This window comes from Pseudomonas sp. C6002, from assembly GCF_013385805.1.
Taxonomy (GTDB): domain Bacteria; phylum Pseudomonadota; class Gammaproteobacteria; order Pseudomonadales; family Pseudomonadaceae; genus Aquipseudomonas.
This window is the reverse complement of record NZ_JACAPH010000013.1, coordinates 112,806-226,387: the sequence shown is the minus strand read 5'-3', so window position 1 is coordinate 226,387 and position 113,582 is coordinate 112,806. Positions and strand designations below refer to the sequence as shown.

The window sequence follows — 113,582 nt, the reverse complement described above, 5'->3', positions numbered from 1 at the left end:
GCCGGTGGCGATGGTGATGGCCGCCACGCTGCTGGGCGAGCAGGTTTCGCTGCGCGTGGTGCTGGGTGGCCTGATCGTGCTGGCCAGTGTCGGCGCCATCAGCCTCGAAGGGCGCTGGCGCCGCAAGCCGTTACGGGTTCACGGTGAACACCCGCAGGCGGTGACCGTCGGGGTCCTGGGCGACAAAGGTGTAGCCGAAATCCGCCTCGACCGGTGACTGGATGATGCTCATCCCGAGTTGCACCCAGCGTGTGTGCAAATCGTCGACCGTTGCGATATCAGCGACGCAGAAACCCGCCTCGCTACCGCCAACCGAGGCTTGGGCCGCAGGCTCCACGGTATGGCGCGACCACAGGCCGAGTTTCACCCCGTTGTCGAGGATGAACAGCGCAAAGGTCGGCCCCAGCTCCACCGGCGGCTTGTCCAGCAGTCGGCTGTAGAGGTTGGCGCTGGTGGCCGGGCTGTCGACGTACAACAAAAAGTAATGGGCAATGCTATTCATGATGACTCCGTGGAATGACGCAGCAATGGCGCGGCTCAGTCCCTAGTCTAAGGGGCTGTCCTGTCAGTTCATGTCAGGAGTCATCAAGCAAAGAGCAGACAGTCAATCTGGCTGTCTGCTCTTTTTATTGCGTGCACGTGTGTTGCGAGCTCTAAGGCTTGGACAAGGCCTGGTCTACCGCTGCGATCAGCTTTCCCAGATCCTTCGGGGTGGCTTTGTGAATGACACCGAACAGATAAGCGCGCTGTTCCTCCTCGTCGACCAGGTCTGCGAAAAAGACTTTCAGCTTCACTCCCAGCGCCTCTGCGAACAAGAACAGTGCCTCGACGCTGGGTGTATAGGTGCCGGTTTCGAAGCGGCTGATGGTTTTAGGGTCAAAACCGGTTTTTTCACCTAGTTCAGCCTGAGTAAGCCCTGCGACCTTGCGGTAACGTCTGATGGCTGGACCCAAACTTGAAATGTGCATCGCTCAATTCCCATTTAGAATCAAGAACTTAACGATAAATCTTAAAATTAGACAACCGCATGTACCATCACCTTTTCTTGCAAAATGTGATGTAATTCGTAGAATCGGCATCTAGGACAAGTATTTGGTGGTCTCGTTTCAGAAGGCAGGTTTATGAAACAGGAAATCATTGCTCTCTCCTTACTCTCATAAATGTGCCCATAAAACGGACGCCTGGCAGGGACTGAAATGTCGCTCGTCAGTGCCACGCTTCATTGCGCCTCACGTGCCGGATACCCGAATTCAAGCCTAGTTGATCATCACTGAATGGATGATGAATTGCTGTGCAAAATCGTGGGTTTGCGTACCTTTGCGGCCAACCAGCCGATCGACGGCGCAGCCCGACTGGAAATACGAATCCGCCTGTCCTGCCTACCCGGTGGTCGAGAGGGCGATCGAATGCTGTCCATGGAGCTTTAACGTGCGTCTCAATTTGCCGGTCACTGCTGTTGAACAGACTTTTGGGGAGCAGCAACGGCTAATTTCCGCAACTGACGTCAACAGCCATATTACCTACTGCAACGCCGAGTTTGCCGCCATGAGCGGTTTTACCCAGGCCGAGCTGATCGGCAGCACCCACAACCTGGTGCGCCACCCGGACATGCCGCCCGCCGTGTTCCAGCTGATGTGGAGCTACCTCAAGGCCGGGCAGAGCTGGATGGGCGTGGTGAAGAACCGCTGCAAGAACGGCAACTATTATTGGGTCAGCGCCTATGTGACGCCGATTCTCGAAGACGGGCGGCTGACGGGCTATGAGTCGGTGCGGGTCAAGCCCACCCGCGAACAGGTGCGCCGCGCAGAAGCGCTGTACGCGCGGTTGCAGGCAGGTGGTGCGGCGGTCTCGCCGGTGCGGCGTGTGGCGTCTGTGTCCCGAGCCATGGCGTTGCCACTGGCGGCTGCCGTTGCCAGTGTCGCCGCCTTCCAATGGGTTCCGGGTGTGTGGGCCCAGGCGTTGACTGTCGGCTTGTTTCTCGGCCTGGGCGTCTGGGGGCATCAACGCTTGGGGCTACAGCTCAAGCAGATTGTGCAGAACACGCCCAATACCTTTTCCGACCCCATCAGCGCCATGACCTACAGCGACGCGCTGGGGCCGACCGCGCAGCTCGAAATGATCCTGATCAGCGAAGAAGCGCGACTTAAAACCGCCCTGACGCGCCTCAGCGACCTGGCCAACCAGATGGCCGAAGCAGCCGCCCATTCCAGCGTGTTGTCGAGTACCACCGAATCGGCGTTGCTGGAACAGCGCGCCGAGACCGACATGACCGCCGCCGCCATGACCGAGATGGCTGCGTCCATCGCCGAAGTGGCAGTGCACGTTCAACAAACCGCCAGTGAAGCCCACACCGCCAACACCCTCGCCGAGCAGGGCAGCCAGGTGGCCGGCACGTCGCGCGAGGCGATCCAGTTGCTGGCCGGCACCGTCACCCAGATCAACCAGGCGGTGGGCAACCTGGCCGGGCAGACCCAGCAAATCCAGGTGGCCGCGAGCATGATCCAGGCAATCGCCGACCAGACCAACCTGCTGGCCCTCAACGCGGCCATTGAAGCGGCCCGCGCCGGCGAGCAGGGCCGTGGCTTTGCCGTGGTGGCCGACGAGGTGCGCGCCCTGGCGGGCAAGACGCGCGAGTCGACCCAGCAGATCCAGGGCATCATCCAGAACCTGCGGGCGGGCGCCGATGAGGCGGTCGAGATCGCGAGCCTGGGCATTCACGAGGCCGAGCAGGGCGTGCAGCAAGTACTTGAGGCGCAGCAGGCGCTGCAAGGCATTCGCCACGCGGTGGAGCGTATTACCGGTATGAGTCAGCAAATGGCTGCTGCCTCACAGGAACAATCCCACGTCGCCGAGGAAGTTTCACAGCAGATCAATAACGTTGCCGCCACGGTGCAAAAGACAGCGGGCAATGCCAACGCTGCAGTCACCCGTGGCCGGGAACTCGAAAGCATCTCTTCCGGGTTGCGCGCCCTGGTCGAGCGGTTCAACCGCTAGCCACAGTGAGCCTGACTCATGGACGAGAAATACCGCAGGGCCGTGGATGCAGCCGCCATTTTCTCCGAGACTGACCTGGCGGGCTGCATCACTTACGTCAATGACCAGTTCTGCGGCATGTCCGGCTACGGGCGTGACGAGTTGCTGGGGCAAAATCACCGCATTCTGAGCTCGGGACTGCACCCTGCGGGGTTCTTCCAGGGCATGTGGCAAGCCATCAGCGAAGGCCGGGTGTGGCGTGGGGAAATCTGCAACCGGGCCAAGGATGGGACGTTGTATTGGGTGGACAGCACCATGGTGCCGCTGCTCGATGAGAAGACCGGGCGCGTGCAGAAATACGTGTCGATCCGCTTCGATGTCAGCGAAAAGCGCCAGCTGTTGCACACCCTGCAATGGCGGGTCGGCCACGATGTGCTGACCGGCTTGCCGAACCGCGCCTATCTGTCGGAGTTGCTTAACCAGTCCCTGGAGTTCTCCCGCAGCGAAGACATCCCGTTGGCGTTGTGCATGCTCGACCTGGACGGCTTCAAGGCGGTCAACGACGGGTATGGGCATGCCTGTGGGGATCTGTTGTTGGTGGAAGTGGCCACTCGGTTGCGGGAGATCATCCGCGGCGAGGACGTGGTCGCCCGGCTCGCCGGTGACGAATTTGTGCTGATCCTGCGTTATGTGCGCGATATCGACGAGCTGAACGGCGCCTTGCTGCGCATCCTCAAGGCGATTTCCGAGCCGTACTCGATCCAGGGGGCGGAGCTGAATGTGTTCGCCAGCATCGGCGTCACGCTGTTCCCCCTGGACGACGAGGACGCCGACACCTTGCTGCGCCATGCCGACCAGGCGATGTATGTGGCCAAGCAGAGCGGGCGCAACCGCTACCAGTTGTTTGATGTATCCCTGGAACAGGAGGTCAAGGCCAGCCACCAGACCGTGGAGCAGATCCGCCAGGCCCTGGCGGCGGGCCAGTTGTGCCTGTATTACCAGCCCAAGGTCAACTTGCGCTGCGGCACGGTGGTGGGGTTCGAAGCATTGTTACGCTGGCAGCACCCCGAGCGTGGCCTTGTGAAGCCGGGGGATTTCCTGCCGCTGATCGAGCAGACCGACCTGATTGTCGATATCGGCGAATGGGTGATCGCCCAGGTGTTGGGCCAGATGCATCGCTGGCAGGTGCATGGGCATTGGTGGTCGGTGAGCGTGAACATCGCGGCGCGGCACTTCCAGCGCGAGGATTTTGTCGAGCGCCTGCAAGACTTGCTGGCGCAATACCCGCAGGTGGAGCCGCACCGGCTGGACCTGGAGATCGCCGAGTCGGTGGCCATCGACAATATCCAGCGTGTCACCCAGCACCTGGAGGCCTGCCAGGCCTTGGGCGTGCAGTTCTCCCTGGATGATTTTGGCACCGGCTATTCCTCCCTGAGCTACCTCAAGCGCCTGCCGACCCAGACCATCAAGATCGACAAGTCGTTCGTGCGCGACATCCTGCACGACAAGGACGACCTGGCGCTGACCAAGGCCGTGATCGGCCTGGCCCGTGCGTTTGGCCGCGAAGTGATTGCCGAAGGCCTGGAAACCCTGGAGCACGGCCAGCTGTTGATGCGCATGGGCTGCGAAGTGGCCCAAGGCTATTTCATCGCCCGGCCGATGCCTGCGGACGACGTGCCGGGTTGGGTCGAGGGATTTGCACCGCCGCCGCAGTGGCAAAAGCTTGAGTGATGTTTACTGTGGCGAGGGAGCTTGCTGTGGCGAGGGAGCTTGCTCCCGCTGGGCTGCGTAGCGGCCCCAAGATCTTTGGGAGCGCTGCGCACTCCAGCGGGAGCAAGCTCCCTCGCCACAGCAAGCTCCCTGGCCACAAGGACAATCAGGTGATCTTAAGGGGCGGGGGCGCTGTTCCCGATATACAGCTGGATGATTTCATCAATCTCCCCGGACATTTTCATCCGCAGCAACGTGCGCAGGATCTGCTGCCCCGGCACCTGCGGGTCGTTGCGCACATAGCAGCCCAGGCGTTGCTCCTCGATCACGGCCACCGTATGCAGGCGCTGTGTGGGCGGTAATTGCTGATTGAAGCGGTCAAGGATCCATTCGTTGATCACTGCATAGTTGAAGCGTCCGGCCACCAGTTTTTGCAGCACTTGCTCTTCACTGCGGCTGTCGTCGCGGCTGAACTGGCCGCTGGCGAAGCGCGCCTCCAGGGTCGGGTAGCTGTAGCCGAGTACCGTGCCGATGTGTTGCGGCGCAAGGCTGTCCAGTGCCACCGACGTTGAGGGCACGCGCCCGGCGGCCAGCACATTGCGCTGGACCAGCAGCGGGATGCTCCAGGTGTAGTCCCCCGACAGGTTGTTCAGCCACGCCGGTGTCACGTAGCAGCGCACGTCCACATCCCCGCGCTCCATGGCGGTGTCGATACGCGCACGCGGCAGCACATGGAATTTCGCAGGACGGCCGACCTGGGTGGCCAGGCTCAACATCAGGTCATACAAAATCCCCTGGGTGGGCTGGCCCTGGTCAAGTTGCACCATGGGCATGGTCCAGCTGTCGGAAATGGAGAATCGCAGAGGTGCGGGTGCCGCCAGGCTGACCGTGGCAATCATCCACAAGGCGCCCAGGACTGCGCGCATAAATTCTCCGGGTTCAGCCTTTTACAGGCTTGGTCAGACCAGCTTAGTCAGATTAGACGAGCGTGCCGGATGCAATTTCCCCCTTGCTCCGCTAGCATTACCCGCTTCCGCTTCCCAGTTGCGACGGTTTTCGATGAGTTATCAGGTTCTTGCACGTAAATGGCGTCCGCGCTCGTTCCGCGAAATGGTCGGCCAGACCCATGTGCTCAAGGCTCTGATCAATGCCTTGGACAGCCAGCGGCTGCACCACGCCTACCTGTTCACCGGTACCCGCGGGGTGGGCAAGACCACCATTGCCCGCATCATTGCCAAGTGCCTGAACTGTGAAACCGGCATCACCTCGACGCCGTGTGGTACCTGCTCGGTGTGCCGGGAAATCGACGAAGGGCGTTTTGTCGACCTGATCGAGATCGACGCCGCGAGCCGCACCAAGGTCGAAGACACCCGCGAGCTGCTCGACAACGTGCAGTACGCACCGAGCCGTGGCCGCTTCAAGGTCTACCTGATCGACGAAGTGCACATGCTGTCCAGCCACTCCTTCAACGCCTTGTTGAAGACCCTGGAAGAGCCGCCGCCCTACGTCAAATTCATCCTGGCCACCACCGACCCGCAGAAACTTCCTGCAACGATTTTGTCGCGGTGCCTGCAGTTCTCCCTGAAAAACATGACCCCGGAGCGTGTGGTCGAGCATTTGACCCACGTGCTGGGTGTCGAGAACGTACCGTTCGAAGACGACGCCCTGTGGTTGCTGGGTCGTGCCGCCGACGGCTCGATGCGTGATGCCATGAGCCTTACCGACCAGGCTATCGCCTTCGGTGAAGGTAAGGTGCTGGCCGCCGACGTGCGGGCGATGCTCGGCACCCTGGACCACGGCCAGGTGTTCGACGTGCTGCACGCGTTGATCGAAGGCGACGCCAAGGCGTTGCTCGAAGCCGTGCGTCATCTGTCCGAGCAAGGCCCGGACTGGAATGGCGTGCTGTCGGAAATCCTCAATGTGCTGCACCGCGTCGCCATCGCCCAGGCCCTGCCCGAAGGTGTCGACAACGGCCACGGCGACCGCGACCGCGTGTTGGCCCTGGCCCAGGCGTTGCCGGCCGAAGACGTACAGTTCTACTACCAGATGGGCCTGATTGGGCGACGTGACCTGCCGTTGGCACCCGATCCGCGAGGCGGCTTTGAAATGGTCCTGCTGCGGATGCTGGCCTTCAGGCCCGCCGACACGGCGGATGCGCCGAGACAGCCGCTAAAGCCAGTGGGGATCAGCCAGGCCACAGTTGATTCCGCCAAACCAGTGGCTGGCCCGGCTGTTGTCGCGCCAGTGGTTGCGCCGCCTGCGCCGGTTGCACAGGCCGCCGCCCCGGTTGTCGCCGAGCCCGTGGCGCCTGTGGTGGTGCCGGAGCCGGTGGTTGAGCCTGCGCCCGTGCCTGAAGTCGATCTGCCGTGGAACGACCCGGTAGAGGCCGAGGTCGAGGTCGAGCTGCAGCCTGCCGTCGAGCCGGTGCTGGAAACCACCAGCGAGCAGCCTGAACTGACACCCATGCCCGCGCCGACCCCGGACAGCGTGGTGCCGGACGCCCCCGAGTGGGTTTCGGCCCCGGTGCCGGAGCCGACCGTTGCGCAAGTGGACGCCGCCACCCCGGGCACCGACCTCGACGACGAGCCGCCGCTGGACGAAGATTACATCGAGCCGGACATGGATTCGGCCTACAGCTACCTGGACGACCTGGCCAGCGAACACACCGCCGAGCCTGCCCCGGAGCCTGAACCCGAACCTGCCGCGATGCCGGCCACCGGCCTGGCGTTGCAATGGCTGGAGCTGTTCCCGAAACTGCCGATCTCCGGCATGACCGGCAGCATCGCCGCCAACTGCACCCTGATTGCCGTTGATGGCGACCACTGGCTGCTGCACCTGGACCCGGCCCACAGCGCCCTGTTCAACGCGACCCAGCAGCGCCGGCTCAACGATGCCCTGAACCAGTTCCACGGGCGCACGCTGACCATCAGCATCGAGCTGATCAAGCCCGAGCAGGAAACCCCGGCCCAGGCGGCGTCCCGTCGCCGGGTCAACCGCCAGCGCGAGGCTGAAGAGTCAATCCACGGTGATCCGCTCATCCAGCAGATGATGCAGCAGTTTGGCGCGGTGGTGCGGCACGATACTATTGAACCTGTAGAAGCCCCGGTACCCCAAGCGTCATAACCCGGGGCCAATAATTGATCCACGTACTTTTGAGGTGATTCCCATGATGAAAGGTGGCATGGCCGGCCTGATGAAGCAGGCGCAGCAGATGCAGGAAAAGATGGCCAAGATGCAGGAAGAACTGGCCAACGCCGAAGTCACCGGTAAAGCCGGTGGCGATATGGTCAGCGTGGTGATGACCGGTCGTCACGACATCAAGCGCGTGAGCATCGACCCAAGCGTATTGCCGGGCGTCGGCGAAGACGACCTGGAAATGCTCGAGGCGCTGTTTGCCGCGGCCGTCAACGACGCCGTGCGCAAGATCGAAGCCAACAGCCAGGACAAGATGTCCGGCGTGACCGCTGGCATGCAACTGCCACCGGGCATGAAGCTGCCGTTCTGATCTGCAAGCGCAGCACCGAAAATGCCAGGCCCCGCGCCTGGCATTTTTTTGGCCGGCTATTTTCCATACCCGTAGCAGCTGTCGAGCGCCAGCCAGGCTGCGTCGGCAGCGACTCGGTCCCACGTCTGGCATGAAAGCAGCGGTGCGGCTAACGTAGCCTCGCTGGCGCTCGACAACTGCTACTGCGAGAGTTTTGTCGAACCCTGGACCCTGTGTTGGGGTCTGCACCCTATACCGTTGAATTCAATCACCGATAGAAGGAGCCTCGCTGATGTCCGAAGCATTGACCCTCAACCAGCGCATTGTGCTGGTCTCACGCCCCCACGGCGCACCGGTGCCGGAAAACTTTCGCCTGGAGCGCGTCGCGCTGCCGGAACTGGCCGACGGCCAGGTTTTGCTGAAGACCCTTTACCTGTCCCTGGATCCCTACATGCGCGGGCGCATGAGTGATGCGCCGTCCTACGCCGCACCGGTAGAAATCGACGAAGTGATGACCGGTGGCGCTGTCAGCCGCATCGAACAGTCCCGCAATCCCAAGTTCGAGGTGGGTGACCTGGTGGTCGGTTCCACCGGGTGGCAGAGCCACAGCATCTCCGATGGGCGCAACCTGATCCCGGTACCGAAGGGACTGGCCAGCCCGTCCATGGCCCTGGGTGTGCTGGGTATGCCCGGCATGACCGCCTATATGGGCCTCACCGATATCGGCCAGCCCAAGTCCGGGGAAACCCTGGTGGTGGCGGCCGCTTCCGGTGCGGTGGGCTCGGTGGTGGGCCAGGTGGCGAAGATCAAGGGCCTGCGGGTGGTCGGTGTGGCGGGCGGCGCCGACAAGTGCCGCTATGTGGTGGACGAGCTGGGCTTTGATGCCTGTGTCGATCACAAGAGCGACAACTTTGCCGAGGAGCTTGCCCAGGCCTGCCCCAAGGGCATCGATATCTACTTTGAAAACGTCGGCGGCAAGGTATTCGACGCGGTCGTGCCGCTGCTGAATGCCAAGGCGCGCATTCCCTTGTGTGGCCTGATCGCCGGCTATAACGCCCACGAAGCGCCCAGCGGTCCCGACCGGCTGCCGGCGTTGCAACGTACCTTGCTGACCAAGCGTGTGCGGATCCAGGGCTTTATCGTGTTCGACGACTATGGCGACCGCCAACCGGAATTCCTCAGTGCCATGGCGCCGTGGGTGCGGGATGGCAAGATCAAGTTCCGCGAGGACGTGGTGGAAGGCCTGGAGCAGGCACCTGAAGCCTTTATCGGTTTGCTGGAGGGGCGCAACTTCGGCAAGTTGGTGGTGCGGGTCGCACAAGATTGAGCATTTGACGCTAATCCGAGGCGCGGGTATAAACCGCGTCTCGTTGTTTTGTCGGACCTTTCCCCATGAGCTTCAGCCCCCTGATTCGTCAACTGATCGACGCCCTGCGCACTTTGCCGGGCGTGGGCCAGAAAACCGCCCAGCGCATGGCGCTGCAACTGCTGGAGCGTGATCGCAGCGGCGGCTCCCGATTGGCCCAGGCCCTGAGCCAGGCGATGGAAGGGGTCGGCCACTGCCGCCAGTGCCGCACCCTGACCGAGGAAGAGCTGTGCCCGCAATGCGCCGACCCGCGTCGCGACGACACGCTGCTGTGCGTGGTCGAAGGGCCGATGGATGTCTACGCGGTGGAGCAGACCGGTTACCGCGGGCGCTACTTTGTGCTCAAGGGCCACCTGTCGCCGCTGGACGGGCTGGGGCCGGAGGCGATTGGTATTCCGCAACTGGTGACGCGAATCGAGGAGCAGGGCACGTTCGTCGAGGTGATCCTGGCCACCAACCCTACGGTGGAAGGCGAAGCGACGGCCCATTACATCGCCCAGCTGCTGACCAACAAAGGCCTGATTACTTCGCGCATCGCCCACGGCGTGCCGCTGGGTGGCGAGCTGGAACTGGTGGATGGCGGGACCCTGGCGCATTCGTTTGCCGGGCGTAAGCCGATCGCCCTATAACAAACACCGCAGAACAAAATGTGGGAGCGGGCTTGCTCGCGAATGCGGTGGTTCAGTCAATGCATCTGGCGACTGATACACCGCATTCGCGAGCAAGCCCGCTCCCACATTTGTTTTGTGGTGTTCACGAGTCTTTCCTCTTGCTTGATAACCAAGCAAGCGCTTGGTAAGTTCGCTCTACCGTCCCGTGGAGCTTGCCGATGTCTGCCTATCAGGAATACTTCGACCCCAGCCACCAATTGGTCCGCGACAGCGTGCGTCGTTTCGTCGAGCGCGAGATGTTGCCGGGCATCGAGCAGTGGGAGGAAGCGGAAAGCTTCCCCCGGGAGCTGTACCTCAAGGCCGGTGCGGCGGGGATCCTGGGCATCGGTTACCCCGAAGCCCTTGGAGGCAGCCACGAAGGTGACCTGTTCGCCAAGGTCGCGGCCAGCGAAGAACTGATGCGCTGCGGCTCCGGCGGAGTAGTGGCAGGGTTGGGCTCGCTGGATATCGGCTTGCCGCCCATCGTCAAATGGGCCCGGCCCGAGGTGCGCGATCGTGTGGCGCCGCAGGTGTTATCCGGCGAGAAGATCGCCGCCCTGGCCGTCACCGAGCCCGGTGGCGGCTCCGATGTCGCCAGCCTGCAGACCCGTGCCGTGCGCGACGGCGACCATTACCGGGTCAGCGGCAGCAAAACCTTTATCACCAGCGGCCAGCGTGCCGACTTCTATACCGTCGCGGTACGTACCGGGGGGCCGGGCTTTGCCGGCATCAGCCTGTTGTTGATCGAAAAGGGCACGCCTGGTTTCACCACCGGTACACCGCTGAAGAAGATGGGCTGGTGGGCGTCGGACACGGCCGAACTGTTCTTCGATGATTGCCGCGTACCCGTAGGCAATCTGATCGGCGCCGAGAACATGGGTTTCGCCTGCATCATGGGCAACTTCCAGAGCGAGCGCCTGGCCCTGGCCCTGATGGCCAATATGACTGCGCAGATGGCCCTGGAGGAAAGCCTGAAGTGGGCGGCCCAGCGCGAGGCCTTCGGCAAACCCATCGGCAAGTTCCAGGTGCTCAAGCATCGCCTGGCGGAAATGGCCACGGCGGTGGAGGTCTCGCGGGAATTCACCTACCGCCAGGCCGCCAAGATGGCCGCGGGCAAGAGTGTGATCAAGGAGATCTCGATGGCCAAGAACCTCGCCACCGACACCGCCGACCGCGTGACCTTTGATGCCGTGCAGATCCTCGGCGGCCAGGGCTACATGCGCGGCAACCTGGTGGAGCGGCTGTATCGCGACAACCGCATCCTGTCCATCGGTGGCGGGACTCGGGAAGTGATGAACGAAATCATCAGCAAGCAGATGGGCTTGTAGAAAGCGCTTTTGTGGCGAGGGAGCTGTGGCGAGGGAGCTTGCTCCCGCTGGGCTGCGTAGCGGCCCCAAGATCTTTGGGAGCGCTGCGCACTCCAGCGGGAGCAAGCTCCCTCGCCACAGCAAGCTCCCTGCCACACAAGCTCCCTCGCCACACAAGCTCCCTCGCCACACGAGTCCCGGGGTTATTGGTCTGTCAGGGCAAACTGCGTCAGGCAGAACGTCGCAATGCCCATGTCTTCCAGGCGCTGGGAACCACCCAGCTCCGGCAGATCGATGATCGCCGCCGCTTCGAAAATCCGTGCGCCCATGCGCCGCGCCAGGTTGGCCGCTGCGATCAGCGTGCCGCCGGTGGCGATCAGGTCATCGAACATCAGCACCGAATCACCTTCACACAGGCTGTCGGCGTGCACTTCCAGGAAGGCTTCGCCGTATTCGGTCTGGTAACTCTCGGCCAGCACGTCAGCCGGCAATTTGCCTTGCTTGCGGAACAGGATCAGCGGTTTGTTCAACTGATAGGCAATGATCGAACCGATCAAGAAGCCCCGGGCATCCATCGCGCCGATGTGGGTGAAGTCGGCTTCGACGTAGCGGTGTACGAAGGTGTCGGCCACCAGGCGCAAGGCCTTGGGCGACTGGAACAGCGGCGTGATATCGCGAAAGATCACCCCAGGCTTGGGGAAGTCGATGACTGGGCGAATCAGGGATTTGATGTCGAACGAATCGAAGACCATCGTCGAGGAGTCCTGGGGAGGAAAGCGGACTCGAAGTATACCTGCGGCCCAGCCGATTGGCTCGGCCGCAAGCGTCTGGATCAACCGTCGAGCGAACCGCCAGCCAATGCGCAGAGCTGGATCGGGTCGAGGATATGCACTTCCTTGCCTTCGGCCGCAATCAACTCGTTCTGCTGGAAGCGGGTGAATACCCGGGACACGGTTTCCACCGCCAGGCCCAGGTAGTTGCCGATTTCGTTGCGCGACATGCTCAGGCGGAACTGGTTGGCCGAGAAACCCCGCGCGCGGAAACGTGCGGAAAGGTTGACCAGGAAAGTGGCAATACGCTCGTCGGCGGTTTTCTTCGACAACAGCAGCATCATCTGTTGGTCGTCGCGGATTTCCCGGCTCATCACGCGCATCAGCTGGCGACGCAGTTGCGGCAGTTGCAGGGCCAGCTCATCCAGGCGTTCGAACGGGATTTCACACACCGATGTGGTTTCCAGGGCCTGGGCCGACACGGGGTGAATCTCAGTGTCCATGCCCGACAGTCCGACCAGTTCGCTCGGCAGGTGGAAGCCGGTGATCTGTTCTTCGCCGCCATCGCTCAGGCTGAAGGTTTTCAGTGCGCCAGAACGTACTGCATAAACGGAGTCAAACTTGTCGCCCTGGCGAAACAGGAACTCGCCTTTTTTCAGTGGGCGACCGCGTTTAACGATCTCGTCCAGCGCTTCCATGTCTTCCAGATTCAACGAAAGTGGCAGGCACAGGGGGGCCAGGCTGCAATCCTTGCAATGAGCCTGGCTATGAGCGCGCAGTTTAACTGGCTCGGACATTTCTTAAATCCTTGTGGGAAAACACACATAAGACGTAAGGGTAACGCACCGGGGGGCAATCAGGCCAGCGTGTACAGAAAAGCAGCAGCGGTATAAAGAATTTTGTATCGAGGTCGATACAAGATTGTCACTCCTAGAGCTGGAGGCTCAGATCATGCTTTCCATTGGCGCAACCAACCCTGCCATTGTTTCTTCGCTAACCGTGCCTGATGCGAAAAAAGACCCCGCTGCAGACGATAAAGACCAAGCGTCTTCGACCGATCGGGCCACTGACACCAAGCCCCAAGGACTGGTGGTGGATATCTCGGGGGCGGGGCTGAAAGCCTCCAAGGCCAGCACCAACTCCAACAAGGACATTGACGACAGCAACCTGAAAGACAACATCAAGCAGCTGTTGAAAATGATTCGCGAGATGAGAAAACAGCTCGCCGAGAAGATGGCTCAGCTCTCAGCTGCCATGTCCGACGCCTCAAAGACCCCGCAGGCAAGGCAGGCCAGAGTGGCCGCCTTGCAGAGTGATATCGCGACATTGCAGGCCGGCTTGATGACGGCCCAATCGCAGTTGACCAAGGCCTTGAAGGACGAGTCTCCCGAGTCGCAGCTGGAAGCGATGGCCCTGCTGGCGAAGTAGGACAGGTTCAGATCACCCGCGAAAATCGTTGCCGATTCTGGTGCTCCAGATAGGCATCGAACACCATGCACACCGAGCGTACCAGCAGGCGCCCCGCCGGCAATACGCGGATGCCCTGTGGGTCGAGTTCGATCAGTCCGTCCTCGGTCATCGCCTCCAGTTGCGGCCAGAGTTCGTCGAAATAGCCGCGAAAATCGATGTTGAAGGCCTGTTCGATCTTCTCGAAATTCAGGCTGAACGTGCAGATCAGCTGCTGGATCACTTCCCGGCGCAACCGGTCATCCGTGGTGCATAACAACCCACGGCTGGTGGCCAGTTGCGCGCCGGCGAGGGCGTTCTGGTAGTGGTTCAGGTCGCTGCTGTTCTGGCAGTACAGGTCGCCGATCTGGCTGATCGCCGACACCCCGAGCCCGATCAAATCGCAATGCCCGTGGGTGGTGTAGCCCTGGAAGTTGCGTTGCAGCGTGCCTTCTTCCTGGGCGACGGCCAATTCGTCGTCCGGCAGGGCAAAGTGGTCCATGCCGATGTAGCGGTAGCCCGCCCGGGTCAACTGCTCGATGGTGGTTTGCAGCATCAGCAGTTTTTCCGCCGGGGAGGGCAGGTCGTCGGTGTTGATCCGTCGCTGGGGCATGAACCGTTCCGGCAGGTGTGCGTAGTTGAATACCGAGAGGCGGTCCGGTTGCAGGCTGATGACTTCTTCCACGGTGCGTGCGAAATTCAGCGGTGTCTGCTTGGGCAAACCGTAGATCAGGTCGATATTGATCGAACGAAACTGCAGGGTGCGCGCTGCGTCAATCACTGCGCGGGTTTCTTCCAGGCTTTGCAGGCGGTTCACCGCACGCTGCACTTCGGGGTCCAGGTCCTGCAGGCCGATACTGACGCGGTTGAACCCCAGTTCACGCAGCAGGCCCATGGTCGCCCAATCGGCTTCCCGCGGGTCGATTTCAATCCCGTAGTCGCCGGAGTCATCGTCCAGCAGGTTGAAGTGCTGGCGCAGGCGGCCCATGACCTGACGCAGCTCGTCATGGCTGAGAAAGGTCGGGGTGCCGCCGCCGAAGTGCAGCTGCTCCACCGGCTGTTTGGGGTCGAGGTGGCACGCCACCAACTGGATTTCCTGCTCCAGGCGTTGCAGATAGGCGTGAGCCCGGCCGCGATCCTTGGTGATGACCTTGTTGCAGGCGCAGTAGTAGCAAATGTTGGCGCAAAACGGCACATGCACATACAGCGACAGGGGCCGTACGGCCTTGCGGCTGTCGCGCAGGGCGTGGAGCAGGTCGAAGGTGCCGACCTGGCTGTCGAATTGTACGGCGGTGGGGTACGAGGTATAGCGTGGCCCCGCCAGGTCGTAGCGGTGAATCAGATCAGTGTCCCAACGAATGGCGTCGAGCATGCGGGCGTTCCCCCGGATAGGCTAGTGGGCCGAGTCTAGGGGCTGGGTGGGGAAGCCATCTTGATTTGCATCAACGGGGAGCGGCGCTATGCCACATGGCGACCTAGTGGCCCATCAGCCAGTGCTGGTGCGGCCCGGGCAAGGTCCAGATGCCGAACAGCATGACCAGCAGGCCACCGGCCATCCGCACGCTGCGTTTGCGCAATAATGCGGTGACTCGATCAGCGGCTAAGCCCGTGGCCAGCAGTACCGGCCAGGTGCCAAGGCCGAACGCGAGCATCAGCACCGCACTGTCCAGCGCATTGCCCTGGCTGGCCGCCCACAGCAACGTGCTGTAGACCAACCCGCACGGCAACCAGCCCCAGAGCGCACCCAGCAGCAACGCCCGGGGCAGGCTGGACACCGGCAGCAAACGGTTGGCAACCGGCTGGATATGCCGCCACAGGCCGCGCCCGAGGCTTTCGATACGGGTCAGGCCGCTCCACCAGCCGGCCAGGTACAAGCCCATGCAGATCAGCAACAGCCCGGCGAGGATGCGCATGAACATCGCTGCCGGACTGTTGGCCACGGCCCAGCCGGCCAGGCCGATCAGCAAGCCCGCGGTGGCGTAGCTGAGGATGCGCCCCAGGTTGTAGGCCAGCAGCAGGCGAAAGCGCCGACTGCGTTGCTCCTTGGGAATCGCCAGGGTCAGCGCGCCCATCAGGCCGCCACACATACCCAGGCAATGGCCGCCGCCCAGCAGGCCGAGGATCACCGCCGAGACCAGCAGGGGCGCCAGTTCAAGCATGGGGCGGATCTTTCGGCTTGGGCGGTTGTTCAGGGCCGTTGGCTTCATCGACGGCCGCCAGGTGGTTCGGGTCCTGGTCATCGAACAGCACGCTGTGAGCCGGGCCATCGAGGTCGTCGTACTGGCCGCTGTCCACCGCCCAGAAGAAGATGTAAATGGCGATGGCCACGATCAACAGCGCCGCCGGGATCATCACGTAAAGAGCTGGCATCTGCACTCCATGCCCGCGCGGCTCAAGCCGGCAGCGGGCGGGTTACGGGGGCGGGGCTCACGGCTGGCGTGCTCGGCATGCGAGTCAGGCGCAGGGCATTGAGCACCACGGTCAACGAACTGAGGGACATGCCGATCGCCGCCCAGATGGGAGTGATCCAGCCGAGGGCGGCAAACGGCAACATCAGGCCATTGTACAGCCCGGCCCACAGCAGGTTTTCAATGATTACCCGGCGGGTGCGCCGGGCCAGGGTAAAGGCTTGCACCAGGGCGTCGAGGCGGTTCGACAGCAACACCGCGTCGGCGCTGGTCTTGGCCAGGTCGGTGGCCGAGCCCATGGCCACGCTGATATCGGCGGCGGCCAGCACCGGCACATCGTTGACGCCATCGCCGAGCATCAGCACCTTGCGGCCTTCCTTGTGCAACTGTTGCAGCATTTGCAGCTTGTCATCGGGGCGCAGGCCGCCATGGGCTTCGTCGATGCCCAGCTCGGCGGCGACACTGGCAACCATCGGCGAGCTGTCTCCCGACAGCAGCAACGTGCGCCAGCCGCGTGCCTTGCAGGCGGCGAGCAAGGCGGGCGCGTCGCTGCGCAGGCGGTCATCCAGGACAAACCAGGCCAGGGCGCCGCCGGTGTCGCCCAGCAGCAGCCATTGGCCGGCTTCCTTCGGCGAGGCGGGGAGGGCGCAGCCGCTCAGTTCGCAGACAAAACCCGGCTGGCCAATGCGCAACCGGCGGTCACCGACGCGGCCTTCCAGGCCCAGGCCCGGCGTGCTGAGCACTTCATCCGCCGCCAACGGCGCGCGGCCGAATGCGCGGGCGATCGGATGTTCCGAACGTTGCTCCAGCGCCGCCGCAAGGCTCAGGCACTCGTCGCTGCCCAGCAGGCTCAACGGGCGGATCGCGCGCAACGCCAGGCGACCTTCGGTAAGGGTGCCGGTCTTGTCGAAAATCACCGTGTCGATCTGGTTCAGGCCTTCCAGCACGTGACCGCGGGTCAGCAGCAGGCCGAGTTTGTGCAGGGTGCCTGTGGCTGCCGTCAGGGCGGTGGGTGTTGCCAGTGAGAGGGCGCAAGGGCAGGTCGCAACCAGCATCGCCAGGACGATCCAGAACGCCCGTGACGAATCCAGCTCCCACCACACCAGGCCGATGACCGCAGCGGCGACCAACGAGCACAACAGGAACCATTGGGCGGCGCGGTCGGCGATCTCCGCCAGCCGGGGTTTCTCCGCCTGGGCCCGCTCCAGCAGGCGCACGATGGCCGACAGGCGCGTGTCGTGGCCCAGGGCGCGGACTTCGACGGTCAGCGCACCTTCGACGTTGAGGGTGCCGGCAGTGACGGCATCGCCGACCTGGCGTGGTTGCGGCAGGTACTCGCCGGTCAGCAGCGATTCGTCGATGCTCGACTGGCCGTCGAGGATGATGCCGTCTGCCGGCAGCACCGCCCCCGGATGCACCAGTACCCGGTCGCCCAGGGCCAGTTCGCTGAGCAGGATCCGTTCACTTTGCCCGTCGGCACTCATGCGCAGGCACGAGGCTGGCAACAGGTTGACCAACTGCGCGGTGGCTGCCGCCGTACGTTCCCGGGCGCGACGCTCCAGGTAGCGCCCAGCCAGCAGGAACAGGGCAAACATGCCGACTGCATCGAAATACAGTTCGCCGGTGCCGGTGATGGCGGTCCAGATTCCGGCCAGGTAGGCACCGCCAATGGCCAAGGACACCGAAACATCCATGGTCAGGTGGCGGGTGCGCAGGTCGCGCATCGCCCCCTTGAAAAACGGTGCGCAGCTGTAGAACACGATGGGCGTTGTCAGAAACATCGCGACCCAGCGCAGGATCACGTGCAGCTCCGGGCTCAGGTCGATATTGAATTCCGGCCAGGTGGCCATCGTCGCCATCATCGCCTGGAACCACAGCAGCCCGGCCACCCCCAGTTGACGCAGGGCCAGGCGGTTTTCGCTGGCCAGTTGTTCGGCGGCGCGGTCGGCTTGGTACGGGTGGGCGGCGTAGCCGATGTGACGCAATTCGCCGAGCAGTTGGCTCAGGGGCAATTGCCCGTCGGCCCAGCGCACGTGCAGGCGGTGGTTGGACAGGTTCAGGCGTGCCTCGGCCACGGCGGGCAGGCTGCGCAGGTGTTTTTCGATCAGCCAGCCACAGGCGGCGCAACTGATGCCTTCCATCAACAGTGTGGCTTCCGACAGGTCACCGTCGTGGCGCACGAAAGGCTTTTGCACATCGGCACGGTCATACAGCGCCAGCTCGTCCACCAGTTGCACCGGCAGCGCCTCGGGGTTGGCCGAGGCTTCGCTGCGGTGCTGGTAATAGCTTTCCAGGCCACCGGCCACAATCGCCTCGGCCACCGCCTGGCAGCCCGGGCAGCACAGCTCGCGGGGCTCGCCGAGGATCACGGCAGTGAACCGGCTGCCGGGCGGCACGGGCAGGGCGCAGTGGTAGCAAGGGGTCGGGGTGGTCATGGCTCAGTTCCGATGATCGTTCCCACGCTCTGCGTGGGAACGCTTCGCTGGACGCTCCGCGTCCGCTCTTGTGACGCGGAGCGTCACGGGATGCATTCCCACGCAGAGCGTGGGAATGATCAAACAGGTGACGCTCTATTTTTTCAGGTCTTCAGCACCCTGCAGCGGCTCGTCGCCCAGCAGCAAGTCCTTGTCATGGCTGACCTGTTCTTCTTCAAACATACGCCAGGTCCGGTCGCCTTCCACCCCCAGCAGCTCGACGAAGCGGCGGCCTTCGACCTTGTCGGTCACCTGGCCGATGTAGCGGCCGGGCTCGCTGTCGCTGCGGGTCAGGATGATCTTGCGATCCTTCTCCGGCTGGGTCGGCGAAATCAGGTTCAGCTCCAGGGTGCCGGGCCCGCTGTTGCCGGTCAGGTGCAATTCGACTTCGCCGGTCAACTCGTCCAGGTGCACCTTGGCCCGCAGTTGCAGAGTCTGGGCCAGCAGTTCGCGGTCCAGGGAACGGTTGATGCCTTTGCCGGCCTCGTAATAGTTGTCGTTGACCAGGTTGTCGGGGTTGTTCACCGCGATGGTCACCATGGACAAGGTCAACGTCACCGAGCAGGTCAGGATCCCAATGATGATCCAGGGCCAGAGGTGCTTGTACCAGGGGCTTGCGGCAGTAGCTGCGGGCATTGTTCGGCTCTCTATTAACGGACTTGTGGGCCGATGAATCGGCTCTTGGCTTCAATGTGGACGCTGTCGTCATCGGCATCCCTGAGGATGAATTTCACCTCGTTGGTGCTCGACGGCAGTTGTTCCGGTGCGCTCGACAACTCCACCGGCATGCTGAAGATTTCCCCGGCCGCTACCTTGATCTCGCGCCGGCCTTGCAGCTTGAGGTCTGGCAGGCCTGCGGCGTCAAGCACGTAGGTGTGGTCGCGCTGGTCCTTGTTCATGATCTTCAGGCTGTAGACGTTTTCGATCCGGCCCTCGGCGTTTTCGCGGTACAGCACGCGGTCCTTGCTGACGTCGAAACCCACCAGCGAGCGCACGAAGAAGGCGGCCACCAACAGGCTGATCATCGCCAGCAGCACCAGGGCATAACCGATCAGGCGCGGGCGCAGCTTATGGGTTTTCTGCCCGGACAGGTTGTGCTCGGTGGTGTAGCTGATCAGCCCGCGCGGGTATTCCATCTTGTCCATGATGTTGTCGCAGGCGTCGATGCAGGCCGCGCAGCCGATGCATTCAATCTGCAGGCCGTCACGGATGTCGATGCCGGTAGGGCACACCTGCACGCACATCGTGCAATCGATGCAGTCCCCCAAGCCCTGGGCCTTGTAGTCGATACCTTTTTTGCGCGGCCCACGGACTTCGCCACGGCGCGGGTCGTAGGAAACGATCATCGTGTCCTTGTCGAACATCACGCTCTGGAAACGCGCATACGGGCACATGTAGATGCACACCTGCTCGCGCAGCCAGCCGGCGTTGCCGTAGGTGGCGAGGGTGAAGAAGCCGACCCAGAAATACGACCAGCCATCCGCCTGGCCGGTGAAGAAATCGAACACCAGTTCACGGATCGGCGAGAAGTAGCCGACAAAGGTCATGCCGGTGACGAAGCCGATGATCAGCCACAGGCTGTGCTTGCCGAACTTGCGCAGGAACTTGTTGGCGCTCATCGGCGCCTTGTCCAGCTTGATGCGTTGGTTGCGGTCGCCTTCGGTGACCTTTTCGCACCACATGAAGATCCAGGTCCACACGCTTTGCGGGCAGGTGTAGCCGCACCAGACGCGGCCGGCATACACGGTGATGAAGAACAGGCCAAACGCCGCCACGATCAGGATGCCCGACAGCAGGATGAAATCCTGGGGCCAGAAAGTTGCGCCAAAAATGAAGAATTTACGTTCCGGCAGGTTCCACCAGACTGCCTGGTGGCCACCCCAGTTCAGCCACACGGTGCCGAAGTAGAGCAGGAACAAACCGGCCCCCCCGAGCATCCGCAGATTGCGGAACAAACCGGTGAAGGCACGGGTGTAGATTTTCTCTCGCGATGCGTAGAGATCGACGGTGTTATTCGAATTTTTGGCAGGCGGAGTAACGTCATGTACCGGAATCTGGTTGCTCATCATTGCATCCCACGGCAGTGGAGATTTGCCTCGGCCAGTACGTGCCAGCCGGGGTCAAAATAGGGGTGTTGCAGTGGCCTAATGATACGCCCCTGATACCCTTCGACGGGTGCGACCTTTGGTCGCGTTGGGGGAAATCAATTGATGGTGTACGTGATCTGGGTCAATTGACTTGTGAAGTATGGACGGTTTTCGCAGCCTTACCGGTCATTCGTCCCATGGATTGATCAGCGCGACGCCGCTGGATTGAAAGTCGCCAGTGTTGCGCGTGACCACTGTCAGCCCATGAACCAGCGCGGTTGCAGCGATCAGCGCGTCACTTTCGTTGGCTTGGTCTGGCACATGCAAGCTGGCACAGCGCAGCGCAACTGCTGCATCAATCGGCAGGATTCTGGCATCAAACGCCGGCATGACATGGCGCTTGAGCCATGTGCGCAAAACCTTCCCCTGGGCGGGATCACGCCGCTCCATTCGCAGGACTCCTGTTTCCAGTTCCTTCAAGGTAATGGCTGAAATATACATCCGTGGCGCGATGACACTTTTGGCCCAGGCGACGACCTTGGCATCGGCCTGGGGTTTGCGCAGTTCAGAGATGACGTTGGTGTCGAGTAGATACATCAAGTGAAGTCCACGGGTCGATGAGTGATCACGGCGCGTTCGGTTTCGAACTCGATATCTGCCGCTTCTGGCATCACCAACAGGTCAACGATGTCGGCATTGAGGCCTGTCAGTTTTTGGTAGTCCTCAATGCTTAGCAGTACATGGGCAGGCTTGCCCCGGTCAGTGATAAAAACCGGGCCTTGGCGGGCGGCTTTTTTGGCACCGCTTGTGTCTTGATTGAATTCACGGCTGGAAATGGTGGTGATGGTCATGGGGGCTAACCTCCGTATGGAGTACGAATGTAGTCACGTTACTACCTGCGGTTTTCTTGATCAATCTCAAATGTAGATGCGTTGCTGGCGGTGACGACTTTTTCGACTTGAAAATAAAACGGCCCCGCCAATCTCCACTGGCGGGGCCGTTTTTTTTCACCGCTTTTCCTCACACGGCGTCTGGCGGCTTGTTCCCATGGGACAGTCCGAAACATACGCCGCCAGCAAGTGCACCTTGCCGTTTCCCTTGCGACTTCCTGGTGTTGAGTAAGTAAATCAGGAGAGGTCTACGGGCCGGTGTGGTGGCGTTTTTATAACTGCTTTTTGCGCTGTTAAATAACCTACAACGATTGGTTAGGAAGCTGACGCTTCTGCGATATCAGTTCTTAGGCCCAAACGAGCCTTTGTTTACACAGAATGAAACGTTTGTTGTAGGAACGCTGATCGCGTTATTGCCACGCAGGAAATGCCGACGTTGAGATCAAGTCTGGATCAATGTTCGGCAATGTTTTGTAGCAGCGCGCAGCGTTACCACGATGAAACCTTTGATGAGCAATTGTTGAGCGTTATGCCTAGGCCTCTTGCGCGCCGATAAATTTATTTTGTTTTGACGTTATTCAAATCGAGGAAACCAATGACCATTCAACGTGCTAATGACACGCATAATGTTGGAGCCGTTCCACCATCGGCTTCGACGCTGCCAGTATCCTCTGGCATCAGCGTAGAGCAATTCAGTAGTTGGAATGATTATCGGGTGGCCGACCGTCTACTCAGAAACTTTGATAAGTATGCCGACCCTGCGCAACCAGACTACATCACCCGCGACTCTCTACGACAGGTTGCGTATGCCTCTGCGCAGAGTGGCTACAGCAGTGACGACATGAATTTTGCCCGTTCGCTGCTGGAAAATCCTGTACTCATGGAGAAACTCGATGGGTACGGAAAGCATAAGCACGATGGCAAAATCGATCGTGAAAGTATCATAACCGTGGGTCAGAATATGGGGTTTCCCCTGGCCACGATGAGTGATAAAGAACTGGCGCAAAAGCTCCTGAATGAATATGACACCTATTACCCGGAGCGCGGTTGGGGTGGGATTGATCGCAGGGAGGGTGTGACTTACGCTTCACTGAAGAACATCGCGGATGGGACGCGTCATGATCGCGGCCCAGATGAAGCGATGGTCGCGCGGGAAATCTTGAGTCGTCCTGAGTTAGTGGCACAGTTAGGACTGACGGATTGGTCTAAATCGGCTGATCGGGGGGCGATCAACGCTGCTATTAAAAGAATGGACCAAGTGCATGAAGAACGGTAACGCCTCGTCCTCGGGGTAAGTTGAGTTCCACCAATGCCCCATTACCAAAGCCCCGCGCAGCATTGGCTGCGCGGGGCTTTTTGGTTTTAATGCTTACTGCTCCTCAGCTGCCTTGTCTCCATGGGACAGGCTGTAAACATAGGCCGCCAGCAAGTGCACCTTGTCATTGCCCTGCAACTGCTCCTGCGCAGGCATCTGGCCTTGACGGCCATAACGGATGGTCTGCTGCAGTTGCGCGAAGCTCGAACCGTAGATGAACGCGCCAGGGTGGGTCAGGTCAGGCGCGCCCATGGCGGGTGTACCTTTACCGGCGGGACCGTGGCACGCCACGCAGTTGGCGGCGAAGAGTTTCTCGCCGTTGGCCACGTCTGCCTTCGCGCCTTCCGGCAATTTGCGGCCATCGAGGTTGGTCACCACAAAGCCGGCCACATCGGCCACGCCTTGCTCGCCAATGACTTCGGCCCACGCCGGCATCACCGCGTGGCGGCCCTTCATGATGGTTTCCTTGATGGTGGCCGGGTCGCCGCCCCAGCGCCAGTCGGCGTCGGTCAGGTTGGGGAAGCCGTAGGCACCCTTGGCGTCGGAACCGTGGCACACCGAGCAGTTGGAGGCGAACAGACGGCCACCCATCTTCAAGGCTTGCGGGTCCTTGGCCACTTCTTCGATCGGCATGGCGGCGAACTTGGCGAAGATCGGCCCGAACCGGGCGTCTGACTTGGCCATTTCCTTTTCCCATTCGTGCACGCCGGTCCAGCCGGTCTGGCCATTGGCAAATGGGGTTTGCTTGTCGTTGTCGAGGTAGTTGTAGCCCGGCAGCAGGCCTTTCCAGTTGCCCAGGCCAGGGTACAGCGCCAGGTAACCGAGGGCGAAGATGATGGTGCCGACGAACAGCATGAACCACCATTTGGGCAGCGGGTTGTCGTACTCCTCGATGCCGTCGAACGAGTGGCCGACGGTTTCATCGGTTTGCTCGGCGCGCTGGCCCTTGCGGGTCGACAGCAGCAGCCAGGTCAGGGCGAAAATGGTACCCAGACTGAGGACTGTGACGTACAGACTCCAGAACGTAGTCATTCTTTGTTACTCCTAGACGCTTCCACGACGTGCTTGATGGCTTCGGGATCATCCGCGAAGGGCAGCAACGTCGCGTCTTCAAACTCCGACTTGCGCTTGGGGCTGAACACCCACAAGGCCAGGCCGATAAAGGCCACCATCACGACAACGGTGCCCAGGCCTCGAATCATCCCGATATCCATCCAGATCACCGTTTGCTTTTGATGATGGTGCCAAGGCCTTGCAAGTAGGCCACCAGTGCGTCCATTTCGGTCTTGCCCTTCACGGCCGCTGCCGCACCGGCGATGTCTTCGTCGGTGTAGGGCACGCCCAGGGTGCGCAAGACTTCCATCTTCTTGGCGGTGTCCTTGCCGTCGAGTTTGTTTTCGACCAGGAACGGGTACGCCGGCATTTTCGATTCGGGCACCACGTTGCGCGGGTTGTACAAGTGCGCACGCTGCCAGTCATCGGAGTAACGACCGCCGACCCGGGCCAGGTCCGGGCCGGTACGCTTGGAACCCCACAGGAATGGGTGGTCCCACACGCTTTCACCGGCGACCGAGTAGTGGCCGTAGCGTTCGGTTTCGGCACGGAACGGGCGGATCATCTGCGAGTGGCAGCCGACACAACCGTTGGCGATGTAGACGTCGCGGCCTTCCAGTTCAAGGGCGGTGCGCGGCTTCATGCCTTCCACCGGCTTGTTGGTCACGTCCTGGAAAAACAGCGGAACGATCTGGGTCAGGCCGCCGATACTCACGGCGATGACCATGAAGAAGGCCAGCAGGCCGATATTCTTCTCGACTACTTCATGCTTCATCAGTGAGCTCCCACAACGGCGATCTTGGTAGCGGCTTCGGCTTCTACAGGGTCGGAGGCACGCACGGTGCGCCACACGTTGTAGGCCATGAACAGCATGCCGCTGGCAAAGATCGCACCGCCCAGGGCGCGCACGATGTAACCCGGATGGCTGGCTTGCAGCCCTTCGACGAAGGAGTAGGTGAGGGTGCCGTCATCGTTGATTGCACGCCACATCAGGCCCTGGGTGATGCCGTTGACCCACATCGAGGCGATGTAGAGCACGGTACCGATGGTGGCCAGCCAGAAGTGGGTGTTGATCAGGCTGACGCTGTGCATCTGCGCACGGCCGAACAGTTTCGGGATCATGTGGTACAGCGCGCCGATGGAAATCATCGCTACCCAACCGAGGGCGCCGGCGTGTACGTGGCCGATGGTCCAGTCGGTGTAGTGGGACAGCGAGTTGACCGTCTTGATGGCCATCATCGGGCCTTCGAAGGTCGACATGCCGTAGAACGCCAGGGAGACCACGAGGAACCGCAGGATCGGGTCGGTGCGCAATTTATGCCAGGCGCCCGACAGGGTCATCATGCCGTTGATCATGCCGCCCCAGCTTGGCGCGAGCAGGATGATCGACATCGCCATGCCCAGGGACTGGGCCCAGTCCGGCAATGCGGTGTAGTGCAGGTGGTGCGGACCGGCCCAGATGTACAGGGTGATCAGGGCCCAGAAGTGCACGATGGACAGGCGATAGGAGTAGATCGGACGCTCGGCCTGTTTCGGCACGAAGTAGTACATCATCCCCAGGAAGCCGGTGGTGAGGAAGAAACCTACGGCGTTGTGGCCGTACCACCACTGGATCATTGCGTCCGTCGCACCGGCGTAGGCCGAGTAGGACTTGAAGAAGCTGACCGGCAAGGACGCATGGTTGACGATATGCAGCATCGCCGTCACCAGGATAAATGCCCCGTAGAACCAGTTGCCGACATAGATGTGCTTGGTCTTGCGCTTGACGATGGTGCCGAAGAACACCACTGCGTAGGTCACCCAGACAATCGCCAGCAAAATGGCGATCGGCCATTCCAGCTCGGCGTATTCCTTGGTGGTGGTGTAGCCCAGCGGCAGGGTGACGATCGCGCCCACGATGACCGCTTGCCAACCCCAGAAGGTAAAGGCCGCCAGTGCATCGGAAATCAGTCGCGTTTGGCAGGTTCGCTGCACGACGTAGTAAGAAGTGGCAAACAGTGCACATCCACCGAAGGCGAAAATCACCAGGTTGGTGTGCAACGGGCGCAGGCGTCCAAATGTCGTCCATGGCAGGCCAAAATTCAACTCTGGCCAAACCAGTTGCGAGGCAATGAAAACGCCGAGCCCCATGCCAAGGATCCCCCAGACCACCGTCATGATGGCGAACTGGCGGACTACCTTATAGTTATAAGCAGTCGGACTGATTGCTGTGCTCATTCTAAGGTTCCACGGTTTAGTTTTTTTATAGGGTAAAAATCGGTCGCAAGTATGGAGAAAGCAAGATTCCATTGCAACGCAAGGTGACCTGCATCAATGCGTTCCAAACCAGATTCTGCGCCCTTTCCATGTTTGGCGTAAGGACAAAATTCAGGGTTAAAAGCTGACGACTTGGACAGGATTTTAAACGGGTCGAAGGTACTTGTAACTGAGTGTGTGTAAACAAGCAGCTCGGGTGACGAATGGCCAGTGGCACGACAGCCGGTAGGTACCAGCCTTTGCGCCTGTCATCGAGCAGAAATGTTTCAACCCATCGAGTGCAAGTCGGCCGTCGACCGGCCAATGCCAGTCCACTGTGCAAACAAGCGTAGACCCGAATGGCAGGAGGGGAAAGTCAGCGATCGGAAGGGTGCGACAATGGGTCGCAAAAAAGCCGCGCCTGAATCAGGCGCGGCTTTTGGGTGGTGCAGGATTACTCGGGTTGGCTGTCAGGCGTTGCGCCATCAGCATTGTGGGACAGGCTGTAAACATAGGCGGCCAGCAGGTGCACCTTGTCATTGCCTTGCAGTACTTCCTGCGCAGGCATCTGGCCCTGGCGGCCGTGGCGAATGGTCTGCTGCAACTGCGCCAGGCTGGTGCCGTAGATAAAGCCGCCTGGCTGCGTCAGGTTCGGCGCGCCCATGGCTTCCACGCCATGGCCTTCCGGCCCGTGGCAGGCGACACAGGTGGTGCTGAATGCCACTTGGCCCGCGGCGACATCCGCAGTGCTGTCCGCCGGCAGCGGCAGCCCCGCCAATTCATGGCGCACGTAGGCTGCGACGTTCTTCACACCGTCCTCACCCAGCACTTCACCCCAGGCCGGCATCGCGGCATGACGGCCATTCATGATGGTCATCTTGATTGCATCCGCCGAACCGCCCCAGCGCCAGATGTTGTCTGCCAGGTTCGGGAAGCCGTAGGCGCCCTTGGCGTCCGAGCCATGGCACACCGCGCAGTTGGAGGCGAACAGGCGGCCGCCCATTTTCAGCGCCTGCGGGTCCTTGGCGACTTCTTCCACCGGCATGGCCGCGAATTTGGCGAAGATCGGCCCGAATTTGGCGTCGGCCTTGGCCATCTCCTTGTCCCATTCCTTGGTCTGGGTCCAGCCATCTTCATAGCCCGGCAATACGCCTTTCCAGTTGCCCAGGCCCGGGTAGAGGATCAGGTAGCCGACGGCAAACACCAGGGTGCCGGCGAACAGCATGAACCACCATTGTGGCAGCGGGTTGTCGTACTCCTCGATCCCGTCGAAGGCGTGGCCCATGGTCTGGTCCACGCTGCCCTTGGTCTCGCCCTTGCGGGTGCCGATCAACAGCCATGTCAGGCCGATCAGGCTGCCGAGGGTCAGTACACAGATCCATGTACTCCAGAAGGTAGTCATGGCCGATTGCTCCTTGTTGCAGGCTCTTCTTGAGCGTCGGGGGTTGGCGGTAGCGGTTCATCGGCAAACGGCAGCAGGCACGCCTCGGCGAACTCTGCGTTGCGCCGGGAGTTGAACACCCACAGCGACAGGCCGATGAAGGCGATGGCCACGACCAGCGTGCCAAGCCCGCGGATGGTTCCAGCATCGAAATCAAATCCCATGGCTCACCTCTTGCTCTTGATGGCAGTGCCGAGCACTTGCAGGTACGAAACCAGCGCGTCCATCTCGGTCTTGCCCTTGAGGGAGGCCACGGCACCGGCGATGTCGTCGTCGGTGTACGGCACGCCGAGGGTGCGCATCACCTTGAGCTTGGTCTCGGTGTGGCTGCTGTCGACCGGGGCGGTGACCAGCCATGGGTACGCCGGCATCTTCGATTCCGGTACCACGTTGCGCGGGTTGTACAAGTGCGCGCGGTGCCAGTCGTCCGAGTAGCGCGCGCCGACGCGGGCCAGGTCCGGCCCGGTACGCTTGGAGCCCCACAGGAACGGGTGATCCCACACGCTTTCACCGGCCACCGAGTAGTGGCCATAACGCTCGGTTTCGGCGCGGAACGGGCGGATCATCTGCGAATGGCACTGTACGCAGCCTTCGCGGATATAGATGTCGCGACCTTCCAGTTGCAGCGCGGTGTAGGGCTTCATGCCTTCCACCGGCTTGTTGGTCACATCCTGGAAGAACAGCGGCACGATCTGGGTCAGGCCGCCGATGCTCACGGCGAGCACCATCAGCAGCATCAGCAGGCCGACGTTCTTTTCAATGGTTTCGTGTTTCATCATCGACTCCTCAGGCCATCTGCGCCGCAGCGGCGACTTCGGCGGGTTGTGCCGAACGCACGGTGCGCCAAGTGTTGTAAGCCATCAGGAACATGCCGCTGAGGAAGATCGCCCCGCCCACCAGTCGCACGATGAAGCCTGGGTGGCTGGCCACCAGGGTTTCGACGAAGGAGTAGGTCAAGGTGCCGTCTTCGTTGACCGCACGCCACATCAGGCCCTGGGCGATGCCGTTGACCCACATCGAGGCGATGTAGAGCACGGTGCCGATGGTGGCCAGCCAGAAGTGCGCGTTGATCAGGCCGAGGCTGTACATCTGCTCGCGACCGAAGATTTTCGGGATCATGTGATACAGCGCGCCGATGGAGATCATCGCTACCCAACCCAGCGCCCCGGCGTGTACGTGGCCGATGGTCCAGTCGGTGTAGTGGGAGAGGGCGTTGACCGTCTTGATCGCCATCATCGGCCCTTCAAAGGTCGACATGCCGTAGAAGGCCAGGGAAACCACCAGGAAGCGCAGGATCGGGTCGCTGCGCAACTTATGCCAGGCGCCCGACAGGGTCATCATCCCGTTGATCATCCCGCCCCAGCTCGGTGCCAGCAGTACCAGCGACATCACCATGCCCAGGGACTGTGCCCAGTCCGGCAGCGCGGTGTAGTGCAAGTGGTGCGGGCCGGCCCAGATGTACAGGGTGATCAGTGCCCAGAAGTGCACGATGGACAGGCGATAGGAATACACCGGGCGTTCGGCCTGTTTCGGCACGAAGTAGTACATCATCCCCAGGAAGCCGGCGGTGAGGAAAAAGCCTACCGCGTTATGCCCATACCACCACTGCACCATGGCATCCGTCGCACCGCCGTACAGCGAGTAGGACTTGGTCAGGCTGACCGGAATTTCCAGGTTGTTGACGATATGCAGGATGGCCACGGTGATGATGAACGCACCGAAGAACCAGTTACCGACGTAGATGTGCTTGGTGTTGCGCTTCATCACCGTGCCGAAGAACACGATGGCATAGGCCACCCAGACGATGGTGATCAGGATGTCGATCGGCCATTCCAGCTCGGCGTATTCCTTGGAGCTGGTGTAGCCCAGCGGCAAGGTGATCGCGGCCAGCACAATCACCAGCTGCCAGCCCCAGAAGCAGAACTGCGCGATCTTTGGCGCGAACAATTGGGTCTGGCAGGTGCGTTGCACCGAGTAGAAGGAGCTGGCAAACAGCGCGCAACCGCCAAAGGCAAAGATCACCGCGTTGGTGTGCAGCGGGCGCAAGCGGCCGAAACTGGTCCAGGGCAAATTGAAGTTGAGTTCGGGCCATACCAACTGGGCAGCGAGAAAAACCCCGAGCCCCATGCCGACGATGCCCCACACCACCGTCATAATGGCGAATTGGCGGACCACCTTGTAGTTATAGGCGGTACTTAAAGTAGTGTTCATGGTTCCCCATCCACGGTTCACCCCAAGCAAATGCGGCACTTGGGCTGGAGTTATAGGCAGACTAAAAAGCGAGGCAAGCATGGGCAAAGAGCACAAGGCCAGTATTGACGGGGATCAATGGGCGCAGTGTGTGCGGGAACGCGGCTGGTTGTGGGATGTCGCCACAGGGTCTATCGCGCGTACGCCCACGACGTTGATCCTGGCCCACGGCGCGGGTGCGCCGATGGACTCGGGCTTCATGAACGACATGGCTGCACGCCTTGCCGGGCATGGCGTGAACGTGTTGCGCTTCGAGTTTCCGTACATGGCCCAGCGTCGTGTGGATGGCGGTAAACGTCCGCCGAACCCGGCGCCGAAACTGCTGGAATGCTGGCGTGAGGTGTATGCCGAGGTGCGACGTCATGTCGCTGGGAAACTGGCGGTGGGCGGCAAGTCCATGGGCGGGCGGATGGCCAGTTTACTGGCGGATGAACTGGGCGCGGATGCGCTGGTGTGCCTGGGTTATCCGTTCTATGCGGTGGGCAAGCCGGAGAAACCCCGGACCGAGCATCTGGCCGGGCTGAAGACGTCGACGTTGATTGTGCAGGGCGAGCGGGATGCGCTGGGCAATCGAGCGGCGGTGGAAGGGTATGTGTTGTCGCCGAGTATCGAGGTGATGTGGCTGGTGGCGGGGGATCATGATTTGAAGCCGTTGAAGGCTTCGGGGTTTAGTCATGAGCAGCACCTGGAGGCTGCGGCGGTGAAGGTGGCCGGGTTTCTCGGCGTCTGATAGGGCCCTTTCGCGAGCAAGCCCGCTCCCACATTTGAAATGCATTCCAAATGTGGGAGCGGGCTTGCTCGCGAAAGCGGTTTACCGGTTAAAGCGTTCTACCAGCGAATACTGAGTATTGGCGGTATGCGTCAGCTCTTCACTCAACTGCGCCGAATTCAACGCCTGTTCCGACGTCTGGTCCGCCAGCAGCGCAATGGTGCTGATGTTACGGCTGATCTCTTCCGCCACCGAGCTCTGCTCTTCGGTCGCCGCCGCAATCTGCGCCGTCATATCAGTGATGTGCGCCACCGCCTCGCTGATCCCGATCAGCGCCTGATCCGCTTCCATCACCCGTGCCACACCTTCTTCCGCCTGGCGATGCCCGGCGTCCATGGTTTGTACGGCCGCGCTGGCGGTCTGTTGCAGCTTGGCGATCAGCGCATGAATCTGCCCGGTGGACTCGCTGGTGCGCTGGGCCAGTTGCCGCACTTCGTCGGCCACCACCGCAAAGCCGCGACCCATCTCCCCGGCACGGGCCGCTTCGATGGCCGCGTTCAGCGCCAGCAGGTTGGTCTGGTCGGCGATGCCTTTGATCACATCCACCACGCCACCGATTTCGTCACTGTCCTTGGCCAGTTGGGTCACGGTCACGCCGGTCTCGCCCACGGCCACCGACAGGCGCTGAATCGCCTCGCGGGTTTCGCCGGCGATATCACGGCCACGCCCGGTCAGGCGATTGGCTTCCTGGGTGGCATCGGCGGTGCGTTGCACATGGCTGGCGACTTCCTGAGTCGTCGCGGCCATCTGGTTGACCGCGGTGGCCACCTGTTCGGTTTCCACGCGCTGGCGTTCAAGACCGCTGGAGCTGTTATGCGCCAGGGTATTGGACTGCGCCGCCTGGGAGTTGAGGTGTTCAGCCGTGTCCTGCAAACGGGTAAGGCACGTCTTCAGGCGCGCCTCCTGGCTGAGGATCGACATTTCCAGGCGCGCCTGGGCGCCGCGGCTGTCGGTGTACATCTGCGCGATCAGCGGGTCTGAGGTGGTCTGTTCGGCCAGGCGCAGCAAGCGCTTGAGCCCGCGTTGTTGCCAGCTCAGGCCCAACAGGCCCAGCGGTACCGACAGCGCCGCTGCCAGGGCAAAGCCCCAGTGGGAATTGAGCCAGACGCCAATCAGGAAGCTCAACTGGCTGACCAGGATAAACGGCAGCCAGTCCTGCAACACCGGCAGCCACTTGTCGCGGCGCGGGATGGCCGGCTTGCCCTGGTTGATGCGCTGGTAAAGCGCTTCGGCACGGCGGATCTGCTCGGCGGTGGGCTTGACCCGCACCGACTCGTAGCCGATCACCTGGTTGCCGTCGAAGACCGGTGTCACATAGGCGTTTACCCAATAGTGATCACCGCTCTTGCAGCGGTTCTTGACGATGCCCATCCATGGCAAGCCTTGTTTGAGCGTGGACCACATGTGTGCGAACACTGCCGCCGGCACATCCGGATGACGAACCAGGTTGTGCGGGGCACGCAGCAGTTCGTCATGGGAAAACCCACTGATCTCGACGAAGGCGTCGTTGCAGTAGGTGATCACGCCTTTGGCATCCGTGGTGGAGATCAACCGTTGCTGAGCGGGGAAGGTACGTTCGCGCTGGGTAACGGGTTGGTTATTACGCATGATTGTTCAATCCGCAAGGCTTTGACAGGTTGTCGACCGTCGCGGGGTTTTATTTAACTTATTTTTTGCAACAATCGGCGCAGCCTCAGCCCGCCAGCATCGGATAGGTAAACAACCCGAAATGCAGCAGGTTCAGCCCGAAGTGCGTAACGATCGCCGCGCCCAATCCGCCAAAGCGATACGCCAGGCCGTAGCCCAGGCCTGCGATGGTCGCTAGCAGGGTCCACTGCCAGCCTGCGCCCAGGTGTACCAGGCCGAACAACAGGGCGGCCAACAGCAATGCGAGGTTTTCACCATAGGGCAATTGCTTGAACCGTCGGCTCAGGCCGCCCTGGATATAACCGCGGAACAGCGCTTCCTCCACCAGGGTCACCAGCAGCAGGTTATTCAACACCCACAGCCAGGCCTGCTCCGGCCACTTCGGGGCCCAACTGATGACGCCCAGCAACGCAGCGCCGCCCAGGGCGGCAATCGCCGTCAGTGTCAATGCCAGGGCGGTGGCGTAGATCGACAGGCGCAGGGACCGGCGCGCAACAATCCACGGGCAGGCCAGCAGCAGCCAGAAGCCAATCAGCGGTTTGTCCTGGTTCAGGTACATCGAGAAAGGCACGGCGTCGTCCGTAAAGCGCTGCGGGGCGATCCCGCGACCGTTGTAGAACCCCGGCAGCCAATGCATCGCCAGCCCCAGCGCCAGCACGATAAACAGCCCGTGGCCCAGATAGCGTACCCACGGGTTTCGCTGTTGCCGCACGGCAAACCCGGCCAACAGCAGCATGGCGACGGAAAGCGCCGCCATCAACCCCAATTGCCCGTAGCTCAAGGCAAGTACATAGCCGATGGAAAGAAGCGCCAGGTACAGCCATGGCAATGCAAGCATGGGGAATCCTTGTGACAGTCAAAATCTGAGGGCGGCAGTATACCGAGCGTCACCGACGGTAAAAATGAAAACACCGCCAGGGAAGGCGGTGTTTTGGGTAGCGCGTGTCAGTTACGAGGCAATCAACTGCCGCAACACGTAGTGCAGGATCCCGCCGGCCTTGAAGTACTCGACCTCATTGAGGGTGTCGATGCGGCACAGCACTTCGACCTTCTCGCTGCTGCCATCCTCACGGGTGATCACCAGCGTCAGGTTCATGCGTGGCTCGATCTCGGCGTTGGTCAGCCCGAGGATGTCGATCTTCTCCTTGCCGGTCAGCTTGAGTGCCTTGCGGTTCTGGTCCAGCTTGAACTGCAGGGGCAGCACGCCCATGCCCACCAGGTTGGAACGGTGAATCCGCTCGAAACTCTCGGCGATCACCGCCTTGACCCCCAGCAGGTTGGTGCCCTTGGCCGCCCAGTCACGGCTTGAGCCGGTGCCGTATTCCTGGCCGGCGATCACCACCAGCGGGGTGCCCGAGGCCTGGTATTTCATGGCGGCGTCATAGATCGGCATTTTCTCGCCGGTAGGGATGTAGATCGTATTGCCGCCTTCCTCGCCGCCGAGCATTTCGTTGCGGATGCGGATGTTGGCGAAGGTGCCGCGCATCATCACTTCATGGTTGCCGCGGCGCGAGCCGTAGGAGTTGAAGTCCCGCGGTTCGACGCCTTGCTCGCGCAGGTATTTGCCGGCCGGGCTGTCGGTCTTGATGTTGCCGGCAGGGGAGATGTGGTCGGTGGTCACCGAGTCCCCCAGCAATGCCAGCACGTTGGCGCCCTTGACGTCTTCGATCACCGGCAGCGGGCCGCCGATGTCGTCGAAGAACGGTGGGTGCTGGATGTAGGTGGAGTCCTTCTGCCACACGTAGGTTGCGGCCTGCGGCACTTCAATGGCCTGCCACTGTTCATCACCGGCAAACACCTCGGCGTATTCCTTGTGGAACATCCCGGTGCTGACTTGTGCAACGGCGTCGGCGATTTCCTTGCTGCTGGGCCAGATGTCCCGCAGGTACACCGGTTTTCCGTCAGAGCCGGTGCCCAGTGGTTCGCTGCTGATGTCCATGCGCACGGTGCCGGCCAGGGCATAGGCCACCACGAGGGGCGGGGAGGCCAGCCAGTTGGTTTTCACCAGGGGGTGCACCCGGCCTTCGAAGTTACGGTTGCCCGAGAGCACCGAGGCCACGGCCAGGTCGGCTTTCTGGATAGCTTTTTCGATCGGCTCGGGCAGCGGCCCGGAGTTGCCGATACAGGTGGTGCAGCCATAACCCACCAGGTCGAAGCCCAGCTTGTCGAGGTATTGGGTCAAGCCTGCCGCTTTGTAGTAATCAGTCACGACTTTGGAGCCCGGCGCCAGGGAGGTTTTCACCCAGGGCTTGCTCTTCAGTCCTTTCTCCACGGCCTTTTTCGCCACCAGTCCCGCCGCCATCATCACGCTCGGGTTGGAGGTGTTGGTGCAGGAGGTAATGGCCGCGATCACCACCGCGCCGTTTTTCAGGCGATAGGTCTGGCCTTCGAAGTCGTAGTCGGCTTCACCGATCAGGTCGGCGTTGCCCACCGCAACACCGCCGCCGCCTTCGCTTTCCAGGCGGCCTTCTTCCTTGTTGGTGGGCTTGAATTGCAGGTCGAGGAAATCGCTGAAGGCCTGGCCGACGTTAGGCAGCGAGACACGGTCTTGCGGACGTTTCGGCCCGGCCAGGCTGGCTTCGACGCTGGCCATGTCCAGCGCCAGGCTGTCGGTAAAGATCGGCTCCTGACCTGCATTGCGCCACAGGCCCTGGGCCTTGGTGTAGGCCTCCACCAGTTTGACGGTTTCTGCAGGACGGCCCGACAGGCGCAGGTAGTCCAGGGTTACTTCATCCACCGGGAAGAAGCCACAGGTGGCGCCGTACTCCGGGGCCATGTTGGCGATGGTGGCGCGGTCGGCCAGTGGCAGATCTGCCAGGCCGTCGCCATAGAATTCGACAAATTTGCCGACCACGCCCTTTTTACGCAGCATCTGGGTGACGGTCAGCACCAGGTCAGTGGCGGTGATGCCTTCTTTCAGCTTGCCAGTGAGCTTGAAGCCGATCACTTCCGGGATCAGCATCGACACCGGCTGCCCGAGCATCGCGGCTTCCGCTTCGATCCCGCCCACGCCCCAGCCCAATACGCCGAGGCCGTTGATCATGGTGGTGTGGGAGTCGGTGCCGACCAGGGTGTCGGGGAAGGCATAGGTGCGGCCGTCTTCATCCTTGGTCCACACGGTGCGGCCGAGGTATTCCAGGTTGACCTGGTGACAGATGCCGGTGCCCGGTGGCACTACGCTGAAGTTGTCGAAGGCGCTCTGGCCCCAGCGCAGGAAGGCGTAGCGTTCGCCGTTGCGCTGCATTTCGATGTCGACGTTTTCCTGGAAGGCGCCGGTGGTGGCGAACTTGTCGACCATCACCGAGTGGTCGATCACCAGGTCCACCGGTGACAGCGGGTTGATGCGTTGCGGGTCACCGCCGGCCTTGGCCACGGCGGCGCGCATGGCGGCCAGGTCGACCACGGCGGGCACGCCGGTAAAGTCTTGCATCAGCACCCGGGCGGGGCGGTACTGGATCTCGCGGTCGGAGCGGCGCTCCTTGAGCCAGGCGGCAATGGCCTTGAGGTCGGCACCGGTGACGGTCTTTTCGTCTTCCCAGCGCAGCAGGTTTTCCAGCAGCACCTTGAGGGACATCGGCAGCTTGTCCAGATCACCCAGGCTCTTGGCGGCTTCGGGCAGGCTGAAGTAGTGGTAGGTCTTGTCGTCGATCTGTAAGGTTTTAAGGGTTCTCAGACTATCAAGGGATGACATTACATGACTCCTTATGGTCCGCACGGCTACGGACCTGACGGGACGAACAGAGCTTACAAATTAGCCCTGTTTTAAGTAGCTGGCTAATTACTGGACTCTATCAATAAGTCCAAGGTTCCGAACTCGGCTATCATGCGCGCGTTTTCATGACAGGCATTGCGCTATAGCAAGCTCGTGATCCAGGAGAGTTGATGAACACCCTTTTTATGCACTGCCGCCCGGGTTTTGAAGGCGAAGTCTGTTCCGAGATCGCGGAACACGCCGCACGCCTGAACGTTTCGGGCTATGCCAAGGCCAAGACCGGCAGCGCCTGCGCCGAATTTGTCTGCACCGAAGAAGACGGCGCCCAGCGCCTGATGCGCGGCCAACGCTTTGCCGAGCTGATCTTCCCGCGGCAGTGGGCGCGCGGGGTGTTCATCGACTTGCCGGAAACCGACCGTATCAGCGTGATCCTCGCGCACCTGCGGGATTTCCCGGTGTGCGGCAGCCTGTGGCTGGAAATGGTCGACACCAATGACGGCAAGGAGCTGTCGAACTTCTGCAAGAAATTCGAAGTTCACTTGCGCAAGGCGCTGATGGCCGCCGGCAAACTGGTGGAAGACGCCAGCAAGCCGCGCCTGCTGTTGACCTTCAAGAGCGGCCGCGAAGTGTTCATGGGCCTGGCCGAGTCAAACAACTCGGCCATGTGGCCGATGGGCATCCCGCGCCTGAAATTCCCGCGGGACGCGCCAAGCCGCTCGACCTTGAAGCTGGAAGAGGCCTGGCACCACTTTATCCCCCGTGATCAGTGGGACGAGCGCCTGCACAGCGACATGACCGGCGTCGACCTCGGCGCAGCGCCTGGCGGCTGGACCTGGCAACTGGTCAACCGTGGCATGCTGGTGACCGCCATCGACAACGGCCCGATGGCCGAAAGCCTGATGGACACCGGGCTGGTGCAGCACTTGATGGCCGACGGCTTCATCTACACCCCCAAGCAGCCGGTGGACTGGATGGTCTGCGACATCGTCGAAAAACCGGCGCGCAATGCGGCCCTGCTGGAAACCTGGATCGGCGAGGGACATTGCCGCGAAGCGGTGGTCAACCTGAAGTTGCCGATGAAGCAGCGTTATGCCGAAGTGAAGCGCCTGCTTGAACGCATCGCGGAAGGCTTCAAGGAACGTGGCATCCGGGTGGAGATCGGCTGCAAGCAGCTGTACCACGACCGTGAAGAAGTGACCTGCCATTTGCGCCGGTTGGATGTGAAGAAGCCAAAGGCCCGGTAAACGCTGCTCAATGTAGGAGCGAGCTTGCTCGCGAAAAAACCGAGGGCGCCGCTGGCTACCTGGCGCCCCGCGTTACCGTTAAAATGCCGGCCTGTTTAGGAGTAAACCATGAGCCTGACCCCTGATTTACCCGTCGATGCCGTCCTCGACGCCACCGGCCTCAACTGCCCGGAGCCAGTGATGATGCTGCACCAGCACATCCGCGACCTGGCGCCCGGTGGCTTGCTCAAGGTGATCGCGACCGATCCGTCGACCCGTCGCGACATCCCCAAGTTCTGCGTGTTTCTCGACCATGAACTGGTGGACCAGCAGGAGCAGGCCGGTACCTACCTATACTGGATCCGCAAGAAATCGGCTTAAGCCCGGCGAATCCGCTTGCGTGCGCTGCGCACCAGGCGGATCACCAACATCGCCGCGGCACAGCTCAGGCCCACGATCAGCCCCTGCCACAAGCCGCTCGGGCCTCGGGCCTGGCCCAGCCACTCGGTCAGCCCCAGCGCGTAGCCCACCGGCAAGCCCACGCCCCAATACGCAAACAACGTCAGCACCATGGTCACCCGAGTGTCCTGGTAACCACGTAGTGCGCCGGCGGCCGTGACCTGGATCGCGTCCGAGAACTGAAACAGCGCCGCAAACACAATCAGCATCGCCGCCACCTGGATCACCAGCGGGTCCTGGGTGTAGATGGTGGCGATCTGTTCGCGAAACAGCAGCATCAGGCTGCAGGACAGGCAGGCATACACCAGCGCGGTGCCCATTCCGACACCTGCGGCAAAGCGCGCCTCACGGGGTTCGCCACGGCCCAGGGCCTGGCCCACGCGCACGGTGACCGCCATGCTCAGGGAGTAGGGGATCATGAACACCAGCGAGCTGAAGTTCAGCGCGATCTGGTGTCCGGCCACCACCGTGGCACCGAGGCTGCCGATCAGCAGCGCGATCACCGCAAAAATGCTCGACTCGGCAAACACCGCGATCCCGATGGGCAAGCCAATGCTCAACACACGCTTGATCACCGACCATTGCGGCCAGTCAAAGCGCTTGAACAGCTCGCTGCTCTGATACACCGGTGCCCAGCGGGTCCAGGCGGCCAGGCCGAGCATCATCACCCACATCACGATCGCCGTGGCCCAGCCGCAACCGATGCCGCCCATGGCCGGCACGCCGAAGTGGCCGTAGATAAACACATAGTTCAGCGGAATATTCAGCGCCAGCCCGCACAGGCCCATGACCATGCTCGGCCGCGTTCGGCCCAGCCCGTCGCTGAAGCAGCGCAGCACGTAGTACAGCGCAATGGCCGGCATGCCCGAAGCGATGCCGTGCAGGTAGCCCATGCAGGGCTTGATCAACTCGGGATCGACCTTCATCAGGTGCAGGATCGGTTCGGCGCTGATCAGCAACAGCAGCGCGGTAATTCCCACCACCAGTGCCAGCCACATCGACTGGCGCACCAGCGGGCCGATTTCACCGTGGGTGCCGGCGCCAAAGCGCTGGGCGACTTTCGGCGTGGTGGCCAACAGGGTGCCGGTCATCAGCAGGTACACCGGGATCCAGATGGAGTTGCCCAGGGCGACCGCCGCCAGGTCTCGGGAGCTGACACGCCCGGCCATCACGGCATCGACGAACCCCATGGCGGTGGTCGCCAGTTGCCCGATCATGATCGGCAGCGCCAGGGCCAGCAGGTTGCGCACTTCAAGGCTGACGCGGGCGGGGCGAGAAAGGGCGGTGGTGGTTGTGGCAGTGTTCACGTACAGATGTCCGATAGGGGGAGCGCAGGACGGCGCATTCTACGCCTTGACGTGTTGGTCAGGAAAAAACCTGTGTTGTGGATTTGTAAACACATCCCCGCGCATATATAGCGTCTTGTGGCGAGGGCGCTTGCTGTGGCGAGGGAGTTTGCTCCCGCTGGGCTGCGCAGCAGCCCCAGAACGGGCAACCGATGTGTACCTGAAAAAACACGGTGCTGCATTTGGGAGCGCTGCGCACTCCAGCGGGAGCAAGCGCCCTCGCCACAAGGAAAACCGCTGTACACTGCTGATCCGCGAAAGGAGCCTGCCATGCTGATTGTTGCCGACGAAAATATCCCGCTGCTCAATGCATTCTTTGAAGGATTCGGCGAGATTCGCCGGGTTCCGGGCCGGTCCATTGACCGCGCGACTATCGAGCAGGCCGATGTGCTGCTGGTGCGTTCAGTGACCAACGTCAACCGGGCCTTGCTCGAAGGCACGCCGGTGCGGTTTGTCGGCACCTGCACCATCGGCACTGATCACCTCGACCTCGATTACTTCCAGCGCGCCGGCATCCAGTGGTCCAGCGCCCCCGGCTGCAATGCCCGTGGCGTGGTCGACTATGTGCTGGGCAGCCTGCTGACCCTGGCCGAGATCGAAGGCGCCGACCTGGCCCAGCGCACCTACGGTGTGGTGGGGGCCGGTGAAGTCGGCGGGCGTCTGGTCAAGGTGCTCAAGGCGTTGGGCTGGAACGTGCTGGTGTGCGACCCGCCCCGGCAGATCGCCGAGGACGGTGATTACGTCAGCCTGGAGCAGATCGTCGAGCAGTGCGATGTGATCAGCCTGCACACGCCGCTGAACAAATCCGGCAACGGCTCCACCTGGCACTTGTTCGACCGCGAGCGCCTCAACCAGCTCAAGCCCGGTGCCTGGCTGATCAACGCCAGCCGCGGCCCGGTGGTGGACAACGCCGCCCTCAAGGAGGTGCTGCTGGCGCGCGAAGACCTGCAGGCCGTGCTGGATGTGTGGGAAGGCGAGCCGCAGGTGGACGTCGACCTGGCCGACCTGTGTGTGCTGGCCACCCCGCATATCGCCGGCTACAGCCTGGACGGCAAGCAGCGCGGCACGGCGCAGATCTATCAGGCGTTTTGCCGGCATCTTGGTCAGGACCCGACGATTCAATTGAGCGACTTGCTGCCGGAGCCGTGGCTGGCCGAAGTCAGCCTCAATGCCAATACCGATCCGGCCTGGGCCTTGGCGACCCTGTGCCGCAGCGTGTACGACCCGCGCCGTGATGACGCGGATTTCCGCCGCAGCCTGGTAGGCACAGTGGATGAGCAGCGCAAGGCCTTCGACCTATTGCGCAAGCACTACCCCGAGCGGCGTGAGATTGACGGCTTGAAAGTGCGGATCAACGGCGAGTCTGCCGCCTTGTCGAGCCTCGTGGCAGCATTGGGCGCACAGGCAATCTGAAGGCATAAAAAACCCGGCCATCAAGGCCGGGTTTAAGAGAGCGTGGGCGAATCAGCCTCGCTTGGCAGGCTTGACCAATTTCTGTTCCAGTTCGGCGCACGCGCTCTGGATCATTTCTTCGGTGATTTGCACTTCGCGGCCCTGAGCGTCGATGTACGAGCAAGGCAATTGCTGCGGTTGGCGGATCACTTGAATTTTGGCGTTGCTGCTGTTTTGCAAGGACATGGCCCGTCTCCTCATCAGGTTGTGTACCTACTTTAAAACCCCCGCGTGACCGCGTTGTTACAACTCCTTGCGCGGCCCGCAGATCGAATGCCCAGTCCAGCAGAAACCGATACAAATTTCCAGCCGGTCCTTAGACCGATAGCCTCTAGGGCCTAGGTTCGGTGAGCATAATTAACCTGACTCATTGTGATTCGCTCAAGTTCCCCCCATGTAGCTATGCAGGTTCCCGTCTCCAACCTTCAGGTGAAACCCTCCATGCTCTCAGCCCGTCAACGCCGCGCGATTCGCCTGGCCAGTCGCTTCGTCGCTCCCTACCGCTGGCAGGCCCTGGGCGCCTTGTTGGCGCTGATCGTCACCGCCGGCATTACCTTGTCCATGGGCCAGGGTATTCGCCTGCTGGTGGACCAGGGGTTCATGACCCAGTCGCCGCACCTGCTCAACCAATCCATCGGTCTGTTCATGATCCTGGTGCTGGGCCTGGCGGTGGGCACCTTTGCGCGGTTTTACCTGGTGTCGTGGATCGGCGAGCGGGTGGTGGCGGACATCCGGCGGCAGGTGTTCAACCACTTGATCTACCTGCATCCGGGCTTCTACGAAAACAACCGCAGCTCGGAAATCCAGTCCCGGCTGACCACCGACACCACCTTGCTGCAATCGGTGATCGGCTCCTCGCTGTCGCTGTTCCTGCGCAACGCCTTGATGGTGATCGGCGGGATCGTGCTGCTGTTTGTCACCAACCCCAAGCTCACCAGCATCGTCGTGATAGCGCTGCCACTGGTGCTGGCGCCGATCCTGATCTTCGGCCGCCGGGTGCGCAGCCTGTCGCGCCAGAGCCAGGATCGCATCGCCGATGTCGGCAGCTATGTGTCCGAGACCCTCGGCCAGATCAAGACCGTGCAGGCCTACAACCACCAGGTCCAGGACGAACAGCGCTTCGCGCTGACGGTGGAAGAGGCGTTCACCACCGCCCGCAAACGCATCGTGCAGCGCGCCTGGCTGATTACCCTGGTGATCATGCTGGTGCTGGGCGCCGTGGGCGTGATGCTCTGGGTCGGCGGCATGGACGTGATCGGCGGGCGCATTTCCGGTGGTGAGCTGGCGGCGTTCGTGTTCTACAGCCTGATCGTCGGCAGTGCCGTCGGTACCTTGAGTGAAGTGTTGGGCGAGTTGCAGCGCGCCGCCGGTGCGGCGGAGCGGATTGGCGAATTGCTGCAGTCGAGCAATGAGATCAAGGCGCCCGAAGCCAACGTGATCAAGTTGCCGGAGCGGGTCAGTGGCCGCCTGGAAATCCAGGATTTGCGCTTCTCCTATCCGTCGCGTCCGGATCGTTTTGCCATCGACGGCTTGAGCCTGAGCATCAATGCCGGCGAAACCCTGGCCCTGGTCGGTCCGTCCGGTGCGGGTAAATCGACGATGTTCGATCTGTTGCTGCGTTTCTACGATCCCCAGCAAGGCCGCATCCTGCTTGAAGGCCACCCGCTGACCGAGCTGGATCCGCTGGACCTGCGCCGCTGTTTCGCCCTGGTGTCCCAGAGCCCGGCGCTGTTCTTTGGCACTGTCGAAGAGAACATCCGCTACGGCGATCCGACGGCCACCTTTCCCCAGGTCGAGGAGGCGGCGCGCATCGCCCACGCTCACGACTTCATTTTGCAAATGCCCGACGGCTACCAGACCCACCTGGGCGACGGCGGCATGGGCCTCTCCGGCGGCCAGCGCCAACGCCTGGCCATCGCCCGGGCCTTGTTGGTGGATGCACCGATCCTGCTGCTGGACGAAGCCACCAGCGCGCTGGACGCCCAGAGCGAACACCTGATCCAGCAGGCGCTGCCGCAGTTGATGGAAGGGCGCACCACCCTGGTCATCGCCCACCGGCTGGCCACGGTGAAGAATGCCGACCGGATTGCCGTGATGGACCAGGGCAAGCTGGTGGCGGTGGGGACGCATCAGCAGCTGATCGCCAGCAATCCGCTGTATGCACGGCTGGCGGCGTTGCAGTTCAGTGATGGTGAGTCGACCACCCACTGATTCACCGCCCACAAAAAATGCCCGCATCTCTCAATGCGGGCATTTTTTATGGGACAGCGTTACTTACTGATCATCAAAATACCGCTCATGCCAATCCACCAGCGGCTGCGGTGCATTGAGCTTCTGCCCGTAGATCACCGAATAAGACAGCACGTTCTGCACATACTGGCGGGTTTCGTCGAACGGGATGCTTTCCACCCACACATCGAAACTCAGGTGATCGGCGCCGCGCAGCCATTGGCGTACACGGCCCGGGCCGGCGTTGTAGGCGGCGGTGGCGAGCACGCGGTTGCCGTTGAACTGGGCGTGGACCTGGCTCAGGTAGGCGGCGCCGAGCTGGATGTTCTTGTCCGGGTCGAGCACCTGCTGTTGCGAAGCCAGCGGGATGCTGAACTTGCGCGCAGTCTCCTTGGCGGTGCCGGGCATCAGTTGCATCAGGCCGGTGGCGCCGACGCCGGAGCGCGCGTCGTCCATGAAGGCGCTTTCCTGGCGGGTGATCGCAAATACCCAGCTGGAATGCACGCCGCGGACCTTGGCTTCGCGCACCAGGGTGTCGCGGTGGGCCATCGGGAAGCGGATGTCCAGGTCGTCCCAGTACTGCGCCTGGCTGATGGTGCGGATCGCCGGGAAGTACCACTTCATGTCGTAGGCCAACTTGGCCTGGGCGACCATTTCGTCGCGGTTGAAATGCCGGCTGACGTGGTACCACTCGCGGCGGCCATCAACGATCTGGCCACGGGCGTAGAACTCCAGGGCGCGGCGCACGCCCGGTGTGTTGCGTACCTTGTTCATCAGCGCCTGGCTCATCACCAGTGGCTTGTTGTTCAGTTGGTACGGGGACTGGGAGCGATCCGCCGCCAGGAAACCGTAAAAGTCTCGTTCCTTGGCCAGGCCCTTGTACATCACCAGGGCTTGCGGGTTCTTCGGCTCTGCCAGTTCCAGGCTGCGGGCCTGCCAGTAGCGCCAGCGGTTGGTGGTGGCCAGGTCCTGGGGCAGCTTGCGGGTCAACTGGTAGGCGTCTTCCCAGCGGGCCAGGCGCAACAGCAGGCGCAGGCGCCATTCGGAAACGGTGTTGTCCCGCAGTTCCGGATCGTACTTGGTCATCACGTCAAGGGCGCGCGGGTCGTAGCGACGCGCCAGGGTCAGGCCGATTTCCCGGGCGATCGACACTTTTTCGTCACGAGAGAAGTGCATGCTGCTGGCATAACCGTCGAGCAGGGCCATGGCCTTGTCCGGGTCCTGGCGTGCCAGGCGGCGCAGGCCCAGTCCTACGGCATCGGACATGGCTTCGTTGGCCGGCAGGAAGCGCGATGGGTCGCCGAGCATGTCGGGCTTCTGCGCCACGTCCACCATCAGGCGGCCCTGGGCGCCGAGGGTCGGCAGGGTCTTCACCAGGCTGTTGGCCAACGGATAGTTGCGGGCTTCGGCGGCCAGCTTGGCGCGGTCCCAGATCTTCTGTTCGGTCAGTTGGCCGTCGGCGGCCCACTGGCCAAAGGTGGCATCACAGGCAGCAGGCTGGGATTTACCGGTCAGCCACAGCTTCTCGGTGGTTTTATAGCCTTCGGCTTTTTGGTTGTGGGTCAGCTGGAATTGGCCATGGAGGCAGTCCAGTTCGACGAAATTGAGTTTGGCGTCGTAGTACTTTTCAAAGGTTTGCCAGTCGCCACGGTCGGCCAGCCAGCGCAACCAGCGCAGTTTCATCCAGTTGGCCTGGGGCAGGTCGCCGTTCTTGGCGAGGAATTGTTCGATCTCCTCGTTGCTGGCGGTTTTCAGCCGCGCGGTCAGCTCGTCGTAGGCGAGGTACGGCGTCAACGGGTAGTCGGCCAGGGCCTGGCTGTATTGGAAATACGGGCCGCTGTCGCCTTTGGCGAGGGCTCGTTTGGCTTCATCGTAATATTGACGTTGGGTGGTGAGGTCCACGGCCTGGGCAGATTGAACGGCGGTGGCAGAAAGAAGCAGACAAGATAAAAAGCTGAAAAGGCGACTGCGCATGAGACGTCCGTGCAGAGGAATCTGGACTAGTGCCGACGTCGCCGACACTGATTGCCCCTAGCTTAGCCTTTTGCCCGCAACCGGTGAAAGCTTTGCCGGTCGCTTCGTTCAAGTTCATCTGAAATGTCCAACAGAACGTGTCAGCGGCGAAAATGCCGGCCGCCTCGAGCCCTAAGTCAGGTAGAATGCGCGCCCAGTTTTTGGAGAAGCGTATGACCCTGCTCAAATTCAGCGATGTGTCCCTTGCTTTCGGCGCTATGCCGTTGTTGGACAAGGTGTCCTGGCAGATCGCCCGTGGTGAGCGGGTGTGCATCATCGGCCGCAACGGCACCGGCAAGTCCAGCATGATGAAGCTGGTAAAAGGCGACCAGAAGCCCGATGACGGCTCTGTCTGGCGCGCCCCGGGCCTCAAGATTGGCGAATTGCCGCAAGAATTGCCGGTGGCCGACGGACGGACAGTGTTCGACGTGGTTGCCGAAGGCCTCGACGGCGTGGGCGCACTGCTCGCCGAATACCATCACCTGGCGCAGAACTGCGTCACCGAAGCCGACCTGGACAAGCTGATGCACGTCCAGCAAGACCTCGAAGCCCGCGACGGCTGGCGCTTGCAGCAATTGGTCGACAGCACCCTGAGTCGCCTGCAACTGCCCGCCGACAAGACCCTCGCCGAATTGTCCGGCGGCTGGCGTCGCCGCGTCCTGCTGGCCCAGGCCCTGGTTTCCGAGCCGGATCTGTTGCTGCTCGACGAACCGACCAACCACCTGGACATCGGCGCAATCGCCTGGCTTGAAGAAGCCCTCAAGGATTTCCAGGGCGCCGTGCTGTTCATCACGCACGACCGTTCCTTCCTGCAGAACCTGGCAACCCGCATCCTCGAACTGGACCGTGGCGGCCTGATCGACTGGAACGGCGACTACGCCAGTTTCCTGGTGCACAAGGAAGCCGCGCTGTCTGCGGAAGAAACCGCCAATGCCCTGTTCGATAAGAAGCTGGCCCAGGAAGAAGTCTGGATCCGCCAGGGCATCAAGGCCCGCCGCACCCGTAACGAAGGCCGCGTACGTGCCCTGAAAGCCCTGCGTGTCGAGCGCAGCGAGCGCCGTGAACGCACCGGCAAGGCCAATATCCAGCTGGACACCGCCGACAAGTCGGGCAAGCAAGTGATGGTGCTGGAAAACGTCAGCTTCCATCACCCGGACGGCCCGTTCCTGATCAAGGACTTCTCCATGGTCCTGCAGCGCGGCGACCGTATCGGCCTGCTCGGCGCCAACGGTACCGGCAAGACCACCTTGCTCAAGCTGATGCTCAACGGCCTGCAACCCACCAGCGGTACCGTGGAAGAGGGCACGCGCATCGACGTGGCCTACTTCGACCAGTTGCGCCACCAGTTGGACCTGGAAAAAACCGTGATCGACAACGTCGCCGAAGGTCGCGACTTTATCGACATCGACGGCCAGAGCCGCCACGTGCTGAGCTACCTGGGCGACTTCCTGTTCAGCCCGCAGCGTGCACGTACGCCGGTCAAGGCCTTGTCCGGTGGTGAGCGTGCGCGCCTGCTGCTGGCCAAGTTGTTCAGCAAGCCAGCCAACCTGCTGGTACTCGACGAACCGACCAACGACCTCGACGTGGAAACCCTGGAACTGCTGGAAGAGGTCCTGCTGACCTTCAACGGCACCGTGCTGATGGTCAGTCACGACCGGGCATTCCTCGATAACGTGGTCACCAGCACCCTGGTCTTCGAAGGCGAAGGCAAGGTGCGTGAATACGTCGGTGGTTATCAGGACTGGCTGCGCCAGGGCGGCTCGCCGCGCCTGCTGGGCGTGACCGAGAGCAAGTCCGGCAAGGCTGACTTGACCTCGGCCGTGGTTGCTCCAGTGGCTGCTGCTCCGGCACCAGCCCAGGAAGCACCTGCTGCGAAGAAGAAGCTCAGCTACAAGCTGCAACGTGAGCTGGAAGCACTGCCGGGTGATATCGACGCCAAGGAACAGCAGATTGCTGCCGTTGAAGCTGAAATGGCTGACGCGGGTTTCTACCTGCGTCCGGCTGCAGAAACCGCCAAGGTGATTGCATCCCTCGAGCAGCTTAACAGCGAGCTTGAAGCCCTGGTTGAACGCTGGGCCGAGCTGGATGCCTGAGTGATTCAAGCGCAATAAAAAACCCGGCGCTCATTTGTATGAGCGCCGGGTTTTTTGTATGAAACGCGGTTCAGATGTGGGAGCGGGCCCGCTCCCACATTGGATTGCCGTTGGTCTTACGAGCTCTTGACCAGTTTCACGGCCAGCACATCGCAAGGTGCGCCGTGCAGCACGTCATTGGCGGTGGAGCCCAGCAGCAAGGCCAGGCCGTGACGGCCGTGGCTGCCGACCACGATCAGGTCGCAACCTTGCTCCTTGGCCAGGTGGTGGATTTCCTGGCGCGGCTGGCCGTAGGTCAGGTGGCTCTGGTCTTTTTTCAGGGCAGGGTACTTGTTGATCAGCCGGTCAAGGCGTTCCTTGGCCTGGTCGAACTGCTGCTGTTGCAGTTGGGAAAGGTCCATCGGCACATCGCCGCCAAAGGCCATGGCCATCGGTTCGACGATATGCACCAGGGACAGCTTCACCGAGTCGCCTGCAAGGCCTACGGCCCGCTTGATCACGGGGTCGCATTCTTCGGTCAGGTCCACGGCGACCAGAATATGTTCGTAGGGCATGAGGAGTCCTCCAAGGGAAAGCGATAAGTTCAGTATGGCTGGTTTCAAGCGGATGGGGTTGCGTCAGGTCAAATCCGCTCATCAAGAAATTCGGGAGTACACATATGACGGTCTGGATAGTGGTGTCAATCCTTGCGCTGGTTTTAAGCCCCCTGGCGTGGCTGCGTCCTTCGCGCCATTCGAGCGGGCGCATGGCTTTGCGCATGGAGGCGCGGCGCATTGGCCTGGCCATGCAACTGACGCCCCAGGAATGGCCGCACTGGCTCAAGCACGAGCCGCCAAGCCCGTGTGCCCAGTATCACCGGCCACGGCGTGGCACCACGCGGGTGACCTGGAGTTACTGGCAGTTGGAGCCAGGGGTTTGGGTCAATCAGTGGCAGGAAACCTGCGTCGATGAAAAGTTGTTGCCACATTTTGCGACGCTGCCGGCGAACGTCTACAAAGTCGAAGCCGACAAGCAAATGATCACCCTGTACTGGGGCGAGAAGGGCGAGTTGAGCGTGTTGCAGGACATTGACGCGGTGCTCAAGGCGCTGGCCTGAGATTCCTGCGGGCATTAAAAAGCCCGAAAGCATCATCGGGCTGGAGTTGGCCAGGCAGGCCGGTAATTCGTTTTACGTGCCGCTAGCCTAGCCGCATATTCGGTTCTGTACAGCCCTTTAAATCAAAATTCACATTATTGATTTCGCGAATGATTAAACATTGGCGGGGCGATGCCGGCTGCCCCGGGTTCTGAAATGACTGAAAAGTCGCGTTTTTGCGGCCCTTTCGAGCGATTGACAATTCTTCGGATTTGGCTGAAGGTGACGTACCCAAATCAAACGGGCGTATGAATTGAGCGTTTGTCTTTCAGACCGTTCGTACAGAATCCCGACTATCGCGTTGGCGGGTGTGCCTGGCAACTTGGCGTTAGCATCGACGGAAACGTCAGTGCCTACGCTGAATCCTGCGTCCGACGTGTACTGTTCAGCTTCCATATCGTGGAGATCAGTTGATGATTTACGAAGGTAAAGCCATCACGGTTAAGGCTCTTGAAAGTGGCATCGTCGAATTGAAATTCGACCTCAAGGGTGAGTCCGTCAACAAGTTCAACCGTCTAACCCTGAATGAATTGCGTCAGGCCGTAGACACCATCAAAGCAGATGCTTCGGTCAAGGGCGTGATCGTCTCCAGCGGCAAGGACGTGTTCATCGTCGGCGCTGACATCACCGAATTCGTCGACAACTTCAAGCTGCCCGATGCCGAGCTTGTGGCTGGCAACCTCGAAGCCAACAAGATTTTCAGCGATTTCGAAGACCTCAACGTGCCGACCGTTGCCGCGATCAATGGCATCGCCCTGGGCGGCGGTCTGGAAATGTGCCTGGCCGCCGACTTCCGCGTGATGTCTGCCACCGCGAAAATCGGCCTGCCGGAAGTCAAGCTGGGCATCTACCCAGGCTTCGGCGGTACCGTGCGCCTGCCGCGCATCATCGGTGCCGACAATGCCATCGAGTGGATTGCCGCCGGCAAGGAAAACCGTGCTGAAGACGCGCTGAAAGTCGGCGCCGTGGATGCTGTGGTGGCTCCTGACAAGCTGGCAGAAGCCGCGCTGAACCTGATCAAGGGCGCCATCAGCGGCGAATTTGACTACAAGGCCAAGCGTCAGCCAAAGCTGGAAAAACTCAAGCTCAACGCCATCGAACAGATGATGTCGTTCGAAACCGCCAAGGGTTTCGTGGCTGGCCAGGCCGGCCCGAACTACCCGGCGCCGGTTGAAGCGATCAAGACCATCCAGAAGGCCGCGAACTTCGGTCGCGACAAAGCCCTGGAAGTCGAAGCTGCCGGCTTCGTCAAACTGGCCAAGACCTCTGCCGCGCAGAGCTTGATCGGTCTGTTCCTGAACGATCAGGAACTGAAGAAAAAGGCCAAGGCCTACGACGAAATCGCTCGCGACGTGAAACAGGCTGCCGTACTCGGCGCCGGTATCATGGGCGGCGGTATCGCCTATCAGTCGGCGTCCAAAGGCACGCCGATCCTGATGAAAGACATCAACGAGCACGGCATCGAGCAGGGTCTGGCAGAAGCCGCGAAGCTGCTGGTAGGCCGCGTTGATAAAGGCCGCATGACTGCAGCGAAAATGGCTGAAGTGCTTAACGGCATTCGTCCGACCCTGTCCTACGGTGATTTCGGCCACGTCGACCTGGTGGTCGAAGCGGTTGTCGAGAACCCGAAGGTCAAGCAGGCGGTACTGGCTGAAGTTGAAGCCCAGGTGAAAGAAGACACGATCCTGGCGTCCAACACCTCGACCATTTCCATCACCTTGCTGGCCAAGGCCCTCAAGCGTCCGGAAAACTTCGTCGGCATGCACTTCTTCAACCCGGTGCACATGATGCCGCTGGTGGAAGTGATCCGTGGCGAGAAGTCCAGCGAGCTGGCCGTTGCCACCACCGTTGCCTACGCCAAGAAAATGGGCAAGAACCCGATCGTCGTCAATGACTGCCCGGGCTTCCTGGTCAACCGCGTACTGTTTCCGTACTTCGGCGGTTTCGCCAAGCTGGTCAGCGCCGGTGTGGACTTCGTGCGCATCGACAAGGTCATGGAAAAATTCGGCTGGCCAATGGGCCCGGCGTACCTGATGGACGTGGTCGGCATCGACACCGGCCACCACGGTCGCGACGTAATGGCTGAAGGCTTCCCGGACCGCATGAAAGACGACCGCCGCTCGGCGATCGACGCGCTCTACGAAGCCAAGCGCCTGGGCCAGAAGAATGGCAAGGGCTTCTACGCCTACGAGACCGACAAGAAGGGCAAGCAGAAGAAAGTGGCCGACCCATCGGTTCACGAAGTACTCGCGCCGGTCATCTACGAACAGCGTGAAGTGTCCGACGAGGACATCGTCAACTGGATGATGATCGCCCTGTGCCTGGAAACCGTGCGCTGCCTGGAAGACGGCATCGTTGAAACCGCAGCCGAGGCCGACATGGGCCTGGTCTACGGTATTGGTTTCCCTCCATTCCGTGGTGGTGCGCTGCGTTACATCGATTCCATCGGTGTGGCCGAGTTCGTTGCCCTGGCTGATCAATACGCTGATCTGGGCCCGCTGTACCACCCGACTGCGAAGCTGCGCGAGATGGCCAAGAACGGCCAGAGCTTCTTCGGTTAAGTGCCCAGACGACTAGAGCGAGAATATTTATGAGCTTGAATCCAAGAGACGTCGTGATTGTCGACTTCGGTCGTACTCCGATGGGCCGCTCCAAGGGCGGCATGCACCGCAACACCCGTGCCGAAGACATGTCGGCGCACCTGATCAGCAAATTGCTGGAACGTAACGTCAAGGTCGACCCGAACGAAGTCGAAGACGTGATCTGGGGCTGCGTCAACCAGACCCTGGAGCAGGGCTGGAACATCGCCCGCATGGCTTCCCTGATGACGCAGATCCCGCACACCGCTGCCGGCCAGACCGTCAGCCGCCTGTGTGGCTCGTCCATGAGCGCGCTGCACACCGCTGCCCAAGCGATCATGACCGGTAACGGTGATGTGTTCGTGGTCGGCGGCGTGGAGCACATGGGCCACGTCAGCATGATGCACGGTGTGGATCCGAACCCGCACATGTCCCTGTACGCGGCGAAAGCCTCGGGCATGATGGGCCTCACCGCTGAAATGCTTGGCAAAATGCACGGCATTACCCGCGAAGCCCAGGATGCATTCGGCCTGCGTTCCCACCAGTTGGCCCACAAGGCCACCGTGGAAGGCAAGTTCAAGGATGAAATCATCCCGATGAACGGCTACGACGAGAACGGTTTCCTGAAACTGTTCGACTACGACGAAACCATTCGTCCGGACACCACCCTGGAAAGCCTGGCGGCCCTGAAGCCGGCCTTCAATCCAAAGGGCGGCACCGTGACAGCCGGTACTTCGTCGCAGATCACTGACGGTGCTTCGTGCATGATCGTGATGTCGGCCCAGCGTGCCCAGGACCTGGGTATCCAGCCGATGGCCGTGATTCGTTCGATGGCAGTCGCAGGTGTGGACCCGGCAATCATGGGCTATGGTCCAGTACCGGCCACACAAAAAGCATTGAAGCGCGCAGGCCTGACTATCTCCGACATCGACTTCTTCGAGCTCAACGAAGCTTTCGCCGCACAGGCCCTGCCAGTGCTGAAAGATTTGAAAGTGCTCGACAAGATGAACGAGAAGGTTAACCTGCACGGCGGCGCGATTGCCTTGGGTCACCCGTTTGGGTGTTCCGGCGCTCGTATCTCCGGCACGTTGCTGAACGTGATGAAGCAAAATGGCGGCAACCTTGGGGTTGCAACCATGTGCATTGGCCTCGGCCAAGGCATCTCCACCGTCTTCGAACGTATCTAAACGTTTCGTTGACGGAAGCCGGGGCCCAGTGCCCCGGTTTTTGTTTTTTGGAATTTTTTATATTTTTTTTTAACAAATTTTGTAAGGGGGCCAGAGCATGAAAGTCGAACCAGGGCTCTACCAGCATTATAAAGGTCCGCAGTACCGCGTTTTTAATGTGGCGCGGCATTCCGAGACCGAAGAGGAAGTGGTGTTTTACCAAGCACTGTATGGCGATTACGGCTTTTGGGTGCGTCCCTTGAGCATGTTCCTTGAGACCGTCGAAGTTGACGGCGAACAGGTCCCGCGCTTTGCTTTGATGCAGGCCGAACCCAGCCTTTTTTCCGTGCAATAAAGGCAGGCCGCGCAGAATGCTGCGCTTGACCTCACCTTGTTGCCACTATATATAGCGTTGCCGCGTCAGGCGCCAACCGCCTTTCACTTCTCGAATTCAGGAATTTTCCGATCCATGGGCAAATCGCTGGTCATTGTGGAATCCCCGGCTAAGGCCAAGACCATCAACAAGTACTTGGGTAACGAGTACGTGGTGAAGTCGAGTATCGGCCATATCCGAGACCTGCCCACCAGCGGTTCGGCTAGCGCCAGCAAGGAGCCTGCCGCCAAGCGTGGCAAGGCGGCTGCGGGCGAAGGTCCGGTGCTCACGCCTAAAGAGAAAGCGCGCAAGCAGCTGGTCTCGCGCATGGGTGTCGATCCCGATCATGGCTGGAAAGCCAAGTACGAGATCCTCCCGGGCAAGGAAAAGGTCATCGAAGAGCTGCGCCGGCTCGCCAAGGATGCTGACACCATCTATCTCGCAACCGACTTGGACCGCGAAGGGGAGGCTATTGCCTGGCACCTGCGGGAAGCCATCGGGGGTGACGACAGCCGCTACAAGCGCGTGGTGTTCAACGAAATTACCAAGAAGGCGATCCAGGAAGCCTTCTCCAAGCCGGGCGAACTGGACATTGACCGCGTCAATGCCCAGCAGGCCCGTCGCTTCCTCGACCGCGTCGTGGGTTACATGGTCTCGCCGCTGCTGTGGGCGAAAATCGCCCGTGGCCTGTCCGCCGGCCGTGTGCAATCGGTTGCGGTAAAGCTGGTGGTGGAGCGTGAGCGCGAGATTCGTGCGTTCAACCCTGAAGAATATTGGGAAGTGCACGCTGACCTGGGCACTGCCAAGGGCAACAACGTACGCTTTGAAGTGGCCCGCGAGAAAGGCGAGGCCTTCAAGCCGCTCAACGAAGCCCAGGCCATGGCCGCGCTGGAGAAGCTCAAGGCTTCCAGCTACAGCATCGTCAAGCGTGAAGACAAGCCCACCAGCAGCAAGCCGTCGGCACCGTTCATTACCTCCACCCTGCAACAGGCCGCGAGCAACCGCCTGGGCTTCGGGGTGAAGAAGACCATGATGATGGCCCAGCGCCTGTATGAAGCGGGCTACATCACGTATATGCGTACCGACTCCACCAACCTGTCGCAAGACGCGGTGGCGATGGCGCGTACTTATATTGAAAGTGAGTTCGGCAAGAAGTACCTGCCGGAGAAGCCGAACGTCTACAGCAGCAAGGAAGGCGCACAAGAGGCTCACGAAGCGATTCGTCCCTCCGACGCCAATACCGAGCCAAGCAAGCTGAGCGGCATGGAGCGCGACGCTGAGCGCCTCTACGAGCTGATCTGGCGCCAGTTCCTGGCTTGCCAGATGCTGCCGGCGCAATACCTGTCGACGACTGTCAGCGTGGGTGCTGGTGACTTCGAGCTGCGTGCCAAGGGCCGTATCCTCAAGTTCGACGGTTACACCCGCGTGATGCCGCAAATCGCCAAGCCGGGCGACGACGATGTGCTGCCTGACATGGCTCAGGGCGATGTGTTGAAGCTGATCAAGCTCGACCCGTCCCAGCACTTCACCAAGCCGCCGGCGCGTTATTCGGAAGCGAGCCTGGTCAAGGAGATGGAAAAACGCGGTATCGGTCGTCCTTCGACCTATGCGGCGATCATTTCCACCATCCAGGACCGCGGCTACGTGGCCTTGCACAACCGTCGTTTCTACTCGGAAAAGATGGGTGACATCGTCACCGAGCGCCTGTCCGAGAGTTTCTCCAACCTGATGGACTACGGCTTCACCGCCGGCATGGAAGAGAACCTCGATGACGTGGCCCAGGGCGAACGCGACTGGAAAAACGTGCTCGACGAGTTCTACGGCGACTTCAAGAAGAAACTCGAAGTGGCTGAAAGCGCCGAGAACGGCATGCGGGCCAACCAGCCGGTGATGACGGACATTCCGTGCCTCACTTGCGGCCGCCCGATGCAGATTCGTACGGCGTCCACCGGTGTGTTCCTCGGTTGCTCGGGTTACAGCCTGCCGCCGAAAGAGCGCTGCAAGGCCACCGTCAACCTGGTGCCGGGCGATGAAATCGCGGCCGATGACGAGGGTGAATCCGAGTCACTGGTATTGCGTGGCAAGCACCGTTGCCCGATCTGCAGCACGGCAATGGATGCCTACCTGCTGGACGAGAAGCACAAGCTGCACATCTGCGGTAACAACCCGGATTGCAACGGCTACGAGATCGAAGAAGGCACTTACCGCATCAAGGGCTACGAAGGCCCGAGCCTGGAATGCGACAAGTGCGGCAGCGAGATGCAGCTCAAGACCGGCCGTTTCGGCAAGTTCTTCGGTTGCACCAACCCGACGTGCAAGAACACCCGCAAACTGCTGAAAAGCGGTGACGCGGCGCCGCCGAAGATGGACCCGGTGAAGATGCCTGAGCTCAAGTGCGAGAAGGTCAACGACACCTACATCCTGCGTGATGGTGCTTCGGGGCTGTTCCTGGCTGCCAGCCAGTTCCCGAAAAACCGCGAGACCCGTGCACCGCTGGTGATGGAGATCGTGCCCCACAAGGACGAGATCGATCCGAAGTACCACTTCCTCTGCGAAGCGCCGAAGAAGGACCCGGACGGTCGTCCGTCCGTGATCCGCTACAGCCGCAAGACCAAGGAGCAGTACGTGCAGACCGAAGTGGAAGGCAAGCCTACCGGCTGGAAAGCGTTCTACGACGGTGGCAAGTGGAAGGTCGAGGACAAGCGCCAGGGCGCTTGATACGATCAGCTACATGCACAAAGGCCGCCTTGATAGGCGGCCTTTTTTTTGCGCTTGCAGTGGCCTTGGCTGATCCGTGACACTGTTCAGCCAGCATCACGCTTTATTCGTTGTGGAGACTGCCTTCATGGCCAACGAACTCTATACCCGTACCAACCAGAAAATTTACTTCGCGGGTTTGTCCCTGGAAGCCCTTGGCCGTGCCGAGGAAGGAAAGGAGATGAACGCTATCGCGCTGGTACAGGCCGGGCGTGAAGCCGCGCTGTTCCACCTGTATGGCGCCTTGCTTGGCTTGTGCCATGAGATTGCCGGGTTCTACCGCCTGCCGCAGGCCGGCTCGCCGCGTGCGGAAATGATCATCCACCGGGATGTGCTGGAATCCATGGCCATCCCGGAGCTGGCCGAGCTGGTGGAAATGGCGCAAAGCCCGGACAGTTGGCTGGCGCGCTTGCTGGTAGCCCACGCGGAGATGTTCCAGCCGCCACGGGTGAAGCACACGCCCAAAGGCGATGTGACCCAGCCGCTGATCGTGGCCGTAAGCCTGGACGAAGAAGGACCCGAGCCGTTGAGCCGGGAAGAGCTGGAAAGCTGGCGGCAGGAGCTGAAGAAGTTGGCCATTCGGTTTCGGGATGGATTGAACGAGTGCTGAAGGCTTCTCGCTGACAACTACCGCTCTTGTGGCGAGGGAGTTTGCTCCCGCTGGGTTGCGAAGCAGCCCCAAGGCTTTTCAGGCCTGGCAGTGTCAGCTGTCGGAGGGCCGCGGCTCAGCCCAATGCGGGCAAGCCCGCTCGCCACAAGACTGATATAATGCCGGCCTTTCGTGGAGAACAGACTTTTATGCCAACGTCCTTTCTGGAAATTGTTGAGTTGCCCGACGGCCGAATCGAGCTGCGCCGGGCTGAGGACGAGGGTTCTCTGGTGATCTTGGATTTTTCCGAGGACGCAAAAGCGTTCCTGCAGGGCCAGCACGTGGAAGTGGCAAAAGCCATGTTGAGCGTAGGTGTGCAGATGGCGGGGCGCCTGGCTGAAGGCGAACCGGAAAAGGAAGACGGCCCGCGGATTCTTCACTGAGTCCGTCTGTCGACTTTTTTACAGGCTTCAATTGTGCAGATCGGCTTCTCAATTCTGAAGAAGCCTCGCGTCATGGCGGATCCTGACAGCTGTCAGTTACCCGCGTATCGTTTTATCCCAACCGAATGTTCAAGCTTTGCGCATCACCTGTGCGGGCGGCGCTGATCAGTTGCTGCCTGGCCGCTGTGGTCAGCGGGTTCAGCCAGCTGACCACCGTATGGCTACGGCCCAGGCGCAAGGCTTCGCAGGTCAACTGCTGGGCGCTTTGAGCACCACGGGGTTGCAGCAACAGGATGCGTTCGCGGTTCAGGCCGGCATCCCGCAACCAGGCCTGGGTCAGGCTGGACGGCGGGGCGATCAGCGTCAGCCAGCGGGCGTCCTGTTCCTCGCTCAATTCGCGAAGGATCGGCGCCAACAGGCTCAGGCAGTTCCCGGCAGCACCGCGCAACGACAGTTCACTGAACGCCTCGGGTTCGGCGCTCCAGGGCGCTTCGACCACTTCCTTGAGGATGGGCGCAAGGGGCTGGGCCATAAAGGCCTCAAACAGCGACAGTTGAGTGTGTTGTGGGGTCTGTAGGAACTGCATGATGCCTCCGTTAGCGGCGAATAACGCCGACGCTCAAGCCTTCAATCACCAGGTCCTGATCCTTCAGGTTCACTTCAATCGGCGCGAATTCGGGGTTCTCGGCCAGGAGCCAGACCTTGCTGCCTTCGCGCTTGAAGCGTTTGACCGTCACTTCATCGCCGATACGGGCGACGACGATCTGGCCATTGCGAGCTTCACGTGTGGTGTGGACGGCCAGCAGGTCGCCGTCGAAAATGCCCACGTCCTTCATGCTCATGCCATGGACCCGCAACAGGTAGTCGGCACGGGGATGGAAGAAGGTCGGGTTGATGTTGCAGGATTCCTCGACGTGCTGTTGCGCCAGGATCGGCGCACCGGCTGCGACGCGGCCGATGATCGGCAGTGTCGACTCGTCGGCCTTGGCTTCGAAGCCAGGGATACGAATACCGCGTGAAGCACCCGGGGTCATCTCGATCGCGCCTTTGCGGGCGAGGGCCTTGAGGTGTTCTTCAGCGGCGTTGGGTGACTTGAATCCCAGTTCCAGCGCAATTTCCGCCCGGGTCGGCGGGTAGCCGTTGTCATCGAGGCAGCGCTTGATAAAAGCCAGAATCTCAGCTTGGCGTGGCGTCAGTTTTAGCATGTTGATCGCTCTGTCTTTTTATACAGTGACTGGGATTATATACAGTGGACTGCGCTTGGCAATCACCGTTTTCAGTCACTCCGCTGGACGGTCATTTATCACCTGTCCTACACACTGGAGACAGCGCTGCCTACAGACCTTGGCGAATGTGATTAAATGGCCATGAAATAGCTGACCGGCCAGCCGCAAACCGACCTGCAGGCTTGACAAGACATAGCTTGAAACGTATGTTTCAAACAAGTGTTTGTCAGGCGGAGTAGCCATGGCCCAGTCGGAAACCGTTGAACGCATTCTCGATGCTGCCGAGCAGTTGTTCGCGGAAAAAGGATTTGCTGAAACTTCATTGCGGCTGATTACCAGCAAGGCCGGGGTCAACCTGGCGGCAGTGAACTACCATTTCGGCTCCAAGAAGGCGCTGATCCAGGCCGTGTTCTCTCGGTTCCTGGGGCCTTTCTGCATCAGCCTCGATCGTGAGCTGGAGCGTCGCCAGGCCAAGCCTGAAAACAAGCCAAGCCTGGAAGACCTGCTGGAGATCCTCGTCGAACAAGCCCTGGTGGTTCAGCCACGCAGCGGCAACGACCTGTCGATCTTCATGCGCCTGTTGGGCCTGGCGTTCAGCCAGAGCCAGGGCCACCTGCGCCGCTATCTGGAAGACATGTACGGCAAGGTGTTCCGCCGCTATATGTTGCTGGTCAACGAAGCCGCCCCGCGTATCCCGCCAATCGAACTGTTCTGGCGCGTGCACTTCATGCTCGGTGCCGCGGCATTCAGCATGTCCGGGATCAAGGCACTGCGTGCGATTGCCGAGACCGACTTCGGCGTCAACACCTCCATCGAGCAGGTCATGCGCCTGATGGTGCCGTTTCTCGCCGCCGGCATGCGTGCCGAAACCGGCGTCACCGACCAGGCCATGGCCGCCGCCCAATTGCGCCCGCGCAGCAAGTCAGCACCGGTCCCGGCCAAGGTTTAACCCCTCCCGGGTGTGCGCGGCCGCTTGCATCCGCTAAGCTAGCCGCCCATGCCGATTTCAGCTATTTATCCACAGCCCGTTGCGCTCGCTGAGCGTCCGTCTCCAGATTCAATCCTGGCGATGCGATCTCGCGGGGGCTTCGGGCTGCGTGCGTTATTTAAGGAAGCTATATGACCCAAGCCCTGCAAGGCTCTTTGATGGTGGACGTTGCCGGCACCTGGCTGACGGCTGAGGATCGCCACTTGTTGCGTCAGCCCGAGGTGGGCGGCCTGATCATTTTTGCACGCAATATCGAGCATCCTCGGCAGGTGCGTGAATTGAGCGCGGCGATTCGCGCCGTGCGCCCGGACCTGTTGCTGGCGGTCGATCAGGAAGGCGGCCGAGTGCAGCGCTTGCGTCAGGGGTTTGTGCGTCTGCCGGCGATGCGTGCCTTGGCCGACAACCCGAATGCGGAGCAACTGGCCGAGCAGTGCGGTTGGATCATGGCAACCGAAGTGCTGGCGGTTGGCCTGGACCTGAGCTTCGCCCCGGTGCTGGACCTCGATTACCAGCGCAGCGCCGTTGTGGGCACTCGCGCCTTCGAAGGCGACCCCGAGCGCGCCGCCGTGCTCGCGGGCGCCTTCATCCGTGGCATGAACAGCGCCGGTATGGCGGCCACCGGCAAGCACTTCCCCGGCCACGGCTGGGCCGAAGCCGATTCCCACGTCGCCATTCCCAACGACGAGCGCAGCCTGGAACAGATTCGCGCCAATGACCTGGTGCCTTTCGCGCGCCTGAGCAAGCAGTTGGCGGCCGTCATGCCGGCCCACGTGATTTATCCACAGGTCGACGCGCAACCAGCCGGCTTCTCCCGGCGCTGGTTGCAGGACATCCTGCGTGGCGAGTTGCAGTTCGACGGGGTGATCTTCAGTGACGACCTGTCGATGGCCGGCGCCCATGTGGTGGGTGATGCCGCCAGCCGTATCGAAGCGGCGCTGACCGCGGGCTGCGACATGGGCCTGGTGTGCAACGACCGCGCCGCCGCCGAGTTGGCCCTGAGTGCCGCCCAGCGCATGAAGGTCACTCCGTCGGCGCGTATCGCGCGGATGCGTGGTCAGGCTGTGGCGTCGACCGAGTACAAGCAGGATCCGCGTTGGTTGGCGGCGTTGGGTGCGCTGCGAGATGCTCAGTTGATCGACTGACAACTGCGGTGCGCCCTTCGCGAGCAAGCCCGCTCCCACATCCGACCGCATTCCTCCAGGGTATATGCGGTCAAATGTGGGAGCGGGCTTGCTCGCGAAGGCGATCTAACAGTCAGCGCTTTTCCTGCTTATGAGGCAACGGCGCAAACAACGCCTCGATATCCTCATTCCCCAACTTCCAATCCCCCGTCGTCCGCCCATCCAGAACGCCCGCCGCCAGATCAGACTTTTCCTTCTGCAAATGCTGGATTTTCTCTTCCACGGTGCCCCGGGCAATCATCTTGTAGACGAATACCGGCTTTTCCTGGCCGATGCGATACGCACGGTCGGTGGCCTGGTTCTCCGTGGCCGGGTTCCACCACGGGTCGTAGTGAATCACCGTGTCGGCTTCCGTCAGGTTAAGTCCGACGCCGCCTGCCTTCAGGCTGATCAGGAAGATCTGCAGCTTGCCGCTCTGGAAGTCTTTCACCGGCGTGCGCCGATCCCGCGTCTGACCGGTAAGAAGCGCATAAGCCACGCCGCGCTTCTTCAACTCGGCCTCGATCAGGCTCAGCATCGAAGTGAACTGGGAAAACAGCAGAATCCTGCGGCCTTCGGCAAACAGCTCTTCGAGCATCTCCATCAAGCTGTCGAGTTTGCCCGAGCTACTACCCTTTGCCGGCAGGGTTGCATCATTGACCAGGCGTAAATCACAGCACACCTGGCGCAACTTGAGCAGCGCCTCCAGGATGATGATCTGGCTGCGCGCCACACCCTTGCGGGTAATCTCGTCGCGGACTTTCTTGTCCATCGCCAGGCGCATGGTTTCGTACACGTCGCGTTGGGCTTCGTTGAGGTCGACCCAGTGGATGATCTCGGTCTTGGGCGGCAGCTCGGTCGCCACCTGCTCCTTGGTGCGACGCAGCAGGAACGGCTTGATCCGACCATTAAGGTGCTGCAATCGCACATCGCTGCCGCGCTTTTCGATCGGTACGCGGTAATCGCGGTTGAAGCTCTTCACGTCCCCCAGCCAACCCGGCAGCAGGAAGTGGAACAGCGACCACAGCTCGCCCAAGTGGTTTTCCAGCGGTGTACCGCTGAGGCACAGGCGCTGGCGGGCGTTCAGCTCGCGGGCCGCCTGGGCGGCCTTGCTGTTGGGGTTCTTGATGTACTGCGCTTCGTCAAGGATCAGCACGTGCAAGGGCAGGGCGGCCAGTTGCTCGATGTCCTTGGGCAGCAGGGCGTAGGTGGTCAGCAGCAGGTCGTAGTCCTGCAACTGAGGGAAATGTTTCTTGCGCCCCGCGCCGTACAACGCCATGACTTTGAGCTGCGGCGTGAAGTGCGCCGCTTCGTCGAGCCAGTTCGGGATCAGGCTGGTGGGCATCACCACCATGCACGGGCGGTCCAGGCGTCCGGCGATTTTCTCGCTGAGAATATGCGCCAGGGTTTGCAGGGTTTTGCCCAGGCCCATGTCATCCGCGAGAATCCCGCCGACGTCGAGTTGGCGCAGCGACTGCATCCAGCTCAGGCCTTCCAGTTGATAAGGGCGCAACGTTGCGTTCAAGCCTTCCGGCGCTTCGCAGCTGAAATCCTTGATGTCCCGCAGGCGCTGGGCGAAGTTGCGGATCTTTTCGCCGCCTTCCCATTGCAGCGGCAGGTCTTCCAGCGGGTTCAGGCGAATCGCGTCGGCCTTGGCCAGGCGCAGCGCGGTGGTGCCGGGCTCTTGCAGGTAGAACTCGCCCAGGGTTGCCAGCACCGGTTTCAGCCGGCCATAAGGCAGCGCCACTTGCAGCGGGCCGTGGCCGTTGGGCAGGCCGGGAATGTTCACCAGGATCAGTTCGTCATCACGGCGCCGGGCGAGTTTTTCCGGGTTGAGGATCTCGGTGTGAGAGCGCATCAGGTTCAACAGGATCGGCAGCAAACTCAGGCGTTCGCCGTTGACGATGATCCCCAGCTCCAAGTCGAACCAGTCACGCTCCGGCACTTCGTCGACGCTGGCGTACCAGTCGTCGACGGCGCTCAGGTCAAAACCGAAATCCTCATCGATCTGTAGTTCCCAACCCTGGGCGCGCAGGTTCGGCGAGGCATTCAGGGTGAAGTTCAGCCACGCGCTGTCATTGACCATCTCGAACAGCTCGCCGGCGCTTTCCGGCAGGGCCTTGCTCTGGCGGGTGGCGATCTTGAAGCCCAGCAGGCGCAGCTGTTCGCGAAACTGCTGCTCCACCTCGGGGTGGCGCTTGATCCGCAGGCTCTGCTGTTCCTGGCGCACGATAATGTCGGCGTTCTTCTGGCCGCTGACGTAGTTGCCCAAATAGTTGAAGGACAACGCCGCGCGATGCTGGATATAACGCTGCATCTTGCCGTTGCGCGGTTCGAAGGCACTGAACTCGATACTCGCCAGCCACAGGCGCGGCACCGGTTGCACGTCTTCCATCACCACTTGCGGCAACACCACGCGGTTATCCAGCACCGCCTGGAGCTTCTCCAGCAACTCGGCATCCTGGGCCGCCGCCGGGTAGGCCAGGGTTTCCTGGACCTTGAGCAGCACGGCGGCGATGTGTTTGCAGTTGGTGTGCACGGGGCAGGTGCAGCGGCTGTCCACCAGGATCAGCGTGCCCTTGGCGGATTCGCGCAGGGAGATGGTCTGGCGGTAGACATTGCCACCCGAGCCTTCGCAGCTGGCAATGATGGTGCTGTCGCCGGACTCGACGATACGCACGCGGTTTTCCAGGGCGTAGCGTCGGCCACGCTCGAGGCTTTGCTCTTTAAAGCGATTGGCCCACGAAGGGGCCAGGGGTTTGGTCAACGACGACGTCAGGGGCATGGTGCTGGATCAGTCCTGGACATCGGGCGGTGGAGCGCTGGGCGGCTTGGCGGTCAGCGAAGTGATCTTGATCAGCAGGGCGAGGTGGCCGCCGTCCAGGTAGTTGAGCTGGTTGTTCTTGGTGCGCACGTCTTGCTGGCTGAGGTGTTCGCTGGCGATGACGCTGCCGTTGGCGTCGAACTGGTTAACCCAGAAGTCCGCGTCGATATCGGTAAAGCGCCCAAGCTGCAGGTTCAGGGTACCTTCGATGGGGAACTGGCCGAACTGTTCCTGGCCATCGCTGATGGCCAGCTTCACCGGTTGCTCACCGAGATTCTGTTCCCAGGACTTGTGCAGCAATACGGTGTAGTCGCTGCTGGCTTGCAGCTTCTCGACAATATTGCCCAGTCGTGGCGGGCTCATTTTGTCAGTCCCCAGGCGTGGTGCGCCGGCGTCCCAGTTTTCCGGCGCCGCACGGCTGTTGATCACCGGCTCGGCGTTCTGGCGCACCAGGATCATCTCCACCAGGTACGGGCTGTCGGCGAACGCCGAAGGCGCAACGACCACCAACAACAAGCTCAAAATGCGGAACAGGCGCATTGGGGCGTCCTTCAAGCAGATTTCGGGATGAGGCGCTCAAACAGCGCCTCCAGTGTATTAAAGCGTTCTTCGGCGCGTTCCATCGGCACCATGAATTTGAACAGCGTAGCCCCTTCGAACTTGTAGCGATTGGGCTGGCCCTGAATCAGCTTGATCAGCACCAGTGGGTCCACCGGCGTCTGCGCTTCGAATTCGATACGCCCGCCTTGCGGGCCTGCGTCGACCTTCTTGATGCCCAGTTGCTCCGCCTGCAATTTGAGCAGGGTCAGGCGCACCAGGTTCTTGGTCGGCTCCGGCAACAGGCCGAAGCGATCGATCATCTCCACTTGAAGGTCCTTGAGACCTTCTTCGTCGGTGGCCGAGGCGATGCGCTTGTACAGGATCAGTCGCGCGTGCACATCCGGCAGGTAGTCTTCGGGGATCAGCGCCGGCAGGCGCAGGTTGATCTCCGGGCCGCCACCCAGCGGTTGGTCGAGGTTCGGTTGTTCGCCCTTGCGGATGGACTTCACCGCGCGCTCGAGCATTTCCATATACAGGGTGAAGCCGACGGCCTGGATCTGCCCGCTCTGGCCGTCGCCCAGCAGTTCGCCGGCGCCGCGGATTTCCAGGTCGTTGGTGGCCAGCACAAAGCCGGCGCCGAGGTCCTGGGTGTTGGCGATCGCTTCCAGGCGCTTCTCGGCGTCGGAAGTGATCTGCTGGCGCGGCGGTGTCAGCAGATAGGCATACGCCTGGTGGTGACTGCGCCCGACCCGGCCGCGCAACTGATGCAGCTGCGCCAGGCCGAACTTGTCGGCGCGCTCGATGATGATGGTGTTGGCGCTCGGCACGTCGATGCCGGTCTCGATGATGGTCGAGGCGATCAGCACGTTGAAGCGCTTGTGATAGAAGTCGCTCATCACCTGTTCGAGTTCGCGCTCGCGCATCTGCCCGTGGCCGATGGCGATCCGTGCTTCCGGCACCAGTTCGGCGAGGTCGGCGGCGCATTTCTCGATGGTTTTTACATCGTTGTGCAGGTAGTACACCTGGCCGCCGCGCAGCAACTCACGCAGCAGGGCTTCCTTGACCGTGCTTTTGTTCTGCTCCATGACGAAGGTGCGCACCGACAACCGGCGCGCCGGCGGCGTGGCGATGATCGAGAGGTCGCGCATGCCCGACACCGCCATGTTCAGCGTGCGCGGAATCGGCGTGGCGGTGAGCGTCAGGATGTCGACTTCACTGCGCAGGGCCTTGAGCTGTTCTTTCTGGCGAACCCCGAAGCGGTGTTCTTCGTCGATGATCACCAGCCCGAGGTTCTTGATCTTCACGTCATCCGACAGCAGCTTGTGAGTGCCGATGACAATGTCGATCTTGCCTTCCGCCAGGTCGGCGATGGCCGCATTCACTTCCTTGGCCGATTTGAAGCGGCTCATCACCTCCACAGTCACCGGCCAGTCGGCAAAGCGGTCGCGAAAGCTGTTGTAGTGCTGCTGGGCGAGCAGGGTGGTGGGGACGAGGATCGCCACTTGGCGGCCACCGTGCACCGCAATAAACGCTGCGCGCATTGCCACTTCGGTCTTGCCGAAGCCCACGTCGCCGCACACCAGGCGGTCCATCGGCTTGGGCGCCAGCATGTCGGCGCGCACGGCATCGATGGTGGTTTGCTGGTCCGGGGTTTCTTCGAAGGCGAAGCCGGCGCTGAAGGTGGCGTAGTCGGCTTTTGGGTCGGCAAACGCATAACCTTCGCGGGCGGCGCGACGGGCATAGATGTCGAGCAACTCGGCGGCCACATCGCGTACCTGTTCGGCGGCCTTGCGCTTGGCTTTCTGCCAGGTCTCGGAGCCCAGGCGGTGCAACGGCGCGAGGGCGTCGTCGCTGCCGGTGTAGCGGGCGATCAGGTGCAGGTTGGCCACGGGCACATAAAGCTTGGCGCCCTCGGCATATTCCATGGTGAGGAATTCGGCGGCCTGGTTGTCGATCTCCAGGGTCTGCAGGCCCAGGTAACGGCCCACGCCGTGGTCGATATGCACCACCGGCGCGCCTTCGCGCAGTTCGGTGAGATTCTTGATCACCGCATCGTTGTTGGCATCGGCGCGCTTTTCCCGGCGGCGACGCTGCATCACCCGTTGACCGAACAGCGGGCTTTCGGCAATCAGTGCCAGGGCCGGGTCGTCCAGCAGCAGGCCTTCGTCCAGCGGTGCGATGGTGATCGCCAGGCGGTCCTTGCTCGCGACAAAGTCCGGCCAGCTATCGACGGTTTTCGGCCGCAGCTTCAGGCGTTCCAGCAACTCCAGCAGCACCTCGCGGCGCCCGGCGGACTCGGCGGTAAACAGCACGCGGCCGGGGAAGTCACCGAGGAAATTCGACAGCGCTTCCAGCGGCTGGTTAGCCTTGGCTTCAATCGCCAGGTTCGGCAGCGCTTGCGCCGGAAAGCGCTCGCGGCCGGCGCCTGCATCCACGTCCTGCTGGCTGGCGACTACCCGCGGCCAGTTTTTCAGGCGGGCGAAGCAGTCTTCCACCGGCAGGAACAGCTCGGCCGGTGGCAATAAAGGACGGGACGGGTCGACGCGGCGTTCTTCATAACGGTTGCGCACGTCATTCCAGAAATTCTCCGCCGCCTGTTCGATGCCTGGCAGCGAGAACACCTGGGTGTCCTGGGGCAGGTAATCGAAGAGCGTGGAAGTTTCGTCGAAGAACAGCGGCAGGTAGTACTCGATACCGGCGGGGGTAATCCCGCTGCTCAAGTCCTGGAAGATCGGGCAGCGACGGAAATCCACGTCGAAGCGCTCGCGGAAACGTGCCTTGAAGCGCGTGACCGCGTCTTTTTGCAGCGGGAACTCCCGGGCCGGCAGCAGCTTGATCGACTGCACCTTGTCGATGGAGCGCTGGTTTTCCGGATCGAAGGTGCGCAGGGTTTCGATTTCGTCGTCGAACAGGTCGATCCGGTAGGGCAGTTTGCTGCCCATCGGGAACAGGTCGATCAACGCGCCACGCACGGCGAACTCACCGTGCTCGTACACCGTGTCGACGCAGCGATAGCCGCTGGCCTCAAGCCGGGTGCGCATCTGCTCCACATCGAGCTTCTGGCCGATATCCAGCACCAGGCTGCTGCCCAGCAGGAACTTGGTCGGTGCCAAGCGGTGCAGGGCCGTGGTGATCGGCACCACCAGCACGCCGTGGGCCAGTTCCGGCAAGCGGTACAGGCTGGCGATGCGCTGGGAAATGATGTCCTGGTGCGGCGAGAACAGATCGTAGGGCAGGGTTTCCCAGTCCGGGAAATGCAGTACCGGCAAATCGGGGGCGAAGAAACTCAGCTCCTGTTCCAGCCGCTCGGCACTTTGGCTGTCGGCGGTGAGCAGCAGGGTAAAGCGCTTGGCAGCGCTGGCAGCCTCGGCGATGGCCAGGCTCAGGGCGGCACCGGGCAGATTGCCCCAGTGCTGTTTACCTGCCGCGGCAGGGAGAAGCGGTAGACGCAGAACGGGCACGGAAGGTTGAGCTCCAAGCGTTGCGACAAAGTCGGTAATTGTAACGGCCCGGAGTGCCGCCTGTCAGTTGCTGACTGAGCCTATTACGGTTTGTAGGAAATGTAGTGGCTAAGACAAACAAAGGTGCCTTTTGACTCATTATGTAGTGCCGAAATCGGTGTATGTTTCGGAGGGTTACGGACACTTTGTCGCATTGGTCCAACAGGGGGTGCGCTGGAAGCCGCGTATTTACTGGGCTGCAGAGGGGCGATATTTTTTTGCAAGGGGTTTTGTTGCGGGCCGCGCATTGCTCCGAGGGCGGTCGGGCGGCATAATGTAGCCCCTTTTTTCTGCCCCTACATGTGGAAGGTTCCCGTGACTCAGAAGCCCGACCAGTGTCTTGGTGAATGGATCGACCGTGAAGCACTCGCTGAAGCGATGATTCCGCTTATCGGTCAGCTATACCGCAATAACAACGTGGTGAGCTCGATCTATGGCCGCAGCCTGATCAACCAATCAGTCATCGCGATTCTCAAGGCTCATCGCTTTGCTCGCCATCGTTCTGCCGACGACAGCGAACTCTCCGTCCACGAAACATTCCCTCTGCTTAAAGCCATGAGCGAGCTCAAGCTCGGCGCGGCTTCGGTAGACCTGGGCAAGCTGGCCTATAAATTCCGCAAGGAAGGCGCTGGCCGCACCGCCGAGCAGTTCGTACGTGAAGAAATGGCCGACGTGGTTGGCCAGCAAAACGCCGCAGCCCGCAAAGGCACCGACGTTGTGCTGTACGGTTTCGGTCGTATCGGCCGCCTGCTGGCGCGCATCCTGATCGAAAAAACCGGTGGCGGCGACGGCCTGCGCCTGCGTGCCATCGTGGTGCGTAAAGGTGCTGAAAACGACCTGACCAAGCGCGCGAGCCTGCTGCGTCGTGACTCGGTCCACGGTCCGTTCAACGGCACCATCGTCATCGACGAAGAAAACAACACCATCACCGCCAACGGTAACCTGATCCAGGTGATCTACGCGAAGAACCCGTCTGAGGTGGATTACACCCAGTACGGCATCAAGGACGCACTGCTGGTGGACAACACCGGTGTGTGGCGTGATGCCGAGGGCCTGGGCCAGCACCTGGCGTGCCCGGGTATCGACCGCGTTGTCCTGACTGCGCCTGGCAAGGGCAAGCTGAAGAACATCGTGCACGGCATCAACCACGGTGAAATCACCGCTGACGACAAGATCGTGTCCGCCGCTTCCTGCACCACCAACGCCATCGTGCCGGTGCTGAAGGCTGTGAATGACAAGTTCGGCATCATTAACGGTCACGTTGAAACGGTTCACTCGTACACCAACGACCAGAACCTGATCGACAACTTCCACAAGGGCGATCGCCGTGGCCGTAGCGCCGCGCTGAACATGGTGATCACCGAGACCGGTGCTGCCACCGCTGCTGCCAAGGCCCTGCCTGAGCTGGCCGGCAAGCTGACCGGTAACGCGATCCGTGTTCCGACGCCGAACGTGTCGATGGCCATTCTCAACCTGAACCTTGAGAAAGCCGCCACCCGTGAAGAGATGAACGAGTACCTGCGCTACATGGCGTTGCACTCCGATCTGCACAAGCAAATCGACTTCGTCAACTCGCAGGAAGTGGTTTCCACCGACTTCGTGGGCTCGCGCCACGCCGGTGTGGTGGACGCTGAAGCGACCATCACTCAAGACAACCGCGTTGTTCTGTACGTTTGGTACGACAACGAATTCGGTTACAGCTGCCAGGTGGTTCGCGTGATGGAAGACATGGCCGGGGTTAACCCGCCAGCATTCCCGCGCTAAGCATCAGCGGTAAATGAAAAAGCCCCGACTGGTTCGGGGCTTTTTTATGTCTGTTGTTTTTGTGTTGCTTGTACCGGCCTCATCGCAGGCAAGCCAGCTCCCACATGTTGATTTGTGAATACATTTCAAATGTGGGAGCGGGCTTGCTCGCGAAAGCGGCCTATCAAGCGCCGCCGACTATCGAAGCCTGCGCGGTACGCAGTTCATGCCGGTTGCCCTTGAACAGAATCAATGTGGCGATCAAGCCCAGCACCGCCGCGCCGCTGAGCCAGATGCCCGGTGCGGCCTTGTTGTCCAGCACGTGGATCAGGTAGGTACACGCCGCCGGAGTAAAGCCACCAAAGGTTGCCGTCGCCAGGCTGTAGGCCAGGGAGAAACCGGTGGTGCGCACTTCTACCGGCATGATTTCGGTCAGCGCTACAACCATCGCGCCGTTGTACGAGCCATACAGGAACGACAGCCAGAGCAGCACGATCAGCAGATGGCTGAAGCTCGGATTGGCCACCAGCCAGGACAGCGCTGGATAAGCGGTGAGGATCGCCAGAATAGTCGCCCCCAGCAGCAGGGGTTTACGCCCGATCTTGTCGGACACCGCCCCCATCACCGGCAGCCAGATGAAGTTCGAGATGCCGACGCACACGGTGACCAGCAGCGCGTCGAAGTCCGAAAGGTGCAGTTCGGCCTTACCGAAGGTCGGGGTGTAGGCGGTGATCAGGTAGAACGACACGGTGGTCATCACCACCAGCGCCATGCCGGCGATGACGATGCCGAAGTTCTGGCCGATCGAGCGGACGATTTCCTGCAGGGTAGGGCGGTGTTTACGCGCCTGGAATTCCGGGGTTTCTTCCAGGGAGCGACGAATCACGAAGATCACCGGCACGATCAGGCAGCCGATCAGGAACGGCACGCGCCAGCCCCAGTCACCCATTTCTTCCGGGCTGAGCCAGTGGTTCAGGCCTACACCCAGCAGGCCGGCGAATACCACGGCGGCTTGCTGGCTAGCGGACTGCCAACTGACGAAGAAGCCTTTGCGGCCTGGAGTGGCGATTTCCGCCAGGTACACCGACACGCCGCCCAGTTCGACACCGGCGGAGAAGCCTTGCAGCAGGCGGCCGAACAGCACCAGCAACGGCGCCGCGACGCCCAGGGTGGCATACCCGGGAACGCAGGCAATCAGGATGGTACCGGCGGCCATCATCGCCAGGGTGATCACCAGGCCTTTTTTACGGCCGTGACGGTCGATGTAGGCACCGAGGAAAATCGCGCCCAGAGGACGCATCAGGAACCCGGCACCAAAGGTCGCCAGGGACAGCATCAGGGACGCGAACGCGCTGTCGGTGGGGAAAAATGTCTTGGCAATGGCCGTGGCGTAGAAGCCGTAGACCATGAAGTCGAACATCTCAAGGAAGTTACCGCTGACAACGCGAAAGATCGCCTTGCCCTTGCCCGTTGTAGTGGACATGTCATGCACTCATTTTGGCTATCTTATTAGTAATCCCTGGTCGCAACCGTCCTTGCTGTTGAAGCTCTGGCACGAGGCTGGCGCTGAACAGTTTTGTAACGATATGTGTATAAGCCACCACAGGCAACAAAAAACCGATAGCAAGCTGGCAAATTGCCGCAGGCCTCCGGGTGATGAAAATCCAATGTGGGAGCGGGCTTGTTCGCGAATGCGGTGTGTCAGTCAGCTTATGAGCCAATGACACACCGCATTCGCGAGCAAGCCCGCTCCCACAGGGTTTTTGCGATCAGTTGAGGAGGGTGTTACGCAGGCTGTCGGACAAGCCTTTTGGTGCCAGCCAGATTCCCAGGTAAGCCTTGGCCAGCTCGTCATTGCGACTGCTGAACACCACCGTGCCGTTGATTTCCAGGTTCAGGCCGCGCTGAGGCTGGAAGTCCAGCGCATAACGGTCGCCGCTGCGGATGTTGCGGAAGCTTTTGTGCAATTGATCCAGTTCAGGCTTCAGGCGGGCGAGGGTGGCGGGTGTTTGCTGACGTTCGAGGGTGGCAGTGGCGGCCTTGATCACATCGTTGCGGTCGATATCGCGAAAGTAATACAGCTCCAGGCGCAGGTCTTTTTGCTGATCCAGGGCTTGTTTGGCGCTCAGGTCAGCCGGGGCGAACAATGCCGCCGCATAGACGTCTGCCCACAGGTAGGTCAGGACGGCCTGGTTTTTCAGCACCAGTTGATGAGATTGCGCCGTAAAATCAGCTTGTTTGAGGCGATCAGCCTCATTCGCCAGAACCGGGACCGAAAACATCAGCAATAAACAAATGACGACATGCTTCATAATGGCCAGTCCTGAAAAGGTGCTTGCCTACAGGTTAATTCAATAACGAGCGCCGTGTAGTAAAGGCAAAACTGGCCTACGACGCGACCAAGGGTTAATGTGCGCGACGTTGAGCGTTCTATAGACTGTGCCCCGGCTCACACACTTGAGCCACATTGATCCTTCATGACCGCTGGCCGCGGCATGATTTAGCCAGGCGTCCAACCGTGCGCCCTGGCCTGTTCTGAGGAGTACGCATGGCTGTCTACAACTACGACGTGGTGGTACTGGGTTCCGGCCCAGCTGGAGAAGGTGCGGCGATGAACGCCGCCAAAGCAGGGCGCAAGGTGGCGATGGTCGATAGCCGTCGCCAGGTCGGCGGTAACTGCACCCACCTGGGTACCATCCCGTCCAAGGCCTTGCGTCACTCGGTGCGCCAGATCATGCAGTTCAACACCAACCCGATGTTCCGGGCCATTGGTGAGCCGCGCTGGTTTTCGTTCCCGGACGTGCTCAAGAGCGCTGAAAAAGTCATTTCCAAACAGGTTGCCTCGCGTACCGGCTTCTATGCCCGTAACCGCGTCGACCTGTTCTTCGGCACCGGCAGCTTCGCCGACGAGCAAACCGTCGAAGTGGTCTGCGCCAACGGCGTGGTCGAGAAGCTGGTAGCCAAGCACATCATCATCGCCACCGGCTCGCGTCCGTATCGCCCGGCGGATATCGATTTCCACCACCCGCGTATCTACGATAGCGACACCATCCTCAGCCTGGGCCACACCCCGCGCAAACTGATCATCTACGGCGCCGGCGTGATCGGCTGTGAATACGCCTCGATCTTCAGCGGCCTGGGTGTATTGGTCGAGCTGGTGGATAACCGCGACCAGTTGCTGAGCTTCCTCGACTCGGAAATTTCCCAGGCGTTGAGTTACCACTTCAGCAACAACAACATCACCGTGCGCCACAACGAAGAGTACGAGCGGGTCGAAGGCCTGGACAACGGTGTGATCCTGCACCTGAAATCCGGCAAGAAGATCAAGGCCGACGCCTTGCTGTGGTGCAACGGCCGAACCGGCAACACCGACAAGCTGGGCATGGAAAACATTGGGGTCAAGGTCAACAGCCGTGGCCAGATCGAAGTCGACGAGAACTACCGTACCTGCGTGCCGAACATCTACGGTGCCGGTGACGTGATCGGCTGGCCGAGCCTGGCCAGTGCCGCCCATGACCAGGGCCGCTCGGCCGCTGGCAGCATTGTCGACAACGGCAGCTGGCGCTACGTCAACGACGTGCCGACCGGGATCTACACGATTCCCGAGATCAGCTCGATCGGCAAGAACGAGCACGAACTGACCAAGGCCAAGGTGCCTTATGAAGTCGGCAAGGCGTTCTTCAAGAGCATGGCGCGTGCGCAGATCGCCGGTGAGCCCCAGGGCATGCTGAAGATCCTGTTCCACCGCGAGACTCTGGAAGTGCTCGGCGTGCATTGCTTCGGCTATCAGGCGTCGGAGATCGTGCACATCGGCCAGGCGATCATGAGCCAGCCGGGTGAGCTGAATACCCTCAAGTATTTCGTCAACACCACGTTCAACTACCCGACCATGGCTGAAGCCTATCGGGTAGCGGCCTACGACGGCCTCAACCGGCTTTTTTGAGCGGCTCCGGCCGGTGGCCTGAGCCGGCCGGGGAGACCGATTTCAGTAATTCCCGAGGGTGGCAGTGGCCAAACCGGGAAAGTCTGTAATCAGGCTATCTACGCCGAAGTCGGCGAGCCTGCGCATCAGCGCGGGTTCGTTGACGGTCCACACGGACACGTGCAAACCCTGGCGCTGGGCTTTTTCCAGGCGCTCAGGGGTGCACAACGTCCAGTTCAACGCCAGAATCTCACAGCCATAGTTGGCCGCGACCTTCAACGGGTCGAGCCAGGCGTATTCGGCTACCAGCCCGCGGGACAGGTCCGGGGTGAGGTCCAGCGCCGCTTTCAACACTTCCCGCGAGCTTGAGGTCACGGTGACCTTGTCCATCAGCCCGAAACGCTGAGCCATTTCACGGATCGCCAGCACGGTGGTTGCCGCGCGGGTGCGCGATGCGCTTTTGACTTCCAGTTGCCAGTGGTCGAAGTCGCACTGTTCGAACAGCTCTTCCAGGCGCGGGATCGGGCAAGGGTTGACCCAGCCCGGGCCACCTTTGCGCGCGTCCATCTTGACCAGGTCGGCGGCTGAGTACTCGACGACCTTGCCGCGCCGGTCGGTGGTGCGCTTGAGCGTCGGGTCGTGGATGACCATCAGCTCGCCGTCCATGGACAGGTGCAAATCCAGTTCGCAGCGGCGCACGCCGTGCTTGAGGCATTCCTGGAAGCTGGTCAGGGTGTTTTCCGGTGCTTCGCCTTTGGCACCGCGGTGGCCATAAATCAGGGTCACAGTTGCTCCTTTACGCCAGGGTTCCTGGCTGGATGGATGACGCGACGCGCCATTCAATGATCGTATTCAGGTGTCGGATTCGTCGCTTTTTTCCCGCGCCAGGCGCCGTTCCTGGGCCTGTTTCTGCAGGATGTAGCGCGCCAGCAACTGGCGTTGGGCATCGGTCATGGCTTCGAATTCCGTGCCGATTTCAAAGCCACCGGTCTTGGCATCGCAATGGGTCACCTTGGCTCGCAGCAACAGCCCGAGGGCTTGCGGCATCAGCACCAGCTTGACCGCCAGGTGGCTGTCGGGCTGGATCGCCGTGGGGTTCAGGAACTCGATGCCGCCTTCGGAGATGACCACGGGCTGCGGCGTACCGATCTCGCCCAGCAGGCTTTGCGCCATGATCTGGCTGAGCAAATCCATGCGTTTGTTCTGCACTTTGAGGAAGGCGGCCAGGGTGCGGTCCCGCTCGCCGATCTGGCGCAGCAAGTGCTGGGATTCAAATTCACTCAGGTGCAACTCGCTGAGCAGATTGAACAGCGGCGAATCATCCAGCAACACTTCCTTGCTCAGCGCTTCCGGGCCCGACAGTGGGGTAATTTCCAGTGCGATCATGTCCTCGATACGGTAGTATTCGCGGCGATCTTCTTCATCTAATGTCGACATGGCGAACCCAAGGCAGCGGTGATGGTCTGAGTGTAAAGCTGCTTACCTGACCCCGCCACAAGGACGTCTTCTTTTCCTCCGAACAAGCCCCGACATGTTCAGACCTCTCTTCGTATTTATTGGCACGCGTTATACCCGTGCAAAACGTCGCAATCATTTTGTGTCGTTCATTTCCCTGACCTCGATGATCGGGCTCGCCCTTGGCGTTGTCGTGATGATTGTGGTGCTGTCGGTGATGAACGGCTTCGATCATGAGATGCGTACCCGCGTGCTGGGCATGGTGCCCCACGCGACCATCGAGTCGGGTGAGCCCATCAGCGACTGGCAAAGCCTGGCCGCGAAGGTCAAGCAGAACCCCAAAGTGCTGGCGGTTGCGCCCTTCACCCAGATGCAGGGCCTGTTGACCAACGACGGCAAGGTGCAGAAAGTCCTGCTCAATGCCATCGACCCGGCGCAGGAACGCAATGTCTCGATCATCGATAACTTCATGCAACAGGGCAAACTGGACGACTTGTCGCCCGGCAGCTTTGGCATCGCTATCGGCGACAAGGCGGCGGCCAAGCTCGGCGTGGGCATCGGCGACAAGCTGACCTTCGTCGCGCCGGAAGTCACCGTGACTCCGGCGGGCATGTTCCCGCGCATGAAGCGCTTTACCGTGGTCGGCATCTTCCATGTCGGCGCCGGTGAGATCGACGGCTACCTGGGCCTGACCAACCTGACCGACCTGGCCCGCCTGCATCGCTGGAAGCCGGACCAGGTCCAGGGCTTGCGCCTGAAATTCAACGACCTGTTCGACGCGCCGCGTACCTCGTGGGAAATCGCCCAGCACCTGGGTGAAAACCAGTACTACGCCCGCGACTGGACCCGTACCCACGGCAACCTGTACCAGGCCATCCGCATGGAAAAAGCCATGATCGGCTTGCTGTTGCTGCTGATCGTCGCCGTCGCCGCCTTCAACATCATCTCCACGCTGGTGATGGTGGTGAACGACAAGAAGGGCGACATCGCGATCCTGCGCACCCTTGGCGCCACGCCGGGGCAGATCATGGCGATCTTCATGGTCCAGGGCACGGTGATCGGCGTCGTCGGCACCTTGATCGGCACCGTGGTGGGAATTCTCGCCGCGCTGAACGTCAGCGCTGCTATCGCCGGGCTGGAAGTGTTGATCGGCCACAAATTCTTGAACTCCGATGTCTACTTCATCGACTACTTGCCGTCCCAGGTGCAGAGCCAGGACGTATTGATGGTCGGCGGCGCCGCGTTGGTCCTGAGTTTCCTTGCCACCCTGTATCCAGCCTGGCGCGCGGCACGTACCCAGCCGGCGCAGGCTTTACGTTATGAGTGAATCGGGCATGAGTGAAAAAGCAATCCTGAGCTGCCGCAACCTGGGCAAATCCTACGAGGAAGGCCCGGAGTCCGTGGTGGTGCTGTCCAACCTGCAGCTGGAACTGCACCCGGGCGAACGCGTGGCGATCGTCGGCAGTTCCGGTTCCGGTAAAAGTACCTTGCTCAACCTGTTGGGCGGCCTTGATACGCCGTCCCAGGGCAGCGTCTGGCTGGCCGGCGAAGAGTTGTCGGCCCTGGGCGAGAAGGCCCGTGGCCAGTTGCGCAACCGTTCGCTGGGTTTTGTGTACCAGTTCCACCACTTGCTGCCCGAGTTCACCGCCCTGGAAAACGTCTGCATGCCGCTGTTGATCGGCAAGACCGCGATCCCGGAAGCACGCCAGCGTGCCCAGGCGTTGCTGGAGCGCGTCGGCCTGGGCCATCGCCTGGAGCACAAGCCGGCTGAGTTGTCCGGCGGCGAGCGCCAGCGTGTGGCGATTGCCCGTGCCCTGGTCAACAACCCGGGCCTGGTGATGCTCGACGAGCCGACCGGCAACCTCGACTCCCACACCGCCCAGGGCATCAAGGACTTGATGCTGGAGTTGAGCACCCAGATGCGCACCGCGTTCCTGGTGGTGACCCATGACATGAGCATGGCCCGCCAGATGGACCGTGTGTTGCACCTGCAGGAAGGTCATCTGGTCGCCATCTGACCTGTTTCAAGCCCGGCGCCCGGCGCCGGGTTTTCTATTTTTTCAACGGTGCCCGCGAATGTTCAGACCGTTATCGATTTTCATCGGCACGCGCTATACCCGCGCCAAGCGCCGCAACCGTTTTGTTTCGTTTATCTCGATGACCTCGATGATCGGCCTCGCCCTCGGCGTGCTGGCGATGATCGTGGTGTTGTCGGTAATGAACGGTTTCCAGCGGGAAATGAGCTCACGCATCCTCGGCATGGTGCCCCACGCGACCATCGTTGGCGTGAAGCCCATCAGCGACTGGCAGCCGGTGGCAGATGCCGCGATGAAGAATCCGGAAGTCACCGCTGCCGTACCGTTCACACAGATGGACGGCATGCTCTCCTACAAGGGCGCGATGCAGCCGATCGAGATCAGTGGCGTTGATCCGGCCCAGGAAGGCAAGGTGTCGATCGTGGCCCAGCACATTGTCCAGGGCCATCTGGAAGACCTGAAGCCAGGTGAGTTCGGTGTGGTGATCGGCGAAATCACCGCCCGGCGTTTTCGCCTGAATGTCGGTGACAAGCTGACCCTGATCGTGCCGGAAATCAGCAGTGCGCCCGGTGGCATCACCCCGCGTATGCAGCGTTTGAACGTGGTGGGTGTGTTCAAGGTGGGCGCGGAGCTGGATGGCTCCATGGCCCTGATCCACATGGCCGACGCCGCCGAGATACAGCATTGGGAGCCGAACCAGGTGCAAAGCGTGCGCCTGGCGGTGAAAGACTTGTATGCCGCACCCAAGGTATCCGCGGATATCGCCGCCAGCCTCGGTGCCGACTACAAGGCCGACGACTGGACCCACACCCAGGGCAGCCTGTTCAGCGCGATGAAGATGGAAAAAACCATGATCGGCCTGCTGTTGCTGATGATCGTCGCGGTGGCCGCGTTCAACATCATCGCGACCTTGATCATGGTGGTGAACGACAAGGGCGCCGACATTGCGATCCTGCGCACCATCGGCGCCACGCCACGGCAGATCATGGCGATCTTCATGGTGCAGGGGACGGTGATCGGGATCGTCGGTACCTTGATCGGTGGCATCCTCGGCGTGATTGCGGCGCTGAACGTCAGTGAACTGGTGGGGTGGCTGGAACGGGTGACCGGGCAGCATATCTTCAGTTCGGACGTGTATTTCGTCAGCAACCTGCCTTCGCAATTGCAGGGTGGGGATGTGTTGTTGATTTGCTCGGCGGGGTTTGTGTTGAGCTTTTTGGCGACCATCTATCCGGCGTATCGCGCGGCGAAGATTGAGCCGGCGCATGCCCTCAGGTATTCGTAATTCTTAAGACCGCCTTCGCGAGCAAGCCCGCTCCCACATTTTGACCGCGTTCTTCCTGAATGCACTCGGTCAAAATGTGGGAGCGGGCTTGCTCGCGAAAGGGCCGGTAGAGCTTGCATCAATACCCCTGCGGCAACTCCATCACAAACCTCGCCCATCCCGCCCCCGACTCACAGAAAATCCGCCCCCCATGGGCCCGCACAATCGACTGGGTAATCGCCAAACCCAGCCCCGCATGCTCGCTGCTCCCTTCATGACGCGCCGGATCTGCCCGGTAAAACCGGTCAAACAACCGTGGCAACAATGCCTCGGGAATGCCTTCCCCGGTGTTTTCCACACTCAGCGTCACGCCTTGCATCCCCTCGACAATCCGCACGCTGACTTCGCCACCCGGCGGGGTGAACCGCAACGCGTTATCCAGCAGGTTGGAAATCGCCCGGCGCAACATGCTGCGGTCACCTGAAGTGCTGGCGCTGCCTTCCCGAACCAGCCGCACCTGGACGTCCTCCGCCAGCGGTGCGAAAAACTCCAGCAATGCCTCCACCTCGTCCGCCAGCACCAGGGTTTCGCGCTTGGGCACCAGCAGCCCATGGTCCGCCTTGGCCAGGTACAGCATGTCGTTGACCAACTGCGCCATCCATTGCAGTTCTTCCAGGTTGCTGTGCAGGGCTTCGCGGTAGTCCTCCAGCGCCCGTGGCTGCGTGAGGATGACTTGGGTCTGTGTCAGCAAATTCGACAGTGGCGTGCGCAGTTCATGGGCGATGTCGGCAGAAAACGCCGAAAGGCGCTGGAAGGCATCGTCCAGGCGGCCAAGCATCGCGTTGAAGGACTGGGCGAGTTCCGCCAGTTCGGCGGGCATTTGTTCCTGGGGCAGGCGTTGGGTCAGGGAGTGGGCAGAGACGCCGCTGGCGACTTCGCTCATGCGCCTCAGCGGTCGCAACCCGCTGCGGGCGGCCCAGGCGCCGAGCAGGGCGGTGGCCAGGGCGGAAAGGCCGACGGTCAGCCAGATCAGATGCTGCATGCGTTGCAGGAAGTGTTGGTGATGGGTGATGTCGAGCATCAGCGTCAGGCGTGGCGATTCGCGATTGCCAGGTACCAGGGGCACGTTATACACGCGGTAATCGGTCCCGGCATTCTGCAAACTGTGCAGGCCAGGCTCCTGCGGCAGGGCGATGCCCGGGGCGCCGTCGAACCAGCGCCGGTCGCCTGCGGTGATGCGCAAGGCCAGGTCAGGCTGGCGATTGAGTTCATCGCGCAGCTTCCCTTCCCGCAAGGCGAATAGCTCAGGCGTGTCCGCACCCTGCAAGGTACTGCGCAGCGCTATCAGCTTGCCGTCGAGCAACTGCTGGTCCAGCTCGATAAAGTGCGCCTCGCTGGCATGGTTGAACAGCACGCCGGCCAGCAATGAAACCACGGCGGTACAGCCAGCAAACAGCAGTGCCAGGCGGCTGGCCAGGGAAATCCGTTTCATCAACTGAACCGCTCCTCAAGCACGTAGCCCATGCCGCGTACCGTATGGATCAGCTTGTTGGGAAAGTTGTCGTCGACCTTCAGGCGCAGGCGGCGGATCGCGACTTCGATGATGTTGGTATCGCTGTCGAAGTTCATGTCCCACACCTGGGAGGCGATCAGCGACTTGGGCAAGACTTCGCCCTGACGCCGCAGCAGCAGTTCCAGCAGGGAAAACTCCTTGGCCGTCAGGTCGATGCGCTGGCCGTCGCGCTCTACCCGGCGGCGGATCAGGTCCATGCGCAGGTCGGCCAGTTGCAGGCTGGTTTCCTGGGGGGGGCTGCTGCCACGGCGCAACAGGCTGCGCACCCGGGCCAGCAGTTCGGAGAAGGCGAAGGGCTTGACCAGGTAATCGTCGGCGCCCAGTTCCAGGCCATGCACCCGGTCTTCCACGGCGTCCCGCGCGGTAAGGAACAGTACCGGCATGTCGAGCCCGGCGTTGCGTACGGCCTGGAGGATCTGCCAGCCATCGCGACCTGGCAGCATCACATCGAGGATCAACAGGTCGTAGTCACCGGTCAGCGCCAGGTGCTGGCCGCTGGTGCCGTCGGCCACCAGTTCGGTGTTGAACCCGGCCTCGGCCAGGCCCTGGCGCAGGTAGTGGCCGGTTTTCGGTTGGTCTTCGACGATCAGCAGTTTCATGGGCGGCTCATGGTTTTACGGGAACACAGACGTTATACCGCGCACATCCGGCGGCCGGCTCAAGCTGACAAAGTTGTAATCTGGCCGTCAGCTGGCTGGCAGCGGCGCGTTCGTAAAGTGTCCCACAGACTGATTCCGAACCTTTGGAGTGTGAGCATGTTTTTACGTAAATCCTGGTTGTTGGCGGGCTGCCTGATGGCGCCGAGTCTTCCGGCGCTGGCTTCCCCGGCTGAAACCTTCGCCTTCGGTGAGGCTGCGCCCGCCGCCAAGGCCACGCGCACGGTGGAAGTGGTGCTGCAGGACATTTCCTTTTCGCCCAAGGCTATTGATGTAAAAGCCGGTGAGACCGTGCGCTTTGTGCTGGTCAACAAAGGCCAGTTGCTTCATGAATTCAACCTTGGCGATGCCGCCATGCACGCAGCGCATCAGAAAGAGATGCTGCAGATGCAGGCCAGCGGCATGCTGACGGCGACCGGCATGGGCAAAATGGACCACAGTGCGATGGGGCATGGTGATATGGCAGGCATGAAGCACGACGACCCCAACAGCGTGTTGGTAGAGCCAGGCAAGACCGCCGAGCTGACCTGGACCTTCACCAAGGCCACCGGCTTGGAGTTTGCCTGCAACATTCCGGGGCATTACCAGGCGGGCATGGTCGGCAAGCTGACCGTCAGCCAGTAAGCCATTGACGGGCAAAGGCGGGTAGAATGGCGGCGTTTATTTAGCCAGGTTTCCGCCATGCATCCCGCAGCCGAACATTCGCCGCTGGGCAAGTCCAGTGAATACATCTCCACCTACACCCCGTCGTTGCTGTTCCCGATTCCTCGCGCCGCCAAATGGGCCGAGCTGGGCCTGAGTGCCGAGACCCTGCCGTATAAAGGCGTGGATTTCTGGAACTGCTTCGAACTGTCCTGGCTGCTGCCATCCGGCAAACCCGTGGTGGCCATCGGTGAATTCAGTATCCCGGCCGACTCGCCGAACATCATCGAGTCGAAGTCGTTCAAGTTGTACCTCAACTCGCTGAACCAAACCGCGTTTGCCGATGTGCAAAGCCTTGAAGCGACTTTGCGCACCGACCTGAGTGCAGCGGCCGGCAAGCCGGTTGGCGTGCGCATCCGCAGCCTGGGCGAGGTTGAAGCCGAAGGCGTGGTCGCGTTGCCGGGTGTGTGCATTGATGACCTGGACATTACCGTCAGCAACTACGAGCACCCGCGCCCGGAACTGTTGCGTTGCGACGATTCGCGCGTGGTGGAGGAGAGCGTCCACAGTCATCTGCTCAAGTCCAACTGCCCGGTGACCAGCCAGCCTGACTGGGGCAGTGTGGCGGTGGAGTACCGCGGCGCGGCGCTGGATCATGCCAGCCTGCTGGAATACCTGGTGAGCTTCCGTCAGCACTCGGACTTCCATGAGCAGTGCGTGGAGCGGATCTTTCTCGATCTGCAGCGCTTGCTCAAGCCGGAGAAACTGACGGTTTATGCGCGCTATGTGCGGCGTGGCGGACTGGATATCAACCCGTACCGCAGTACTGAAGAGCAGCAGTTCCAGAACCTGCGCCTGGCTCGACAGTAGCCTTCACCCAAAATAAATGTGGGAGCGGGCTTGCTCGCGAAAGCGGTGTATCAGCCAGCATATGTATCAGCTGACGGACCGCATTCGCGAGCAAGCCCGCTCCCACATTTGATAGGTGTCCGACTATTAGATCCCGATGTTGCCCAGGGTCACCACAATATTGCGCAAGGTCCCGGCAATGCCCGGGTGCTCCAGTTCGAAGCGTTCTACCGCCAGGTTCACACCGTCGGCGATGCTTGGATCCTGAATGGCACCTTCCAGTGGCTCCTGAACTTCCAGTTCAGCAATCAAATCTCGCAGCTCTTCGCGCTGTTCGAGGGGCATTTCTGGATTCTGATCCAATTGCTCGCGCAAAATTTTGACCTGTTCTTGCAGTTGTTCGCGGGCAGGCATGGCGTTCTTCCTTTTATCGATAGGCACTGACATAGACCGCGGCACGCCGGGAAAGGTCTATGGGCTGACCTGTAGATTAATCCACTGGCGCCGACTGTGCATGATCTCGATCAGGGCTTCTCGCCCTTAAGCTGGCGCAGACTGATGTCGGCCAGGCAGGTCTGCAGTTCGCCCAGGTGGTCAATCACCGAATGCACGCCCAGGCCATAGAGCGCGACAGTGGCTTTGGCGCGCTTATGCTCGCGTTCCTTCTCGGTGAGTGCTTGCCATTGCTGCGGCGAAAGCCCGCACAGTGAGCCACAGGACGCCAGGCCGATGGTCCACAGCCCGGCATTGAGCCCCGATTGCAGCAGGCGTGGCTCGCCGCTGACCAGGACGCAGCCTTCCAGGCGTTCGATATTCAGTTCCATCAGGGCCTGCCAGCAGGCGTGAGGCGCCGGCCAGCGGGTGGAGGAGGGCTTGGCAGCCTTGATCCAGCGGGGTAGCCCGGCGGCCAGCGGTGTGGAAACCGACGCCGGCAACTCGTCCAGCCATGCACAAGGGACGCGCTGTTCTTCGAGGCTGCGCAGGATCTTCAGGGCGCCGACAGTGGCATGGGTATCGCTGGAAGGCGCGGAGTCGGCGCGGGCCTGGGAACCAAAGTCCACCAGGCAGCCACTAAGCCCGAACAGTACGGCCGTCAAGGACGGGGTGCTGGCACTAACAATCTCGGCGTGTGGCATTTCGACGTCCCTGAAATAGCAGTGACGCTACCGGACTTGGGTGACAAGCAAGTTACACCCGCAGCAATTGTAGGAATTTTGTGCATTTGCTGAATGACATTTCTGCAAGGCTGCCTAATCTGACACTTCCGTCATATACTGACGGCCTCATTCAGGGCATAGCGCCCATGACAGACCATTCAAGGAGTTCAAGCTATGCGCTGGAGCCAATGTCTAGCTCAGCTGTCCGTATGTGCGAGTATTTTGCTGGTTCCTTTCGTAGCCCAGGCGGCCTCGGAAGATGATCCATGGGAAAGCGTCAACCGCCCGATCTTCACCTTCAACGATACCGTTGATACCTATGCCCTCAAGCCATTGGCTCAAGGCTATCAGTTTGTGACCCCGCAGTTCGTGCAGGACGGGATCCACAACTTCTTCCGCAACATCGGCGACGTCGGCAACTTTGCCAACGACGTGCTGCAACTCAAGCCCCACGCTGCAGGCGTCGACACTGCCCGCTTGCTGATGAACACCACGTTCGGCGTGCTGGGTTTCGTTGATGTCGGCACCAAAATGGGGCTGCAACGCAACGACGAAGACTTCGGCCAGACTCTCGGCTACTGGGGCGTCGACAGCGGTCCTTACGTGATGCTGCCACTGCTGGGCCCAAGCACCCTGCGTGACGCGCCGTCCAAGTATGTGGACAGCTACACCCAGCCGTACCGCTACATGAACGATATCGGCTGGCGCAACAGCACCTTCGGCCTGAATATCGTCGACACGCGTGCCAGCCTGCTGTCCTCCGAGAAGCTGATCAGCGGCGACAAATACACCTTCATCCGCAACGCCTACTTGCAGAATCGCGAGTTCAAGGTCAAGGATGGCAAGGTTGTAGACGACTTTTAAGCCCCAGGCTTGAAAGAAGAAGGCGGCCCTCGGGTCGCCTTTTTTGTGGGCGGCATTCGAGGTTTATCCGTGGGTTACGTGCTTACTTTAAGTCGCGGTTTTATGCGTTCTTATAACTACTGGTGATTTGCGATGTAAAGACGCCCGGCGACCATCGCCGTGAGCTTGAAACCCCTGGCGGATGGGAGTACCGTCTGCGCCTTAGAAGGGCACCTCTGCTTTACCTTTGTGCGTCGGCAATAACTCGGCGTTTTGTAGGACAGAGAGGCTAGAAAGCGAATCCAGTAGTAAGCCCGGCCATTGTCGAGCTGCCTACGCCAACCTAATTCTGGCGCCGTTTGCCCACATGCAGAAAACCAGTGCCACGCTGCTGATAATCGATGACGACGAAGTAGTGCGCGCGAGTCTTGCGGCCTATTTGGAAGACAGTGGCTTCAGCGTCCTGCAGGCCAGCAACGGCCTCCAGGGTCTTCAGGTATTCGAGCGCGACAAGCCCGACCTTGTGATCTGCGACCTGCGCATGCCCCAGGTGGGCGGCCTTGAGCTTATCCGCCAGGTGACCGACATCGCCCCGCAGACGCCGGTGATTGTCGTGTCCGGTGCCGGCGTGATGAACGATGCCGTCGAGGCCTTGCGCCTCGGCGCTGCCGACTACCTGATCAAGCCCCTGGAAGACCTGGCTGTGCTGGAGCACTCGGTGCGTCGTGCCCTGGATCGTGCACGGCTGCTGCTGGAAAACCAGCGTTACCGTGAAAAGCTCGAAACCGCCAACCGCGAACTCGAAGCCAGCCTGAACCTGCTCCAGGAAGACCAGAACGCCGGTCGCCAAGTGCAGATGAACATGCTGCCGGTGAGCCCGTGGAGCATCGACGAGTTCAAGTTTGCCCACCAGATCATCCCGTCGCTGTACCTGTCGGGTGATTTCGTCGACTACTTCCGCGTTGATGAGCGGCGTGTCGCGTTCTACCTGGCCGACGTTTCCGGCCACGGCGCCTCCTCTGCATTCGTGACCGTGTTGTTGAAGTTCATGACTACACGGCTGTTGTTCGAGTCCAAGCGCAATGGCACCTTGCCGGAGTTCACCCCTTCGCAAGTGCTGGGCCACATCAACCGGGGCCTGATCAGCTGCAAGCTGGGCAAGCACGTGACGATGGTCGGCGGCGTGATTGATGAAGAAACAGGTCTTTTGACCTACAGCATTGGCGGTCACCTGCCATTGCCGGTTTTATACACTCCAGACAGTGTGCGCTACCTGGAAGGGCGTGGTTTGCCGGTTGGCTTGTTCAATGAAGCCACCTACGAAGACCACATCCTGGAATTGCCGCCGACGTTCAGCCTGACGCTGATGTCCGACGGTATCCTGGACCTTTTGCCAGAGCCTACACTCAAAGAGAAAGAAGCCGCCTTGCCCCAACGGGTCAGGTCGGCGGGCGGCAGCCTGGATGGCCTGCGGCAGGTTTTTGGATTGGCCACGCTAGGGGAGATGCCGGATGATATCGCCCTATTGGTGTTGAGCAGGAATCTTTGATGAGTACCGGAAGAATCCAATTCGCCGAGCAAGACGGGACTTTTGTCCTGAAGTTTGTCGGTGAAGTGCGCCTGACCTTGTGTTCGGCGCTGGATGCGACGATTGAGCGGATCTTCACAGCCTTGAATTTCTCGGCGATCGTGATCGATCTGACCGAAACCCGCAGCATCGATAGCACCACCCTTGGGCTGTTGGCCAAGTTGTCCATTCTGTCTCGGCAGAAGGTCGGACTGCTGCCGACCGTCGTCACCACCCACGAAGACATCACCCGTCTGTTGCAGTCCATGGGCTTCGATCAAGTGTTCAACATCGTTGACCGCCCGATCCCGTGCCCGGAATGCCTGACCGACCTGCCGTCCCAGGACCAGTCCGAGGAAGTGGTACGGGTCAAGGTACTGGAAGCCCACAAGATCCTGATGGGCCTGAACGACTCCAACCGCGAGGCGTTCCACGACCTGGTGAATGCGTTGGAGCGGCACTAATTTCCAGCTGAAACACTGTCAAAGTGTGGGAGGGGGGCTTGGTCCCGAAAGCGGCGGGTCAGTAGTGAATGTAGCGACTGACGCCCTGTATTCGGGAGCGAGCCCCCTCCCACATTTTTAACTGAGTTCGGCTCGAAATCGGCTAATACAAAAAAAGGGCGGCACCCTCACAGGTGCCGCCCTTTTTGTCGCCGCCGTTTTTAGAGCTTGGCGGTCAACAGCGCTTCGAGTTTTTCCTGGTCGCGGGCGAACTGACGAATGCCCTCGGCCAGTTTCTCGGTGGCCATTGCATCTTCGTTGGATTCCCAACGGAACTGCGCTTCGGTCAAGTGCACACGAGCTTCGCCCGCATGGCCTGGCGACAATTTGCGTTCCAGCTTGCCGTTGTCGGCTGCGAGTTTTTCCAGCAGGTCCGGGCTGATGGTCAGACGGTCGCAACCAGCCAGCTCTTCGATCTGGCTCAGGTTACGGAAGCTTGCACCCATTACCACGGTCTTGTAGCCATTGGCCTTGTAGTAGTTGTAGATGCGCGTCACCGACTGCACGCCCGGATCTTCGGAGCCGGTGTAGTCGTTGCCGTTGGCCTTCTTGTACCAGTCGTAGATACGGCCCACGAACGGCGAAATCAGGAACACGCCGGCTTCGGCGCAAGCCACGGCCTGGGCGAAGGAGAACAGCAGCGTCAGGTTGGTCTGGATGCCTTCCTTTTCCAGCTGCTCGGCGGCGCGGATGCCTTCCCAGGTGGAAGCGATCTTGATCAGCACGCGGTCACGGCCAATGCCGGCCTTGTCGTACAGGTCGATCAGGCGATGGGCGCGCTTGAGTACCGCGTCGGTATCGAACGACAAGCGGGCATCCACCTCGGTGGAAATGCGGCCGGGCACCACTTTCAGGATTTCCTGGCCGACGGCTACCGCGAAACGGTCGCTGGCCAGGCCTACATCGCCGTTGCAGTCGGCAACAGCCTCGTCCAGCAGCTTGGCATAGCCTGGGATCGACGCGGCCTTGAGCAGCAGGGAAGGGTTGGTAGTGGCGTCTTGCGGCTTGAGCTTGGCGAGGGTAGAAAAATCGCCGGTATCGGCTACTACAGTGGTGAATTGCTTGAGTTGTTCCAGCTTGGAAGTCATGGGCGTGCTCTGTCCTGTGGGTCTGATGACATTACCCGAGCGCTGACAGCCGCTCAAGGGCGCAAATGCATTCGATCGTTTGCGAGGGCAACAACCTGAAAACAGCCGTTTGAATCACCGGCCAATGCTCAATAGGAGGCCAAAACAGCCAGCAGGTTCAACCCAACTGCCCGATGACCACCCGATCAAACGGTGGGAGCAGTCTTGCCCCATCTTCCTGACATCCCCCCATCCAGATGTGGGAGCGGTCTTGCTCGCGAAGGCGTCGTGTCAGCCACCCAATAAACCCACTGACACCCAAATCACCGCCCCTCCAGCAACTCCCCAGCCTTATCCAGCAACGCCAACGGATCACTGGCCTTATGAATATCCACCGACAACAACTGCCGAAACTTCCGCGCCCCCGGGAAACCCGTCCCCAGCCCCAGCGCGTGGCGCGTGATGTGATGCATCGAGCCACCTGTCGCCAGGTGTTCGGCAATATAAGGACGCAACTGCGCCAACGCCTCGGCACGGGTGATCACAGGTGCCGTGCTGCCAAACAGCTGCTGATCCACCTCGGCCAGCAGATACGGATTGTGATAAGCCTCGCGGCCCAGCATCACGCCGTCGAAGGTCTGCAAATGCTCCTGGCACTGTTCGAGGGTCTTGATGCCGCCGTTGAGGATGATCTCCAGTTCAGGGAAATCCTGCTTCAACTGGGCGGCAACGTCGTAGCGCAAGGGCGGGATGTCCCGATTTTCCTTCGGTGACAGCCCTTCCAGAATGGCGATTCGCGCATGCACGGTAAAACTGGTGCAGCCCGCGTCCTTCACCTGGCCAACGAAATCGCACAGCTCGGCGTAACTGTCCCGGCCGTTGATGCCGATGCGGTGCTTCACCGTCACCGGGATCGAGACCGCGTCCTGCATCGCCTTAACGCAATCCGCCACCAAGGCCGGGTGGGCCATCAGGATTGCGCCAATCATGTTGTTTTGCACCCGGTCGCTGGGGCAGCCGACGTTGAGGTTCACCTCGTCGTAGCCAGCGTCCTGGGCCATGCGGGCGCAGGCGGCCAGGTCCGCGGGGACGCTACCGCCCAACTGCAAGGCGAGTGGATGCTCGGCCTCGTTGTGGCGCAGGAAGCGTTCATGGTCGCCGTGGAGGATTGCGCCGGTGGTGACCATCTCGGTGTAGAGGAGGGCGTTTTTGGACAGCAGGCGCAGGAAGAAGCGGCAGTGTCTGTCAGTCCAATCCATCATGGGTGCAACGCTGAAGCGACGGGACAGGGCTTGCGGTGGCGCTATGTCTGAGGGCATTGGGATCTGGGACGGAGATTTCGAAGGGTTAGCAGTTTATCAGTAATGGGTTAGAGGGGCTGGGGTTGATCGTGCGAGGCTAGATCGATGTTAAATAAATCTGTCCCCTTTCCCTCGTTTTCCCCAACCGTTTCGAGTACCCCGCGGACATTCTGTTGAGAGGAGGGGTGTCAGTGCCCCCCCTTCCAATAAGCTACAATCCTCTAATTAGGTCTTTATAATCATCAACATTGAGATGTTTGCTTGTTATCAGGTTGCATTTTAAATAAATCGAAGACCCTGCGGCATTATCCACAGCCTTAAAATTCATCCCTCTAAGTGCAAGGATTACTTGAACAGGACTTGAAAGAGCTCTTAAAAAACTTAAGGTCGAGGGTGTATCTGCATTCCACTGGTCATAGAGTAGTATAGAGTGGTCTTGTTTTTCATCACCGTATTCTATTTCAAAGTGGCGTTTTGAGAAAAACCGAGATATGACAGAAATATCTGTGAAGTATATGTTAGAAATTTTTTCCAGCATCGCATGAGGAAGTCCCCCAACTACGCAAGGAATTATCTCGTCATAGGATACTTGACGACCGAAAGCGGCACTTATCATTTCAGGATGAAACCTCAAACCGGCGACTAGCCTTTCAACCTGAGGTATATCATTGCGAGTTTGTTTAAGGTAATTATGGATTGCAACAGGGCGCCCCTCACAAAGCCATCTATTTTTACACTCCATAACGAACAGCTTATTTTCCCAAAGGACTAATGTGTCATATTCATATTCGCCTTCAGGTTCTGGAAACTTTCTTTTATAACTTACAGCTTCAATGCCGTTCGATCTGAATATGTCTTTAAGCGTATTTTCTAATCCTGCGCCTTTTAATTTGAATTCGCCTTTACGGCTTAGGATGTTTGATGCAATGGCTCTGCTGATCACGCTACTCAAAAGTATATCTGAAACTACGGCGTAGCCGCTTGAGGTTTTTATAAGTGGGCTGTCGAATAAATCTCTAGATTTTCGGTGAAAAGTTACGTTTTTAATAAAGTCTGTAGCGGCGTTTTGTGACATGCCTTTAGACTGAAGATAGGTCAGAGCTGATTCTCTACTGAAGGTTAAAAGCTCAGAGTCTTTAGGCTTATCTTTTGCTGCAGAAGAATGTAGTTCTATGCAATACTCTCTCAAACCGCAAAATCCATCGATCCATTCAGTTAGTTTTAATCCTTCGTAAATTGTTTCATCTTCCGTAATGTCATAATTCAAAAGCATTGAAAGAGAATATGAAGCGAGATAATGCTCCCTAACGGAGTTTGAGCCGGTAATAGCTGCCGTCGCATCAAGGATCGAGTTTAACTCTTTGTCTTTTCTTAGTGAGAAGAAGTTTGAGGATTCTCTTGTGTTGTTTCTAGTGCCCGCAATATAGTCGAAGATTTCTGCGTCAGTGTTTTTCCCAAATTCAATTCCGAACTTAAAATTTTCTGGTGGGTCAGCGTACTCATCTTTATGGCGAATTAAAAAGTCGCGTCCAAGGAAGCGAACTTGTTCTTGCAAGTCATCAAAAAGTGCCCAGATATTTGCATTGTAAAATATCGATCCGGACTTGAATATCTCCGATTCAGAAACCTCAACTTTATCAGGGATCACCACAGTATCTTCGTCGTCAAACCAGCTATTGCGGTAAGCCTCCATTAAAATCGCAGAGCCGAGTGCTCCTACTTGCTGGGCATGATATGACGACGGGTCGACTGGTTCGCCAGACTCTCCAGTTACAGATATGCTGCTAAATAGAACTGGTTCGGATCCGAGGAATTGCTCTTCAATCTTTTTTTGTAATATGTTAGCGTCGCCAACGTACCAATTTAATACCGCCCAGGCTCTTGTTTTAGGCACGAGGTCCTTCAGCGCCAAGAGTTCACCCTCAAATGCTAGAATTTCGCTAAAACATTCATCTATGATACTAAAGAAGTTGAGTTTTTTCTTGAATTGCTGGATGTTACTACCATCAGTTTTTAGCTGGAGGTAGTTTGTTAATTCATTGAATAGCTCGTTTCGTTTATGTGCCTTGTCTAAGTTTTTTCGCTTATTTATTAATGAGTCGCACCGCATTACTGAGTCGAGGAGTTCTAAGGGGTTTTTATACCATGGAAACTTATCTATTTCCTTTTTTAGCAGCTTCCAAGATAGTTTTGACAAGGCTTTATGTACGGCTGCCTCGGGAATGTCCGTCGACTGAGGAATTAATATCACAGCAAAAGCTCCTTAATTTAGTGATAAGAGTGGATGTCTTCAGGCGCAGCAGTACGCGGCTAAGCAAAAAATGTTTTTTCGATCTCGATCAATCGCGTCTGAGTTGAAAATCCAGCGCGTTAACCAGGCGACCCGAATACTTATTTTTTATATCCGAATCCACCGGGGTGTAATATCAGCTTAGCGTTCGTCGCAAGGAGGCTGAAACATGGTCAATAGAACACTCTCCGCCTATAAACCATGTTGTGCGGATACTTCCACTATCCCTTAAAGTTCTTAAAATATGGTCAACCAGAAATGGACTAATCTTCAGTTGTTCTTTCAAATCTGAATTGCTTCTTATGCCGGAGTTGACAATCAAAGAGACCAGTGCGCGTGTATGTTCCGCATAGGATGGCACATGCTCTCGCGCGTAGAGTTCGAATCCAGCATCATTAACGGAAACTCCGCGCAATGACCCCGAAAGATCTTGCTGCCAATTTATAGCGCCATACTCAGTGAGATATTCTAAAGAGTCTCTTAACGTTTGTTCCGGAATTACAAACTCGCCATTTTTTTTAAATGCTTCAGGTCCGACCATCGAGTGTCCGCTTTTCAGCGCAGCTTCGCACGCCAACCTAGTTACTAAGCTATCAATGTTGTTTTGACCAGCAACGCCGCCAGCTTTGAATTGAGTAACATAAGAAGGCGGACTACCAAGGGGGGGCTTATCAGAAGCGCCAAATATAGTGGCTACTATTTCATTAAATGAATCTTCGTAAGTGGAAGAGTTTTTGAAGCTCACCCATTTTGTAGATTTCAGTGCTTGAGGAACTTCGCAATCGTCCAGTACAACCGGAATGATCCTCGTGCCTTCACTGATTTTATTCACAACCGCGAGATCAAGCTCCTCGCGAACCCAAGGCTTATTTACGCTATGTTTTGAAAGTACAACTATTACGGCCTGAGCAGCCCCAAGCCCTTCTTCAAAGATTTTCTTGACGAGGCTGTCGCCAACTTTGATTTCCCATTTATCAACCCACGCATCTATTCCATTAGATATTAATCGCTCGGCAAATGGCATGACAAAACCTAACTTGTCTTCACTGGCGTGACTTACAAAAACTTTGGGGGCGTCCATGTAATATTCCCTATCAGGCAAAAGTTAAAAAATCACTTACTTCGATAGCGTATTTCCATTGCGATACTGTCTAGTTAGCTGCGATATATGCGTATGCGCTTCATGCTTCATGTGAAGTTATTGGAGCTAATATTGCTACGTGGTGATCCACTTCGTAAGAGATGCCGCCGCCGAACTTGTAGTCTTCTATATGGGATTTGAGTTCTGTCGAGTCAGACTCATATAGTGTGAATCTGTATTTCTTACTAAATGATGCGGATTGTGGCTCGGCTAGGACTTCAAGATTTACTACGTACTCGCCGGGCGTCCAAATAAATAAACGGTTGAATAATTCAAGGAAGGGCTTAATTAACTCAGGATCTGCAATCACTGGTTGATCGCTGTCTTTTGCGCGGGCATTGATTTTATTTCGAATGTCTTTAATTAGCGCCGCCTGGCCTTCACGAAAAAGTTTTTCAGTACTGCGATCGAACCAAGTCAAAAAGTTAGTTCCGTGATCCCACGCTTCACCTGGCTTTAGTGAAAATGGAATGAAAAGGACAGAGGTTTTCGATGAGGGAGTTTCGTAGTAGTTTTGAGCCGGAAATACGCCGATTGATACGCCATCTCTAGAGACTGAAGTTTGTAGCGAGCGAATTCTTAGATCGCGTCCGCCGGTGTTTCTGACGCTTACAAACATTCCGACGTTAGGGTTTCCTACTTTGTGAGCTATCTGAATTCTACTATGAACCTCAACCTCCAGCCTTTTAGGTCGAAGCAATAAGTGCACGGGAGGAAGTTGTGATAAGACAATTGCTAAAGCCGCAATGAGTACGGACCAAAACTGCCAATCTAAGTACAGTGGGTCTGTTGATGCTGGCATATCGCCTCCTACGGATTCTCTTCCGTCTTCTGCTTCAATCCCTGTTAGCCATCAGTGCTCACCGGCGCGAACTCATAGCCATCTAAGGTAGGCACGATGCCACTATGAGTAGCGGAATGGAAGCAGATGCCAAGCGAGGATCATGCAGCGTTGGTACAAATGTGGTACGTAAGATTTTTCGTTGCGGTGTGGGCTTTGAAATAAAGGGGTGTTAAGAAAAAATATGTCCAATCCATCATCGGAGCAACGGAGAAGCGACGGGAGAACGATGGCGTTGGTGCTATAGGTGAGGACATTAGGATCTGAGATGGATAAGGCGAAGGGCGGACAGTTTAACAGGAATGGGCGTGGTGCCGTGGTGGCCAGTGCCAGAGCTCCAGCCACCCTGGCACGGTTTTCAGCTTATTTTTTCTTTTTGTCGGGCGCCTGAGTCAGCGCCGAAGCCGCCACAGATTTCACATCCGGCGGAGTGGTGGGATCCGCCAGCAGCTTGGCTGCTTTTGAAGCGACGCTTTCACTGGTTTTTTCGTCTTTAGCCATTATTGAGCTTCCCTCTACGTAGGCCGCAGGCTCATCTAAATTGATGCCTGGTCGGCTTTAATATGTAGGGGCTAACCGTTTATATCGCCAATCAGAATATGTGCCCGGATAATTCGTCGCCAAAACGACATCAACCTGAACCGATCCTGTCCTACGGCAAAGTTTCATAATTCTCACCGGCATTGAGGCCTACGCTCAGCCCATAAGCCCAAAGGGAACTGAAAAAATGATCTCCAATCTCGTCAAAGTCGTGATGGTCGCAGGCACGTTGCTCTTGGCCGCTTGTTCGTCGGGTTCATCTGGCATGAGTAGCGACCTGAGCAGCGACCCTTGTTATTCAGGGGGATGCCAAGCGTTTGGCGACCACAGCCCCAGCAAGGCCGCCAAGATGAATTTTGGCGGCAACGCGCTGGGGAGCAGTTACGGGGAGTATGGTTCGGGGTTGATGCATGATGACTGACTGAGCGGGTGGGGCAGTCAATTACTCAGTGACTGACCCACCGCTTTCGCGAGCAAGCCCGCTCCCACATTGGATCGTGGGAGGGCTTTAGTGACCGCCTTTCATACGTCGGGCGATCAGGTAGATGCCCAAGCCTACCAGCGCCGTAGCCGCGCCAATGTAGCCCGTGCTGGTCCACCCATACCCCGCCGTAATCGCCATCCCACCGAACCACGGCCCCAGCGCATTCGCCAGGTTGAACGCCGCGTGGTTGGACGCCGCCGCCAGGCTCGGTGCCTCATGCGCAATGTCCATCAAGCGGATTTGCAGCGGCGCGGCCATGGCGATCATGGTGCCGACCAGGCCAATACCCAGCAGTACGCCCCACAGCGAACTCGCGGCGAAGGTGAAGAAGATCAGCACGGCCATCGACCACACCATAATCCAGCCCACTGCGCGAAATTGCAGGCGATCAAACAGCTTGCCGCCGGCGATGTTGCCGATGATGCCGCCTACGCCAAACGCGGCCAGACCGAAGGGGATCCACTGCGGCGAGACTTTGGTCACTTCGAGCATGGTCGGCGCCAGGTAGCTGAACACGCAAAACATCCCGGCAAAACCAATAGCGCCAATGGACAGCGCCATCCACACCTGCGGTTTGGTGAAAGCGCGCAGTTCTTTGCGCGGGTCGCTGCGGGGTTCGTCGTGGCGATCCGGCACGAATTGCCAGACCAGCGCGATGGTGCACAGGGCGATAGCACTGACCAGCGCGAACGCCGAGCGCCAGCCAAAGTGTTGACCGAGGAAGGTCGCGATGGGGTTGCCGAGCAGCATGGCCAGGGTCAGGCCCATCATCACGCGGGCGACGGCGCCAGCACGTTTGTCGTTGGGCACCATGCTGGAGGCGACCACGGCGGCGATGCCGAAGTAGGCGCCGTGGGGCAGGCCGCTGATAAAGCGGAAAGCCACCAGCGAACCGAAGGTCGGGGTAAACGCCGTGGCGAGGTTGCCCAGGGCATAAAGGCCCATCAGCAATAGCAGCATGTGTTTACGCAGCAACTTGGCGCCGAGGATCGCCAGCAGCGGGGCGCCGACCATCACGCCCAGCGCGTAGGCGCTGATGGCGTGGCCCACTTGCGGTTCGCTGAGATTGAGGTTGTGGGCGATGTCGGGCATCAGCCCCATGATGGCGAATTCGCCGGTGCCGATCGCAAAGGCGCCCACGGCCATGGCCGCTTCCATTTTGGCGGCGCTGCGCGCGGGCAGCACGTGCCCGGGTGTTTGCTGGATAGTCATGGGTAACTCTGTTTGATGAAGTGCACGAAGGACAGCCGCCGATGCTACGCAAGCAGCGACGAAGGTGTCTAGAACAGCGTGTTGCGCGAGAGTTCCATCGGCGCAAGCAGTGCGGGGCTTTGAGATCCGTCTTATTCAACTACCCTCTCGCCACGCTTACTCTTTTGGCGATGAAGCTCAAACATTTCCTGCAACCACTCGACTCTTCTTTTTCGACGCCCAAGGCCGCGCGCAAGTTGTTGCGGCTGTTTGCCCTGGCATTGGTGCTCGGCGTGTATGTGGGTGCCTACAGCTACTTGCGTGCGGCGTTGAATGAGGAAATTTCGCTACGGCGCAGTTATATGAATGAGGCGATTTCCGATGCGCAGAGTTTTTTTGTCAGCCGCCAGACGCTGCTCAAAAGCCTCGGCCTGTCGACGGTTCGTCATGTCACGCCACCCGTGGGCAACCTCAATAATGTGCCGGCCGAAGAGTTGCACATCACCTTGGGCGAGGCGGGCAATATCTGGAGCCTTTGGCTGACTAGGCGCCTGCTTGATTACCTGCAGGTCAACCAGGTCAACCTGATCTACGTCGCGCAGCGCGCCGAGCCGGTGGTGGAGCGCCTGTTTACCGTTGGGGCGGCCCCGGAGAATGTGCCGCAGCCGGTATTGCAGCGGTTGATGGCGGTGGACACCGGCAAGGTCTCGGTCAGCGATGAGTTGTGGCTGACTGAGCAGAGCCGCCTGGATTCACCGCTATACATCTTCACCCGCCTCGATGACCGTAGCCCCACGTCGGGTTGGCTCGGGCTGGAGGTGGACGGCCCGGACCTGATCAACGCCCTGCAGCATGAAAAAGCCGGGGACTTCATGTTGCTTGACGGCGCCGGGCAGCTGATTTTCAGCAGCACGCCTCATCAACCCTCGGCTGCGCAGGTGCTGCGCCAGTATCACGCCACGGCCAGCTTTGGTTGGGAAGGCAGCCGCTGGCTGCCGGATCGCTTGGCCATTCGCAAGCACCTGGGTTACTCCCAGTGGCAGATCGTCTACAGCCTGGAGCTGAGTTCACTGTTGCCCAGCCTGGCCATGCCGTTGCTGCTGTGCCTGCTGTTGTGCGCAGCGGCCAGCTTGTTGATGGTGCGGTTGGTGCGGCGCATCGATCAGCGTTTGATTATCCCGGCAGCCAATCGCATCGAAGCGCTGGTGGAGAGTGAGGCATTCAGCAGCGCGGTGATTCGCATCGCGCCAGTGGCCTTGTGCGTGCTGCGCCGCAGCGACGGCGAGGTAGTGCTGGAAAACCCCCTGTCCCGGCAATGGCTGGGCAACGGCCACGAGCGCCAGCAACTGTGTCACGGCTGGATTCGCCGCGCGTTCGATGAGTCGGAACAAAGCAGCACCGACGAGCTGCAAATGGCCGACGGTCGTCACCTGTACCTGAGTTTCGCGCCAACCCGTTACCAGCGTGAGGAGGTGCTGATCTGCGCCTTCAGCGACATCACCGAACGCAAGCAGGTGGAGTTGGCCCTGCAGCAGGCGCGCACGCTGGCGGACGCGGCGAATGAGGCCAAGACCCTGTTCCTGGCAACCATGAGCCATGAAATCCGCACGCCATTGTATGGCGTGCTGGGCACCCTGGAATTGCTTGCGCGCACCGACCTTAACAGCCAGCAGCGTGGCTACCTGAATGCCATCGAGGGCTCGTCGGCGAACTTGCTGCAAATGATCTGCGATGTGCTGGACGTGTCGAAAATCGAAGCGGGACAACTGTCCCTAGAGTTCAGCACGTTCTCACCGATCGAGTTGGTGCAGGAAGTGATCCAGGGCTACGCAGGCGCCGCCCAAAGCAAGGGCCTGCAGTTGTTCGCCTGCCTCGACCCGCAGTTGCCCGACCACGTGAGCGGGGATGTCACACGCATCCGCCAGATCCTGAATAACCTGCTGAACAACGCGCTGAAATTCACCGAAAGCGGCCGGATTGTCTTGCGTCTGCGCCTGGAAAGCCGTGAAGGCGAGCGCACGATGTTGCAGTGGCAGATAGTCGACACCGGCAAGGGCATCGCCGAGGAAGACCAGCGGTACCTGTTCGAGCCGTTCTTCCAGGTCAGCGGCAATGCGAATGTGGTCGCCGGCAGCGGCCTGGGCTTGTCGATCTGCAAGCGCCTGATGCACTTGATGAACGGCACCTTGCGGGTGGTCAGCGAACCGGGCCTGGGCAGCAGCTTTTCCTTCACCTTGCCGCTGGAGCAAGTCAACGACGACGACCAGGCTCCCTGGGCGCAGCCGCTGCTCGGCGAGCGGGTGTATGTGGTGTCGCCGGTGCGTGAGCTGGCGGAAAGTGTTGGCGGCTGGTTGCGTCGCTGGGGCGCGCGCGCGCAACTCGGTGCGCCGGAGTCCGCCGAGGCCGACCCCGGCGCGGTATTGGTCGAGCTGTATCCCGGCCCGACCGAGCCCGACCAGTTGCTGCATTGGTCCGGGCCGCGGGTGATGGCCGCGGTCGACGAGCATGGCGCTTATCCCTGGCAGATCGGCCTGAACAACCTGCAGGCGCTCAACCGCGCGGTCAGCCGCGCCCAGGGCAGCGAAGAGTTGTTGTCGCCGAGGATCAGCGAGAAGCCCACCGAGTTCAGCCTCAACCTGCGCCTGCTGGTGGCCGAAGACAACCTGATCAACCAGTTGATCCTGCGCGACCAGTTGGAAGAGCTCGGCTGCAGCGTGGTGCTGGCCGGCGACGGCATTGAAGCGCTGTCACTGTGGGGTGATACCGCGTTCGACATGATTCTCACCGACGTCAACATGCCACGCATGAACGGCTATGAACTCACCGAACAACTGCGTCGCCTGGGTTGCTCACTGCCGATCATCGGGGCCACCGCCAACGCGATGCTCGACGAAGCCGAGCGCTGCCTGAACGCTGGCATGGATCATTGCCTGGTCAAGCCGTTCACCCTGCGCGCCCTCTACCAGTGCCTGCATCGCTATCAGAGGAGGGTGCTTTGAGCGCCTATCGCGTACTCATCGTGGAAGACCATCCTTTCCAGCATGAGTACTTGATCAACGTCTTCCAGGCCATCGGCGGGTTTGACGTCGATGTGGTCTGGGATGGCGCCACCGCGCTGCAACGCCTGGCCCGACAGCGCTACGATCTGCTGCTCAGCGACTTGATGATGCCGGGGATGGACGGTGTGCAACTGATCCAGCACTTGGCCCGCATGCACGCGCCGCCTGCGCTGGCGCTGATGAGCGTGGCGTCGCGGCGCATGCTGGTGGGCGCCGGGCAGGTGGCCGGGAACCTCGGCCTGACCGTCGCCGGGCTAATCTCCAAGCCGGTGCGCGAACGCGAGGTGCGCACCCTGCGCGATTGCCTCGACAAACTCGCCGAGCAGGCGCGCACGCCGTGTTGCCACCGGGGTGTCAGCCATGCCCGGGAGAACCTTGAGCGCGCCTTGGCCAATGGTGAAATCCAGGCGTGGTTCCAGCCGAAAAAATCCCTGCATGACGGGCGCATCGTGGGCGCCGAAGCCCTGGCACGCTGGGTGCACCCGGTGGAAGGGTTATTGATGCCCGGCGCGTTTCTTGACGACATCGAGCGCCTTGACCTGGAAACCCGCTTGCTCACCTGCATTCTCGGCCAAACCCTCATCGCCCAGGCCCAGTGGGCGCAACTCGGTTACCGGCTGCCGGTGTCGATCAACCTGCCCACGCATTTGCTCGACCAGAGCGACCTGGTCGACCGCCTGCTTGCCCAGGTGCAAAGCCGCGACGCCGAACCCCGGCAAATTACCTTCGAATTGATGGAAAGCTCCACCACACGGCTGCCCAGTAACTACTACGCTGGAGCATGTCGCTTGCGCATGATGGGCTTTGGGTTGGCGCAGGATGACTTCGGCAAGGGGTTCAGTTCCTACTTCAACCTGGTGTCGACGCCGTTCAACGAGGTCAAGATCGACCGGTCACTGGTGCATGGCTGTGCCGAGAACGAAAGCCTGGCGTCGGCCTTGCAAAGCATTGTCGAGCTGGGCCGCAAACTCGGGCTGACCACCATCGCCGAGGGCGCCGAGACCCAGGCGGAGCTGGCGATGTTGCGGCGTATCCGCTGCGATCAGGTGCAGGGTTTCCTGATCTCCCATGCCGTGGCGGCGGAAAAATTCAGCGCCCTGTTAATCGAGGATGGCCCTGCGCCAGCACTTATGTGAGTGGCCAGGGTCACACAGTCAAGAAGCCCGAAGGAAGGGTCGCCCGGTCAGCCGGGCGTTATTGGCCAATGCCGGGATCAAGCATAGGCCCCATATCCTGATTCAGGCTTCTGCGGTACTGACGATGAAACATGCAAGTCTGCGCCTGGACAAGCTGGCGCAAAGCTCTCAACGCTTGAACAAAGCCCTGTTATTGCTCACGGGGCTCGCCTTGTTGCTGTCCAGCAGTTGCTATTGGGCGGTGTCGCGGTTGCTCGACGCTGAACAGGAAAAGGTCGAGTTCCACTTCGCCCGCGTGGTGGAGATCATCCATGAGCACGAGGCGTTCCTGCGCAACGTGGCCAGTGGCTACAGCCGCAGCAACGCGCCGCCGCTGCCGGCCGTGCAGTCGACCTCGGTGGTGGAGTTGCAGCACGAAGGCGGGCAGGTGGTGTTGCAGGCCAAGGGGTTTGCGATGTCGCTACCCTTCACCTTGTCCCACGCCGAGACGTTCTCGGCGGATGACACGCGCCGGGCACTGGCGTTTGGCGTGCAACTGACTGACTACTACGGCGGCTACTGGGCCAGCTCGTTTTACGCCTCGCCGCAGCTGTTCGTGTTCACCCCCAATGCCGTCGCCAGCCTGGCCGTGCCCGGCGTGGGCGGCTTGCGCCAGCACCAGCCATTGTTGCGCGAGCAGTACCGCGACGTGGTGAGCCGCTTGCAGCAACTGCAACAGAGCCAAAGCCTCCTGCTGACCGACAGCCGCGTGCGCTGGATGCGTGCGCCGCCGCAGTTGTACCAGAACAGCCGCAGCGTGGTCGCGATGATCGGCCTCGACGCGCCTGCCGCCGTATTGCCGGCCAATCAGCCTCAGGGCCTGCTCACGCTGGCGGCGGTGGTGGACACCTCGCAGGTCGACGAAATCGAGCGAGTACTGCAACTGTCGGTCTACAACCAGTTCACCCTGATCTCGCCCCAGGGCGACGTGTTGCTCGGCAGCCTCGGCGATGAACACATGGCGCCCCTGGGCCTGAGCTTCAACAGCCAGGGTTTGCGCTTTAAGATGCTCAGCGAGGGTGGAGAGCACTGGACCGGCCTGTACGCCATCAGCTATCAGGATTTCCTGCGCTACGCCAAATGGCCGCTGCTGGGCCTTGGCCTGACGTTTCTGGCGGCCGTGCTGCTGGGCTGGTGGATCAACCATTGGTACAAGACCCGCATCGTCAGCCCGGCGCAACGCGCGCAGGAGCGTCTGTTCGAGAGCGAGGCATTCAACCGCATCATGCTGCACAACGCCCCGGTGGGATTGTGCGTAGTGCGCCGCAGCGATCACCAGTTACTCCTGGAAAACCAGCGCGCGCTGCAATTGCAGGGCACCGCACCGCTGCTCGACGTGCTCAAGGCCAACGATGGCCCGGATACCCCCGGCGAGATGTGCCTGGCGGTGGAGGGGCGGTACTTGCAGGTCGTGGTGGTGGCGGCGCGGTACGAAGGTGAGGACGTGTTCCTCTGCGGCTGCAACGACATCACCCGACACGTGGACGAAGCCCAGTTGCTGACCCAGGCGCGCCAGGAAGCCACCGAAGCCAACGAGGCCAAAACCGTGTTCCTGGCAACCATGAGCCATGAAATCCGCACCCCGCTGTACGGCGTGCTCGGCAATCTGGAACTGATGGCCCTGACCGACATGAGCGAGCGCCAGCGCCACTACCTGGAAATTATCCAGGGTTCGTCCACTGTGCTGTTCCAGTTGATCAGCAACGTACTGGATGTATCGAAAATCGAATCCGGGCAAATGGCCGTGGAAGCGGCGCCGTTCAGCCCGGGCCAGTTGGTGGCGGAATCGGTGTTGGCGTTCAGCGCGACCGCGCGCAATAAAGGCTTGCAGATCGATGCCGAGATCGACCCGCTGCTACCGCCGCAACTGCTTGGCGATGCTGGCCGCATCCGGCAGGTCCTGCATAACCTGCTGGGCAACGCGATCAAGTTCACCGACTCCGGGCGCGTGCGTTTGCGCCTGATGGTGCAGCAACTACTTGACGATAAAGTGACCCTGCAATGGCAGGTCACTGACACCGGCGTGGGCATTCCGGAAAAGGCGCTGGACCAGTTGTTCAAGCCGTTTTATCAGGTAGCGGGCGACCAGGACGGCAATGGCGCCGGCCTGGGCCTGTCTATCTGCTCGCGCTTGAGTGAGTTGATGGGCGGCAGCATGCGCGTGGTCAGCGAGCCAGGGTTGGGCAGCAGTTTTTCGCTGTTCATCACCTTGCCGGTGCTTCAGGAAACCCTGCCCTCTGCGGAACAACCGCCGATGCCGCCGTGCCTGGACGCACCGTGCCTGAACGTGCGCGTGCTGGTCGCCGAAGACAACCCGGTCAGCCAGGCCGTGCTGCAAGAACAGCTCGAGGCCCTTGGCGCCCACCCCACCGTAGCGCGTGACGGCGAGCATGCGCTGCAAATCTGGGGTTCGCAGCCGTTCGACCTGGTGATCACCGACATCAATATGCCGCGCCTCAACGGCTACGACCTGGCCCGCGCGTTGCGTGAACAAGGCGTCCAGGTGCCGATCATCGGCGTCACCGCCAATGCCCTGCGCGAGGAGGGCGAGCGTTGCCTGGCGGTGGGCATGAACGCGTGGGTGGTCAAACCGCTGAGCCTGAGCATGCTGCGCCAGGCGTTAATGGCGCACTGCCGGCGGGCCACGGCCTTGCCGGTGGTGCAGGTGGACCGGGACCGTGAAGGCTGGATCGAGCTTTCCCCGGCCATGCGCCAACTGATGGCCGACACGTTGCTGGTGGATGTGCAGCAGATCGAACAAGGCCTGACGGCCGGCGATGCCACCCTCGTACGTGAGCGTTTGCACAGCCTCAACGGCGCGCTGGCCAGTGTGCGTGCCGGGGAACTGTCCAGCGCTTGTCAGGCATGGGAGAACACCCTGTACGACGCACCGCTGGATACATACGCCACCACGCAGATTCGAGGCGTGTGCGCACGGCTTACAGCGGTTGCGCAGTGCTTGCTGGCAGAGTCGCAAACTTGATGAAAGCCCATTACAAGGAAGATAAAGAATGCGAGAAATGAACGTTGTGATCGCCGATGACCACCCGATCGTACTGGTGGGCGTGCGCGAAATTGTGCAGCGTGATTCACGCTACAGCCTGGTGGGCGAGGCGGTCAGTTCCAGTCAACTGATCGAGCAGTTGCGCAAGCACCGGCCGCAAGTCCTGATCACCGATTTCAACATGCCGGGTGACGACACCTATGGCGATGGGTTGAAGCTGATCGAGTACATCCTGCGTCACTTTCCCGCGACCCAGGTGCTGGTGCTGACCATGATTTCCAACAGCCTGATTCTCACCCGCTTGCAGGAATTGGGTGTGGCCGGGGTGATCCAGAAGAACCACCTGCACGGCGAGATCGAAAAGGCCCTCGGCGCGATCAGTGCCCAGCGCAGTTACCGCGCACCGGAGCCCGCCGCGACTTCGGTCTTGGCCAATGTGACCCAGGTGCAGGCGCGCTTCCAGAGCCTGTCGCCACGGGAGATGGAAGTGCTGCGTTTATTCGTGACGGGCATGAGCGTGAGCGATATCGCGCGGCAGTTGAGCCGCAGCAACAAGACCGTCAGCGCGCAGAAGATTTCGGCCATGCGCAAGCTGGAGGTGGACAGTGACCAGGCGCTGCTGACCTATTGCATCGAAGCCCGGCAGTTTCAGTAATCAGCGGTACGTCATCTGCATCAACAGGGTGGCTTTGTAGCTACCCGCCTCGGGCAGCTCGCCCAGGGACACGGGCTTGACGCGCAGGGTCAGCGCCAACGGTTCGTCTTCTACCGGCCAGGTGCCGGTTTGGCCCAGGCCGATCCCCGGCTTGTCGGTCTTGTCACGCAATTGCACCTGCAACCCCAGGGATGGGAGATTGGTGAGCAGCACCGGGCTGACGGTGAGGGCCCGGGCCATGCCCGCCGACAAACTCAGCTCGACCTGAGCGCCCGCCTGACAGTCGAAGACCAGCGGCACATCGGTGGCGACGGTGCTGCCGTCGGCCAACTGGTTGAGGTTGACCTTGCCCAGGTCCACCTGTTGCGTACTCGGAAACCTTGCGGTGCACGGCGGTGCGGTCAGCTTGCCGCTGACGTCGATCTGCGCTTCTTCCGCCGCTTGCGCAAGGGCGGTGCTGGCTACGGCCAGCAGCATCCAGGCGAGCGCTTTCATAGGTAATTGAGGGTCATGACCATCGACGAGGTGAACGCGCCCGGCGCCAGCGTGCCGCGTTCGACCAGTTGCGCCTTGAGGCTGATATCCACGTCGCCGCTGAGGTTGGTGTATTTCTTGACGGTGCCATTGAGATTTGCCGCCGTGTTGTCCGCCCACAGCAACGACACACCGAGGTTATCCGCCGTGGTCTTGGCCACGGTGGAGGTGTAGGTGCCGTTATTGGACGTGAAGCTGACATTTAGCGAAGAACCCGACGAGCACTTCAAGCGCACCGGCACTTCCACAGTGCCGGTGGTCGCCACCTGGTCAGTACGCACGTCGCCAAATGCGGCGGTCAGGGTTGTGCCGGTACTCAATACGCACGGTGGGCGGGTGAGGGTGCCGCTGACGGTGATATTCACCACGTCGGCAGCGTGAGCGGTGCTGCTGAGCAGCATCAGGGCGAGCAGTGGAGTTTTCATGGCAAGGCCCTCATTGATAGTCGATGTTCAGCGTGTATTGGCTCTGAAACGCACCCGTCGGTGATTGCCCGGCCGCCAGTTGTGGCTTGAAGCTCAGGTTTACGTCATTGCTGCCCACGCGTAACTGCATAAAGCGTGGGGTAGTGAAGTTCACCGGGTTCAGGGTGTCGGTCCACAGCGCCTGCATGTTCAAACCTGCCAGCGAGGTGCGCGTCACACCGGTAGTAGGGCTGACTACCGTCTGGTTTGGAAGCAGGTAGACGTTGGCTCGCATCTGCGCCGAGCATTTAATTGACACTGTGGTCGACTGCATCTGGTTATTGATGTCGCTGTTGCTGATAGAGCCGAAGCGCAGGTTGACGCTGCCGGGTGAACTCAGGCTGCAGGCAGGCGGGACTACGGTGTATGAAAACCCTGTGTTAAGAAACCACTCGCCATAACCCAGCCAGTTTTCCGAGGTAACGCCCAGCAACACCCCTATCCAACGTGTGCCTGCAGTTTGGGGTGCTGTGCCCACCAGAATGTAGCGGTAAGGCACCACAGTATTAAGGGGTAGAGGCCGGCAGTAGCCGCCCAGGCAATTGCGGCTGTATTGGCCGATATTCAGATCGTATAAATAGATGTTGTTATACGGGTCGGACCATCTCAACGGGGCTTGATTCGGGCCGCTCATGTAGTTGATTCGCGTATTTAAACCGGCTGAATAGGGGAATGCGCGGCGAACGGTGCACGTGCCCTCGAAGACGATCCTGATCGCCTGGCCCGGTGTAAACGTGTAGCCGCCGCTCGGAACGCCTGGCACTGTGCAGTTGAGATTCCCTTCGACCAACGCTTGCGCCTGTTGTGAAAGGCAGCTCAATACTGCGCACAACAGCGCAAGCATCAGCCGTCCACGCACCTTATGTGTTGCTTTAACGATCATGTCAGGAATCCTTGGCACCCGACCCACCGGCCGCGCGCTCACATTGAATATTCATTTGGGTGATGCCGCCGTCGGCAGGCGCTGTTTCGTCCAGCTTCAATTCGCGGCTGCACCACGGCTGGCCGTCGACGCTGACCAACAACCGCGCCTCGGGCGGCACGCCGGTCAGGAACGCGCGGCCTTTGTCGGCCACCAGGGTGTTGCCGAGGGCGCGGCCATCCGGGGCAAACAATTCGGCGCGGGCGGCAAACGGCGCTGCTTCGCCAAGGGTGTCGCTGATGCGAAACAGGATGCGTTGGCCGCGCCGGGTGTCGAAGTCGGCCAGTACAAACGCGCCGCGGTTTGGCGTGACTTCCTGCACCGGCTCGGCGATGTCGACGTCAGACGGCATCGACTGGGTGTCCAGCGACACGCGGTTTTTGCGATAGGGCAGGGCCTGCGGCACCACGGTGTAGCCATTGCTGTTGGTGCGCACACCGCGCTTGTTGCTGATGCCCACGTCGGCGGCGCCCGGTGTGGCGACGATCACATTGGTTTCGCCCAATGGCTGGCTGAACATCAGGTTGCTGCCATACGCCACCACCGAACCTTCGACGCCCATGTCCAGTTGGCGGCTGCCGGTGGTCTCGTTATAGGCACCGCGCACAATCGCGTTGGGCGCGTCGTATTGCGCGGCGAAGGTGCCGCCGGTCTGGCGTTGCGCGCCGCTGACTTGCTGCGACACACCCGCGCTGTAGGCCAGCGTATCGTCCTCGAACGCGTTGCCGCTCAGGGTCGCGGTGCGTGATGCCGAGCCCCGCGCGCTCTGGTTCATGTTGGCCGTAACGCGCTGGCTGCGCGTGCCGCCCAGGGGCATGCTGATGCTCAGGGACAGGCTGCGGTCGTCGCTGTTGGCGCCTTTGTTCAGGCCCAGCCCAAGGGAGTAGGAAATGTCCCCGACGCTCGCGCTGTATCCCAATTGGATCGAGGTGTCGGCCTTGCTCTTGTCCCAGTAGGCGGTTTTCGACACGTTGGCATAGACCCCGCCGTAGCCGCCCAATTGCTGCGACACGTTGGCGGTGAAGTTGCTTTTCATGTGGCCGCTGCGGTACGTGTCCAGGGTTTGCTCGGTGCTGCGGCTGTTCAGCGCTTCGTTGAACGAGTAGTAGCCGCCGGTGGAGTAGCGGTAGCCGATCAGGCTGAAGTTGGTGTCGGTGGCCGCCAGGGACTTGGAATAGCGAAAGCGAAACGACTGGCCGCTGGACGTGGTTTTCTCCCGGCCCACGGCGTCGCTGCGGGCGTGGGTCACGTCCACCGAGATCGCGCCAAAGCCGGCAAAGTCGTGGGCAAAACCCAGCAGGCCGGCGTTGTATTGATTACTCAGCAGGCTGCCGCCAAACAGCGTGGTGCTGCCGCTCAAACCGCGTCGTAGGGAGGCCTGGATAAATGTTGGGGTTTGCTGCACAAAGGACGATTGCGCCGGGCGGTATTGGCCGGCGAATACCGAATAGCTTTGCTGGCCTTCGCGCAGCATGTAGGGCACCGACGAGAACGACTGGGTGTAGACCTGGCGCTGGCCGTCCGGGCCTTCCACGGTGACTTCGATGTCGCCATTGCTGGCGGTGGGGTACAGGTCGGTCAAGGCGAACGGCCCTGACGGCACCCATTGCTCATGGATCACATAGCCGCGCTGGCGGATGATCACCCGCGAGCGGCCATTGGCAATGCCGCGAATCACCGGGGCGAATTCGCGGGCCTGGTCGGGCAGCATGTCCAGATCAGAGGCGATGCCCAGCCCGCGATAGGGGATCGCGTCAAACAGGTCGCCTTCGGTGGTGGAATCGCCCAGGGTGGCGATCGCCATCATATTGCCCATGTCGCGCTGGGCGTAGGTTTCCAGCGACTCCCAGCGCCCGGGCGTGGTGCTGCCTTTTTGCCAGGTCGAAAAATTGCGCAGGCGCCAGGCCCCGGCATTCACGCCGCTCCTCAGGCTGCCGAACTGGTCCTGGCGGCGGCCGGTATCGGACTCCACGGTGCTGCCGGTGAAGCTGTAGTTGGTGAAGGCCACCTGTTCGCCGTTACTCCATTGCCGACGGCGCACTTCAAAAGGGATGCTGCCCAGGTAGGCCTGTGGGATTTCAATCGACAGGATCTGGCGGTTGAAGTCGTAGTCGTAGCTCACGCCGGCCAGGCCCTGATCGAACGCAATGCAGGTGGGGTCGGCGTCGGTGCGGTTTTGCAGGGCCGTGTCGGCCACGCCCTGGGCGCGGAAGAACTCGACATCCAGGCAGGGGAACAGGCCGGTGCTCGAGCGTTCCTGGGTGCCGGTGGCGCGGATGAAACGCACATCACGCTGTTCGATCGAGCGCTGGTTGAGCTGGATATCCACCCGGTAAATCCCCGGCAACTGGCCGTCGCTCATGGCGCTGACCTGTTGTTTCACAGCGGCCGAACTCTGCCCGCCGCCGATTTCGAGAAACGACGCATCGAACTCGTAGCCGGCGTGTGCGGGGGCCAGGTGCAAGGCGGCGGCGGCCACGAGCGGGCAGCCGAAAGCCTTCACGGCCCGACGGCGCATGACTGGGAATGAACGGAGCATGGTCGTTCCTGAAAAGGCGTTCCGGGGTTGTCGCGTGGGTATCAGTGAATGCGGATGACGGGGGCGGTCACGATGCTGCCGTAGTCATCGATGTAGCTCAGTTGCACTTCATCGCCGGCCTTTGCCTGGATCGGCAGCTCACGCGCTTCGCCTGGGCGCAGCACATCCGGCGCCTGGGTGATCGGCAGGCCGTTGAGCTTCAGTTCGCTGACCACCACGTGCAGCTTGGAGGCGTTATTGACGGCCAATGCACCCGCTTGGGCCTTCCAGTTCACTTGCGCCACCGCGTCCTTGAGCGAACCTTTGAGGCCGGCCGGGCGGTAGAACAGTTTGATCGTGGTCTTGAGCGCGATCTGCAGCACGTTCTTGCCTTTTTGATCGTCGCTCATGGCCGGGATTGCCTTGACGTTCATCAGGAACAGGCTTTCGCGGTCCTGGGGCACTTCTGGGCCACCGGTAAAAATGATGCGCAGGATGTTTTCCTTGTCGGCATCCAGCCGGAACAGCGGCGGCGTGACGATAAAGTTATCGACGCTTTCCTCGTTGCCACTGCCGAAGTGGCTGACCCAGGACTGCACGAGGTAAGGCGAGGTGTCGTCGCGGTTGCTGACGCTCAGGTTGGCTTCGTTGGAAGCGCCGTCGTAGATCAGTCGCGTGGCGCCGACGGTGACGGCGGCGTTGGCGGCGCTGTGCCAGAGCGGCAGCAGGGCGAGCAGAAGATAGACTTTCAAACGCATGACAGGGGGACCTCCGGAAGCCCGCGGGCCGGCGCGCGAACGCCTGGCCCACGGTGTTGACGAGCAATTACTTGTAGGTAACGTCGAAGCTGGCCAGCGCGTGCACCTGACCGGTGCTGATGCCGGAGGTGGTCACCGCGTCGTCGCCTTCACCGGTGGTGGTGTCGGCGACGGTGCGCACGTAGGCAGCGGTAAAGTCGAAGGTATTGGACTGTGCACGCAGGTCGTAATCGGCGGTCGGCGTGTTCAGTGGCAGTTTGTTGCCGTTACGGGAGTCGGTGATCTGGATCGCGATGCCGCGCACCTGGTTTTCACCGGTCAGGCCCAGTAATGTCGGGTCGCTGGCGTCTTGCTGGCCGCTGAAGGTGATCGCGACGTTTTTACGGGTCGCGGTGCTGCAGTTGTCCAGGCTGATGGAAAACGGCTTAGCTTTATCGGTGAGCACCGAACCCACGGTGGGCGCGAAGTCAGCGATGCGCACCGGGTCCAGAGTCACCGACTTGTTCACGTCGCCGGTGGTGATGGTGCAGGCGTTATCGGTGACGGAACCGGTGAATTCGATCTGCCCGTCCGCCGCCTGAGCGGTGCCGGCCAGCAACCAGCAAGCGCCGCAGGCGAGGGTGAGTTGGCTCAGTTTGTTCAGCATTGCAGTGCCTCTTTTAAGAGAAGGAAGGTTGTCTGCCTACCCGTCAGGTAAGCCAATCCATAGTGCAATGCTGTGTTTTAGAGGCACATGAGACGAATCTTAAAAACTGGCGAACTGATGGCCGCCCGACCGCTGAGTCCATATAAGGCGCCGAGCGTGATATTCTGCGCGCCATCTTGGTCTAGCCTCTATCGAGTACGTACACCCGTATACGTCCCGGTGGTTAGCTGGCGCCCAGGTAGCTGAAGCCAATAATGATAAGAAGTCAGCGCAGAAGGGACATAAAAGTGAGGTCGATACGTCGGCCTTGTGTGCCCACCCTGCGGTCCCCGAATGAATGTGCACACCCCGCGGTGCGTTGCCTGGCGCAGCGTGATTGAGGGTTGCCCATGATCAGGGGCAGTGGGGCGGATGGCGTTTTATCATAGGTGCTACTGATGTTTAAAAAAGTAAACACTGCCCTGCTGGGGCTGGCTTTGTCGATGGGGATCACTTCCGTTCACGCGGAAGAGGCAAAGAAAGTCGATGTGCTGCTGATCGGCGGCGGCATCATGAGTGCAACCCTGGGTGTGTGGCTCAATGAGCTGCAACCGGACTGGTCGATGGAGATGGTCGAGCGCCTCGATGGCGTGGCCGAAGAAAGCTCCAACGGCTGGAACAACGCCGGTACCGGTCACTCGGCTTTGGCTGAGCTGAACTACACCCCGGAAGACAAGAACGGCAACGTTGAGATCCCGAAAGCGGTCGAGATCAACGAAGCGTTCCAGATCTCCCGTCAGTTCTGGTCCTGGCAGGTTCAGCAGGGCGTCCTGAAGAACCCGCGTTCGTTCATCAACTCCACTCCGCACATGAGCTTCGTGTGGGGCGATGACAACATCAAGTTCCTGAAGAAGCGTTACGAAGCGCTGCAGGCGAGCCCGCTGTTCGCCGGCATGCAGTACTCCGAGGACCCGGCGCAAATCGCCAAATGGGTTCCGCTGATGATGGAAGGGCGTGACCCGAACCAGAAAATCGCGGCCACCTGGACCCCGATCGGTACGGACGTGAACTTCGGCGAGATCACGCGCCAGTTCGTCGCTCACCTGCAAACTACGCCGAAGTTCGACCTGAAACTGTCGAGCGAAGTGCAGGACATCACCAAGAACGCCGATGGCACCTGGCGTGTCAGCTACAAGAACCTGAAAGACGGCACCAAGACGGAAACCGACGCCAAGTTCGTGTTCATCGGCGCGGGCGGCGGTGCACTGCACCTGCTGCAGAAGTCGGGCATTCCTGAAGCCAAGGAATACGCGGGCTTCCCTGTTGGTGGTTCGTTCCTGGTCACCGATAACCCAACGATTGCCGAGCAGCACCTGGCCAAGGCCTACGGTAAAGCTTCCGTTGGCGCACCGCCGATGTCGGTTCCGCACCTGGACACCCGCGTGCTGGATGGCAAGCGCGTGATTCTGTTTGGCCCATTCGCTACCTTCTCGACCAAGTTCCTGAAAGAAGGCTCGTACCTGGACCTGCTGACCAGCACCACCACCCACAACATCTGGCCAATGACCAAAGTCGGTATCCGCGAATACCCACTGGTCGAGTACCTCGCCGGCCAACTGATGCTGTCGGATGACGACCGCTTCAAGGCGCTGCAAGAGTACTTCCCGAACGCCAAGAAAGAAGACTGGCGCCTGTGGCAGGCCGGTCAGCGTGTGCAGATCATCAAGCGTGACGAAGAGCAGGGCGGCGTCCTGAAACTCGGTACCGAAGTGGTCAGCTCCGCCGACAACACCATCGCCGGCCTGTTGGGTGCATCGCCAGGCGCGTCCACCGCGGCTCCGATCATGCTGACCGTGCTGCAGAAAGTGTTCAAGGAACAGGTTGCTTCCCCGGCCTGGCAGGAAAAGCTGCACCAGATCGTGCCTAGCTACGGCACCAAGCTGAACGACAGCCCGGAAGCTGTGGCTAAAGAATGGGCCTACACCGCCAACATTCTGCAGCTGACGCCTCCACCTGCGATTCCGCAGCTGACTGCTCCGAAAGCCACCGAGGCTGCAAAGCCTGCGGCTGAGCCGAGCAAGCCAGCTTCTGACATCGCGCTGTAAGACGTTGGTGAGGTCCTGATTCAGGGCCTGCGCAACGTAAAAAGCCCGCTGAACCGGTGACGGTCAGCGGGCTTTTTTGCAGGTGTCACCAATGAGCGGGTACTTCGACCTGCCGCTCTGCAGCTGCCAACGCTGCCTTCAGTCCCTCTTTATCCAGAGGTATGCAGTACGCCGGCTTGGCGCGTTCAAACCGCCAGCTCTCATCCAGCCCACCGGCATCTACTGCGTCGAAGCCGATCTCGTCCAGCAGGGCGATGACTTGCGCCTTGGCTGCCGGGTCATCCGCCGCGACCGGGAGCGCGCGCCGGTCGGGTGCGCCGCGGCTGCGAGCATCCTGGGTCAGGTCCGGCGCCAGGATAGCGTTGAACACTTTCACCACATTTGATTGCGACAGGTGCTCGGCCACCAACCGGCTGGTGGTGGTTTCAAAGCGGTCGAGCACGGGAATATGGCCGTCGCGGTTCGGGTAGTAGTTGTTGGCATCCATCACGGTTTTGCCTTCCAGCCACTGCGCCGGCACGCTGCGGTAATGTTCGAACGGAATCGCCAGCAGGACCAGTTCGCCAAATTGCGCGGCGTCTTGCGCAGTACCCACTTGAACCCCACGAATGCCACTCAGCACGCTGCTCATCGACTGCGGGCCGCGGGAGTTGCTCAACATCACTTCATGGCCGGCCGCCAACGCCAACTGCGCAACGGCGCGTCCGATAAAGCCTGCTCCGATAATGCCAATTTTCATGTCGGTGCTCCTGAGTTGAGAGAGACGTTATGATGATTGGCTACTGGATGAGGATAAATGGCCGTTCTGGTCTTGGTGTTGTTACTGGGAGTGGTGAATGATGGACCGCCTTTCAAGCATGAGTGCCTTTGTGATGGCTGCCGAACTGGGGTCCTACGCCCGTGCTGCCGAACGCCTGGGAATGTCGCCGCAGATGGTAGCCAAGCATGTGGCGGCGCTGGAGCGGCGGCTGGGCGCACGCCTGCTCAACCGCACCACACGCCGGCAAAGCCTGACGGAGTTGGGAAGCGCGTACTACGAGCGCTGCAAACATATCCTGACAGAGGCAGAGGCCGCAGACTCCCTCGCCCAGATCATGAATGACACACCACGGGGCAAGCTCAAGATCAGCGCCCCAGTGACTTTTGGCTCCTACAGCCTGATGCCACTGGTGACCGAATTTTTACGCGACAACCCCGAGGTGGAAATCGACCTGCACCTGACCGACCGGTTTGTCGACCTGGTGGAGGAGGGCTACGAAGTGGCGTTCCGTATCGGCCCGCTGGCGAACAGCAGCCTCACCGCCCGGCCGCTGCAGCCCTACCGCCTGGTGGTCTGTGCGGCACCCAAATACCTGGCCGAGCGCGGCACGCCGCTGACGCCCGCTGACCTTGAACACCACGAGTGCCTGGGATACGCCTACTGGTCACGTCCGGCTGATCGCGAATGGTCGTTCTACCAAGGCGCCGTCCTGCACAAGGCCCAGGTCGCCAGCCGCCTGCACGTGAATGAAAGCCGGGCCTTGATGTCGGCCGCGCGGGATGGTTTCGGGATTGTGCTGGGGCCTGAGGATTTCTTGCGCTCGGCCCTCATGAGCGGTGAGTTGGTGCGAGTGCTGCCGGACTATGAGGCGCCAAGTCGGCAGATGCATTTGCTCTACACCGCGAATCGCCAGCGCACCGCCAAGCTGCGGCGATTTGTCGATGCGGTGCTGTTGCGTTTCGGACCACCCTAGACGCTGAAGCCGGCCTTGACCTGCTCATACAGATGCAGTGCCAACAGGTTGCTGCTGTCGCCAAGCAGGTACAGGTGATGCAGCGGCAGCGGCGGCAGTTCAGCTCCAGCAATCTGGCGCGTCAATCCCTTACCCATGCGGCTTTCTTCCACCAACCCCACCGCCATGCCACTGCGGATACACGCTTCAACAGCGGGCGAACTCGCGCTTTCCAGCAGCACCCGATAGTAAGTGCCGTGCTCCTTCAGCGCTCGAATCGCTGCAGCGCGATAAGGGCAACCTGTCAGTTGCACGGCAATCGGCAGCGGCGCCTGCGGTGGGCAGCTGAAGTGTTCGGCGGCCACCCACAGCGGCTGGATTTCTCCCAGGCGCTCGCCTTGTTCCAACGGCTGGGCGCTGACAATCAGGGCCAGGTCCAACTGCCTGCTGGCGAACAGCGTGAGCAGTTCGCCACTGGAGCGCGCCTCTACCTCCAGTTCCAGCAGTGGGTTGTCGGCGACCAGGCGGGGCAGGAACTCCTGCATGAAGTCTGGCGCGTAAGAATCAGGCAAACCCAGGCGAATCTTGCCCTGCATGCGTTGCGGCGTGAGGGAGGCCAGCAAGCGGTCGTGGCTCTTGAGGAATTCGGTGGTTTCGCCCAGGAGTTTCTTGCCGTACATCGTCAGTTCAACCCCCTGGTTGCTGCGGCTGAACAGGCGTTGGCCGACCTGGTCTTCGAGCTTCTGGATCTGCGTGGTCACCGTCGAGGCACTGCGGTGCACATGATTGGCCGCTTCGTTGAATCGCTGGAAGCGCGCCACCGCGTGGAAAGTGCGCAACAGGTCAATATTCAGTTGTTTGCTCATGATTCCACTTTTAAGGATTAGTGGTACAGATTATTCAAATATACAGAATCATGCGCGGCACTTAGCCTTTTGGTCAATCAAGCGAACCGGAGGCTCAATGAAGCGATCAACCGTGGGGCGGTTGCTGTTACAGGCGGTGTTCGTGCTGTCGTGGAGTTCGGGGTTTATCGGCGCGAAACTGGCGACCCGGAGTGATGGCGTGTTCAACGTGCTGTTCTGGCGTTTCTTGCTGGTGTCGTTGTGCCTGGCGCTGTTTTTGAACGTGCGGCTGCTGAAGGTTTCCTGGGCACAGATCCGCCATCACGCGGTGGTGGGTTTCCTCTCGCAGTTTCTCTATTTGACCTGTGTCTACGTGGCGATCCAGAACGGTTTGCCGCCGGGGATTGCGGCGATCATCGCGGCCCTGCAGCCATTGATGACGGCGGCGCTGTCATCGGGTAGCCACGCCGAACGCAGCGGCGGCTGGCAGTGGCTGGGGTTGATGATCGGTTTTGCCGGCGTGTCGATCGTCATCTTCGGGCAATACCGCAACAGCGGGGCCGAAGTCGGGTGGGTCATGTATGCATTGCCCCTGGTGTCGGCACTCGGTCTGACCGTGGCCACGCTGTACGAACGGCGGGCGGCCCGCACTGACTCCGGCGACCTGAGCCTGGCGTTGTTTATCCAGTCGTTGCTGACCTTGATCGGCTTTGCTGCAGCGGTGCTGTACACCGATACGCTGAGCATTCCGCGGACCCCCGACGTATTGATCTCCATCGTTTGGCTGACGGTGTTCTCTACCTTCGTGGCTTACCTGAGCCTGTGGATGTTGTTGCGCGTAATGACGGCTACCCATGTGGCGACATTGGTGTACCTGGAGCCTCCCGTGACACTGGTGTGGGCGGCACTGATGTTTGGCGATGAGATTCATGCGTCGACGTATGCAGGGATCTCCGTGGTGGTGGCCGGGCTGATTCTGGTGCGACTGAAACAGCCGGTCGCAGTCTGTGCCTCTTGAAAAGGTCAGTTTTTCTTTACCTGCTGTCTGCCCGTGGGTTCAGCAAGCTGACAGTTGGCACCTGTTAAAAAGTCTTATGGCCAAGCAGGAGCGCGGCTGGAACAAGGGGGCATTTTTTTACCGGTATAAACGCTGGGCGGTCACGCCCGAGGATTCTGTATGTTGTTACGTTATGCGGCATTGGCGGCTTTGGTCGTCGCGGCTTCCGGGTGTGTAGAGGAGCGGGTCGTGCATGATCGACGACCGGTGCAGCGTGAATATGTAGAAGTCGTCGCGCCGCAACCGCCGCCGGTGCAGGTCATCGAGGTCGAGCCCGAAGGGCGGCCAGGTTACCTGTGGTCGCGTGGCTACTGGCGTTGGGAAGGCGGGCGCTATGTGGCGGTTCACGGCCACTGGGAGCCGGTACGGCCAGGTTATCGTTATGTTCACCCGCATTGGGAGCAGCGTAACGACGGCTATCACTGGCAGGGCGGCGGTTGGGTTCGCTGACCGTTTTCCGATGGCTTAAATCGGCTTCTTCGTACCCAGAAGCCGAACCTCCCTGAGCAGCGCCGCGCCCAACTGGCCGGTGCCAAGCTCCTTGTAACCCACCGCTTTAACATCGCCATTCTCTTCCGCCTGGATGAGGATCACCGGTGTTTCCTTGCCGGTGCCTTCGTCGACATGCATGGCGTACTGCGGGATATCCAGCTTGATCGGCGTGCCTGCCGCCTTGCCCTTCACATTGATCAGAAACGCCGCACAACCGGTGTCCACATCCTGACTGGTAGCGGAACGGCCGCTGACGAAGCAGGTGTCGGGCAGGTCGGGCCAGGCGATGGCTTCGGCGAGGGTCAATGGGGACGTTAATGCCAGGCCGGCGAGAAAAAGCGTGCGCACGTTGGTCTTGTCTCTGGATAAAGTCAGTAAGGGCATTTTCTACCAAAGCCTTGACGCTTCTGCAACGCGACGCCTCAGGTCAGCCGCTGCATGCCGGTAGCCTTGGCCGCGCTGACATCAAATGTCGCCGTATATTCACAGCCTGCTGCGTGGGCGCAGCGT

Annotated in this window: 103 protein-coding genes (2 of these 103 cut by a window edge); 45 read left to right on the top strand and 58 right to left on the bottom strand. The window is 60.5% G+C overall.

The window, feature by feature from the left end; genetic code table 11:
• A protein-coding gene (locus tag HX817_RS08540; protein ID WP_087694833.1) for a DMT family transporter crosses the window boundary here: on the top strand, positions 1–217 show its 3' end. 752 nt of this gene lie to the left of the window's left edge; the window shows 217 of its 969 coding nt (coding positions 753–969); its start codon lies beyond the left edge, outside the window; its stop codon occupies positions 215–217.
• Here HX817_RS08540 and HX817_RS08535 read toward each other — a convergent pair.
• Complete coding sequence (locus tag HX817_RS08535; RefSeq protein ID WP_003219063.1) at positions 131–502, bottom strand: VOC family protein; 372 nt, start codon at positions 500–502, stop codon at positions 131–133. The two genes, HX817_RS08540 and HX817_RS08535, sit on opposite strands and share 87 nt — an antisense overlap.
• 151 nt (positions 503–653) lie before the next feature.
• Complete coding sequence (locus HX817_RS08530) at positions 654–968, bottom strand: helix-turn-helix domain-containing protein (RefSeq protein ID WP_003219061.1); 315 nt, start codon at positions 966–968, stop codon at positions 654–656.
• A 306-nt stretch (positions 969–1,274) separates the two neighbouring features.
• Between HX817_RS08530 and HX817_RS08525 the strand changes: the two genes are divergently transcribed.
• Genes HX817_RS08525 through HX817_RS08515 form a run of 3 tightly spaced genes read left to right on the top strand, consistent with a single transcriptional unit; the run spans position 1,275 to position 4,704 of the window.
• Positions 1,275–1,427, top strand: a complete 153-nt coding sequence (locus HX817_RS08525) for a hypothetical protein (protein ID WP_157222851.1) — start codon at positions 1,275–1,277, stop codon at positions 1,425–1,427.
• A 1-nt stretch (position 1,428) separates the two neighbouring features.
• A complete protein-coding gene (locus tag HX817_RS08520) occupies positions 1,429–2,994 on the top strand; it encodes a PAS domain-containing methyl-accepting chemotaxis protein (protein ID WP_003219059.1) in 1,566 nt (521 codons plus the stop codon).
• Positions 2,995–3,012: 18 nt separating this feature from the next.
• Positions 3,013–4,704, top strand: coding sequence for a bifunctional diguanylate cyclase/phosphodiesterase (locus HX817_RS08515; protein ID WP_177040102.1), 1,692 nt, complete (start codon positions 3,013–3,015; stop codon positions 4,702–4,704).
• Positions 4,705–4,859: 155 nt separating this feature from the next.
• Here the strand turns inward: HX817_RS08515 and HX817_RS08510 are convergent, their stop codons facing one another.
• Positions 4,860–5,609 carry an ABC transporter substrate-binding protein gene (locus tag HX817_RS08510; RefSeq protein WP_087694838.1) on the bottom strand — a complete coding sequence of 250 codons (750 nt, stop codon included), beginning with the start codon at positions 5,607–5,609 and terminating at the stop codon, positions 4,860–4,862.
• A 133-nt stretch (positions 5,610–5,742) separates the two neighbouring features.
• Here HX817_RS08510 and dnaX point away from each other — a divergent pair, with 133 nt between their 5' ends.
• The 5 genes from dnaX (at position 5,743) to HX817_RS08485 (ending at position 11,511) form a co-directional block, all read left to right on the top strand.
• Positions 5,743–7,806 carry a DNA polymerase III subunit gamma/tau gene (gene dnaX, locus HX817_RS08505; RefSeq protein ID WP_102368376.1) on the top strand — a complete coding sequence of 688 codons (2,064 nt, stop codon included), beginning with the start codon at positions 5,743–5,745 and terminating at the stop codon, positions 7,804–7,806.
• A 43-nt stretch (positions 7,807–7,849) separates the two neighbouring features.
• Positions 7,850–8,188 (top strand): YbaB/EbfC family nucleoid-associated protein, encoded by a 339-nt coding sequence (locus HX817_RS08500; protein WP_003193199.1) that lies wholly within the window; start codon positions 7,850–7,852, stop codon positions 8,186–8,188.
• Between the two features lie 271 nt (positions 8,189–8,459).
• The gene (locus tag HX817_RS08495) at positions 8,460–9,494 is read left to right on the top strand and encodes an NADP-dependent oxidoreductase (RefSeq protein WP_003219050.1); all 1,035 of its coding nucleotides are present in this window, start codon (positions 8,460–8,462) and stop codon (positions 9,492–9,494) included.
• Between the two features lie 65 nt (positions 9,495–9,559).
• Positions 9,560–10,162 carry a recombination mediator RecR gene (gene recR / locus HX817_RS08490; protein ID WP_003219049.1) on the top strand — a complete coding sequence of 201 codons (603 nt, stop codon included), beginning with the start codon at positions 9,560–9,562 and terminating at the stop codon, positions 10,160–10,162.
• 200 nt (positions 10,163–10,362) lie between these two features.
• Complete coding sequence (locus tag HX817_RS08485) at positions 10,363–11,511, top strand: acyl-CoA dehydrogenase family protein (protein ID WP_003219047.1); 1,149 nt, start codon at positions 10,363–10,365, stop codon at positions 11,509–11,511.
• A gap of 182 nt (positions 11,512–11,693) precedes the next feature.
• Here HX817_RS08485 and HX817_RS08480 read toward each other — a convergent pair whose 3' ends face one another.
• Positions 11,694–12,242, bottom strand: coding sequence for an adenine phosphoribosyltransferase (locus HX817_RS08480; protein WP_003219046.1), 549 nt, complete (start codon positions 12,240–12,242; stop codon positions 11,694–11,696).
• Between the two features lie 80 nt (positions 12,243–12,322).
• Positions 12,323–13,057 (bottom strand): fumarate/nitrate reduction transcriptional regulator Fnr, encoded by a 735-nt coding sequence (gene fnr, locus HX817_RS08475; protein ID WP_003219044.1) that lies wholly within the window; start codon positions 13,055–13,057, stop codon positions 12,323–12,325.
• A gap of 154 nt (positions 13,058–13,211) precedes the next feature.
• Between fnr and HX817_RS08470 the strand changes: the two genes are divergently transcribed.
• A complete protein-coding gene (locus HX817_RS08470) occupies positions 13,212–13,688 on the top strand; it encodes a hypothetical protein (protein WP_003219041.1) in 477 nt (158 codons plus the stop codon).
• Between the two features lie 7 nt (positions 13,689–13,695).
• Here HX817_RS08470 and hemN read toward each other — a convergent pair whose 3' ends face one another.
• The 8 genes from hemN to HX817_RS08430 form a co-directional block, all read right to left on the bottom strand.
• Positions 13,696–15,078: an oxygen-independent coproporphyrinogen III oxidase gene (hemN, locus tag HX817_RS08465; protein WP_003219038.1), complete on the bottom strand. Its 1,383-nt coding sequence runs from the start codon at positions 15,076–15,078 to the stop codon at positions 13,696–13,698.
• Positions 15,079–15,181: 103 nt separating this feature from the next.
• Positions 15,182–15,865, bottom strand: coding sequence for a sulfite exporter TauE/SafE family protein (locus tag HX817_RS08460; RefSeq protein WP_003219035.1), 684 nt, complete (start codon positions 15,863–15,865; stop codon positions 15,182–15,184).
• Positions 15,858–16,076 carry a cbb3-type cytochrome oxidase assembly protein CcoS gene (gene ccoS / locus HX817_RS08455; RefSeq protein ID WP_003219033.1) on the bottom strand — a complete coding sequence of 73 codons (219 nt, stop codon included), beginning with the start codon at positions 16,074–16,076 and terminating at the stop codon, positions 15,858–15,860. Before ccoS ends, HX817_RS08460 begins: the two co-directional genes overlap by 8 nt.
• Positions 16,077–16,098: 22 nt before the next feature.
• Positions 16,099–18,549, bottom strand: a complete 2,451-nt coding sequence (locus tag HX817_RS08450) for a heavy metal translocating P-type ATPase (RefSeq protein ID WP_177040101.1) — start codon at positions 18,547–18,549, stop codon at positions 16,099–16,101.
• Positions 18,550–18,684: 135 nt separating this feature from the next.
• Positions 18,685–19,224 carry a FixH family protein gene (locus tag HX817_RS08445; protein ID WP_008437568.1) on the bottom strand — a complete coding sequence of 180 codons (540 nt, stop codon included), beginning with the start codon at positions 19,222–19,224 and terminating at the stop codon, positions 18,685–18,687.
• Between the two features lie 14 nt (positions 19,225–19,238).
• Positions 19,239–20,654 carry a cytochrome c oxidase accessory protein CcoG gene (gene ccoG / locus HX817_RS08440; RefSeq protein ID WP_003219028.1) on the bottom strand — a complete coding sequence of 472 codons (1,416 nt, stop codon included), beginning with the start codon at positions 20,652–20,654 and terminating at the stop codon, positions 19,239–19,241.
• A 207-nt stretch (positions 20,655–20,861) separates the two neighbouring features.
• Positions 20,862–21,272, bottom strand: coding sequence for a type II toxin-antitoxin system VapC family toxin (locus HX817_RS08435; protein WP_087694843.1), 411 nt, complete (start codon positions 21,270–21,272; stop codon positions 20,862–20,864).
• Positions 21,272–21,526, bottom strand: coding sequence for a type II toxin-antitoxin system Phd/YefM family antitoxin (locus HX817_RS08430; protein ID WP_003219024.1), 255 nt, complete (start codon positions 21,524–21,526; stop codon positions 21,272–21,274). The genes HX817_RS08435 and HX817_RS08430 overlap by 1 nt, the downstream gene beginning before the upstream one ends.
• Positions 21,527–22,160: 634 nt before the next feature.
• Between HX817_RS08430 and HX817_RS08425 the strand changes: the two genes are divergently transcribed.
• Positions 22,161–22,841 (top strand): hypothetical protein, encoded by a 681-nt coding sequence (locus HX817_RS08425; RefSeq protein ID WP_023659084.1) that lies wholly within the window; start codon positions 22,161–22,163, stop codon positions 22,839–22,841.
• A gap of 93 nt (positions 22,842–22,934) precedes the next feature.
• Here the strand turns inward: HX817_RS08425 and ccoP (HX817_RS08420) are convergent, their stop codons facing one another.
• From ccoP (HX817_RS08420) to ccoN (HX817_RS08385), 8 genes are all read right to left on the bottom strand, one after another.
• Positions 22,935–23,912, bottom strand: coding sequence for a cytochrome-c oxidase, cbb3-type subunit III (gene ccoP / locus HX817_RS08420; RefSeq protein WP_003219020.1), 978 nt, complete (start codon positions 23,910–23,912; stop codon positions 22,935–22,937).
• Positions 23,909–24,094 (bottom strand): CcoQ/FixQ family Cbb3-type cytochrome c oxidase assembly chaperone, encoded by a 186-nt coding sequence (locus HX817_RS08415; RefSeq protein ID WP_008437575.1) that lies wholly within the window; start codon positions 24,092–24,094, stop codon positions 23,909–23,911. The genes ccoP (HX817_RS08420) and HX817_RS08415 overlap by 4 nt, the downstream gene beginning before the upstream one ends.
• 5 nt (positions 24,095–24,099) lie before the next feature.
• Positions 24,100–24,708, bottom strand: coding sequence for a cytochrome-c oxidase, cbb3-type subunit II (gene ccoO / locus HX817_RS08410; RefSeq protein ID WP_003193167.1), 609 nt, complete (start codon positions 24,706–24,708; stop codon positions 24,100–24,102).
• Positions 24,708–26,150 carry a cytochrome-c oxidase, cbb3-type subunit I gene (gene ccoN, locus HX817_RS08405; protein ID WP_003219015.1) on the bottom strand — a complete coding sequence of 481 codons (1,443 nt, stop codon included), beginning with the start codon at positions 26,148–26,150 and terminating at the stop codon, positions 24,708–24,710. Before ccoN (HX817_RS08405) ends, ccoO (HX817_RS08410) begins: the two co-directional genes overlap by 1 nt.
• 472 nt (positions 26,151–26,622) lie before the next feature.
• Positions 26,623–27,570: a cytochrome-c oxidase, cbb3-type subunit III gene (ccoP, locus tag HX817_RS08400; RefSeq protein WP_003219014.1), complete on the bottom strand. Its 948-nt coding sequence runs from the start codon at positions 27,568–27,570 to the stop codon at positions 26,623–26,625.
• The gene (locus HX817_RS08395) at positions 27,567–27,773 is read right to left on the bottom strand and encodes a cbb3-type cytochrome c oxidase subunit 3 (RefSeq protein WP_177040100.1); all 207 of its coding nucleotides are present in this window, start codon (positions 27,771–27,773) and stop codon (positions 27,567–27,569) included. The genes ccoP (HX817_RS08400) and HX817_RS08395 overlap by 4 nt, the downstream gene beginning before the upstream one ends.
• 3 nt (positions 27,774–27,776) lie before the next feature.
• Positions 27,777–28,385, bottom strand: a complete 609-nt coding sequence (gene ccoO, locus HX817_RS08390; RefSeq protein ID WP_003219010.1) for a cytochrome-c oxidase, cbb3-type subunit II — start codon at positions 28,383–28,385, stop codon at positions 27,777–27,779.
• Positions 28,386–28,395: 10 nt separating this feature from the next.
• Positions 28,396–29,820: a cytochrome-c oxidase, cbb3-type subunit I gene (ccoN, locus tag HX817_RS08385; RefSeq protein WP_003219009.1), complete on the bottom strand. Its 1,425-nt coding sequence runs from the start codon at positions 29,818–29,820 to the stop codon at positions 28,396–28,398.
• 79 nt (positions 29,821–29,899) lie between these two features.
• On the opposite strand from ccoN (HX817_RS08385), the gene HX817_RS08380 reads away from it, so the two are divergent.
• Positions 29,900–30,589 carry an alpha/beta family hydrolase gene (locus tag HX817_RS08380; RefSeq protein WP_177040099.1) on the top strand — a complete coding sequence of 230 codons (690 nt, stop codon included), beginning with the start codon at positions 29,900–29,902 and terminating at the stop codon, positions 30,587–30,589.
• Positions 30,590–30,670: 81 nt separating this feature from the next.
• Here the strand turns inward: HX817_RS08380 and HX817_RS08375 are convergent, their stop codons facing one another.
• From HX817_RS08375 to acnA, 3 genes are all read right to left on the bottom strand, one after another.
• Positions 30,671–32,236 (bottom strand): PAS domain-containing methyl-accepting chemotaxis protein, encoded by a 1,566-nt coding sequence (locus HX817_RS08375; protein WP_003219005.1) that lies wholly within the window; start codon positions 32,234–32,236, stop codon positions 30,671–30,673.
• Between the two features lie 85 nt (positions 32,237–32,321).
• Positions 32,322–33,113 carry a CPBP family intramembrane glutamic endopeptidase gene (locus tag HX817_RS08370; RefSeq protein WP_003219003.1) on the bottom strand — a complete coding sequence of 264 codons (792 nt, stop codon included), beginning with the start codon at positions 33,111–33,113 and terminating at the stop codon, positions 32,322–32,324.
• 111 nt (positions 33,114–33,224) lie between these two features.
• A complete protein-coding gene (acnA, locus tag HX817_RS08365; protein WP_177040098.1) occupies positions 33,225–35,966 on the bottom strand; it encodes an aconitate hydratase AcnA in 2,742 nt (913 codons plus the stop codon).
• A gap of 191 nt (positions 35,967–36,157) precedes the next feature.
• On the opposite strand from acnA, the gene rlmM reads away from it, so the two are divergent.
• Positions 36,158–37,231, top strand: coding sequence for a 23S rRNA (cytidine(2498)-2'-O)-methyltransferase RlmM (rlmM, locus tag HX817_RS08360; RefSeq protein WP_003219000.1), 1,074 nt, complete (start codon positions 36,158–36,160; stop codon positions 37,229–37,231).
• A gap of 108 nt (positions 37,232–37,339) precedes the next feature.
• Entirely contained in the window at positions 37,340–37,591 is a 252-nt protein-coding gene (gene tusA / locus HX817_RS08355) for a sulfurtransferase TusA (RefSeq protein ID WP_003218998.1), read from the top strand.
• Here the strand turns inward: tusA and HX817_RS08350 are convergent.
• Positions 37,588–38,976 (bottom strand): MATE family efflux transporter, encoded by a 1,389-nt coding sequence (locus tag HX817_RS08350; RefSeq protein WP_003218996.1) that lies wholly within the window; start codon positions 38,974–38,976, stop codon positions 37,588–37,590. The genes tusA and HX817_RS08350 overlap by 4 nt on opposite strands.
• Positions 38,977–39,285: 309 nt before the next feature.
• On the opposite strand from HX817_RS08350, the gene pdxB reads away from it, so the two are divergent.
• Positions 39,286–40,428, top strand: coding sequence for a 4-phosphoerythronate dehydrogenase PdxB (pdxB, locus tag HX817_RS08345; RefSeq protein ID WP_177040097.1), 1,143 nt, complete (start codon positions 39,286–39,288; stop codon positions 40,426–40,428).
• A gap of 51 nt (positions 40,429–40,479) precedes the next feature.
• Here pdxB and HX817_RS08340 read toward each other — a convergent pair whose 3' ends face one another.
• The gene (locus tag HX817_RS08340; protein WP_003218992.1) at positions 40,480–40,653 is read right to left on the bottom strand and encodes a PA1571 family protein; all 174 of its coding nucleotides are present in this window, start codon (positions 40,651–40,653) and stop codon (positions 40,480–40,482) included.
• A gap of 216 nt (positions 40,654–40,869) precedes the next feature.
• Between HX817_RS08340 and HX817_RS08335 the strand changes: the two genes are divergently transcribed.
• Entirely contained in the window at positions 40,870–42,678 is a 1,809-nt protein-coding gene (locus HX817_RS08335; RefSeq protein WP_177040096.1) for an ABC transporter transmembrane domain-containing protein, read from the top strand.
• Positions 42,679–42,741: 63 nt separating this feature from the next.
• On the opposite strand, the gene HX817_RS08330 is transcribed toward HX817_RS08335, so the two are convergent.
• Positions 42,742–44,670 carry a transglycosylase SLT domain-containing protein gene (locus tag HX817_RS08330; RefSeq protein ID WP_008437594.1) on the bottom strand — a complete coding sequence of 643 codons (1,929 nt, stop codon included), beginning with the start codon at positions 44,668–44,670 and terminating at the stop codon, positions 42,742–42,744.
• Positions 44,671–44,882: 212 nt separating this feature from the next.
• Here HX817_RS08330 and HX817_RS08325 point away from each other — a divergent pair, with 212 nt between their 5' ends.
• Positions 44,883–46,802: an ATP-binding cassette domain-containing protein gene (locus tag HX817_RS08325; protein WP_003218986.1), complete on the top strand. Its 1,920-nt coding sequence runs from the start codon at positions 44,883–44,885 to the stop codon at positions 46,800–46,802.
• A gap of 116 nt (positions 46,803–46,918) precedes the next feature.
• Here HX817_RS08325 and HX817_RS08320 read toward each other — a convergent pair whose 3' ends face one another.
• A complete protein-coding gene (locus HX817_RS08320) occupies positions 46,919–47,356 on the bottom strand; it encodes a universal stress protein (RefSeq protein WP_003218985.1) in 438 nt (145 codons plus the stop codon).
• A gap of 104 nt (positions 47,357–47,460) precedes the next feature.
• On the opposite strand from HX817_RS08320, the gene HX817_RS08315 reads away from it, so the two are divergent.
• The 7 genes from HX817_RS08315 (at position 47,461) to HX817_RS08285 (ending at position 55,844) form a co-directional block, all read left to right on the top strand.
• Positions 47,461–47,898 carry a hypothetical protein gene (locus HX817_RS08315; RefSeq protein WP_003218981.1) on the top strand — a complete coding sequence of 146 codons (438 nt, stop codon included), beginning with the start codon at positions 47,461–47,463 and terminating at the stop codon, positions 47,896–47,898.
• Positions 47,899–48,350: 452 nt separating this feature from the next.
• Positions 48,351–50,498: a fatty acid oxidation complex subunit alpha FadB gene (fadB, locus tag HX817_RS08310; RefSeq protein ID WP_003218979.1), complete on the top strand. Its 2,148-nt coding sequence runs from the start codon at positions 48,351–48,353 to the stop codon at positions 50,496–50,498.
• Positions 50,499–50,527: 29 nt separating this feature from the next.
• Positions 50,528–51,703: an acetyl-CoA C-acyltransferase FadA gene (gene fadA, locus HX817_RS08305; protein WP_003218978.1), complete on the top strand. Its 1,176-nt coding sequence runs from the start codon at positions 50,528–50,530 to the stop codon at positions 51,701–51,703.
• 97 nt (positions 51,704–51,800) lie between these two features.
• Positions 51,801–52,037, top strand: coding sequence for a DUF1653 domain-containing protein (locus HX817_RS08300; RefSeq protein ID WP_008437597.1), 237 nt, complete (start codon positions 51,801–51,803; stop codon positions 52,035–52,037).
• A gap of 114 nt (positions 52,038–52,151) precedes the next feature.
• Positions 52,152–54,773: a type I DNA topoisomerase gene (topA, locus tag HX817_RS08295; RefSeq protein ID WP_003218973.1), complete on the top strand. Its 2,622-nt coding sequence runs from the start codon at positions 52,152–52,154 to the stop codon at positions 54,771–54,773.
• 127 nt (positions 54,774–54,900) lie between these two features.
• Positions 54,901–55,422: a DUF6586 family protein gene (locus tag HX817_RS08290; protein ID WP_003218971.1), complete on the top strand. Its 522-nt coding sequence runs from the start codon at positions 54,901–54,903 to the stop codon at positions 55,420–55,422.
• Between the two features lie 188 nt (positions 55,423–55,610).
• Positions 55,611–55,844 carry a hypothetical protein gene (locus HX817_RS08285; protein ID WP_003218969.1) on the top strand — a complete coding sequence of 78 codons (234 nt, stop codon included), beginning with the start codon at positions 55,611–55,613 and terminating at the stop codon, positions 55,842–55,844.
• A gap of 112 nt (positions 55,845–55,956) precedes the next feature.
• Here the strand turns inward: HX817_RS08285 and sulA are convergent, their stop codons facing one another.
• Together sulA and lexA are read right to left on the bottom strand one after the other, a co-directional pair.
• Positions 55,957–56,430: an SOS-induced cell division inhibitor SulA gene (gene sulA, locus HX817_RS08280; RefSeq protein WP_003218967.1), complete on the bottom strand. Its 474-nt coding sequence runs from the start codon at positions 56,428–56,430 to the stop codon at positions 55,957–55,959.
• Between the two features lie 10 nt (positions 56,431–56,440).
• Positions 56,441–57,049 carry a transcriptional repressor LexA gene (gene lexA / locus HX817_RS08275; protein ID WP_003172575.1) on the bottom strand — a complete coding sequence of 203 codons (609 nt, stop codon included), beginning with the start codon at positions 57,047–57,049 and terminating at the stop codon, positions 56,441–56,443.
• A 262-nt stretch (positions 57,050–57,311) separates the two neighbouring features.
• On the opposite strand from lexA, the gene psrA reads away from it, so the two are divergent.
• Both psrA and nagZ read left to right on the top strand, forming a co-directional pair.
• Positions 57,312–58,019, top strand: coding sequence for a transcriptional regulator PsrA (gene psrA, locus HX817_RS08270; RefSeq protein WP_087693656.1), 708 nt, complete (start codon positions 57,312–57,314; stop codon positions 58,017–58,019).
• 170 nt (positions 58,020–58,189) lie between these two features.
• The gene (nagZ, locus tag HX817_RS08265) at positions 58,190–59,200 is read left to right on the top strand and encodes a beta-N-acetylhexosaminidase (RefSeq protein ID WP_003218962.1); all 1,011 of its coding nucleotides are present in this window, start codon (positions 58,190–58,192) and stop codon (positions 59,198–59,200) included.
• A gap of 112 nt (positions 59,201–59,312) precedes the next feature.
• On the opposite strand, the gene HX817_RS08260 is transcribed toward nagZ, so the two are convergent.
• The 3 genes from HX817_RS08260 to mfd are packed head-to-tail and all read right to left on the bottom strand — an operon-like array spanning position 59,313 to position 66,043.
• A complete protein-coding gene (locus HX817_RS08260) occupies positions 59,313–62,003 on the bottom strand; it encodes a DEAD/DEAH box helicase (protein WP_177040095.1) in 2,691 nt (896 codons plus the stop codon).
• Between the two features lie 9 nt (positions 62,004–62,012).
• On the bottom strand, positions 62,013–62,582 hold the full coding sequence (locus HX817_RS08255) for a CsiV family protein (RefSeq protein WP_003218957.1): 570 nt from the start codon (positions 62,580–62,582) through the stop codon (positions 62,013–62,015).
• Positions 62,583–62,593: 11 nt separating this feature from the next.
• A complete protein-coding gene (gene mfd, locus HX817_RS08250; RefSeq protein WP_087693658.1) occupies positions 62,594–66,043 on the bottom strand; it encodes a transcription-repair coupling factor in 3,450 nt (1,149 codons plus the stop codon).
• 339 nt (positions 66,044–66,382) lie between these two features.
• Here mfd and HX817_RS08245 point away from each other — a divergent pair, with 339 nt between their 5' ends.
• Entirely contained in the window at positions 66,383–67,846 is a 1,464-nt protein-coding gene (locus tag HX817_RS08245; protein WP_177040094.1) for a glyceraldehyde-3-phosphate dehydrogenase, read from the top strand.
• A 163-nt stretch (positions 67,847–68,009) separates the two neighbouring features.
• Here HX817_RS08245 and HX817_RS08240 read toward each other — a convergent pair whose 3' ends face one another.
• Both HX817_RS08240 and HX817_RS08235 read right to left on the bottom strand, forming a co-directional pair.
• Complete coding sequence (locus tag HX817_RS08240; RefSeq protein WP_177022896.1) at positions 68,010–69,308, bottom strand: MFS transporter; 1,299 nt, start codon at positions 69,306–69,308, stop codon at positions 68,010–68,012.
• Between the two features lie 286 nt (positions 69,309–69,594).
• Positions 69,595–70,137 carry a chalcone isomerase family protein gene (locus HX817_RS08235; RefSeq protein ID WP_177040093.1) on the bottom strand — a complete coding sequence of 181 codons (543 nt, stop codon included), beginning with the start codon at positions 70,135–70,137 and terminating at the stop codon, positions 69,595–69,597.
• Between the two features lie 236 nt (positions 70,138–70,373).
• On the opposite strand from HX817_RS08235, the gene sthA reads away from it, so the two are divergent.
• Positions 70,374–71,768 carry a Si-specific NAD(P)(+) transhydrogenase gene (gene sthA, locus HX817_RS08230; RefSeq protein WP_177040092.1) on the top strand — a complete coding sequence of 465 codons (1,395 nt, stop codon included), beginning with the start codon at positions 70,374–70,376 and terminating at the stop codon, positions 71,766–71,768.
• 42 nt (positions 71,769–71,810) lie between these two features.
• Here the strand turns inward: sthA and HX817_RS08225 are convergent, their stop codons facing one another.
• Together HX817_RS08225 and HX817_RS08220 are read right to left on the bottom strand one after the other, a co-directional pair.
• A complete protein-coding gene (locus HX817_RS08225) occupies positions 71,811–72,533 on the bottom strand; it encodes a glycerophosphodiester phosphodiesterase family protein (RefSeq protein WP_003218946.1) in 723 nt (240 codons plus the stop codon).
• A 66-nt stretch (positions 72,534–72,599) separates the two neighbouring features.
• Complete coding sequence (locus HX817_RS08220) at positions 72,600–73,184, bottom strand: PilZ domain-containing protein (RefSeq protein ID WP_003218944.1); 585 nt, start codon at positions 73,182–73,184, stop codon at positions 72,600–72,602.
• A gap of 94 nt (positions 73,185–73,278) precedes the next feature.
• Between HX817_RS08220 and HX817_RS08215 the strand changes: the two genes are divergently transcribed.
• The 3 genes from HX817_RS08215 to HX817_RS08205 are packed head-to-tail and all read left to right on the top strand — an operon-like array spanning position 73,279 to position 76,523.
• The gene (locus HX817_RS08215) at positions 73,279–74,529 is read left to right on the top strand and encodes a lipoprotein-releasing ABC transporter permease subunit (protein ID WP_003218943.1); all 1,251 of its coding nucleotides are present in this window, start codon (positions 73,279–73,281) and stop codon (positions 74,527–74,529) included.
• A gap of 7 nt (positions 74,530–74,536) precedes the next feature.
• Positions 74,537–75,220: a lipoprotein-releasing ABC transporter ATP-binding protein LolD gene (lolD, locus tag HX817_RS08210; protein WP_003218941.1), complete on the top strand. Its 684-nt coding sequence runs from the start codon at positions 74,537–74,539 to the stop codon at positions 75,218–75,220.
• A gap of 58 nt (positions 75,221–75,278) precedes the next feature.
• Positions 75,279–76,523, top strand: coding sequence for a lipoprotein-releasing ABC transporter permease subunit (locus HX817_RS08205; protein WP_003218940.1), 1,245 nt, complete (start codon positions 75,279–75,281; stop codon positions 76,521–76,523).
• 118 nt (positions 76,524–76,641) lie between these two features.
• Here HX817_RS08205 and HX817_RS08200 read toward each other — a convergent pair whose 3' ends face one another.
• Positions 76,642–77,994, bottom strand: a complete 1,353-nt coding sequence (locus HX817_RS08200) for a heavy metal sensor histidine kinase (RefSeq protein ID WP_177040091.1) — start codon at positions 77,992–77,994, stop codon at positions 76,642–76,644.
• On the bottom strand, positions 77,994–78,674 hold the full coding sequence (locus HX817_RS08195) for a heavy metal response regulator transcription factor (RefSeq protein WP_003218936.1): 681 nt from the start codon (positions 78,672–78,674) through the stop codon (positions 77,994–77,996). Before HX817_RS08195 ends, HX817_RS08200 begins: the two co-directional genes overlap by 1 nt.
• A 156-nt stretch (positions 78,675–78,830) precedes the next feature.
• On the opposite strand from HX817_RS08195, the gene HX817_RS08190 reads away from it, so the two are divergent.
• Entirely contained in the window at positions 78,831–79,355 is a 525-nt protein-coding gene (locus HX817_RS08190; RefSeq protein WP_177040090.1) for a plastocyanin/azurin family copper-binding protein, read from the top strand.
• Positions 79,356–79,412: 57 nt separating this feature from the next.
• Entirely contained in the window at positions 79,413–80,243 is an 831-nt protein-coding gene (queF, locus tag HX817_RS08185) for an NADPH-dependent 7-cyano-7-deazaguanine reductase QueF (RefSeq protein ID WP_177022890.1), read from the top strand.
• A gap of 126 nt (positions 80,244–80,369) precedes the next feature.
• Here the strand turns inward: queF and HX817_RS08180 are convergent, their stop codons facing one another.
• On the bottom strand, positions 80,370–80,636 hold the full coding sequence (locus HX817_RS08180; protein ID WP_008437612.1) for a DUF4404 family protein: 267 nt from the start codon (positions 80,634–80,636) through the stop codon (positions 80,370–80,372).
• A 110-nt stretch (positions 80,637–80,746) separates the two neighbouring features.
• Positions 80,747–81,358, bottom strand: coding sequence for a hypothetical protein (locus tag HX817_RS08175; protein ID WP_008437613.1), 612 nt, complete (start codon positions 81,356–81,358; stop codon positions 80,747–80,749).
• Positions 81,359–81,553: 195 nt separating this feature from the next.
• Between HX817_RS08175 and HX817_RS08170 the strand changes: the two genes are divergently transcribed.
• The 3 genes from HX817_RS08170 to rssC all read left to right on the top strand — a co-directional run bounded on the left by HX817_RS08170 (position 81,554) and on the right by rssC (position 84,253).
• Positions 81,554–82,243, top strand: a complete 690-nt coding sequence (locus HX817_RS08170) for a VacJ family lipoprotein (protein ID WP_008437615.1) — start codon at positions 81,554–81,556, stop codon at positions 82,241–82,243.
• A 346-nt stretch (positions 82,244–82,589) separates the two neighbouring features.
• A complete protein-coding gene (gene rssB / locus HX817_RS08165; RefSeq protein ID WP_003218921.1) occupies positions 82,590–83,771 on the top strand; it encodes a two-component system response regulator RssB in 1,182 nt (393 codons plus the stop codon).
• Positions 83,771–84,253 carry an anti-sigma factor antagonist RssC gene (rssC, locus tag HX817_RS08160; protein WP_003218919.1) on the top strand — a complete coding sequence of 161 codons (483 nt, stop codon included), beginning with the start codon at positions 83,771–83,773 and terminating at the stop codon, positions 84,251–84,253. The genes rssB and rssC overlap by 1 nt, the downstream gene beginning before the upstream one ends.
• 200 nt (positions 84,254–84,453) lie before the next feature.
• Here the strand turns inward: rssC and tal are convergent, their stop codons facing one another.
• From tal to HX817_RS08130, 6 genes are all read right to left on the bottom strand, one after another.
• The gene (gene tal / locus HX817_RS08155; RefSeq protein ID WP_008437618.1) at positions 84,454–85,380 is read right to left on the bottom strand and encodes a transaldolase; all 927 of its coding nucleotides are present in this window, start codon (positions 85,378–85,380) and stop codon (positions 84,454–84,456) included.
• A gap of 302 nt (positions 85,381–85,682) precedes the next feature.
• Entirely contained in the window at positions 85,683–86,678 is a 996-nt protein-coding gene (gene dusA, locus HX817_RS08150) for a tRNA dihydrouridine(20/20a) synthase DusA (RefSeq protein ID WP_177040089.1), read from the bottom strand.
• 193 nt (positions 86,679–86,871) lie between these two features.
• Positions 86,872–88,911, bottom strand: a complete 2,040-nt coding sequence (locus tag HX817_RS08145) for a hypothetical protein (RefSeq protein ID WP_177040088.1) — start codon at positions 88,909–88,911, stop codon at positions 86,872–86,874.
• Between the two features lie 175 nt (positions 88,912–89,086).
• On the bottom strand, positions 89,087–90,031 hold the full coding sequence (locus HX817_RS08140) for a toll/interleukin-1 receptor domain-containing protein (RefSeq protein WP_177040087.1): 945 nt from the start codon (positions 90,029–90,031) through the stop codon (positions 89,087–89,089).
• 100 nt (positions 90,032–90,131) lie between these two features.
• The gene (locus HX817_RS08135) at positions 90,132–90,893 is read right to left on the bottom strand and encodes a hypothetical protein (RefSeq protein ID WP_177040086.1); all 762 of its coding nucleotides are present in this window, start codon (positions 90,891–90,893) and stop codon (positions 90,132–90,134) included.
• Between the two features lie 402 nt (positions 90,894–91,295).
• A complete protein-coding gene (locus HX817_RS08130) occupies positions 91,296–91,433 on the bottom strand; it encodes a hypothetical protein (protein ID WP_167410166.1) in 138 nt (45 codons plus the stop codon).
• A 226-nt stretch (positions 91,434–91,659) separates the two neighbouring features.
• On the opposite strand from HX817_RS08130, the gene HX817_RS08125 reads away from it, so the two are divergent.
• Complete coding sequence (locus tag HX817_RS08125) at positions 91,660–91,893, top strand: hypothetical protein (protein WP_003218911.1); 234 nt, start codon at positions 91,660–91,662, stop codon at positions 91,891–91,893.
• 87 nt (positions 91,894–91,980) lie between these two features.
• Here the strand turns inward: HX817_RS08125 and HX817_RS08120 are convergent, their stop codons facing one another.
• Positions 91,981–93,168: an MFS transporter gene (locus HX817_RS08120; RefSeq protein WP_003218910.1), complete on the bottom strand. Its 1,188-nt coding sequence runs from the start codon at positions 93,166–93,168 to the stop codon at positions 91,981–91,983.
• A gap of 170 nt (positions 93,169–93,338) precedes the next feature.
• Here HX817_RS08120 and HX817_RS08115 point away from each other — a divergent pair, with 170 nt between their 5' ends.
• The 4 genes from HX817_RS08115 to HX817_RS08100 all read left to right on the top strand — a co-directional run bounded on the left by HX817_RS08115 (position 93,339) and on the right by HX817_RS08100 (position 101,040).
• Positions 93,339–96,146: an ATP-binding protein gene (locus tag HX817_RS08115; RefSeq protein ID WP_008437634.1), complete on the top strand. Its 2,808-nt coding sequence runs from the start codon at positions 93,339–93,341 to the stop codon at positions 96,144–96,146.
• Positions 96,143–97,342 carry an EAL domain-containing protein gene (locus HX817_RS08110; protein ID WP_102368407.1) on the top strand — a complete coding sequence of 400 codons (1,200 nt, stop codon included), beginning with the start codon at positions 96,143–96,145 and terminating at the stop codon, positions 97,340–97,342. The genes HX817_RS08115 and HX817_RS08110 overlap by 4 nt, the downstream gene beginning before the upstream one ends.
• A 124-nt stretch (positions 97,343–97,466) precedes the next feature.
• Positions 97,467–100,364, top strand: a complete 2,898-nt coding sequence (locus HX817_RS08105; protein ID WP_087693699.1) for an ATP-binding protein — start codon at positions 97,467–97,469, stop codon at positions 100,362–100,364.
• A 28-nt stretch (positions 100,365–100,392) separates the two neighbouring features.
• Positions 100,393–101,040 carry a response regulator gene (locus HX817_RS08100; RefSeq protein ID WP_017477281.1) on the top strand — a complete coding sequence of 216 codons (648 nt, stop codon included), beginning with the start codon at positions 100,393–100,395 and terminating at the stop codon, positions 101,038–101,040.
• Here HX817_RS08100 and HX817_RS08095 read toward each other — a convergent pair whose 3' ends face one another.
• From HX817_RS08095 to HX817_RS08070, 6 genes are all read right to left on the bottom strand, one after another.
• Entirely contained in the window at positions 101,041–101,535 is a 495-nt protein-coding gene (locus tag HX817_RS08095) for a fimbrial protein (RefSeq protein ID WP_003218900.1), read from the bottom strand.
• Positions 101,532–101,999, bottom strand: coding sequence for a fimbrial protein (locus HX817_RS08090; protein WP_003218898.1), 468 nt, complete (start codon positions 101,997–101,999; stop codon positions 101,532–101,534). Before HX817_RS08090 ends, HX817_RS08095 begins: the two co-directional genes overlap by 4 nt.
• A gap of 10 nt (positions 102,000–102,009) precedes the next feature.
• Positions 102,010–102,921 carry a fimbrial protein gene (locus HX817_RS08085; RefSeq protein WP_256348246.1) on the bottom strand — a complete coding sequence of 304 codons (912 nt, stop codon included), beginning with the start codon at positions 102,919–102,921 and terminating at the stop codon, positions 102,010–102,012.
• Position 102,922: 1 nt separating this feature from the next.
• Positions 102,923–105,499, bottom strand: coding sequence for a fimbria/pilus outer membrane usher protein (locus HX817_RS08080; RefSeq protein ID WP_177040085.1), 2,577 nt, complete (start codon positions 105,497–105,499; stop codon positions 102,923–102,925).
• Positions 105,500–105,540: 41 nt separating this feature from the next.
• On the bottom strand, positions 105,541–106,236 hold the full coding sequence (locus tag HX817_RS08075; RefSeq protein WP_003218892.1) for a molecular chaperone: 696 nt from the start codon (positions 106,234–106,236) through the stop codon (positions 105,541–105,543).
• A gap of 67 nt (positions 106,237–106,303) precedes the next feature.
• Complete coding sequence (locus HX817_RS08070; protein WP_003218890.1) at positions 106,304–106,882, bottom strand: fimbrial protein; 579 nt, start codon at positions 106,880–106,882, stop codon at positions 106,304–106,306.
• A 437-nt stretch (positions 106,883–107,319) separates the two neighbouring features.
• Here HX817_RS08070 and mqo point away from each other — a divergent pair, with 437 nt between their 5' ends.
• On the top strand, positions 107,320–108,966 hold the full coding sequence (gene mqo, locus HX817_RS08065) for a malate dehydrogenase (quinone) (protein WP_177036279.1): 1,647 nt from the start codon (positions 107,320–107,322) through the stop codon (positions 108,964–108,966).
• Positions 108,967–109,051: 85 nt separating this feature from the next.
• On the opposite strand, the gene HX817_RS08060 is transcribed toward mqo, so the two are convergent.
• A complete protein-coding gene (locus HX817_RS08060; RefSeq protein ID WP_008437644.1) occupies positions 109,052–109,705 on the bottom strand; it encodes an NADPH-dependent F420 reductase in 654 nt (217 codons plus the stop codon).
• 97 nt (positions 109,706–109,802) lie between these two features.
• Between HX817_RS08060 and HX817_RS08055 the strand changes: the two genes are divergently transcribed.
• Positions 109,803–110,699 carry a LysR family transcriptional regulator gene (locus HX817_RS08055; protein ID WP_256348679.1) on the top strand — a complete coding sequence of 299 codons (897 nt, stop codon included), beginning with the start codon at positions 109,803–109,805 and terminating at the stop codon, positions 110,697–110,699.
• On the opposite strand, the gene HX817_RS08050 is transcribed toward HX817_RS08055, so the two are convergent.
• Positions 110,696–111,544, bottom strand: coding sequence for a LysR substrate-binding domain-containing protein (locus HX817_RS08050; RefSeq protein WP_134325972.1), 849 nt, complete (start codon positions 111,542–111,544; stop codon positions 110,696–110,698). The genes HX817_RS08055 and HX817_RS08050 overlap by 4 nt on opposite strands.
• A gap of 97 nt (positions 111,545–111,641) precedes the next feature.
• Between HX817_RS08050 and HX817_RS08045 the strand changes: the two genes are divergently transcribed.
• Together HX817_RS08045 and HX817_RS08040 are read left to right on the top strand one after the other, a co-directional pair.
• Positions 111,642–112,541 (top strand): DMT family transporter, encoded by a 900-nt coding sequence (locus HX817_RS08045; protein ID WP_177040084.1) that lies wholly within the window; start codon positions 111,642–111,644, stop codon positions 112,539–112,541.
• Positions 112,542–112,700: 159 nt separating this feature from the next.
• Positions 112,701–113,030, top strand: coding sequence for a YXWGXW repeat-containing protein (locus HX817_RS08040; protein WP_023659079.1), 330 nt, complete (start codon positions 112,701–112,703; stop codon positions 113,028–113,030).
• Positions 113,031–113,045: 15 nt separating this feature from the next.
• Here HX817_RS08040 and HX817_RS08035 read toward each other — a convergent pair whose 3' ends face one another.
• Together HX817_RS08035 and HX817_RS08030 are read right to left on the bottom strand one after the other, a co-directional pair.
• Positions 113,046–113,420: a hypothetical protein gene (locus HX817_RS08035; RefSeq protein ID WP_032899669.1), complete on the bottom strand. Its 375-nt coding sequence runs from the start codon at positions 113,418–113,420 to the stop codon at positions 113,046–113,048.
• A 74-nt stretch (positions 113,421–113,494) separates the two neighbouring features.
• On the bottom strand, positions 113,495–113,582 hold the final stretch of the coding sequence (locus HX817_RS08030; RefSeq protein ID WP_177040083.1) for a PIN domain-containing protein. The gene runs 308 nt beyond the window's last position; only the last 88 of its 396 coding nucleotides appear in the window; the start codon falls outside the window, past its right edge — the gene reads right to left on this strand; it ends in the stop codon at positions 113,495–113,497.

Bases quoted from the DNA above. Each gene is read 5' to 3' on its own strand.
- HX817_RS08535 (WP_003219063.1), bottom strand. From the start codon at position 502: ATGAATAGCATTGCCCATTACTTTTTGTTGTACGTCGACAGCCCGGCC.
- HX817_RS08530 (WP_003219061.1), bottom strand. From the start codon at position 968: ATGCACATTTCAAGTTTGGGTCCAGCCATCAGACGTTACCGCAAGGTC.
- HX817_RS08525 (WP_157222851.1), top strand. From the start codon at position 1,275: ATGGATGATGAATTGCTGTGCAAAATCGTGGGTTTGCGTACCTTTGCG.
- HX817_RS08515 (WP_177040102.1), top strand. From the start codon at position 3,013: ATGGACGAGAAATACCGCAGGGCCGTGGATGCAGCCGCCATTTTCTCC.
- HX817_RS08510 (WP_087694838.1), bottom strand. From the start codon at position 5,609: ATGCGCGCAGTCCTGGGCGCCTTGTGGATGATTGCCACGGTCAGCCTG.
- dnaX (WP_102368376.1), top strand. From the start codon at position 5,743: ATGAGTTATCAGGTTCTTGCACGTAAATGGCGTCCGCGCTCGTTCCGC.
- HX817_RS08500 (WP_003193199.1), top strand. From the start codon at position 7,850: ATGATGAAAGGTGGCATGGCCGGCCTGATGAAGCAGGCGCAGCAGATG.
- HX817_RS08495 (WP_003219050.1), top strand. From the start codon at position 8,460: ATGTCCGAAGCATTGACCCTCAACCAGCGCATTGTGCTGGTCTCACGC.
- recR (WP_003219049.1), top strand. From the start codon at position 9,560: ATGAGCTTCAGCCCCCTGATTCGTCAACTGATCGACGCCCTGCGCACT.
- HX817_RS08485 (WP_003219047.1), top strand. From the start codon at position 10,363: ATGTCTGCCTATCAGGAATACTTCGACCCCAGCCACCAATTGGTCCGC.
- HX817_RS08480 (WP_003219046.1), bottom strand. From the start codon at position 12,242: ATGGTCTTCGATTCGTTCGACATCAAATCCCTGATTCGCCCAGTCATC.
- fnr (WP_003219044.1), bottom strand. From the start codon at position 13,057: ATGTCCGAGCCAGTTAAACTGCGCGCTCATAGCCAGGCTCATTGCAAG.
- HX817_RS08470 (WP_003219041.1), top strand. From the start codon at position 13,212: ATGCTTTCCATTGGCGCAACCAACCCTGCCATTGTTTCTTCGCTAACC.
- hemN (WP_003219038.1), bottom strand. From the start codon at position 15,078: ATGCTCGACGCCATTCGTTGGGACACTGATCTGATTCACCGCTACGAC.
- HX817_RS08460 (WP_003219035.1), bottom strand. From the start codon at position 15,865: ATGCTTGAACTGGCGCCCCTGCTGGTCTCGGCGGTGATCCTCGGCCTG.
- ccoS (WP_003219033.1), bottom strand. From the start codon at position 16,076: ATGCCAGCTCTTTACGTGATGATCCCGGCGGCGCTGTTGATCGTGGCC.
- HX817_RS08450 (WP_177040101.1), bottom strand. From the start codon at position 18,549: ATGACCACCCCGACCCCTTGCTACCACTGCGCCCTGCCCGTGCCGCCC.
- HX817_RS08445 (WP_008437568.1), bottom strand. From the start codon at position 19,224: ATGCCCGCAGCTACTGCCGCAAGCCCCTGGTACAAGCACCTCTGGCCC.
- ccoG (WP_003219028.1), bottom strand. From the start codon at position 20,654: ATGAGCAACCAGATTCCGGTACATGACGTTACTCCGCCTGCCAAAAAT.
- HX817_RS08435 (WP_087694843.1), bottom strand. From the start codon at position 21,272: ATGTATCTACTCGACACCAACGTCATCTCTGAACTGCGCAAACCCCAG.
- HX817_RS08430 (WP_003219024.1), bottom strand. From the start codon at position 21,526: ATGACCATCACCACCATTTCCAGCCGTGAATTCAATCAAGACACAAGC.
- HX817_RS08425 (WP_023659084.1), top strand. From the start codon at position 22,161: ATGACCATTCAACGTGCTAATGACACGCATAATGTTGGAGCCGTTCCA.
- ccoP (WP_003219020.1), bottom strand. From the start codon at position 23,912: ATGACTACGTTCTGGAGTCTGTACGTCACAGTCCTCAGTCTGGGTACC.
- HX817_RS08415 (WP_008437575.1), bottom strand. From the start codon at position 24,094: ATGGATATCGGGATGATTCGAGGCCTGGGCACCGTTGTCGTGATGGTG.
- ccoO (WP_003193167.1), bottom strand. From the start codon at position 24,708: ATGAAGCATGAAGTAGTCGAGAAGAATATCGGCCTGCTGGCCTTCTTC.
- ccoN (WP_003219015.1), bottom strand. From the start codon at position 26,150: ATGAGCACAGCAATCAGTCCGACTGCTTATAACTATAAGGTAGTCCGC.
- ccoP (WP_003219014.1), bottom strand. From the start codon at position 27,570: ATGACTACCTTCTGGAGTACATGGATCTGTGTACTGACCCTCGGCAGC.
- HX817_RS08395 (WP_177040100.1), bottom strand. From the start codon at position 27,773: ATGGGATTTGATTTCGATGCTGGAACCATCCGCGGGCTTGGCACGCTG.
- ccoO (WP_003219010.1), bottom strand. From the start codon at position 28,385: ATGAAACACGAAACCATTGAAAAGAACGTCGGCCTGCTGATGCTGCTG.
- ccoN (WP_003219009.1), bottom strand. From the start codon at position 29,820: ATGAACACTACTTTAAGTACCGCCTATAACTACAAGGTGGTCCGCCAA.
- HX817_RS08380 (WP_177040099.1), top strand. From the start codon at position 29,900: ATGGGCAAAGAGCACAAGGCCAGTATTGACGGGGATCAATGGGCGCAG.
- HX817_RS08375 (WP_003219005.1), bottom strand. From the start codon at position 32,236: ATGCGTAATAACCAACCCGTTACCCAGCGCGAACGTACCTTCCCCGCT.
- HX817_RS08370 (WP_003219003.1), bottom strand. From the start codon at position 33,113: ATGCTTGCATTGCCATGGCTGTACCTGGCGCTTCTTTCCATCGGCTAT.
- acnA (WP_177040098.1), bottom strand. From the start codon at position 35,966: ATGTCATCCCTTGATAGTCTGAGAACCCTTAAAACCTTACAGATCGAC.
- rlmM (WP_003219000.1), top strand. From the start codon at position 36,158: ATGAACACCCTTTTTATGCACTGCCGCCCGGGTTTTGAAGGCGAAGTC.
- tusA (WP_003218998.1), top strand. From the start codon at position 37,340: ATGAGCCTGACCCCTGATTTACCCGTCGATGCCGTCCTCGACGCCACC.
- pdxB (WP_177040097.1), top strand. From the start codon at position 39,286: ATGCTGATTGTTGCCGACGAAAATATCCCGCTGCTCAATGCATTCTTT.
- HX817_RS08340 (WP_003218992.1), bottom strand. From the start codon at position 40,653: ATGTCCTTGCAAAACAGCAGCAACGCCAAAATTCAAGTGATCCGCCAA.
- HX817_RS08335 (WP_177040096.1), top strand. From the start codon at position 40,870: ATGCAGGTTCCCGTCTCCAACCTTCAGGTGAAACCCTCCATGCTCTCA.
- HX817_RS08330 (WP_008437594.1), bottom strand. From the start codon at position 44,670: ATGCGCAGTCGCCTTTTCAGCTTTTTATCTTGTCTGCTTCTTTCTGCC.
- HX817_RS08325 (WP_003218986.1), top strand. From the start codon at position 44,883: ATGACCCTGCTCAAATTCAGCGATGTGTCCCTTGCTTTCGGCGCTATG.
- HX817_RS08320 (WP_003218985.1), bottom strand. From the start codon at position 47,356: ATGCCCTACGAACATATTCTGGTCGCCGTGGACCTGACCGAAGAATGC.
- HX817_RS08315 (WP_003218981.1), top strand. From the start codon at position 47,461: ATGACGGTCTGGATAGTGGTGTCAATCCTTGCGCTGGTTTTAAGCCCC.
- fadB (WP_003218979.1), top strand. From the start codon at position 48,351: ATGATTTACGAAGGTAAAGCCATCACGGTTAAGGCTCTTGAAAGTGGC.
- fadA (WP_003218978.1), top strand. From the start codon at position 50,528: ATGAGCTTGAATCCAAGAGACGTCGTGATTGTCGACTTCGGTCGTACT.
- HX817_RS08300 (WP_008437597.1), top strand. From the start codon at position 51,801: ATGAAAGTCGAACCAGGGCTCTACCAGCATTATAAAGGTCCGCAGTAC.
- topA (WP_003218973.1), top strand. From the start codon at position 52,152: ATGGGCAAATCGCTGGTCATTGTGGAATCCCCGGCTAAGGCCAAGACC.
- HX817_RS08290 (WP_003218971.1), top strand. From the start codon at position 54,901: ATGGCCAACGAACTCTATACCCGTACCAACCAGAAAATTTACTTCGCG.
- HX817_RS08285 (WP_003218969.1), top strand. From the start codon at position 55,611: ATGCCAACGTCCTTTCTGGAAATTGTTGAGTTGCCCGACGGCCGAATC.
- sulA (WP_003218967.1), bottom strand. From the start codon at position 56,430: ATGCAGTTCCTACAGACCCCACAACACACTCAACTGTCGCTGTTTGAG.
- lexA (WP_003172575.1), bottom strand. From the start codon at position 57,049: ATGCTAAAACTGACGCCACGCCAAGCTGAGATTCTGGCTTTTATCAAG.
- psrA (WP_087693656.1), top strand. From the start codon at position 57,312: ATGGCCCAGTCGGAAACCGTTGAACGCATTCTCGATGCTGCCGAGCAG.
- nagZ (WP_003218962.1), top strand. From the start codon at position 58,190: ATGACCCAAGCCCTGCAAGGCTCTTTGATGGTGGACGTTGCCGGCACC.
- HX817_RS08260 (WP_177040095.1), bottom strand. From the start codon at position 62,003: ATGCCCCTGACGTCGTCGTTGACCAAACCCCTGGCCCCTTCGTGGGCC.
- HX817_RS08255 (WP_003218957.1), bottom strand. From the start codon at position 62,582: ATGCGCCTGTTCCGCATTTTGAGCTTGTTGTTGGTGGTCGTTGCGCCT.
- HX817_RS08245 (WP_177040094.1), top strand. From the start codon at position 66,383: ATGTGGAAGGTTCCCGTGACTCAGAAGCCCGACCAGTGTCTTGGTGAA.
- HX817_RS08240 (WP_177022896.1), bottom strand. From the start codon at position 69,308: ATGTCCACTACAACGGGCAAGGGCAAGGCGATCTTTCGCGTTGTCAGC.
- HX817_RS08235 (WP_177040093.1), bottom strand. From the start codon at position 70,137: ATGAAGCATGTCGTCATTTGTTTATTGCTGATGTTTTCGGTCCCGGTT.
- sthA (WP_177040092.1), top strand. From the start codon at position 70,374: ATGGCTGTCTACAACTACGACGTGGTGGTACTGGGTTCCGGCCCAGCT.
- HX817_RS08220 (WP_003218944.1), bottom strand. From the start codon at position 73,184: ATGTCGACATTAGATGAAGAAGATCGCCGCGAATACTACCGTATCGAG.
- HX817_RS08215 (WP_003218943.1), top strand. From the start codon at position 73,279: ATGTTCAGACCTCTCTTCGTATTTATTGGCACGCGTTATACCCGTGCA.
- lolD (WP_003218941.1), top strand. From the start codon at position 74,537: ATGAGTGAAAAAGCAATCCTGAGCTGCCGCAACCTGGGCAAATCCTAC.
- HX817_RS08205 (WP_003218940.1), top strand. From the start codon at position 75,279: ATGTTCAGACCGTTATCGATTTTCATCGGCACGCGCTATACCCGCGCC.
- HX817_RS08200 (WP_177040091.1), bottom strand. From the start codon at position 77,994: ATGAAACGGATTTCCCTGGCCAGCCGCCTGGCACTGCTGTTTGCTGGC.
- HX817_RS08195 (WP_003218936.1), bottom strand. From the start codon at position 78,674: ATGAAACTGCTGATCGTCGAAGACCAACCGAAAACCGGCCACTACCTG.
- HX817_RS08190 (WP_177040090.1), top strand. From the start codon at position 78,831: ATGTTTTTACGTAAATCCTGGTTGTTGGCGGGCTGCCTGATGGCGCCG.
- queF (WP_177022890.1), top strand. From the start codon at position 79,413: ATGCATCCCGCAGCCGAACATTCGCCGCTGGGCAAGTCCAGTGAATAC.
- HX817_RS08180 (WP_008437612.1), bottom strand. From the start codon at position 80,636: ATGCCTGCCCGCGAACAACTGCAAGAACAGGTCAAAATTTTGCGCGAG.
- HX817_RS08175 (WP_008437613.1), bottom strand. From the start codon at position 81,358: ATGCCACACGCCGAGATTGTTAGTGCCAGCACCCCGTCCTTGACGGCC.
- HX817_RS08170 (WP_008437615.1), top strand. From the start codon at position 81,554: ATGCGCTGGAGCCAATGTCTAGCTCAGCTGTCCGTATGTGCGAGTATT.
- rssB (WP_003218921.1), top strand. From the start codon at position 82,590: ATGCAGAAAACCAGTGCCACGCTGCTGATAATCGATGACGACGAAGTA.
- rssC (WP_003218919.1), top strand. From the start codon at position 83,771: ATGAGTACCGGAAGAATCCAATTCGCCGAGCAAGACGGGACTTTTGTC.
- tal (WP_008437618.1), bottom strand. From the start codon at position 85,380: ATGACTTCCAAGCTGGAACAACTCAAGCAATTCACCACTGTAGTAGCC.
- dusA (WP_177040089.1), bottom strand. From the start codon at position 86,678: ATGCCCTCAGACATAGCGCCACCGCAAGCCCTGTCCCGTCGCTTCAGC.
- HX817_RS08140 (WP_177040087.1), bottom strand. From the start codon at position 90,031: ATGGACGCCCCCAAAGTTTTTGTAAGTCACGCCAGTGAAGACAAGTTA.
- HX817_RS08135 (WP_177040086.1), bottom strand. From the start codon at position 90,893: ATGCCAGCATCAACAGACCCACTGTACTTAGATTGGCAGTTTTGGTCC.
- HX817_RS08130 (WP_167410166.1), bottom strand. From the start codon at position 91,433: ATGGCTAAAGACGAAAAAACCAGTGAAAGCGTCGCTTCAAAAGCAGCC.
- HX817_RS08125 (WP_003218911.1), top strand. From the start codon at position 91,660: ATGATCTCCAATCTCGTCAAAGTCGTGATGGTCGCAGGCACGTTGCTC.
- HX817_RS08120 (WP_003218910.1), bottom strand. From the start codon at position 93,168: ATGACTATCCAGCAAACACCCGGGCACGTGCTGCCCGCGCGCAGCGCC.
- HX817_RS08115 (WP_008437634.1), top strand. From the start codon at position 93,339: ATGAAGCTCAAACATTTCCTGCAACCACTCGACTCTTCTTTTTCGACG.
- HX817_RS08105 (WP_087693699.1), top strand. From the start codon at position 97,467: ATGAAACATGCAAGTCTGCGCCTGGACAAGCTGGCGCAAAGCTCTCAA.
- HX817_RS08100 (WP_017477281.1), top strand. From the start codon at position 100,393: ATGCGAGAAATGAACGTTGTGATCGCCGATGACCACCCGATCGTACTG.
- HX817_RS08095 (WP_003218900.1), bottom strand. From the start codon at position 101,535: ATGAAAGCGCTCGCCTGGATGCTGCTGGCCGTAGCCAGCACCGCCCTT.
- HX817_RS08090 (WP_003218898.1), bottom strand. From the start codon at position 101,999: ATGAAAACTCCACTGCTCGCCCTGATGCTGCTCAGCAGCACCGCTCAC.
- HX817_RS08085 (WP_256348246.1), bottom strand. From the start codon at position 102,921: ATGATCGTTAAAGCAACACATAAGGTGCGTGGACGGCTGATGCTTGCG.
- HX817_RS08080 (WP_177040085.1), bottom strand. From the start codon at position 105,499: ATGCTCCGTTCATTCCCAGTCATGCGCCGTCGGGCCGTGAAGGCTTTC.
- HX817_RS08075 (WP_003218892.1), bottom strand. From the start codon at position 106,236: ATGCGTTTGAAAGTCTATCTTCTGCTCGCCCTGCTGCCGCTCTGGCAC.
- HX817_RS08070 (WP_003218890.1), bottom strand. From the start codon at position 106,882: ATGCTGAACAAACTGAGCCAACTCACCCTCGCCTGCGGCGCTTGCTGG.
- mqo (WP_177036279.1), top strand. From the start codon at position 107,320: ATGTTTAAAAAAGTAAACACTGCCCTGCTGGGGCTGGCTTTGTCGATG.
- HX817_RS08060 (WP_008437644.1), bottom strand. From the start codon at position 109,705: ATGAAAATTGGCATTATCGGAGCAGGCTTTATCGGACGCGCCGTTGCG.
- HX817_RS08055 (WP_256348679.1), top strand. From the start codon at position 109,803: ATGATGGACCGCCTTTCAAGCATGAGTGCCTTTGTGATGGCTGCCGAA.
- HX817_RS08050 (WP_134325972.1), bottom strand. From the start codon at position 111,544: ATGAGCAAACAACTGAATATTGACCTGTTGCGCACTTTCCACGCGGTG.
- HX817_RS08045 (WP_177040084.1), top strand. From the start codon at position 111,642: ATGAAGCGATCAACCGTGGGGCGGTTGCTGTTACAGGCGGTGTTCGTG.
- HX817_RS08040 (WP_023659079.1), top strand. From the start codon at position 112,701: ATGTTGTTACGTTATGCGGCATTGGCGGCTTTGGTCGTCGCGGCTTCC.